Origin of the sequence: Lactococcus sp. FSL K6-0773 (assembly GCF_038006485.1) — a bacterium.
In the GTDB taxonomy this organism is placed as follows: domain Bacteria; phylum Bacillota; class Bacilli; order Lactobacillales; family Streptococcaceae; genus Lactococcus; species Lactococcus lactis.
Genome location: NZ_JBBOVF010000001.1, coordinates 1556535 through 1671877, shown reverse-complemented (window position 1 = coordinate 1671877; position 115343 = coordinate 1556535). Strand labels below are relative to the sequence as shown.

The window sequence follows — 115343 nt, the reverse complement described above, 5'->3', positions numbered from 1 at the left end:
TAAGCCGTCAATTAATAAAAATGTGATTAATGAAGGCAATAAGAATAATTCTAGTGCATCACCAATAATTGCTGAAAATGCAGGAAAACCAAAGGTTTTACATGGTAAAAATATGCCTGAAGGGATAAAAAAAACACAGCAAAAGAAAAAAGAGCCGTGGGAGAAGGATAATGACAATCCATTTAATCAAAAAATACCAGATAATCCATTTGTGATTAAGTAATAGAGAGGTGAAAAATGAAAAAGGTGATTAAACGGAAGGTTATATTATTTAGCCTTCCTTTTTTATTGCTTTTATTGCCAATTCTAGCTTTCTTTGCTCTATTTGTAGGTTCAAGTGATTTATCTTCAGATACAGATATTAATACCTATACACCACAGCAACAAACTGCCAAAGTGATTTGGGATAGAGTTCTAAAAGAAGGTGGAACGAAAGAAGGGGCAGCTGCTTTACTTGGTAATAATCAAGCAGAAAGTGAACTTCAACCTTCAATTATTCAATCTAATGCAACCTATAATGAAGCAAAAGCAATGGATACCACTTTAGGCGGTTATGCTTTCGGTTTGGCTCAATGGGATAGTGGCAGGAGAGTAAACTTGCTAAACTATGCGAAAAGTCAGAAAAAATCTTGGACAGATACTAATCTTCAAGTTGAGTTCATGTTTGAGCAAGACGGTACAGATTCAACGTTACTTAAACAATTAATCAAAGGAACTAATGTTAAGCAAACGACTGAAGATATTATGCGAAAGTGGGAACGTGCAGGGGCGGTTGATAGCCTTCCAAAACGTCAAGGTTTTGCGGAATATTGGTACACGTTCATGACGACTGGTGGTGATAGTGGAACTGGTGGTGGTTCAGGAATTACTCCAGATATACCTTCAGGTTGGACTTTAGATAAACCAATTAATACAAGTGGTTATCTTGCGACAAGTTATGAGTATAAACAATGTACGTGGTTTACATGGAATCGAGCCCAAGATTTCGGTATTACTTTTGGAATGTATATGGGAAATGGTGCTGATTGGCAACATCAAGCAGGATATACTGTAACGACTACTCCAACACTTCATAGTGCGGTTAGCTTTAGTGGAGGTCAAACAGTAGGCGGTCAATGGACTGCTGACCCACAATACGGTCACGTGGCCTTTGTGGAAGGAATACATTCAGACGGTTCAGTCTTGATTTCACAGTCAGGAACTGGTTTTAGTACAGTTTATACTTTCCAAGTATTAACAAAAGCACAAGCTAGTCAATTACATTATGTGATAGGAAAATAAAAAAACAGAAAAGAGAAGAATATGGAAACACCAAAAATTTATGTTGTAAATTTAAACAGTTATAATAATGGAAAAACAAGGGGTAAGTGGTATGAATTACCTGTTGATTTTTCAAGAATTAAATCAGACTTATTTTTAGATGTAGAGCATGGGGAAGAATATGCAATACATGACTTTGAAAATTTTTATGGTTATAAAGTAGGCGAGTATTCGTCAATTCAGGAACTTAATGAGTATGCGGAAAAATTAGAAGAAATTTCTGACAGAGATCATTTAAAAGATTTTCTTGAAATTTATAGTATTGATGATATTATCAATAATAAAGATGATTTGGACTTTGTGGAAGCTGAAAATGATGAAGATTTGGCACAAGAATTAATCGAGCAAATGGGCGGTTTAGAAGTTCTAAGCGTAGAAACGTTACAAAGATATTTTAACTTTGGTGCTTATGGTCGAGATTTAGCAATTGGTGATTATTCAAAAACAAGTCATGGATATATCAGAGATATTTAAAGGTTAAGTAAAAGAGCAAGAGGAATCTTGCTCTATTTTTTTGCGTTATACGAAAATGATAAAGGAGAATAAATTTAATGAATCAAAAACTAATAAACAAACCAATAATTACAAGTGAAGATTTAGAACAATTAGGTATTCCACCAACTCAGGCTAAAAGGGTGGTACATGATGCAAAGAAAAAAGCAGTTTCAGCAGGCTTTACCTTTTATAATGGTAAGCAAAATTTTGCACCATTTAAATTTATTTGTGAAATTATAGGGATTGGAGAAGTAGCATAATGGCAACAATAAGATATAGGCAACGTGGAGTAAAAAAACTTTGGCACTATGAAATTAGAGATGAATCAGGAAAAAGTTTAGCTTATCAAGGTGGTTTTAAAACAAAAAGAATGGCTCAACTAGTTGGAAGTCCTATTTTTCAAGAAATTCAAAATGGAAGTAAGTTAAATCCAGAAATGACTCTGCCTAACTTATATGCTTACTGGCTTGATGTGAAAATTAATAGTAAAAATTTAGAAATAGCAACTTTTAGAAAATACTCTTATTATAAAAATGTGATTCAAGAAAACTTTGATATTCCAATAAAAAATATTAAGACAAGTCAGTATCAACAAAAAATGAATGAATTGGGAGAAAAAGTTAGTTACGATGTTTTACAAAGAATAAATAGTGTTATTCATAAGTCTATACAGTTGGCGAAAAGTGATAAAGTGCTTGTTGATGACTTTACACTAGGAGTAGATTTAAATACTCAAAAGAAGTCAAAACTGATTGAGGATAAATATCTTCATAGTACATCAGATATTATGAAACTACAAGGGGAATTAAGACAAAGATTAAATTATAAAAAATCAGTTGTCCCTTATGTACTTTATTTTTTACTCTCTACTGGTATGAGATATGGCGAAATGATTGCTCTTACGTGGAATGACATTAATTTTGAAGATGAAATAATTCATACATATCGAAGATTTAACACCTCGCCAAAAATTTGGAAATTTGTTGCTCCAAAAACTAATATTTCAATCCGAGATATTCCATTAAACGAAAATGATATAAAGGTTTTAAAAGGTTTAAAGAAAGTTCAGGAGTTGAGTAACGCCGAATTAGAAATCAAAAATAAATACAATTTAGTGTTTCAGCATTACGGCTTATCACATGATGTACCAAGTACAGTATCAAGCAACAAAGCTTTAAGAAAGATTTTGGAGGATACGAAAATAAGACCCTATAACTTATCGGTTTATGGATTAAGACACACAAGAGCTAGTTATCTTATTCATTCAGGAATACCTGTGGATATTTGCGCAAAAGTTCTAGGTCATACTGTACTACAATTTGAAAAAACCTATCGTCATTTGTTATCTGAAAAGAGAGATGCAGGTTTTGAAGCAATTAGAAAATTATAAAAAAGTTTGGTTAAATATTTGGTTAAATATTTGGTTAAATATTTGGTTAAATATTTGGTTAAATATTTGGTTAAATATTTGGTTAAGTATTTGGTTAAATATTTGGTTAAGTATTTGGTTAGGTATTTGGTTAGGTATTTGGTTAGGTATTTGGTTAGGTATTTGGTTGGGTATTTGGTTGGGTATTTGGTTAGGTATTTAGTTAGCTATTAGTTAAATATTTTTAACTAATTTATAAAGGATAAATAAAGGATAAATAAAGCCATTTGATAAGACCCCCTTTTTTTCTCATTGACAGAAGTATCTATATATACTATAATTTACTTATACAATAATTACACCATATAATATACTAAAACATTTACTAAAAGTGTTACTGAAATACTTACTAAATTATTTACAAAAAGTTTATAAAATATTTATAGATTGGCTAACAAATAAGCTAACAAATAAGCTAATATATTTATTATTAAGAGAGTATCTACTGGCAACATTTAGACAAAGTAAAAAAAGAACTTGCGTGTACAAGTTCTTTAAAACCATTGGTAAGTTTCATAGTATTATGGTTGCAACATAGCAATGAAGTCGTTTACTGGGGAGTTAACGACTTTTTTTGATAACTATTATACTCTATTTAAAAAGTTTATAGATATCAAGTAAAAGATGAATAAGCTCAATTAAGCAAATAATCTTTTCAATCATTATTGAGATTTACTTTCATATAAGGGAATAACCTTTTAAATAAACAATAATCCAAGGCACCAACTCCCTTCAAAACTTATGAAGTTTCCTACTCAATGGTCTACACCTATTTTAGCAGATAATACAAGATGACACAATATATAGATTAAATTATGTAAACACACTCAATATCTTGTGTTTATTGAGTTTAAAAGAAAAAGATAAATAAAGAGCTTGAAATGTAATTTATTTGTTAATTAAATGAAATTTAATATAATTAATTCTTAGAGATTAATTAAAACAATAAATAATGGGGCAAAAAGAGGGGTAAATAAAAAAAGATAAACAAAAAAACCTTATATACCAACGATATAAAGTTTTTTATCTATGCCGAGTGCAGGAATCGAACCTGTGACCCCTTCGTTACGAGTGAAGTGCTCTACCGACTGAGCTAACTCGGCACAAAATGAAAGTGGTTACCCACTTTTATTATGATACAACTTTTTAAACCTATTTTCAAGAACTAGAAGTCTTTGGCATTGGGTTGATTGTAGCCGTAACGCTCACAGAAATCTTCTCGGAATTCCAGAAGGTTGTCATCCATAATGGCCCCGCGAACGTCTTTCATTAGATTTACGAGGAAGTGAAGATTGTGGTATGAACAAAGACGAAGGCCAAAAGTTTCATCGGCTTTGATTAAATGACGAAGGTAGGCGCGTGTATAGTTAGTGCATGTGTAGCAATCGCACATTGGGTCAAGTGGAGTAAAATCGTGTTCGTATTTAGCATTACGAATGTTAACTCGACCGAAATGAGTCATTAGAGTTCCATTACGAGCAATTCGTGTAGGAAGAACGCAGTCAAACATATCAACTCCACGGATAACTCCATCAATCAAGCTGTCTGGTGCACCAACACCCATTAAATAGCGGGGTTTGTCTTCTGGAAGCATTGGTGTTGTAAAGTCAAGGACAGCATTCATTTCTTTATGAGATTCACCAACGGCAAGACCACCGATAGAATAACCAGCGAAATCCATTGAAGTCAAGTCTCTAGCTGATTGACGACGTAAATCTTCAAAACCAGCTCCTTGAACAATTCCGAAAAGTCCTTGGTCATTTGGACGACGGTGAGCATTGAGGCCACGCTCAGCCCAACGGGAAGTTCTTTCAACAGAGGCTTTGACATAGTCATAGGGTTGATAGAAAGGTGGACATTCGTCAAAGGACATCATGATGTCAGAGCCAAGATTATTTTGAATGCTTATTGCTTTTTCGGGGTTAAGAAAAAGTTCACGTCCGTCCAAATGGCTCTTGAACTTAACGCCTTCTTCTGTGATATTTTTTTTGTTTTGAACTAGGCTGTAAACCTGGAAACCACCACTATCAGTCAGGATAGGTTGGTCCCAATTCATAAATTTGTGAAGACCGCCAGCTTCAGCAACAAGTTCATCTCCGGGGCGTAACCAGAGGTGGTAAGTGTTTGAGAGAATAATCCCTGAGCCTAATGTTTTGAGTTCTTCAGGACTCATTGTTTTAACGGTAGCTTGAGTACCTACGGGCATAAACATTGGAGTTGGGAAGGTACCATGTGGTGTGATGATTTCTCCTAATCTTGCTCCTGTATGTTTTTCTTTTTTTATTAATCTGTATTTTATTGCGTGTTCTGTCATAAGATTCCTTTATTTACTCGTAGAATTGAGTCTTCTTGTAGCTTAAAAAGCAAGCACTTATAAGTATAACAAAAATTAAACGCTTTTTATAGATGATTTTTTGAAAATCGGGCGAAAGTCTTAGAGATTTTGCCTATTTATTGGTATAATTAAGTAAATATAATGTAAGACAAATTATTGGGAGGTATTTTATGTCAAGATGGGAATTGAAAAATCAAGCCAAAGGAGCTTTAAAAGATAATTTTGGTTCAAAAATGTTACTCTTTATTATTCCAATTATTGCGGGGATTTTAGGTGGAGGAAATGGTGTAAAGCAGTCCATGGACTACAATACTTCTAATTTTGATAGTATTCCAGGTAGTGTTTGGATGGTGATTAGCTTTGCGACTTTGCTTATTGCTATTTTAATGATTGTTGTAGCCTTGTTTGTTTCAGTTGTAACAGTTGGGGCAATTTTTAACTATATCAAAATTTTCCGTGGTGAACGAAATAATCCACAATTTAAAAATGTTTTTGGACCTTTCTATGATGGTTCAGCTGGCAAAATTATTCTTTTAAGTATTGTCAAAGGGGTGATTTTTGTTGCCTTGATGTTTATCCCAGTGATTGGTTGGGCATTTGCAATTTATTTGGGACTTGGTTGGTCACAAGCAACTTATGTTTTGTTTGATCAGTTAGAAGAAGGACGTTACAGCGGTGTTATGGGCGTTCTTAGCGAATCAGCAACAATGATGAAAGGTTTGCGTGGAAATTACTTCATTTTCAAGTTGAGTTTCTTCTGGTGGTATGTTCTTTATGGTATCTCAGGTGGTTTAGCAGGATTCTGGACTACTCCTTACCTCAACATGGCTTCAATTGCTTATTACGAAAATATTGGTAAATAATAAAAAAGCTGTCAAAGTTACTGACAGCTTTTTTTATTTACTGACAGAACAATCAGTAGCTTAATTTTCACGTTTAGCATGACGTCCATGAACGAAATGGTAAATGACAGCAATTAGAAGTGCAAGAATTGCTGAGGCAAAATAGAGATTACGATAGCCTAATAGAGGCATAAACATTCCTAAAATAAAGGGTCCAAAACCGACACCCATATCCATAAAGCCAAAGAAAGTAGAAGTTGTGATTCCTAAACGATGAGCTTCTGAATTACGGATGGCAATTGCTTGTCCAAAAGGCGAAAATGAGCCGTAGCCTAAACCGATAAATATAGCAGCAAGGAGCAACATCCAACCAGAATGAGCAAAACCAATCAGTAAAAGGCCAAGTGCAAAGAAGAGGTAGGTTGGATACATTACAAAGTTATCACCAAAGCCGTCAAAGACACGACCAGTAATTGGACGAGAAAGAAGGACAGTAATGGCATAAACTAAGAAGAAAAATGAGGCAGCCTCTGAAAGGTTAATATTACGAGCGTAAGCATCCATAAATGACAGAATACTTGAGTATGAAATACCTATGAGAAAGGCAATTAATGAAATTGGTAAAGCTTCTTTTTCAAAGTAATTTGACCAAGCGAATTTTTTATGCACTTTATTATCGACAGAATTAGAGCTGTCAGTAGTTTTTTCAACATGTATGAAGAAAATTCCGACTAAGGCAATAAATAAAAGTAAGGCAGAAAGCCAAATTAATGAATAAAAACCTGATGTCCGGTAAAGAAACATTGATAAAAAGGGACCAACTGCTGACGATAATGTGACAGAAAGCGCATAATAACCAATTCCCTCACCACGTCTTGAAGAAGGAACAATGGCACCAGCCAAAGTTCCAGAAGCTGTTGCAGCAATACCGAATCCAAGTCCATGTACAAGACGTAAAATTAATAGTAGAACGACACTATGCACAAAGAAATAAGCAAAGGTAAGCAAGAAATAAATGAGTGTTCCTATGTACAAAAGTTTTTTTGCACCAAGGCGTTTCATATTATTTCCAGCCCAAAGTCGAGCAATAAATCCGCCGACAATAAAAATTCCAGATAAAATACCAGCGATACTAGCAGAAGCGTGATAACGTTCCATAGCCATTGTACCAATAACAACAGTAGGGAGATAAAAAACAAGATAAAAAATAAAATTAAGTAACATATTAACAACGAAAGTTGTTGTCCAAAGTTTTTCTTTCATAAAGTTCCTTTCTTTGAGAAAAATTTATGAATGCGTAAACATCCGCCTAAAAAACAGATAAAACTCCCGCTTTTTAGACGAGAGTTTTGTGTTTGCGTAATTCAACTTTATTATTGTATCAAAAAAATCGATAAAATGTTGCCGGGGAAACGTAATAGTCTATAAAATAACTTTTGTAGTTATTTTTTCCCTAAGCCTGAATAGGCATATTCAATTTTAATACAGCGATTCATCACAATTTTATTTCTTCCTGCTTCTCGAAGAATTTGTTCAGCTTCTTGAGATTGTAAGCCCAATTGCGCCCAGAAAATATCGGCGTCAGTTTCAATGAAGTCACGAGCAACATCCGCCAAAAACTCACTTCGACGAAAGATATCAACGATATCAATGTGAAAAGGAACTTCTTTGATAGAAGGGTAGACTTTTTCACCTAGTAATTCACGGCCAGCAAGTCTTGGATTGACTGGAATAACATGGTAGCCATTTTGTTGTAATCCTTGAGCAATTAAAAAAGATGAACGGTCTGTTTTATCGCTAATCCCAACGACAGCGATGGTTTTTGCATTTTTGAGATAATCAAACATTACCTCTTGTTCTGGATTTTCAAATTCGTACATTAGATTTCCTCCTCCTGCTTTGTTTTTATTATACAATATTAAGGGAAGTGGTGTGGTTTAAAAGCTTCTTTAAAATGATTATAAAAGTTTTTCAGAATTGTAAAATCCTTGAAATTTTTTGCTATAATTAAGCTATGAATAAGAAACAAATAAAAACACTAACAAGCGTCATTGTAGTCATTATTGCACTGGCTGTAGGATATTTTGGTTCGGGACGTCTGCATTTGGGACAAGGAAATAATTCGGCTACTGATAATAGTAGCCAAGTTTCCACAAAATCACTGGCAAGTTCGGTTAAACAAGCTCCTTTAACTTTTAAAAATCAAAGACAAATGGTCATGGCCAATACTGATGCTTTAGGTCGTGCGGTTGATTCACATATTCAATTGAATGATTCTCAAGAACCTAAAGTCAAACGTGAACCCTTGACTTATAATCCGGTTGGTTGGCATAATTATAATTTTTATTATAAAAAATCAGATGGTTCGATTGGTAAAATGTGGCTAATGGCTCGTGGCCATTTGGTGGGTTATCAATTTTCAGGTCTAAATAATGAAGCAAGAAATTTAGTGCCAGAAACGGCTTGGTTCAATGGTGGAAATTTCACTGGAACGAATGATGGAAATACAGCCAGCATGCTTTATTACGAAAATCGTTTGGACAGTTGGCTTGCAAATCATCCCAATTATTATTTAGATTACCAAGTGACCCCTCTCTACGAAGGAAATGAACTTTTGCCTCGACAAATTCGTTTGGCTTATGTTGGAATTGATAAAAATGGTCAAACCTTGTCTATCAAACTCGGTGGTGGTCGTGAAAAGTCAGGAAATGGTGGAGCAACTGTCGTTGTTCTTGACAATGTCGCTCCAAATGCAAAAATTAATTATGCTGACGGGACCGCAGTTAACACAGTCAGCCCTAAATAGTTACTGACAGACTGTTCTGTCAGTAAAATAAAGCTCTGTCAGTAAAAAAATGCTTGAAAAATCAGTCAAAAGACTGAGAATTCGGGCTTTTTTTCTTGCTATAATTAATATATAAATACAAATTCATGAGTGATTAGAATTTGTTAATTATCGGAGGAAAGAGAATGTTTTTACTACTTATACTATTTTTAGCTATGTTACTTTTTATAAAAGGATTCTTTAAAATTGTTTTACCTGCTTTGATTATATTAATGATTTTGAAATTTTTGTTCGGTGGTTTAATGCTCTTACTTAGTCCGCATTTTTGGGGGACTTTGCTCGTAATTAGCATTATTGTATGGCTTGTGAGAGCCAGTCGTAGTCGTTACTACTAAAAGGAGAAAAAATGTTTGTAGGATTTTTATCAGGTTTGATTGTAATGGGGGCTTTGCTTTCAATTTTGTTAGTGCTTTTGGGAGTGATGGCATTGAGAGTATTTGTACGCTATATCTTGCCCATTTTACTTATTTTACTGATTGTTCGTTTGATTATTTCAGGGATTGTACTTTTGTTTAACCCGCACTTTTGGTTATTCATTGCTGTTGTCGCTTTGGTCCTTTGGGTTCTTGGTAAAATTAGGAATTAAGTAGTTTATAAATAATATTAACTTATAGAAATTACTGACCTTTTTGTCAGTAATTTTTTGCTTATAATTTTATAATCATTTTTAACTTTATTGAGTGTTTTCCAAAAATTTGGTATAATTTTTTTACAACTGTGTATTTGAAACAAGCATTTTGTTTATAAAAAAGATTTCCGCTAAGGAAACATCGGAGGACGTCATGTCAAATGAATACAGATCCCGCTCGTCACGTCGTGAGCAGAGAAGCTCTCGTTGGGCAAATAAAGATTCTGATGTCGTGGAAGCGGCAGCGAATCAAGCAATCAGGCATTTAGAAGAAGAACCAGAAGGTCAAAACGTCGAACGAACTTCAAGACAAAAATTGACACATGAAAAAACACTCAGAATTCCCTTAGCGGTCTATGGATTACTTACGGGTCTGTCAGTGCTTTTAGCATTAACTTTTTATGCATTTCCTTTGTGGAAACCATTAGCCACAGCCAGCCAATCACAAAACCTTTATTCAGGATTTGCGATGCATCATGGTTTAGTTCCTTTTAATGATTTTTATGGGACAGGTGGTACGGTTTTTTATCTCATTAATTGGTTAGGGAATATTGGTGGGACGACTTGGCTTTTATGGCTTTTTGAAATTATTGCTTTACTAATCAGTGGAATTTTAGTTTACCGCTTAGTGGGTCAACAAACGAAAAATCAAACAGCATCACTAACTGTATCGGTTTTTACCTTAGTTATTATTGCAGGTTTGGCAAGAGGAGGAGATAGTCCAACGCTCTTTGCTCTTCCTTTTGCCTTATGGGCGGCACGATTTTTGAGTTCTTATTTCCAAGATAGTTCTACAGATAGGGGATTTATTCGATTTGGAATGGCAGCTGCCTTTGCCTTAGTCATTTCTCCTGTCATGTCAGTTTTCTTTATTTTATCTGCTATCACTCTCATTATTCATAATGTGGGTAGCCGTAAAATTGGACGTGGTTTTTACCAAATGCTGGCAACAATTTTGGGAGTTCTATTAGTAGGTTACTCAGTCGCTTATTATTCTCTTGAAGAACAAACAATCTATACTTCTATTGAACAATCTATTTTAATTCCCTTTACACATTTTGGTCCAAGTGGTGATTTATTATTAACTCTTGCTAAAGCTTTAGTTCTCACTCTTATTTTTGGAATTGTTGCAGGTTTCGTCCAAGGAATTGTACAACTCAAAAAGGGTGGACCAGCCAGAGTTTGGTACGTCATGATGCTTATTGGAATTGTTGGGTTGACAACAATGATTGTTTTTGCTCAGACTTTTGATAGTTCTAATCTTTTGGCTGTCCTGCCATTTACAATAGTTTTTGCAGGTCTTGGGTTGACAGATAGCGATCAAATTTTGTTGAAATATCTGCAAAATCGTTTATTTGCTCCGATTTTGGCAATACTTTTTGTCATTTTTACACCAATTAGTTATCATTTCATGAACCGAACAATTGCTTCAGAAGAGCAAAGTGTGGCACAATATATTAAGGCAAATGCCACAGGTTCTGACCGAGTTTATGTTGTCGCTGATGGTAAAAATATTAACAATTTGACCAAAACAATTTCAACTTTAGATAATGTTCCAGCAAATTATCCAATTAAATTTACCCAAAGTTATGATTTGAAAGTGGGTAAATTATCAGATAAATTCGTTGTTTTACAGGCCAGTGAGAAAGCTCCGACTAGTTTGAAAAAAGTTTTAGATAAAGACTATAAAGTGACTAACTATGCTGGAAAATATTTCCAAGTCTATAAAAAGAAATAAACTAGTGTTACCAGAATCTGTTTGTAAGTTTTGAAAATCAAAACTTCATAATATTACGGAGGTCAATAATGAGAAAATTTGAAAAATCGCATAAACTTGATAATGTCAGCTATGATATTCGTGGTCCAGTATTGGATGAAGCACAAAGAATGCGAGCCAATGGTGAAAAAATTCTTCGATTGAATACAGGAAATCCAGCTGAATTTGGCTTTCTTGCTCCTGATGAAGTCATTAGTGACTTGATTCAACATGCTGTGGATAGCGAAGGATATTCAGATTCTAAAGGGATTTTCTCGGCTCGTAAAGCGATTATGCAATACTGTCAGCTCAAGGGTTTTCCTAATCTTGATATCAATGATATTTTCACAGGTAATGGGGTTTCTGAATTGATTGTTATGGCCATGCAGGGACTTTTGGACACAGGGGATGAGGTTTTGATTCCTATGCCTGATTATCCGCTTTGGACGGCTTCTGTCAGCTTAGCTGGAGGAACAGCTGTTCATTACCTCTGTGATGAACAGGCTGGTTGGTTCCCTGACATTGATGATATTCGCTCAAAAATCACAAGTAATACAAAAGCCATTGTTTTGATTAATCCTAATAATCCAACGGGTGCGCTGTATTCTAAAGATTTATTGCTTGAAATTGTTCAAGTGGCTAGAGAAAATAATTTAATTATTTTCTCTGACGAAATTTATGACCGATTGGTTATGGATGGAGCAGTTCATGTTCCGATTGCTAGCTTGGCACCAGATCTTTTTGTGGTCACAATGAATGGCCTCTCAAAATCACACCGCATTGCGGGATTCCGCGTGGGGTGGATGGTTCTGTCAGGTGAAAAATCACATGTCAAGGGTTATATTGAAGGTTTGAATATGCTGGCTTCAATGCGACTTTGTTCCAATGTTTTAGCTCAATCAGTCGTACAAACTTCACTTGGTGGCACTCAATCGGTTGATAAATTGCTGTTGCCGGGTGGACGAGTTTATGAACAAAGAGAATTCATTTATAAGGCCATCAATGATATTCCAGGATTATCTGCGGTCAAACCTCAAGCAGCTTTCTATATTTTCCCTAAAATTGACAGAGAAATGTATAAAATTGATAATGATGAACAATTTGTCTTGGACTTTTTGAAGCAGGAAAAAATCCTGCTTGTTCATGGTCGAGGATTTAATTGGAAAGAGCCAGACCATTTCCGAATTGTTTATCTGCCTCGTGTGGACGAATTAGCGGAAATACAAGAAAAAATGGAACGTTTCCTTTGGCAATATCGTAAATAATAAATAGAAAAAGATGTATGAATAATTCGTATATCTTTTTTTGTTGAGAGTAATTTTCTGACAATTTTTATTGTTTTTCATGCTTTTTTATGTTATACTGATTATGAAAAATTTTGTATAAAAACAAGAATATAAAAAAATAGGAGAACAAAGTGGCTACATTACTTGAAAAAACACGTAAAATCACCGCGATTTTGCAAGATGGAGTGACCGATTTGCAACAAGAGTTGCCATATAACAGTATGACTGAACGCTTGGCAAACGTCATTGATTGCAATGCATGTGTGATTAATACGAAGGGCGAGTTGCTTGGTTACTCATTGCCTTATAATACAAACAATGACCGTGTTGACCAATTTTTCTATGATCGTAAATTGCCTGATGAATATGTTCGTGCGGCAGTACGTATCTACGATACAATGGCAAACGTTCCTGTTGACCGTCCATTAGCAATCTTCCCAGAAGAAAGCCTTGGCGATTTTCCAAAAGGTGTGACAACTTTAGCACCTATTTATGGTTCTGGAATGCGTTTGGGAACATTTATCATGTGGCGTGAAGACGGCGAATTCACTGATGATGATTTGGTCTTAGTTGAACTTGCAACAACAGTAATTGGTGTTCAACTCTCAAATCTTAAACTTGAACAAATGGAAGAAAATATCCGTAAAGACACCATGGCAACTATGGCTGTTAACACACTTTCATATTCAGAAATGAAAGCTGTTAAAGCAATCATTGAAGAGCTTGATGGTGAAGAAGGGCATGTTATCGCTTCTGTCATTGCTGACAAGATTGGGATTACACGTTCAGTCATTGTTAACGCATTGCGTAAACTCGAATCTGCTGGTGTAATTGAATCACGTTCACTTGGTATGAAAGGAACTTATCTTAAAGTTCTTAATACTGGTTTATTTGATAAACTTGCAGGACGTAATTTCTAAAAGCCAGGGTCTTAGCGCTTTAGCGCTTAGACTTCGGCTTCACAAAAAGCTCCTATCGCAGATGGGGGCTTTTCGTGCTTTATAAGAATTTCAAACAAATTTTTATTAGTTTAGAATGTGAAAATTACCAGCGAAGCCATGTAAGGGTCTTAGCGCTTTAGCGCTTAGACTTCGGCTTCACAAAAAGCTCCTATCACAGATGGGAGCTTTTTGTGCTTTATAAGAGTTTTAAACAAATTTTTATTAGTTTAGAATGTGAAAATTACCAGCGAAGCCATGTAAGGTTCTTAGTGCTTTAGCGCTTAGACTTCGGCTTCACAAACAGCTCCTATCACAGATGGGAGCTTTTTGTGCTTTATAAGAGTTTTAAACAAATTTTTATTAGTTTAGAATGTGAAAATTACCAGCGAAGCCATGTAAGGTTCTTAGTGCTTTAGCGCTTAGACTTCGGCTTCACAAACAGCTCCTATCGCAGATGGGAGTTTTTTGTGCTTTATAAGAGTTTTAAACAAATTTTTATTAGTTTAGAACGTGAAAGTTACTAGTGAATTCATGTTAGCGCTTCGCCCTTTTATCATTCGCTTGCGACTCGCGTTGGTGCTTTATAAGTCTTTTAATCAAAATCCTATCAGGTTAGGTCAGAAGGTTGAACTTGCTGACAGAAGCCACATACATGGTTAGAGTACTATTTAGTTTCACAAACAGCTCCTATCTCAGATGGGAGTTGTTTGTGTCTTATAAAGATTATCGATTACAGATTTATAATTACTGACAAAAAGTTCTATCAGTAAAAAAATGAAGGTAAATGGTTTAAAATCACTGACAGACTGTTAAAATGCCGATTTTTTGTTATAATTAACAAGAATAAACTCTAAAAAATGGAGATTGAAAATATGAGTCAAATTACAGAGGAACAAGTCAAGCACGTGGCGCTTTTGTCAAAGCTTGAATTCTCGGAAAATGAAGTAAAATCATTTACCGATACTTTTGGAAAAATCATTGATATGGTTGAAATGTTAGATGAAGTTGATGGTGAAGGTGTCCCATTTACTATGAATGTGGCAGATAATCTCAACTTCATGCGTGATGATGTGGCAGAAAAAGGACTTGACCGTGAAAAACTCATGGCAGCCGTTCCTGAAAAAGAAGACGGCTTTATCAAAGTTCCAGCAATGCTTTCTGATGGAGGAGATGCTTAATGTCATACAATAACAAATCAATCAAAGAGCTTCATGAGCTACTTGTAAATAAAGAAATTTCTGCTCTTGAACTGACAAAAGCAACGCTTTCTGATATTTCTGCACGTGAACCACAAATTGATGCTTTTTTGAAAATTACAGAAGAAAAAGCTTTGCAAGATGCCGCCGCAATTGATGCTCGTGGAATTAATCCAGACGTTGTGACTGACGGAATCTCAATTGCTGTCAAAGATAATATTGTTACAGAAGGAATTGAAACAACAGCTGCCTCAAAAATTCTTGGAGGTTGGATTCCACCTTATAGTGCAACGGTTGCGAATAAATTGAGCGAATCTGGGTTAATTACAATTGGTAAACTCAATATGGATGAGTTTGCGATGGGTGGTTCTGGTGAAAATTCTTCAGTTAAGCCAACCAAAAACGCTTGGGATCAAACAAAAGTACCTGGCGGTTCTTCATCTGGTTCTGCGGCTTCAGTTGCTTCTGGTCAAGTTCGTTTATCATTGGGTTCAGATACTGGTGGCTCAATTCGCCAACCTGCCGCATTCAATGGTATTGTTGGTTTGAAACCAACTTATGGTCGTGTGAGTCGTTTTGGTTTAATTGCTTTTGCTTCATCATTAGACCAAATCGGTCCATTGGCGCCAACAGTCGAAGAAAATGCTCAACTTTTGAATGTCATTTCTGGCTTTGATAAAAATGATAGTACATCATCAAATGTTGCAGTTCCTGACTTTACAAGTAAAATTGGTCAAGACATTAAAGGAATGAAGATTGCTTTGCCTAAAGAATATTTTGGTGAAGGAATTGATGAAAAAGTAAAAGAACAAATTTTGGCAGCAGCTAAACATTTGGAAAAATTGGGTGCCATTGTTGAAGAAGTTAGTCTTCCTCACAGTAAATATGGTGTTGCAGTTTATTATATTATTGCCTCTTCTGAAGCCAGCTCAAATCTTCAACGTTTTGATGGTATTCGTTACGGTTATCGTGCACAAGACATCAAAAATCTTGAAGATTTGTATGTAAAATCACGTTCTGAAGGATTTGGTTCAGAAGTTAAACGTCGAATTATGTTAGGAACTTTTAGTCTTTCAGCAGGTTCTTATGATAAACATTTCAAAAAAGCAGGTCAAGTTCGTACTTTAATCATCAATGATTTTGCAAAAGTTTTTGAAAAATATGATTTAATCTTAGGCCCAACAACTCCGACACCAGCTTGGGACTTGGGAGCACGTGTTGATGATCCACTTTCAATGTATTTGGCGGATTTATTGACAATTCCAGTCAATCTAGCTGGCCTTCCAGGAATTTCAATTCCTGCTGGTTTTGCCGATGGACTACCTGTGGGAATGCAATTGATTGGTAAACGTTACGATGAGGAAACGATTTATCAAGTAGCGGCGGCTTTTGAAGCAACTACTGATTTCCACAAAAAACAACCGATTATTTTTGGAAAGGTGCAATAATGAACTTTGAAACAGTAATTGGGCTTGAAGTCCACGTTGAGTTAAGTACAAACTCAAAAATTTTCAGTCCCGCCTCAACAAAATTTGGTGGAGACCCTAATACAAATACAAATGTGATTGACTGGTCACTTCCTGGTGTTTTACCAGTAATGAATAAAGGGGTAATTGATAGCGGAATTAAAGCGGCTCTTGCTTTGAATATGGATATTCACAAATCAATGCATTTTGACCGCAAAAATTATTTCTATCCTGATAATCCCAAAGCTTACCAAATTTCACAATTTGATGAGCCAATTGGTTACAATGGTTCCATTGAAATTGAACTTGAAGATGGCCATAAAGCGACGATTCGCATTGAGCGCGCTCATTTAGAAGAAGATGCTGGGAAAAATACGCACGGAACGGATGGTTATTCTTATGTCGATTTGAATCGTCAAGGAGTACCATTGATTGAGATTGTCTCAGAAGCTGACATGCGCACTCCTGAGGAAGCTTATGCTTATCTGACAGCACTTAAAGAAGCCATTCTTTACACAGGAATTTCTGATGTGAAGATGGAAGAAGGTTCAATGCGTTGTGATGCCAATGTTTCGCTCCGTCCTTATGGTCAAGAAGCTTTTGGTGTAAAGACAGAAGTTAAAAACATGAACTCATTTAGCAATGTCAAAAAAGCATTGGACTTTGAAGTCGACAGGCAAGCTAAGATTTTGCGCGCTGGTGGCGAAATTCGTCAAGAAACGCGTCGTTTTAATGACAAAACGGGTGAAACAATTTTGATGCGTGTTAAAGAAGGCGCTTCTGATTATCGTTACTTCCCAGAGCCAGATGTCCCTCGTTTTGAAATTTCTGACGAATGGATTGAGCAAATGCGTGAGAGTCTTCCAATGACGGCTAAAGCAAGACGTGCGCATTATATTAATGATTTAGCTTTGTCTGATTATGATGCTCGTCAATTGACCGCAACTAAAGAAGTTTCTGATTTCTTTGATCAAGCGATTAAATTTGATACTGACCCTAAATTGGTGTCAAACTGGTTGCAAGGTGAAGTGGCTCAATATTTGAATAGTGAGAAAAAAGAACTTCATGAGATTGGCTTGACTCCAGAAAATCTGACAGAAATGATTCGTTTGATTTCAGATGGAACAATTTCTTCAAAAATTGCTAAAAAAGTCTTTATTGAATTAGCAAAAAATGGTGGTTCTGCCGAAGAATTTGTCAAGAAAGCTGGTTTGGTTCAAATTTCTGACCCTGCAGTGCTTTTGCCAATCATTCATGATGTATTTGCTAAGAATGAACAATCTGTAGCAGATTATCGTGGTGGGAAGCAAAATGCCGCGAAAGCTTTGGTTGGTCAATTAATGAAAGCAACTAAAGGACAAGCTAACCCAACGGTTGCGCAAAAACTTTTGTATCAAGAATTGGATAATTTCTAAGGATCAGCTGTATGAAACAGCTATCTTACATTTCATTCGGTCATAAGTTAGTGGAAGACAGCAATATGAAAACTTTATTTTGTTTTGCCAGTTATAATAATAAAAATATCCGTCCTAATTTGGAACGGATATTTTTTATTATGATTGATAAGTATGGTAAAATGTTGGCAGAATGAGTTTGTCAGCAAATATATAAAACTCAGCTTTTAAAGGAGAACCATGCTTGAAATTAAAGATGCAACTTATTGGGCGGAGCAATTAAAATCAGGAAATCTTTCTGCCAAAGCGTTATTAGAAATGACAAATGACAAGATTCAAAAGCTCAATCCGCGTTACAATGCGATTGTTGCTTATGATTTAGAAAAGGCAAAAGCTGATTTAGCTTTAACGAGTCAAGGTTTTTTTGCTGGTCTTCCTTTTGCTTTGAAAATGTTGGGACAAACTCATAAAGGATTGCCTGATACGGCTAGCTCTCACCTCTTTTCAGAGAATGTGGCATCAGAGGATGACAACTATGTTAAAGGACTCTTAGAAGCTGGTTTCACGCCATTTGGACAAACGAATTCTCCAGAGTTTGGCTTTAAAAACATTTCTGATTCAAAACTCTACGGAGATACACGAAATGTCTGGAATGAAGCTTATTATTCGGGAGGGTCTTCTGGCGGAGCGGCGTCTGCCGTGGCTTCTGGGATGTTTGCAATTGCTGGAGCTTCAGATGGCGGTGGGTCGATTCGGATTCCAGCCTCATTTTCGGGCTTGATTGGACTTAAAATGACGAGAGGGCGGATGCCACAAGGGCCTGATTCTTACCGAGGATGGCAAGGAGCATCGATTTCTGGAGCTCTTACTGTATCTGTGCGAGATACGGCTCGTTTTGTGCTTGAAATGCAAACCCTACAAGAAGCAGCACCTTATCAGGCAAAATTGTTGGACGAAAAAGAACTTATAGCGCTCACTAAAAGTACTGGCCAAGCTGTCAGCAATAATTTATCAAGAAAATTGAAAATTGCTTATTCACTCCAAAGCCCGATTTTTGGAATTGAATTATCAAAAGACGCCATAAATGCATGCCTAAAGGCAGTAGAGTTTTTAGAGCGTCAAGGTCATGAATTGACAGAAGTTGATTTTCCCATAGAAGCTCGTCCTTTGATTCAGTCTTATTATCGTATGAATGCGGCTGAAACAGTGGCCATGTTAGAACCTTGGGAACGGGCTGCCGGACGAAAATTGACAAGCCAAGATGTTGAACTTTTGACTTATGCACTTTTAGAAGCCGGAAGAAAAGCTCCGGTGTCTTCTTATATCAACGCTTTAGCTCAGTGGGATCTTGCGGCTAGAGATTTTACTGACAAAATTTATAAAGATTATGATTTATTTTTGACGGCAACAACTGCTAAAACAGCCCCTAAAATTGGTCAGGAATTAATGACAGCGGAAGTATTAAAAGAAATGTCAGAAATTAGCCAATATGAATTTGAACAACAAATAGAGATTATTGAAGCCGCTTTTGAGCGTTCATTAGCTTTTACACCTTATAACTTCATCAGTAATTTAACGGGTCAGCCTGCGCTTTCTCTGCCCGTTTATGTTAATGAAGAAACGAATCTGCCACTTGGAATTCAACTTTGGGGACCAAAAAATTCTGAAATTGAATTACTGAAAGTTGCTAAAGAATTTGAGGAAGCGGGTCAATTTATTTTACCCAAAGCTTATCAATGAGTTTGATGATATTTTACTGACAGAAATTTTAAATCAAATCTATCAGTAAATTTAAAAGAAAAACCGCCCTAAGTGGCGGTTTTATGCTAAATCCTGATTTTGTCTAAAACGTTTAATCATGCGGATGGTTGTTGGAATTAAGATAGAGGTTGAACCCAGCCAAGCGGCAGGATTACTTGAGATAATTACCGTATAATTGAGTAAAAGAACACCAATGATAGCGACTCCTGCCCGCATGAAAAGCTCTGCAAAGCCACACAATGTTGGAATCTTGGCATTACCTAAGCCTTGAATTGTTGAGCGGGTAACGAATAAAATGGCTAACAACCAATAGAAACTTCCGTTCACAAGATAATAGTGACTCGACATCTCAATAACGGCTGTTTGGCTACTTGAAATGAAAGCAGTGGTGAAATAGAAGTGAGCAAGGTTTAAGATAATGGCAAAGATAATTGACCAACCGACAGCAATTGTAAGAGCCCATGTTAAGCCTTGATTAATTCGTTTGTACTGTTTAGCCCCATAATTTTGTGCTCCAAAGGTTGCCATGGCAAGGCCGATTGAAATCATCGGGAGCATCGCAAATTGGTCAATTTTAGAAACGATGGCTTGGGTAGCGACAGCATTTGTTCCCATTTTATTCAAAGCGACTTGGAGCGTGATAGAGCCGATGGCAATAATACTTGATTGAAAGCCCATTGGAATACCAAGTCTAGCATGGTGGACAATTTCGGCACGATCTAGCCGCCATAAATTTTTTGAAATTTGAAATTCGGGAACTTTTCGTTTGATGTGCCAAAAAAGAAATAATACCGAAATCATTTGGGCTAAAATTGTTGCTCCACTTGCTCCAGCAATTCCTAATTTTAAGACTAAAATAGCAAAATATTCAAAGGCAATATTTAAAATTGAGGCAGCAATCAAAGCATATAATGGTGTTTTAGAATCGCCCAAAGCCCTTAGAGCATTAGACAGATAAGCGTAGAGATTAGTGGCAATCATTCCGCCTAACATAATGCTTAGAAAGGTCTTGGCACCTTCAAAAATTTGGCTTGGGGTCTGCATAACTTGAAGCAAAGGTCCCACAAAAATAAGGGACAATATGCTGAGCAAAATAGAAATCGCAATTGTAAAGTAGAGGCCCGTGACATAGGATTTTTTTATGGCTAACTCATCTTTTGCCCCGAAACGTTGGGCCGTTAAAATTGTCAAACCAGCAGTCATTCCTTGAGCAAAGCCGACAATTAAAAAGTTGATAGAGCCTGTCGCTCCAACGGAAGCCAAAGCATCTTTTCCCAAGGTTTGACCGACAATCAGAGTATCTGCCGTGTTATAGAGGACCTGAAAAAAGTTACCCATAAGTAAGGGCAAAGTAAATGCAATAAGTCCTGTTAAAATATTTCCTTTAGTTAAATCTTTCATTTTTTCCCTAAATACACTAAGTTGATTTCTTTATTTTAGCCCATTTTAATCGTTTTTACAATAGTATTTTTGATAAAATATGAATTATTTGTAAAGGCTTACGAAAAATAGTCTGTCAGTAAAATTGACAATAAAAAAATCACTGACAAAACTGTCAGTGATTTTTATTTAAAGCTGTAATTATTTTTGGATGTTAACAGCTTGAGGTCCACGAGGGCCATCTTCAACGTCAAAAGTAACTTTTTGACCTTCGTCAAGTGTTTTGAATCCATCAGTTTGGATAGCTGAGAAGTGAGCGAAAACGTCGTTTCCTTCTTCAGTAGTGATAAAGCCGAAGCCTTTAGTTGCGTTAAACCATTTAACAGTTCCTTGTGCCATTTTTGGTACTTCCTTATTTATAAATTTGTAAATCTAATTTCTTGAATAGGAATGAACCCAAAAGCACAGAACTAATCGTAAAACAAAAACTTACACTTTCATGTTATCATAGTTAATATGGAAAGTAAAGCAGAAAACCGTAAAAAAATATTACAAATGTTAAAAAATTTTTCAGACTACGAGAAAAGGCGTCAGAATAAGGATGTTTTAAAGCAGTTAACCGCTTCCTCAAAATGGAAATCTGCAAAAAAAATAGCGCTTTATATGTCAATGCCAATTGAATTTAATTTGACAGAACTTTTCGACCAATCTGACGACAAAGAAATTTTGATTCCTAAATGCTTACCTGAGCGTCAAATGATTTTTGCCAAGTATGATAAAGAAAATCTTGTTCGCTCAAAATTTGGCTTGCTTGAGCCAAAATCTGAAATTGCGGTTGAGCCTGATTTTATCCTTGTTCCAGGCTTAATTTGGAATGATGAGGGTTATCGAATCGGTTTTGGTGGTGGTTATTATGACCGGTATTTGGCTAATTTTGAGGGAACAACGGCCTCTGTACTTTATGATTTTCAAAAAATGGATTTTGAGGCGGAAAGCCATGACATCGCAGTACAAGAACTTTTTATAGGGAGAAAAAATAATGAATTTTAATGAAATTAAACGAGATTTTACACGTTACAAGGCAACTTATATCTTATCAATTATCACACTCTTAGTTTGGTTATGGCAATTTTTTACTTACGGAATATCGGCAACTTCAGCAATCAACTTGTTCAATAGTGGAGCCATACTTGGTCAAGTTATGCTGTTTGACCCAAGCCAAATGTGGCGTTTGTTTACGGCACTCTTTATCCATATTGGTTGGGCACACGTTTTATTAAATGTGGCGACGCTCTTTTTCATCGGTCGGCAAATTGAAAATGTTTTTGGTTGGCTACGTTTTACTCTGATTTATCTTTTGTCAGGAATTTTTGGTAATGCCATGGTTTTTCTTTTGACACCTAGAGTGGTTTCGGCAGGGGCATCCACTTCTATATTTGGCCTCTTTGCGGCAGTTGTTGGTTTAGCATTTTTTACAAAACATCCATTTTTACAACAAATCGGTCGAATGTTTACTGTGTTGATTGTTGCTAACTTGGTTATGAATCTCTTTTCTTTAGGAAATGTAAGCATTTGGGCACATATTGGCGGGGCAATTGGTGGACTGCTTTTGTCAGCAATTTTTGCTCCTAAGGCTTTCATTCCATCTATTCCCAAACAATACCGTATTTTTGCAACAGGCGCCTTTGTTATTCTCTTGGTTCTCTTTATCGGTTTACCATTTTTCAAGTAAAAATATGTTTTGCTTTTGAAAACATGAAAGTGCTTGCAAAGAATCTTTAATCTTGTTAGAATAAACTTAGTTAAAAAACTTGCTGAGGGAGAAAAAAAGATGAGAATTGATAAAATAGTTGATGCCCCGAGAGAATTTATCTTTGAAAAAATAATTGATTCGTGTCTATTTGACATTGAAAAAAATACAGGGAAACGTCCGAAAGTTAGAAGCTTAAATGGTTATGAATATAGTAAGAGTTTTGGGAAAAACCAAAGAGGAAGTATTAAAATTACAGAACTGACAGAACCAAGCATTTACGCTTTTACGACTAAAACAAATCGCAATACTTTCAGTACTCGCTGGGAATTGCATAAAATTGATGACCGGAGCACTCAGGTGGTCATTGAAGAGAACCAAACATCAAATGGTTTTATTCAAATGATTAACGACAAAGCCGTTGGTTTTTTCTTGGGACGTTTTAAAAAGCGCCAAATGGTTGCTGTTTTGGATAATGTCACTCGAGCTTACAATGGCGGTAGAGCAAGATAAGTAAAGTGTCAGACAATGAAAATTTTAAGACTTTCAGATTTACAAAGAAATAAGTTGTTTTCATGCGCTTTATTTTTAGTGATAAGCTAGGCGGAAAGATTATAATACTAAACTGAATTTTCAGTTTTACTGTTTGACTTTACTGACAGAATCAGCCTTGAATGATGATTTTGAATTGGAAAGAATTAAAAAGTACTGATTTCTCTTAAGAACAAGATACTGAAAGCTGTCAGTAATTTTGGGCTAAATATTTGGTCTCGAAGAAATTAAAATTTTGATTTGAAACAGCCGATTTTGGCTGTTTTTCTATTGGACGATTAGAAAAATCAAAAAAGTAAACGTTAACAAAAATGTTTTCTTATTCCTACAAATTTGTGTTAAAATGAATTTATGAATGCGAATACAAAAAATAATAAAGAATTTTTAGATTTGGCAACTTATGCCTTTCATAAGCCTAAAACAAAGGAACGGGCAAAAGCTTTTGACAAATTACTTGAATTTTCAACTCCTTATGGCCACTACGAAAATCAAAGACTCACGTCAATGGTGATTGACTCACACTTTAATGTTTATTGGAAAAATCAAGAAGTCAAAACTTCTGGAATTGGTTATGTTGCCAGTTATCCTGAGTTTCGAGGCAATGGAGCCATTCGACAATTAATGACCAAAAGTTTGCGAGATAATTATGAAAAAGGAGTGATTTTTTCATATTTAGCACCATTTTCATATGCTTTTTATGAAAAATTTGGTTATCATTATGCTTTTAATCAAAAACATTATCGACTAGCAGCTCAAGATTTTCCTAAAGGTAAGAGAAGTGCGGGCGAAATTAGTCGAGAAAAGTTTGAGTTTGATGATGAAAATGCTAGTGAATTTTCTGTCAGTAAAAATACAGCCCTTTTTAAAGTACTGACAGAAGTTCATCAAAAGGCTGATAATCAAGGCTCACTTATTCGCTCTCCAGAACTTTGGTCTTACTTTTTCAGTTTTAAATCACAACCTCACTGTGCGATTTATCGCGAAAATAGTAAGGCTTTGGGCTATCTTCTCTATGAATTTTCAGAAATGACATTTGTTATCAAAGAACTGATAACTTTGACTGACGAGGCAAAACAAGCATTTTATCGTTTTATTTCAAGCCATGCTGGTTCATTTTCGGAAATTAGTTGGCAAGCACCCTCAGATATTCTCCTTGAAGAAGAACTGACAGAGCCACAGCGAGCAGAAATTAAACTTGTTCCTTATATGCAGGCACGAATTGTTAACTTACAGGAATTTTTAAAAGTACACGGTCAGTCCGATTTTTCAGTTGAAATTACTGACGAAATTATTCCTGAAAACAATATTAGTCTCGGAGAAGGAAAAAGAGAAAAAATGACCATTGGCCAATTTACGGCAAAAATTTTAAAAGAGAATCAGGCGATTCTTCGTGAATATTTTTAAAAAAGTTACTGACAGCTTTGTCAGTAACTTTTTTGATAAAAATTAAAGAAATTAAAAAATTAGAATATTGTGGGAGGAGTAGTTTGTTTGTTACACTGATATTACTGACAAAAATTGATATAGGTCAATTCGCCTTATTTTAAAGATTTTAACGAAAGAAAGCGTTAAACCTATCTAAAAATGAGAATTTATCGTTAATGTTTCAATTTAAGAAACATGTTTTTTTTAAGATGATATCGCTTGCAAAAATGAAATGAAAGCCTTATCATAGACTTAAGGTTTATTTCAGAAATAAAAAAAGGAAATAAACAAATAAGAAAAAGGAGAAAAAAATGGGAAAATTAGGGGTATCTATCTATCCAGAACGCTCAAATTTTGAGGCAGATAAAGCTTATCTTGATTTAGCGCATCAATATGGATTTAAGCGTGTCTTCACTTCTTTACTCGAAATTGATGGAGATAAAGAAGGGGTTCTTGCAGCTTTCAAAAAAGTTGTTGATTACGCCAATCAGTTAGGAATGGAAGTCATGGTGGATATCAATCCAGGTCTCTTTACACAACTTAACATTAGTTATGATGACCTCAGCTTTTTCCATGAAATGGGTGCAGATGGAGTTCGACTTGACATAGGATTCACAGGAGCCGAAGAAGCCAGAATGACCCGAAATCCTTACGGAATCAAAATTGAAATCAACATGAGTCAGGGAACAACCTATGTTGATTCAATAATGGATTACTCACCTGATACTGAAAAACTGTTGGGAAGTCACAATTTCTACCCACATCGTTACACAGGATTGGAATTTAATCATTATCTTAAATGTACAGAAAAATTCAAGGGCTATAATTTAAACACCATGGCCTTTGTCAATTCGCAAGCAGCAACATTTGGCCCTTGGCCAACTCAAGATGGCCTTTGTACTCTTGAAGACCACAGAAGCCTTGAAATTGCGACACAAGTTAAACATTACAAACTCCTCGGTGGAATTGATGATGTGACTATTGCCAATGCTTATGCGAGCGAAGAAGAACTTAAAGCGATGAGCCAAGCATTTAATGCAAGCATGCCTGAGATTAAAGTCGTTCCACGTGAAACAATCAGCGAAAATGAACGCAAATGTCTTTTTGAAGCGACACATAGCTACCGTGGTGATAAATCAGCTTACATGCTCCGTTCAACAATGACAAGAATCACTTATAAAGACCTTGAATTCCCCGCTCACGATACTGATAAAATTCAACGTGGCGATGTCATTATTGACAACGAAGGCTATGGTCAATATAAAGGTGAGACTCAAACCGCCTTACGTGAAATGGAAAATGATGGTCGAGTCAATGTGGTTGGACGTATCGCAGATGATGAATTATTCCTACTCGATTTCCTAAAACCATGGAGCTCATTTAAACTTATCGAGAGCAAAAAATAATCGATAATCTATGCCTGTCAGTACTGACAGAACCTTAATTATGTTCAAAAAGTTTTTTTGAAAGTTATTTATTATTATATTATAAAGGAGGAATTCCATGAACGGAATTACTGCGTGGATGGAGAAATATCTCGTCCCTGTTGCGGCAAAGATTGGGTCTCAAAAACACCTAGTTGCGCTGCGTGACTCATTTATCGGTATGTTGCCAGCAACACTTGCTGGTGCCTTAGCTGCCATGATTTCAGCTATCGTGACAACATTCCCGTCAGCTATCCAACAAATGATGTTGGGAGCAACAGCATTCTCAAAATTAGCACCAGAGAAAGTCTGGACACTTGCTAATACACCAATCATTGGTGATTTGAACAATATTTCAGCCCTTGTTAACCAAGGAACACTGACAGTTATTGGTCTTATCTTTGCCATTTCTTGGGGTTACAATTTGGCCCGCGCTTACGGAGTCAATGACCTCGCTGGTGGTATCGTATCAGTTGCAACCTTATTTGCAGGTTTGCCAAACCAAATGGGTAAATTTACAGCAGCCCTTGGTACAGGTAAAGCTGGTGTAGCAGCAACTGACAAGCTTAATGGCGTTCTTGGTGATCAAGGACTTGCCGCTTGGAAACCACTCTTTGCCTCAGCTCACCTCGATGCTGGAGCTTACTTCACAGTTATTATTATGGGTGCCCTTGCAGTTATTATTTATGCAAAACTCATGCTTGCTGACATCACAATTAAGATGCCAGAATCAGTTCCGCCTGCAGTAGCAAAAGCTTTCTTAGCAATCATTCCTACAATTGCAGCACTTTATATCGTTGGTCTAATCTACTACATTATTGGTAAATTGACAAATGACTCTGTCATTAACCTGATTACCCACTATATCGCAGAGCCATTCCAAATTCTGTCACAAAATATCTTCTCAGTACTGATTGTTACACTCTTTGTTTCAGTCTTCTGGTTCTTCGGACTTCACGGACCAAACGTTTTGGCACCAGTACTCGATGGTATCTGGGGACCTCTTGGACTTAATAACCAAGCCCTCTACTTCCAAGTTCACTCACAAGGTATCCGTGACTTGATTGCTAAAGGTGCGGTTGATAAAGCACATGCCATTAATGGTGACTACGTTAACCTTTGGGTACGTGGTTCATGGGACGCCTTTGCATGGTTTGGTGGATCAGGTGGTACAATTACACTTGTTATTGCAATCATCCTCTTCTCTAAACGTAAAGACTACAAGATTGTTGGACGTCTCGGACTTGCACCTGGTATCTTCAACATCAACGAACCAGTCCTCTTCGGTCTGCCAGTTGTCTTGAATGCAATCTTCTTTATTCCATTTGCAGTCGCTCCATTGATTTCTGTAATCATTGCCTACACTGCAACAGCCCTTCACTTGGTTGACCCAGTTGTCAATGCTGTGCCATGGGTAACACCACCAATTATGAATGCCTTCATGGCAACCGGTTTTGACTGGCGGGCAATTGTCCTTACAATTATCAACTTGATCATTACCTTTGTTATCTGGGTACCATTCGTTATCGCAGCTAACAAGTTGGAAGAAACTGAACTCGACTAAATTTGAAATTAATGGTAGAGCAAGTAAGAAAACTTGCTCTACACATTTTTTGTTAAATCTGGTAAGATTTATAATATAAACCTTATCAGATGTGATAAAAAACACTCATAGAGGAGGAAATACTATGATACTCGTAAATTCTGCAATGATGCAAAAAGAAATTATTCAACTTTTAGAAGAAAATGGCTTTAAACATACAAAAAAACAAGGATTAAAACTTTTCTTTGAAACACCGACAGATGATGCAACGACTGACGCAGCAATGGCTAAACAGCTAATTAAAGGAAGCTCATTTGGAGCAGCTGTCTTCTTTAATGTGAGTGTTGTATGAGTACCTGGGGCATCGCTTTTATCAGTTTAGGTCTATTGCTTGTGGCTTATCATAACTGGCTTGGTTTAGCAATCGTTTTAATTGGCTTGGCAATGATTCTTATTGCACGCAGCCAAAAAAAGAAAGCCAACAAAATAGAAGCAGAAAATCAACAAGCACATAAAGATATAAAAATAAAATCAAGAAAATAAAGTTGTCTTTTAAGACAACTTTTTTAGGATAATCACGTAAAAATAAAAAAACAAATTCCAAAAGATAAAACAAAATAAAACGGTTACAAATGTTATAATATAGACTATAAACAAGTAATGGGGGAATAAAATGGAGCACAAAAAATTAAAAGCATTTCCAAATGATTTTCTATGGGGTTCGGCTTCGGCAGCCTATCAAGTTGAGGGAGCGCCTTTTGAAGATGGCAAAAAAGCCAGTGTCTGGGATAATTTTGTCCGTATTCCAGGCAAGACTTTTAAAGGAACGAATGGGGATGTCGCTGTTGATCATTATCATCGCTATAAAGAAGATGTGGCTTTAATGAAAGAGTTGGGACTTAAATCCTACCGTTTTTCAATTGCTTGGACGCGGATTTTACCTGACGGACGTGGCGAAGTCAATCAAGCAGGCTTGAAATTCTATGAAGATTTGATTGATGAGTTGATTGCTAATGAGATTGAACCAATTGTCACGATTTATCATTGGGATTTGCCCCAAGCCTTAGAAGATTTATATGGTGGTTGGGAATCACGAGAAATTATTGCAGATTTTGTTAACTATGCTGAAGTTTTGTTTAATGCTTTTAAAGGTAAAGTAAAATATTGGGTATCGCTTAATGAACAAAATATTTTTACAAGTCAAGGTTGGTCACTCGCGACTCACCCACCTGGAAAAAGAGATATGAAACTTTTTTATCAGGTCAATCATATTGCTAATCTGACAAATGCTGCGGTAATCAATAAATTTCATGAACTTGAAATGGATGGACAAATTGGCCCTTCGTTTGCCTATACGCCACAATATGCTAAGGATTCTGACCCACTCAATGTTTTAGCGGCTGAAAATGCAGAAGAGCTTTATAGTCACTTTTGGATAGATGTTTATCTTTACGGAGAATACCCAATTGCGGCAATGGCTTATTTACGTGAAAATGGGCTAGCACCTGAATTTGAAGCAGGGGATGCTGAACTTTTGAAATCAGCTAAACCTGATTTTCTAGGTATTAATTATTACCAGACAGCTACTAACGCATGGAATCCAGTTGACGGAGGAGTTGGAGTCGGTTCCTTTAATACAAGTGGTAAAAAAGGAACAACCAAAGAATCAGGAATTCCAGGCCTCCATAAAAAAATTCAAAATCCTTTTATTGACCGAACAAATTGGGATTGGGAAATTGACCCTGAAGGCCTGAGAATTGCACTTCGTCGTATCACTTCTCGTTATCGTATTCCAGTGATGATTACAGAAAATGGCTTGGGCGAATATGATAAAGTTGAAGATGGAAAAATTCATGATGATTATCGAATCAAATATCTAGAAAGTCATGTTAAAGCAATCAAAGAAGCGATGACGGATGGAGCAAAAGTCATTGGTTATCACACTTGGTCTTATACTGACCTCCTTTCTTGGTTAAATGGCTACCAAAAACGTTATGGCTTTGTCTATGTTGACCAAGATGAAACAATGGAAGGTTCATTGAAACGGATACCGAAGGATTCTTATTACTGGTATCAACATCTCATCGAAACAAATGCTGAAGAAGTCTAAATGAAAAGCGCTCTCTGAGTGCTTTTTTTATGATATAATAGAAAAAAACAAATGAGGTAAGAGATGAAAATTCGTGGATTTGAAGTGGTAACTAAATATAAAAATGCTGGAATTAATATACCAAAACGTTCAACTGAACATTCAGCAGGTTATGACATTGAAGCAGCTGAAACCGTTAGTTTTGCGCCAGGGGAAATTAAATTAATTCCAACAGGTTTGAAGGCCTATATGCAGTCAGATGAAGTACTTTATATGTATGACCGTTCATCAAATCCTCGTAAAAAAGGCTTGGTTTTAATCAATTCAGTAGGTGTTATTGACAAGGATTACTATAATAATCCTGATAATGAAGGGCATATGTTTATGCAGATGCGTAATTTCACTGATGAAGAAGTCGTAATTGAAAAAGGGGAGCGCGTGGTTCAGGGAGTCTTCATGCCTTTCTTGGTCGCTGATGGTGATGAAAATCAAGAAAAAGAAGAACGGACTGGTGGATTTGGGTCAACAGGAGCTTAATCCAAATTAAAGTAATTTAAGAAGCGCAATAGCGCTTTTTATTTTTGCGAACAGAAGCTTTTAAAGCCTATTCATATTGCCTGTGTTATAAATCTTATGTTTGTCACAAGCAAACTGCTAGGGCATCTGTAGATGCTTTATTGCTCTGAGGAAGATACTATAGCAATCTTAAGTTTCACTTGCTTATAAATTAGGCGAAAGCTAGTAAAACGAAATATTGTTTAGCCTTAGTAGCTATGCTATAATAGTATCCTAAATGAATTGAGGGCAAAAAAATAAAACACAAAAAAATAGTAATTTTCCAGCTGATAATACTAGTTGTTTTATTATCAATATCAACTTATATCTCCATAAAATATAAATCTGAACAAAAAGTGGCTCAGAAACAAGCCCCCTTGATATTAATACCAGGAACTGACGCTAATGGAAATCGCTTTGATAGTTTCATGAATGAGTTAATGAAACAAGTTGGGAAAAAAGATATTCTGAAAATTAATGTTAAGACTGATGGCACTACAGAATGGACATCTTCTTTAAGCAAAAAATCTATTGATCCTTTTATTGTAATAAGCTTTTCAGATAGTTCGGAAAAAGGGGTAGAGAAACAGGCAGAATGGACTGATATAGCTATGAAAAAAGCTCATCACCTCTATTCTTTCGATTTTTATAATGCATTGGGGCATTCTAATGGAGGATTAGTCTGGACAATCTACTTGGAAAAAATGACACAGAAGTCAACATCACAAATGAAAAACCTTATCACATTGGGTACACCATATAATTATCTTGATTCAAATGCCAACCCTTATCCCAATAGTTCTTCGTTAACCGAAACAGATATGTTAAGGCGCATGATAAACAAAAAAGGGAAAATCCCTCATAGCTTGCGAATGATCTCAATTGCAGGAAACTATAAGAATAACGGTGATGGGGTTGTACCTCTCACTAGTGCACTTTCAAGTAGTAAAATTTACAATAATATTTCCAGCTACCACGAGAAAATATTTGATGGAATAAATACTCAGCACAATCAGTTAACAGAAAACGAAGAAATTATTGAATATGTTGTTCATCAATTATATTAACCCTACCCATAACTTTTTACAGGGAGATCACACATATAGATCTCGTCTTGCGTGAAAAACCAATTTTGAAAATTTTTATATAGGGGGGCAAAACACTAAAATGGCGTTTTAATCTCGGTTGTAGGCAAAAAGGGGAGAACTTTCCTTTATTGCATTTTTTAGAGTAGGTTAGAATAGTTAAATACTAATTATTGAACACTTTTAACAAATAGTTAGGGAAGTAATATATGTATTGATTCATAATTTTGGTTTTCTTAGTATTATTAGTATATAATTTAGTTAGAAAGTTAAAATAATTATTCAATAAATATTTATAGAGGAAATAAAGTGTTAAAAAGAGTTATCCATCATCCGGAAACTATTGGCTTAGTAATTATGGCTACAATGGTTTTTTTTATGTCAAATTATAATATGCTCTGGCGATTTGGTATTTATAACTATAGTGTAAAAAAGGAATTATTCATATTTCCTGTTATTTTTGTTGCAGTTTATATTGTAAAAAAAATATTTTCAGTCCCAGTTGTTAGATTACTTCATAATAAATCTCAGTGGTTATCTAATATTTCTAAAGACATCAGTTTCCCACTTCTTGTCATCATTTTCAATAGCACAATAATAATGGCTATTTCAACTTATTTAACACATAACTACATTGAAAATCACTTTTTCATAAGTTACTTAATAAATTGGTCTCGCTCAGCTATTGTAGCTATCCCTTTATTCTTTTTTGTGGTTCAACCCTTGATACATCGTCTATTTAATTGGCTAAAATCACATCATAAGTTTCAATAAAATTTTTACTAAAAAAACTGCATCGATAACGGTGTTTTTTATAACAAATTTAAATATTAAGAGAGTACCACTTCGCAAAAATTAATGATGTTTTACTACGCTTTTTACTACGTTCTTGTTTTTTACGCTTTTTGTTACGTTTAAAATGTTGTATATTGTGCTACTTTAGGTAGCGCTTTTGTTGCGTAATTGTATAAAATAGATTTTTCCCCCTCTATTGTGCTGTATTGGGGTATTATGATAGAATAGTATTATGAATAAACTGCGTATCCTCCATTTGAATGATTTACACTCTCACTTGGAACGTTTCCCTGTGATTGAGCGTTTTTTTGCGGAAAAATCACATGAAGAAGTTGAAAGTTTGTCTTTTGACTTGGGTGACAATGTGGATCGGGTTCATCCTTTGACGGAGGCAACAGAGGGACAATTTAATGTTGAATTGATGAATCGTTTAGATTTGACGGCGGCGACAATAGGTAATAATGAGGGATTAGGACTGACACATGAGATGCTTTCTCATCTCTATGATGAAGCTAATTTTCCTGTTCTCTTGTCAAATTTGGCGACAAATTTTGCACAATCTGAGCCTTTGATAGTCACGACTTCATTTGGCTTACGAATTGGATTAATTGGTTTGACAGCCCCTTATGTTTTTGCTTATCCACAGGCGGGCTGGGAATTGTCAGACCCTTTTGTGGTTTTAGATGAACTTTTACCAAAACTGGATTGTGATTTTACCATTTTGCTTTCTCATTTGGGTAAGAATGTTGATGAGCAAATTGCGAAGGACTATGATGAGATTGACTTGATTATTGGAGCTCATACACATCATTTATTTGAACATGGTGCTCAAGTTAATCAAACCCTTCTTGCAGCTGCTGGACGCTACGGCGAATATGTGGGGCAAATTGATTTAACTTTTAATGAAAATAATCAATTAGTTGATGCACAAATTGAAGCTATAGCAACCAATACGCTTCCTCAAAGGAAATCGGATTTGGTAGAAACCAATGGTTGGGAACTGAGAGGCCATAAACTCTTAGAGGGAACAGTCGTTGCTGATTTACCTAAAGCCTTACCTAATGTTTTTCCGGATTTCAAGGGAAGTCATTATTTGGCAAAAATCTTTGCGGATTATGGAAATACAAAACTTTGTCTCATGAATTCCGGTTTGTTGGTGACAGATGAATTACCAAATCATTTAACTTTAGATGATTTACATGAATTTTTACCCCATTCGATTCGTTTAGTTCGTTTCACATTTACAGGTGAAGAACTTAGACAAGTTTTGCTTGAAATTATGGATGTTTCGGATTTCCTTGCCACCCAAAAAATTCAAGGAATGGGTTTTCGTGGAAAAACATTTGGTTCTCTTATATTTCATGGAATTGAGCCACGCGAAGGTGATTTTTACATAAAAAATTCGGAAAATCAGTCACTTGAAAAAATTTCTGATGAAGAGAGTTATCAAATTGTTTTACCTGACCAATATTTGTTTGCTTGGTATTTCCCTTTATTGAAAAAATTGGGAAAATCAGAAATTTTATTCCCTTATTTCTTACGAGAAATTGTAGCAGAACATTTTAAAAATAAATAGAAATAGAAAAATTAATGGCTAAAGTAATAGACGAAAGTAAGTTAAATTATAATAAATATCCTGGCGAACATGTTATGGCAGTAGGGGAAGTTGTTCAAGTTGGACAACGAACTTTTCATATTGTTCATAATTATCGTGAGGCTTTTGATGCGGAAAAATTAGAACAACGTTTTTCTGATGTTTTAGATAAGTATGATTATATTGTGGGAGATTGGGGATTTGAGCAATTACGTTTGAAGGGTTTTTTCTCAACCAGTCGTAGAAAAATGTTGGCAGACAATAAAATTGATCATCTTGAAGATTATGTCAATGAATATTGTAATTACGGTTGTGCTTATTTTGTTTTACGGCGGATTCGGACAAAAGATGAAGCTTTTGTTTCTGAGAAACTTTTTACCGAAAAAGAGTTGAAGCAAGGATTTGATAAGCCACGTCGTAAGAGAAATCGTAATCGAAATCGGGCGCGTGATGAACAGAAAGTTACTAAAGAAGACAAACGTTCGGAAAATTCATCAGAAGCTCGAAAAGATTTTAAAATTCGTGAAAAATCTACTGACAGAAAACCAAAAGTTACTGACAAAAATAAAAAAGTTTCTGTCAGTAAAAAATCTCAAGAGAGAAAAACAGACAATAAAAAACAAAATCCAGCTAAAGATTCTGATAAAAAATTTACAATGAAAAAACGGAATCCTCGTAAAAAAGTTGAGCAAACAGAGACTAAAAAGCAAGAGAATCAAGGCTTTGTCATTCGTAATCGTAAAAAGGATTGAGGATTTTGTAAAAGTTATTTGACGGTCAGCCAACTTGTCAAAGACTAAAAATTATCGTAGAATTAACATTTATGGACTTCTAAGTGATTTAGTTTTTCATAAATAAATGATAATAATTTAAATTGATTTTATGAGTGTATTCAAGGGATATGAAAAATTGCACGATTAAAATTTGAGATACTTAAGGAAAATAATGACAGAGAATATAATAACAGAAACGCGTCCTTCAATTTATGGATTGACACGTGACCAATTAATTGAATGGGCAATTGAAAATGGAGAAAAGAAATTCCGAGCAACTCAGGTTTGGGATTGGCTTTACCGTAAACGTGTTCAATCTTTTGAAGAAATGAGCAATTTATCAGCTGCTTTTATTGATAAACTTAATGAGCATTTTATTTTGAATACATTAGAACAAGTTGTTGTTCAAGAATCTGCTGACGGAACAGTGAAATATCTATTTATGCTTCCTGACAAGATGATGATTGAAACAGTTTTGATGCGTCAATCTTATGGTTTGTCTGTTTGTGTTACAACTCAAGTAGGTTGTAATATGGGTTGTACTTTCTGTGCTTCTGGGATTTTGAAAAAAGAACGTGATGTGACTGCTGGGGAAATTGTCAGCCAAATCATGCTCGTTCAAAAATACTTTGATGAACGTGGTTTAGATGAACGTGTTTCACACGTGGTAGTTATGGGAATTGGTGAACCTTTTGATAATTACGAACATCTAATGAACTTCTTGCGTGTCATTAATGATGATAATGGACTGGCAATTGGAGCCCGTCACATCACAGTTTCAACTTGTGGATTTATGCCAGCAAAAATTAAAGAATTTGCGCATGAAAATCTACAAATTAATTTAGCAATTTCACTTCATGCTCCAAATAATGAGTTGCGTACTTCATTGATGCGTATTACTCGTAACGCACCACTTGAAAAACTTTTTGAAGCGATTGACTATTACACAGAAACAACCAATCGACGTGTGACTTACGAATATATTATGCTTTCTGGTGAAAATGACAGCCCAGAAATTGCTCAACAATTGGCTGACTTGATAAAACCTAGAAATAAATTGTCTTATGTTAACTTGATTCCATACAATCCAGTTGCAGAACATATTAAATATGAACGTTCAACAAAAGATAATACGGCAAAATTTTATGATGTTTTGAAGAAAAATGGCATTAACTGTGTCGTTCGTCAAGAACATGGAACAGATATTGATGCAGCTTGTGGACAATTACGTTCAAAACAAATTAAGAAAAATAAGGCCAAATTAGCCTAATATAAAAACTGCTGACCAGGCAGTTTTTTTATTTCCACTTTTGTCAGTAAAATATTTCGGAAATAACCTATATTTAATAAAAAAAATAAATATAATGAATAAATATGCTATGCAAAAGTGACAAAAATTTGCTAAAATATAAACAAAGAAAAAACGGGTGTCTGCTCTACTAGACTTAGAAATTGATGCAAACAATTTCAGAGAAACTATTCAGCTACATCTCATAAGAGGAATAGAGGAGTATCATGGATTACGTAAAGCTCAATAAATCACGACACAAAGTAAAAAACTTTGACGGTAAAAAAATTCCCACAGTGGATGTTAAACAAATTATTTCTGCAGCAAGTTTAGCTCCTTCTGCCCACAATATTCAAAGTTGGCATTTTGTCATTGTAGAATCAGAAGAAAAACGGGAAGCATTACTTTCTGAAGTTGATCCTGGCAATCACGAACAAATCAAACAAGCTGGTGCAGTCATCGTCCTCTTTAGCGATACAGATTTAGTTGAACGTTCTCGTGATATTGCTAGATTAGGAGCTGGAGAGTTGGACGATGAACAACTTCTGCGCTTCAATAGTCGTTATCCACAAATGTATGAAGGATTTGAAGAACTTCATGAAAGTAATTATCTTTCTATCAATATTGGTTTGGTTACAATGAATCTTGTTTTGGCTATTAAAAATTACGGTTATGAAAGCAACATCATCATGGGCTTTAATCGAACTCAAAAAGTGAATGAACTTTTAGAAGTTGAAAAACGTTATCGCCCAGAACTAATTATTCCGCTTGGAAATTCAGAAGACAAAGGAAAACCAAGTTACCGCCTACCTCAAAGTCAAATTATGGAAATTCGATAAAAAAAGGAGTTCATCTGAACTTCTTTTTACTTATGAAAAAAAGCCATTATGTTCGCAACATTGGGTCTATTTTGCTAAAATGGAGTAAGATATTTGATAAGTCATTATCAAAAGAAATGAATGAATTATCGAGAGGAAAGAGAAAAAACATTGCTCACATTTTGGCAGGATTATCCCGAAATTCAGAATAAATTAAAGGATGTTCAAGCGCTCATGATTGAGCGTTTAAAAATTAATAATCAAGAGATAGAAGCAGCACTAGAGAAATTTGCATCACGTGGCGGGAAAATGGTTCGTCCTGCGCTTTTTTTGCTGTTCGCTGGGATTGTCCCTAATGGCTCTAAAGATGAAGAGAAGCTCATTAAAATCGCTGCATCATTAGAGATGCTTCATTCAGCAACATTGATTCACGATGATATTATCGACGACTCTCCTTTAAGACGTGGTTTACCGTCAATAGAGTCACAATTTGGCAAAGATGTAGCTGTTTATGCTGGAGATTTTGTTTATACTGTTTATTTTGAATTATTGATTGAAACCATGAATGGGACAAGTTTTGTCGCTAAAAATGCTCAATCAATGAAAAAAATTCTTCAGGGTGAATTGACTCAAATGCAATCTGCTTTTGACAAAAATAATACAGCGAGACGCTATATGAAAGCAATTAGTGGAAAAACAGCTGAATTACTGAGTCTTAGCTGTTTAGAAGGCGTTTATTTTGCTGGTGGGGATAAAAAATTACAACATTCTGCCCGTAAAATTGGTCGAGCAATTGGTCTTGCTTTTCAAGTTTATGATGACATTTTAAATTTTACAGTAGGACTTGATGAAGCTGATAAACCTATTTTGACAGATTTCCGTCAAGGGATTTATACATTACCTTTACTCTTGGCTCGTGAAGTAAATGATGAAGCGATTGCTCCTTATTTAGAAGCGCCAGAAAATTTGTCAAGACAAGAATGTTTAGATTTAGCAGAATTAGTGACAGAATCAGGTGGGATAGCAGGAGCGCTCCTTGTTGCTGGAAGATTAACAGAACTGGCTTTGAATGAAATTCGGAAATTACCAGAGTCGACAAATCGGCAGATTTTAGAAGAAGCAACACAAATTTTATTGGAAAGAAATTATTGAAAACCTGTCACTGACAGGCTTTTTCATAGAAAATTGTACTGACAGCTATTAGAAAATTTTTCTGTCATTAACTTTTTTATCTCAAAATTTCTGTCAGTAACTTTTGAGATAAAGCTTTTAAAGCTAGTATTTCTCTAGTTTGATTTTAAAAGTTTTGATTTAAAATGTGATAAAATAAGAAATAGTTTTTATAGACGAATTGATAAATAAAAAGAGGAAATAATGAATTTTAAAATATTTGCTGAACTAATTGAATTGAAAGCTAAAACTGCTTCAATTTTTCCATTTTTACTAGGGCTTGCTTACTCGCTTTATCATTATCAGTCAGTCAATTTGTCAGCACTTGCCATTTATTTTGTGGCAATGTTTATGTTCAACTGTTTTGTTGATATTTGGGACAACTATAATGATTATCATAAAGCAGTAGATACAGATGATTATCAAAAAAATACAAATATTATCGGACGCGAGAACTTATCAATGGGACTCATCAAAAGTTTATTGGCCTTTTTCTTTTTTGGTAGTCTGATTTTAGGAATTATTGTCGCTTTAATGACTGGTTGGGCAGTCTTTTGGTTGGGACTACTCTGCTATGCTGTTGGAGTTTTCTATGCTGGCGGGCCAAAACCACTCTCATCACTTCCACTTGGGGAACTTTTATCAGGTTTGACAATGGGTTATGTCATTTTTCTGATTTGCCTTTATATCAATAGTTCTCAGAATTTTGTTTGGTCATTTGCGAATCTGGCAACAACTTTCTTGATTGCTTTACCTAATACATTATTGATTGCAAATCTGATGTTAGCCAATAACACCTGCGATTTAGAAGAAGATGAAGCCAATCACCGCTACACAATCGTGCATTATATTGGGAAAAAGGCAGCACTTATTTGGTGGACTACAGCTTTAATTTTGGCTTTTGTTGCCATTGTTGTTGCAGTAATTTTAGGATTACTTTCTCCAATTATGCTTTTAATTCTGTTAATTGCACCATTGATGATAAAATTTGCTCGACCATATTTGCAAAAACAAGTAAAAAAAGAAACATTTATTTCATCAGTTAAAATCTTAATGGTTTTTCAACTTGTACAAGTCCTACTATTCTTTGTTAGTTTAATTAAATTTTAAAAAAGAAAAACTCCAAATGAATTAATTTGGAGTTTTATTATTGATTGTTTTAGATTGATTTGTTTTTTCAGTTAGTGGTCTTGCACCATTAACCAGAGCGATTAAAGCAAAGACTGGACCACCGATATAAGGAAGTAATAACCAGCAAAGATTTCCTAAGTGGAAATCAAAGAAAACAATTAAAAAGATATATAGGGCGATTCCTAGAAGAAATAAAAGATAAATAGGTAATGCTTTATTTGCAATTTCTGCCCGACTGCCAGCACTAGTAGATATTTTTGAAAAAAGGAGCATCGTTGGTAAAATCAAAATGCCATAAATCATTGAAACTAGGGCAAAAATTCTACGGAAAGTTGAACTTTGAGCAAGAGTAGGTAACTTACGGGCCGTAAGTTGTGGACTACGTTCTTGAATGGCGGCAATGAATTTTTCTCTTTGAGTCCAACCCGTGTAAAATAATGCGAAAGCGAGTGTACCAAAAATAAACCATTCGTAGAGAATTGTCAGAGGGTTGGTTTGTTGTGAAGATAAACTACCCGAACTGGCCATGATTGCCATGAAATCATTCATGGCATGTACCACAATCGCAAAAATCAAATTGCTTGTTTTCATGTAAACCACAGCTGCGAAAAGTCCAAAAGCCATAACTCCAAGAACTTGAATGATAGTATTTCCTAAAGGTTGATTACGAATATTGACCAAATGCATGAGTCCAAATAGTATACTTGAAATAAATAAAGGAACAATAATCTTATCTTTAGAATTTTTAACTAAAATACCAAAAATCAAACCTCTAAAAGAGAGTTCTTCAGCAAAACCAATTAATAAAGTAGCTCCAATGGCTAGAAAAATATACGAAGCGGGGGCATGTTTTCCTATTGCAAGAACTAAACCTACCAAAAACATGACTAAAGGAAGAATGAGCATTCCTAATGCTTTTTTCCAGTTATATCCTTTAAATAACAATTTTTGATGCCAGAAAAAATGATTGAGTAGCAGTAAGATGATGATAATTGGAATTTCTTGAATAATAATAGAGGTTAGTGAAGCAAAATGTCCGAGGCTGCGTAACCAATTGATAAGACCAAGAGCCTTGAGAATAGGATTGAGTGCCAGTAAGTAGGCAAGCCAGACCAAGAAAACACTAAAGACGCTGATGTATTTTTTCATAGAAGACCTTTCTTGAGTTAAAAAATAGTTGTCAGTGAGCCTTTGTGAAAAAACTTTGACAGATTTTGCATAATGTTTCAGTTATATTTTGATTATAGTTATAAATTTTCTTCTTGTCAATTATAAACAAAGGGTAAGTGACAGGCAGATCAAGATTATTAAGTAAAAAGTACTGACAAATTTATCGGTATTCTAAAATATTCAAAATAAGCTTAAAAAAATACTGACAGACTTGTTATGGTAGTAAATTTATCCATAATAAATCTGTCAGTAACTTTTTTTAATTACAACAATCATGTTTAACATCTGTTTTTTTAGTTGAATGAGATTCAGCTGAAACGGGTAGAGCCGCCGCTCCCTTGACCGGACAAGTGTTAACATTGCAGTCTTCGCAAGCCCCTTTACTACGAACAGTTTTAAAAATGGCAAATCCAGTAATAATGAGGATGACAGCCAAAATGACAATACTAGCTAAGTTCATAATTAAGACCTTTCCCTTTTCTGAAAATGAAATATAAACCAACCGACAATACAATTAATGCTAATAAACTAAAAACATCAAAGTTTTGTGAGCTAAACAAACTACCCAATTGATAAATAATGAAGCTCATGCTATAAGCAACTAAAGTTTGAAAACCAACCGCTCGTAAAGTCCAACGAACATCGCCCATTTCTTTATAAATTGTTGAGATTGCAGCAACACATGGCGCGCAAAGCAGATTGAAAACAAGGAGAGAATAAGCGGAAAGAGGAGTATAAGTGGCTTGAACAGCAGACCAGAGTTGGTGACTGTCAGAAGAATTATGAGCAAACAGGACACCCATTGTTCCGACAATTGTTTCTTTGGCAATTAGTCCAGTAATTGTAGCGACTGTTGCACGCCACTCGCCAAAACCAAGAGGAGCAAAGATAACAGCAACAATTTTACCAACATCAGCAAGAATGGATTGACTTGCATCAACATGTGCCAAGGTCCAATTATAATTTGAAGTGAACCAAATCAAAACATTCATAGCGAAAATGATCGTACCAGCCCGCTTGACGAAAGAAAACGCACGGTCGAAAGCATATTTTAAAACAGTCATCGCATAAGGTAAATGATAGGCAGGAAGTTCCATGATGAAAGCCGAAGTATCACCAGAAAACATCCTTGTTTTTTTCAAAATAATACCGGAGAGAATAATCATGGACATTCCCAAAAAGTAAGCACTAGGAGCAACCCAAGAAGCATGAGGGAAAAAAGCGCCAGAAACTAATGCGATAATAGGGAGTTTGGCAGAACAAGGCATAAAAGTTGTGACCATAATTGTAATTTTTCGGTCACGTTCTTGCTCAATCGTTCTCGTCGCCATAATTCCAGGTACGCCACAGCCAGAAGCAATAAGCATGGGAATAAAAGACTTACCAGAAAGGCCAAATCGTCTAAAAATTCGGTCCATGACAAAGGCTACCCGAGCCATATATCCAGAATCTTCCAGAATTCCTAAAAGTAAAAAGAGCACAAAAATCTGTGGAACAAAACCTAAAATTGCCCCAATTCCGGCAACGACACCATTTAAAACTAAATCTTGAACCCAAGGAGTAACAGCTAAAGCATTCATTCCATTGGCAATTAAATCAGGAAGCCATTGACCAAAGAAGACATCATTGAGCCAATCGGTCGCTGCTGTTCCGACAGTTTGAATAGAAATAAAATAGACCAACCACATGACGAAAACAAAAATAGGAAGTCCCAACCATTTATGGGTAATAATCTGGTCGATTCGATCTGTCAGATTAATTTTACCAGTTTCAGTCTGAGTAACGCAAAGTTGAACAATATGACCAATTAAATCATAACGTTCATTAACGATAATTGATTCACGGTCATCTGCCATTAATTTTTCGGTGATAGAAACAATTTCCTCAATTTCAGCCAGTTGTTTTGCTGATAAGCCAGTTTGAGAATTGTCAGTAGGAACTTGCTGACTTAGCGCTTTATCTGTTTCTCCAGCTAATAAAAGTTTGTCGCCTTCGAAAACTTTTATTTGTTCAAAACGATTGGTAAAACCAGTTGCTTTACCAATTTCCGAGAGCGCCCCTTCAAGTCGATGGTCATAATCTAAAGGCTGACTTTCATGACTTTTAAGTGCTACTTTAACAACCTCATCTAAACCTTTATTTTTAATGGCCGAGGTTGTAACAACAGGAATTCCAAGGCTATAAGAAAGTTTTTCAATGTCGATTTTTTTTTCCTTGACCAGCCAAAAGGTCGCTCATATTAAGCGCTAAAACCATAGGGATTCCAAGTTCCATCAGCTGTAAAGTCAAATAAAGTGAACGCTCTAAATTCGTTGAATCCACAATATTAATGAGGGCATCCGGAGGTGTTTTTGTCAAAAAATCTCTGGCAACTTGCTCATCAAGTGAATAAGGAGAAAGAGAGTAAAGACCGGGCAAATCTTGGATACAAATACTTTTATCTTTTCGATAAAATCCAGATTTCTTTTCAACAGTGACCCCCGGCCAATTACCAACTTGCTGATTTGATCCGGTTAGTTGATTAAAAATACTCGTTTTTCCACTATTGGGGTTTCCGAGTAGTGCAATTATTTTCATATTATTAAAATTTCTTCTTAAATTTCGTTAGACTTTGTTAAGTGTTCTAGGACAATTTCTTTACAAAAATAATGATAAAAATAGGTCAACAATTTTGCTTACTATCGTTCAAGAACGACTTTGATTTTTTCAGCATCCGTCTTTCTCAAAGAGAGAGAATAGCCTCGAAGCCTAAGTTCAAGAGGGTCGCCAAGTGGTGCTAATTTTTGCAGATGAACACTTGTTCCTCGCGTAATGCCCATGTCCATCAAGCGGCGTCTGATATCAGACGTTGCGTCAATCATACGAACGACACCAGTTTGGCCAACTTGCAAGTGAGCTAAACCAATGATATCCTCGCTAGAACGTTCTTCTTTTACAAAAATTTGCTCCAAGAATTCAGAACTTAAAGCAAGGCGAGTTTCATCAATTTTAACAATTGCATTCTCACCGTCAGTAGAAATTAGTGTTATTTTTTTATCGGAAATCATGCCTAAATCACGCAGTTTAGCTTGGTTTTTCCCAATAATTTTATGAATATAATAAATTTGCCCAATATGGGTATTGTTAAGAGTTTTCATTTTACCTCCCGGAATCAAATGATTACAGAAAATGTCAAGTACGTTTTACATTTATGATTATATCAAAATTTAAAGTACGATACAAGAATTTTCTGAAAAATAACAGTAACTTTTAATATTTAAGAAATGGAATTCCTAAAATCTTTAAGTACTTTCAATGGAAATCAATAGCGATTTTTGATAGGATGAATCATATCAGATGAGGACTTGTTTTTGACAAAAAGTACTTGTTGGTAACCTAATGTAAAGGTGTCAAGCCCTTTGTCAACCAAGTTTACACTAGTGTCAAAAAGGTTGACAGTCAATGGTCACATGTAGGAAAGGAAAATTGCTGATGGAAAAAGAAGAACTTAAAAAGAAATTAAGCCCACTTGCTTATCGTGTTACCCAAGAAAATGGGACAGAGGCCCCTTTTGCTAATGAGTTTGATGATTTCTTTGAAAAAGGATTGTATGTTGATGTTGTGAGTGGTGAAGCCCTATTTACAAGTTTAGATAAATATCAATCAGGCTGCGGTTGGCCAGCCTTTACACAACCGATTGATAAAGGAGTTGTCAAAGAAAAACGAGATAAATCTCTATTTATGGAACGTACAGAAGTTCGTTCTAGTAATGCTGACAGTCATTTGGGTCATGTTTTTACTGACGGCCCCCTAGATAAGGGAGGCTTGCGTTATTGTATTAATTCTGCCGCTTTGCGTTTCGTTCCTTTTGGCCAATTAGAAGCAGAGGGTTATGGAGAGTACGTAAAATACTTTTCATAATTCTATACACTCAATAAAAAAGTTACTGACAGAAATTTTAATCGATGAAAAATGCTTCTGTCAGTAACTTTTTATAAAGCAAAAGAAAAATTCTGATGTTAAACATCAGAATTTTTTTTATTTCTATATTTTACTCAACTGAGAAGAGATATGGGTAAACCGGTTGTTTTCCTTCGTGGATTTCAACTTCAATTTCAGGATATTTTTTCTCAAGTTCTTTAGCAATTTTGTCAGCATTGGCTTTTTTGCCTTCTTCACCAATATAAATCGCCACAATCTCACTATCTTCATCAATCATTTGGTCAAAGACAGCAAAGATTGCATCATTCATTTTTCGTGTTGAAACAACAATTTTGTTATTCAACATTCCAAGTGTATCTTTTTTATGAATTTCGATACCATCGACATTTGTATCACGAATGGCTGTTGTTACTGAACCAGATTTAACGTCAAGAAGTGCATCAGTCATAGCGGCTTTATTTTCTTCAATTGAACGTGTAGGGTCAAAGCTCAAGAGTGCTGTAAATCCTTGAGGAACAGTGGCAGATTCAATCACTTCAACAGGAATTTCAGCAACTTCAGCAGCAGATTTTGCAGCCATAAAGATATTCTTGTTGTTTGGTAAGATAATTACTTTTTCTGCGTTAACAGCTTCAATAGCAGTCAAAATATCTTCTGTCGAAGGATTCATTGTTTGACCACCAGAAACAACATGATTAACACCCATTTCACGGAAAATATCAGCTAAACCTTCACCAGCAGCAATAGCAATTAAGCCCCAGTCTTTTTTAGAAGTAGAAGTTGAAACATTTGTTGATTTTGCTTCTTTTTCAGCGACTCCTTCATTTTGCAGGCGCATATTGTCAACTTTAACTTTTACAAGACGTCCATATTTAAGTCCTTCTTGCATAACTAAACCAGGATCTTCTGTATGAACGTGGACTTTAACGACTTCCTCATCATCAACAACAAGAAGTGAATTCCCAATTCCTGCAAGATAAGCTTGGAAGTTATCGTGGTCGTAACTTTCACGAGAAGTTGGACCTTTACCGAGTTCAACCATGATTTCTGTACAATAACCAAATTTGATGTCCGCTGTTGAAGCATTGGCAACACTTTCGTGTTCAACATTAACCATACGGTCCATTGCGCCAAGTTCGGCAACAGGTGTTTCTGGTACGAATTCACCATTAAGCGCCATTAAAAAGCCTTCATAGATATAAACCAAACCTTGACCACCAGAGTCAACAACTCCAACTTCTTTAAGAACTGGGAGCATATCAGGAGTCATGGCAAGTGCTTTTTTAGCTCCTTCAAGTGCTGCTTCCATAATTTTAACAGCATCATCAGTTTCGTCAGTTTTTCGTTTTGCTAACTCAGCAGCACCACGAGAAACAGTTAAAATTGTTCCCTCAACAGGTTTCATAACTGCCTTATAGGCTACTTCAACCCCATTTTGAAGTGCAGCTGCAAGATGGATTCCATCAATTTCTTCGTAATCTTTAACATATTGAGCGAAACCACGGAAAAGTTGGCTTAAAATAACACCAGAATTTCCACGAGCTCCCATAAGAAGACCTTTTGAAAGAATTTGAGCCACTTGACCAACAGTATCAGCTGGTTTAGAAGCAACATCTTTTGCCCCATTTGTAATGGTCATGCCCATGTTTGTTCCTGTATCTCCATCGGGAACAGGGAAAACATTAAGCGAGTTAACATATTCGGCTTGTTCGTTCAAACGGCTTGCCGCTGCTTGAACCATTTCTTGAAATTTACTTGCATTAATATTTGACACTAATCTTCAACCACCTTCACATTTTGTACATATACGTTTACGCTACTGGCTGTGATGCCAAGTTGATTTTCGAGATTGAAACGAACACGTTCTTGAATATTTTTTGCAACTTCGCTAATTTTTACACCATAAGAAATGACAACATAAACATCGATAGAAGTTTCGTTGTCAGCAGTTGTAACGACAACTCCTTTAGAATAGTTTTCTTGACGCAAAACACTGCGAACATTATCTTTAACAGCAGATTTACTGGTCATGCCGACTACGCCGAAAATTTCAGTTGTAGATGCACCCACAACCGTTGCAATGACTTCGGTAGCAATATCGACATTCCCGTGTTGGTTGTTGATAGTAACACTCATTTTCATAGCTGTACCGTCGTCAATAATTTACAAATTTTTGTAAATAAAGAAAAATTGACTGACAAACGGTACTTTCCTCCATATTATTTAAATATCATTACTCATTTTATCATACTTTTATAAAATAAAAAACCCCGTCAGATGACAGGATATTTTTGTGTTTTGCAAAAAACAAAAATTATACGCGTTCTACGCCTGCTGGCAATTTCTTCAAAGCTTTAGCTGAAGCCCATACAGTTTTGAGTTCACCGTTTTCAAGAATTGTAACTTTTTGAAGATTTGGTTTAACTACACGTTTAGTTTGATTCATCGCGTGTGAACGGTTGTTACTTGAAACAGTCTTACGACCAGTAAAATAACATTCTTTAGACATGATATTTACCTCCCATTAGATTTTTATGTGCTTAAAAACAACATACTTGTTGATTATAACATTTTTCAAATAAAAAAATCAAGCTTTTGACTATTTTTGGCTGTTTTTTTTCACGCTTTCTGATAAAATGAGATTATGGAAAATTTAATCGAAGAACTTACTGCAAAAAATAAAGAATACATTCATTCGGTAACGAAACAACTGATTTTAGTTGGGAAATCAGATGAAGAAGTTAAAGAAATCTTGAATGACATTCTTCCGCAAATTATTGAAGGTCAAAAATCAGGAATTATTGCTCGTAAATTGTTGGGAGCGCCAACTGAATTTGTTGCTCAATATCAACCAAAAGTTGCTGACAGACCTGTCAGTGAAAAAAATGAAAATCCAGTTTTGATGTGGCTTGATAGTAGCCTACTCTTTTTAGGATTTATTTCTCTTTTAAATGGAGTAACCGCACTTATCACTTCTAAAGCTCCGGTTTATGGCTTGATTACAACAATCTTGTCAGCGGCAGTTGCTGGTTTGGTAATGTATATGATGTATCGTTACTTTTATCGTCCTAAAGCGGATAACAGTCGTAGAACTTGGAATTGGAAAGGTTTTGCAGCAACCACTCTGTCAGTTCTCCTTTGGATTGCGGTAACTATCTTCTCTGGCCTTTTGCCAACATCAGTTAATTTGCAACTTCCTGCAATTGCTTTAGTTATTGTTGGTATTATATCCTTTGGAGTTCGTTGGCTCTTGAAACGTCAATTTAACATTCAATCTGCTTTGGTTGCTCAACCAAGAAGATAAAAAAGGAAGTCTCTAATTTTAGAGATTTTTTTATTTATATAGGTAGAATCTTTTCATTAGTGTTGTAAAATAGTGTCAGAAATGCCTATTTATCAACCTTTTATCCCCAAAATGACCACAGAGGGTTGTGTATTGAGAAACATTTTGTGTTATAATGTATATTGATTAATTATGATTATGGAGGTCCTTTGATGAAAGGGATTATTTTAGCAGGAGGGTCTGGAACACGACTTTACCCACTCACACGTGCTGCATCAAAACAATTGATGCCTATTTACGATAAACCAATGATTTATTACCCATTGTCAACTTTGATGTTGGCTGGGATTAAAGACATTTTGATTATCTCGACACCAACAGATACCCCACGTTTTAAAGAGTTACTTCAAGACGGTTCTGAGTTTGGGATTAATCTGCAATATGCGGTACAACCATCACCAGATGGATTGGCTCAAGCCTTTATTATTGGTGAAGAATTTATTGGCGATGATTCAGTTGCGCTTATTTTGGGTGATAATATTTATCACGGACCTGGAATGTCTAAAATGCTCCAAAATGCAGCTGCAAAAGAAAACGGAGCCACTGTTTTTGGTTATCATGTTCCTGATCCAGAACGTTTTGGTGTCGTTGAATTTGATGAAAACATGAATGCTGTTTCTATTGAAGAAAAACCAGAAGAACCTAAATCAAATTATGCAGTAACTGGTTTATACTTCTACGATAATGATGTTATTGAAATTGCCAAAAACATTGAACCTTCACCTCGTGGAGAGCTTGAAATTACTGACGTAAATAAAGCTTATCTTGAACGTGGCGATTTATCAGTTGAATTAATGGGCCGTGGTTTTGCTTGGTTAGATACTGGAACACATGAATCTCTCCTTGAAGCCGCACAATATATTGAAACAGTTCAACGGATGCAAAATATGCAAGTGGCAAACTTGGAAGAAATTGCTTATCGTATGGGTTATATTACAGCTGACGATGTTCTTAAATTGGCTCAACCGCTTAAGAAAAATGAGTATGGTCAATACTTGCTTCGTTTGATTGGAAAAGACTAAAAAGTCATTATTAAAGTAAAGTTGTCAAAGTACAAGAAGGACAATCAATGCTAAAAAATATTTGGGAATGGTTTTTGTGGTTTACTGGTGTGACTGACGCAGGTTGGTCAGCGTGGTGGGGCGGATTTTTCAGCTGTTTGCCACTTTTTGGTGTCTTTGCTGTTGTTTGGCGAAGACTAAAATGTCATGCACCAGGTTATCATCGAATTGGACTTCATCGCACAGCTGATGGACTTTATGTTCTTTGTCGAAAACATCATCCAGATGTACCTAATAACCTAACGCTCGAACACATTCAAAAATCACACGTCAATGCAAAAGCGAAAAAAGATAAGTGACTGAATGAAGTTAGCGTTGTTCTTGAATAAACTTTGAAAATAGTGATTAGAAAGAAAAATATGACTGATAATTTTTTTGAAAAAACATTGGCTGCACGAGAAATCAGCCAAATTCCTGGAATGTTAGAATTTGATATCCCAGTTCATGGTGATAATCGTGGATGGTTTAAAGAAAATTTCCAAAAAGAAAAAATGATGCCACTTGGCTTTCCAAAAAGCTTTTTTGCCGAAGAAAAATTACAAAACAATGTAAGTTTTTCTCGTAAAAATGTTTTGCGTGGACTTCACGCTGAACCTTGGGACAAATACATTTCGGTGGCCGATGGTGGATCTGTTCTTGGATCTTGGGTGGATTTGCGTGAAGGTGAGACTTTCGGAAATGTTTATCAAACCGTAATTGATGCCAGTAAAGGGATTTTTGTTCCGCGCGGTGTTGCTAATGGGTTCCAAGTATTGTCTGATACCGTTTCTTACAGCTATTTGGTTAATGATTACTGGGCACTTGAACTTAAACCTAAATACGCTTTTGTGAATTATGCTGACCCAACTTTGGGAATTAAGTGGGAAGATGTTGAAAATGCTGAAGTTTCTGAAGCTGATAAAAATCATCCATTATTAAAAGATGTAAAAGCTTTGAAGGCTGATGAACTCTAATGTTTGCTTTACATTTACGAACTAAAAAACGTTTAGAATTTTGGCAAGTTGAAAAAAATACTGACAGACCGAGCTGGGCCAATCAGGCATTTACTGACGGGGGCTTTTCTTGGAATGATAAATCGCTGTCAGTAAAAAATGTCGGTGGTTTACTCAAAATGACAGTCCCTATTGGCGATTATTTGGTCTTCAATGGAAAATATTTAAAAGCTGTGCCAAAAGCAAAATTTGTCAGAGAGTATCGAGTGGATTAATTTTCAAGATTTACTAATAAATAATCAAAAAAGGAAAAAACATGACTGAATTTAAAAATATCGTTGTGACAGGTGGAGCAGGATTTATCGGCTCAAACTTTGTACACTATGTTTATAACAATCATCCAGACGTGCATATCACAGTTTTGGATAAATTAACTTATGCAGGAAATGTTAATAACATTAACATGTTATTTGACAGTAGACGTGTCGAACTTGTTGTTGGCGACATTGCAGACCCTGAAATTGTTGATCAAGTAGCTTCTAAAGCAGACGCAATTGTTCACTATGCAGCTGAAAGCCATAATGATAATTCTTTGAAATCTCAAGATGAATTTATCCAAACAAACTTTATCGGAACTTATACGTTGATTCAAGCGGCCCGTAAATACGATTTACGTTTCCACCATGTTTCTACTGATGAAGTTTATGGTGATTTGCCTTATCGTGAAGATTTGCCAGGTCATGGCGAAGGTGAAGGTGAAAAATTTACTGACAAAACACCTTACAATCCATCAAGCCCTTACTCTTCAACTAAAGCGGCTTCTGATTTGATTGTTCGTGCTTGGGTCCGTTCATTTGGGCTTAAAGCAACAATTTCAAACTGCTCAAATAACTACGGACCTTTCCAACACATCGAAAAATTTATTCCTCGTCAAATTACTAATATTCTTTCAGGAATCAAACCAAAACTTTACGGTGATGGTAAAAACGTTCGTGACTGGATTCATACAGAAGACCATTCATCAGGTGTTTGGACAATTTTGACTAAAGGTCGTATGGGTGAAACTTATCTTATCGGTGCAGACGGTGAAAAAAATAACAAAGAAGTTCTTGAAGATATTTTGACTCGTATGGGCAAAGATAAAGACGACTACGATCGTGTGACTGACCGTGCTGGACATGACCTTCGTTATGCGATTGATAATAGTAAATTACGTACAGAACTTGGTTGGGCTCCAAAACATACTGACTTTGAATCTGGTTTACAAGCGACAATCGACTGGTATCGTGAAAACGAAAACTGGTGGAAAGCTGAAAAAGAAGCTGTTGAAGCAAAATATGCTGAAACACAAAAAGTTTTGGATAAATAATTTTTCTGTCAAATTTGACAGGCTTTGTTTGCAAAGCTTGTGAGTATAGAAAGGTATTTTCTGATGAAAAATACTCAGCTGCTAAATGTTGTTTTAGGAATTGTGATGTTTATAGTTGCTATCATTGAGCTCTTTGCGAGAAATAAATTTATTGCGCTGTGCTTGATAGTGGTAGGAGTGGCAAATTTTACGATTGCATATAATTCTAAACAGAAATAACCTCTATCAGTAAATAAGTGCGGGAAAGTGTGGAAATATGATTAATCATATTGGTGGTTTTGCTGTTAAAGACCTTGAACGTTCTATTCAATTTTATGAATCTGTGCTTGCTCCTTTGGGTTATAAACTTCATCATCGCTCCGAAAAATCAGCAAATTTTTCGGACAGTATTTCAACAGATCCTTTTGGTGATTTTGCAATTTATGAAGGACAACCTTTCTCTTTTCATTTAGCTTTCCAAGCCAAATTTAATCAAGAAGTAGATGATTTTAACGAAGCGGCCATAAAGCTTGGTGCTAAAGGATATGGCAGGCCTGGCTATCACAAATATTTTCATGAAAATTATTATGCGGCTTTTATTTATGACCCTGATGGTTATGCTATAGAAGCAGTTTGCCATAATAATCAACCGCACTAGGATTTAACATTTTAAATGACAAATCTCTCAGTAGAAAAATTAAAGATTGGAGAACAAATGATTTTAATAACAGGTGGAAATGGACAACTTGGAACAGAGTTGCGTCATTTACTTGATGAACGTGGCATAGCTTATACAGCAACAGATGCTAGAGAACTCGATATTACTGACGGCGTCGCTGTTGATAAATTCTTTGATGAAAATAAACCTGAACTTGTCTATCATTGTGCGGCTTATACAGCTGTTGATAAAGCTGAAGACGAAGGTCGTGAACTTGATGAAAAAATCAATGTTGATGGAACTAAAAATGTAGCCGAAGCGGCAGCACGTGTTGGGGCAACACTCGTTTATATTTCAACTGACTATGTTTTTGGCGGAACTTTGCCAATTGGCCAAGAGTGGCCGGTTGATGCACCAAAAGCTCCTGAATCTGAATATGGACGGACGAAACATCTTGGTGAAGAAGCAGTTGTGGCTTCTGGTGTAAAACATTACATCATCCGTACTGCTTGGGTTTTTGGTTCTTATGGTCCAAACTTTGTCTTCACAATGCAAAACTTGGCGACACGTTTTCCAGAATTAACTGTTGTTAATGATCAACACGGCAGACCAACTTGGACACGTACGCTTGCTGAATTTATGGTTTATTTGGTTAATGAAAAAGCTGATTTTGGTTTTTATCATCTAACAAACGATGCTGCGCCTGGTGAAGATGTGACTTGGTTTGATTTTGCCAAAGAAATCTTGAAAGACACAGATGTGCTTGTTAAACCTGTGGATTCAAGCAAATTCCCGGCAAAAGCAAAACGTCCATTTAATTCAACAATGAGTCTTGAAAAAGCAAAAGCGACAGGTTTTGTCATTCCAACATGGCAAGAAGCTTTAGCAAATATGCTTGAAAAAGGCGATTTGCGTGAAAATAAAGATGGCGTAAAAGGCGAAATTAACAAAAAATAATGACTCTGTCATTAAAATAAACTAATTGAAAATTCTGTCAGCGACCTGCAAAAGCTCGTCAGTACTGACAGAATTCTCATTTTGAGAGGCTGAAATAATCACTAAATAAATTTTAGTGAGTAAAAGGAACAACATGAAAAAACACGTTTTTATCATTGGTAGCCGTGGCTTACCAGCGAAATATGGAGGGTTTGAAACATTTGTTGAAGAACTCGTCAAACATCAAAATAATAAAAATATAAAATATCATGTAGCTTGTCAAAGTGAGAATTCAGACATGGCACTACCTGGAGAACATTTTGAGTATCTTGGAGCAGATTGTTTTGTAATTAAGTTACCCAAAATTGGTTCAGCACGTGTGATTGCTTATGATATTTTAGCCATTAATGCAGCACTTAAATATTGTAAAAAAGAAGAAATCAAAGCGCCTATTTTTTATATTCTTGGGAATACAGCAGGTGGATTTATTGGCCATTATGCTAATAAAATCCATAAACTTGGTGGAAAATTATTTGTCAATCCTGATGGATTGGAATGGAAAAGAACCAAGTGGGCAGCACCAATTCGTTCTTATTTGAAATTTGCTGAGAAAAAAATGGTGCGATATGCTGATTTGATTATTTCAGATAACGCAGGAATTAAAGAATATTTAACAAGTGAATATGGACAAGTTGAATCAGAAGTGATTGCTTATGGAACAGAAAAGTTCAAGTCCGATTTGACAGAATCAGAAACTCTGGTAAAATATAAAGTTAATGATTATTATTTGATTGTAGGACGCTTTGTGCCTGAAAATAATTATGAAACGCTAATTAGAGCCTTCATGAAAAGTTCAACAAAACGAGACCTTGTGATTATTACTAATCATGAAGGCAATGCTTACTTCAAAGAATTGCGCGAAAAAACGCAATTCGACAAGGATGCACGAATTAAATTTGTTGGAACAATCTATAATCAAAACGAATTGAGATATGTTCGTGAACATGCCTTTGCTTATTTACATGGTCATGAGGTAGGGGGGACAAATCCTGGATTGCTTGAGGCCATGTGGTCAACAGCGGTCAATGTTGTTTTAGGAGTCAATTTCAACCGGACGACAGCAGGCGATTCCGTCATTTATTTTGACAAGGAAAATTTACTGACAACTTTGTCAGAAGTTGAAAATTTGACCCCAGATGAAGGTCAAAGATTACACGAAAAAGCTCAGGCAATTATCGAAGAAAAATATACTTGGGAGCATATTTGTGCTCAATATGAGGACCTTTTCGCTCCAAAGTTTACTGATGAGTCTGAGCCTTTAAGAAAAATGGAGAACCTAGCCAGAGGCGGAGATGAGAGTTAATATTTTAATGTCAACCTACAACGGCGAGAAGTTCGTCGCTGATCAGATTGAGAGTATTCAAAAACAAACTTATACTGACTGGAATTTAATTATTCGTGACGATGGTTCAATTGATAGAACCTGCGAAATTGTTGATGATTTTGTCAGTAAAGACAACAGAATTAAATTAATTCGAGCTGAAAATGTTGGGGTGATTAAATCCTTTCATGAGCTTGTAACAGATAATAACAATGCTGACTTCTATTTTTTTGCTGACCAAGATGATTATTGGTTGCCAGAGAAGCTGTCAGTAATGCTAGAAGAAACTAAGAAACATGATAATAGTAAACCGGTTATGTATTATACAGATTTGAAAGTTACTGACAGAAACCTTAATGTGACTTCGGAATCCATGATACGCAGTCAGTCTGACCATGCAAATACAAAGCTTGTTCAAGAATTGACCGAAAATACGGTCACAGGTGGAGCGAGTATGATTAATCATGAGCTTGCACAACTTTGGCAAAGTACAAATGATATTATTATGCATGATTGGTATTTGGCAATTGTAGCAGCTGCACTCGGTGAGTTGGTTTATATTGACCAACCTACTCATCTTTATCGTCAGCACGATTCTAATGTTTTGGGAGCAAGAACCCTCTCAAAACGGATAAAAAAATGGATACACCCAAACTTATGGTTTGAAAAATATTGGTGGCTCATTACAGCCAGTCAAAAACAAGCTCAAAAATTACTGACAGAAAATTTGTCACTAATGTCGGAAGCTGATAGAGCACTTGTCAGTGATTACGTCAATATTTTAAAGCAACCAAAAGCAGAGCGTCGACAAATTCTTGATCGATACAATTTACGTAAAAATAAAAATTATCATACAAGAATTTTTCGCGCACTTATCATCACAAAATTTGCATATAAAGGAAAAAAATAAATGAACTTCTTCAGCCGTAGAAATCAAATTCTACTTAGAGAACTTGTAAAAACTGATTTTAAACTAAGGTATCAGGGAAGCTTGATAGGGTATCTTTGGTCAATCTTAAAACCTTTGCTCCTTTTTTTAGTTATGTACTTGGTATTTGTGCGTTTCTTAAAATTTGGAGGAGAAATCCCGCATTTTGCTATTGCCCTTCTTTTAGGAATTACCATCTGGAACTTTTTTAGTGAAGCTACGAATATGGGAATGTTGTCAATGGTAAATAGAGGAGATTTATTAAGGAAAGTTAATTTTTCTAAGCAAGTCATTGTTTTTTCAGTCATAGCTAATGCAATGATCAACCTCTTACTATCACTAGTTGTTGTAATTATTTTTGCCTTCATTAACGGCGTTCAGATGAGTTGGACAGTTGCTTTCATACCATTTTTGCTTATTGAACTTGTCCTTTTTACTGCAGGAATTTCATTTATTTTAGCAACTTTATTTGTATATTTTCGTGATCTAGGTCCAATTTGGGAAGTTGTTATGCAGGCTGGATTTTATGGTACACCAATCATATATCCAATTACACAGATTTCTAAAACTCACCTGGGTGTTGCCAAATCGCTAATGCTTAATCCAATGGCACAGATTATTCAAGATATGCGGTATATTTTAACTTTTAGTAATAATACAAATCCTACACTTTGGCAAATGGTTCATAATCCAATGGTTATAATCATTCCATATCTCATTCCATTTTTAGTATTTGCTTTTGGGCTTTTTGTATTCAATAAAAATGCGAAAAAATTTGCGGAGGTAATCTAATAATGAATGATAATATTGCAGTAAAAATTGATCACGTAAGTAAATATTTCCGCCTACCTACAGATTCTACAACAAGTCTTAGAACAACGCTTGTGAATCGTTTTAGAGGGGTCAAAGGTTACAAAGAGCAGCATGTGCTAAAAGATATCGATTTTGAAGTGGAAAAAGGTGATTTCTTTGGGATTGTGGGAAGAAATGGTTCAGGAAAATCAACGCTTTTAAAAATCATTTCACAAATATATACACCAGAAAAAGGTTCCGTTACTGTCCAAGGAAAGCTTGTCTCCTTTATTGAACTTGGAGTTGGTTTCAACCCTGAGCTTACGGGGCGCGAGAATGTTTATATGAACGGAGCAATGCTCGGTTTTTCAACACAAGAAATTGATGAAATGTATAATGAAATAGTTGAGTTTGCCGAACTACATGAATTCATGAATCAAAAACTAAAAAATTATTCTAGCGGGATGCAAGTCCGTTTAGCATTTTCTGTCGCCATCAAAGCCAGAGGAGATGTTCTTGTTTTAGATGAAGTTTTGGCGGTCGGGGACGAAGCTTTTCAAAGAAAATGTAATGACTATTTCATAGAACGAAAAAAATCAGGACAAACAACAATCCTTGTTACCCACGATATGAATGCTGTAAAAAAATATTGTACAAAAGCAGTTTTGATTGAAGATGGTTATATTAAGGCGTCAGGAGATGTTGATAAAGTAGCTAATCAATATAGTTTAGATAATCTTCAGACAGAGATTTCTGCTGGTGATAAGCCGGAGACAAAAGAAACACTGATAAATTCACTTGAGGTTAGAGTTCTTTCAGAACAACAAATCTTGCCGTCCGATGAAATAACATTTGAAGTTTCTTATCAGGTAAAAAAAGATATTAAAACTTATATTGCATTTTCACTGACAGAAGTAGATCGCAATATCTGGATTTACAATGATAATTCACTAAATCACTTATCAGAAGGAAAAGGATTAAAAAAAGTTAAATATACTTGTAAATTAAATAACGTTAATGATTTGAAACTCAAATTACAAGTATCGGTAAGAAATGAAAAAGATGACTTAATTGCTTTTGCTGATGAAAAAGTAATAATTATAGCACGAGATGATATTCCTGATAATGATAAGAGCGAAAAAGATTCGGCAACAGGTCTGCTTCAGCGAAACGGAGAATGGGAATTTGGATAGAAAGGAAAAAATAAAACCAGAAAGATTATTTTTAGCGATTTCTCTTATTGCTGGTCTTGCTTTTGCTTTACTTCAACCTCTTTTTATTGAACCAGATTCCAGTTATCATTTTGACAAAGCCATGTATATTTCAAATACAGTGGTAGATCGGACAAAGGTTGGGCTTTCAGGGGAAGATTATCAGTCCTCCCCTATCCCTTTTACTACTGTGAGCAGCATGATGCAAAAAGGAGTTTATTTCGAAAAATTTTTTGAAACAAAACTTCCTGTAATTTCAAAAGAAAAAGTTGTTGATAAAAGAGTAAAAGGAACGAAATGGTATAAAGATATTATGCATTTGGTCCCGAGTTTTGGAGTAAAGTTTGGCCATGCTATTTTCCCATCAATTGGTGTAATGGTTATAACAGCTCGTTTATTAGTTCTTTTGTTCTTTTCTATATCAATGTATTTTATAATTAGATATATAAAAGCATATAGAATGTTATTTGTTATTATTTCTGTAACTCCGGTAGTTATTCAATTTTCAACGAGTTTAAGTTATGATAGTTTTAATTATGTCGCCTTTGCTTGGTTGAGTGCGACTCTTATTAATATTGCTGTAGATATTAAAGAAAAAAAAGAAAGATTAATATTTAATACAATAATACGATTACTTTTGCCCTGTATAACTGTTTATTTTTCAAAAACAAATTCATATTTGCTTTATTCACTTGCTATTTTAATTTTAATTATATTAGTAGGGAATAAACTAAAGATATCGCTAACAAAGTTTCAAGTAGGTTTAATAATATCATTGTCTTCTTTTTTTGCTGTGTTGATTTACATTTGGAGATATCAAGAGGCTATTTTTACCATCTTAGGAAAATTCATATATACATTAATGGAACCTTATTACACCGTATTTACGACTGAAGTTATTAGTGGTACCTCCACAGCTGGGGTTCCAGCTTGGTTCTATCCAATTCAATATTCGGTAATAATTTTATTGCTACTATCATATACGGAAGAAAGAGTTCCTAGGTGGTTTGCACATGGTTGTTTTGGAGTAAGTATTGTTAATTTATTAGCAATATTGTTCACTTTTTCTGCTAATCCAAGTTTTGCGGATCTCGTGATCACAGGGCCACAAGGACGCTATTTTACTCCATTTCTTTTAATCAGCTCTCCGTTTTTTACAATTTTTACAAAAAAAATAAAGGTAAAATATTCCGGGATTTTCTTTAAAAAAGCTGTTGTTTTCACTAGTATTATGGCACTTATGTTAAATTTAGGTCTTACAATGATAAAATTTTATCAAATCCAAAGTCCAATGGATGAGTATCGCTCAGGAGTTGAGCATTATATTTTTAAATAGGTGAATTATGAACAAAAAAGTATCAGTGGTAGTCACATGCTACAATCATGAGAAATATATTGAAGAATGCTTGCGTAGTATTTTTGCGCAAACACATCAAAATATTGAACTAATAATATTTAATGACGGTTCAACTGACTTATCAGATGAGGTTATTTCTTCTACTTTGTTGGATTCTCCCTTTGTTGAAACAAGTTACTTTTCAGGAAAAAATCGAGGGTTAGCATTTGTAAAAAATGATGCATTATCAAAAATAACGGGTGAGTTTCTCCTCTTTATAGATAGTGATAATTTCATTAATCCTAACCATATCGAAAAATTGCTAGTTACTTTGCTAGAAAATCAAGCAGATATTGCATATTGCCAGCTTTGGGATTTTATATCTAAAAAAGATTTGTTAAGAAAAGACTTAGAATACGAATTTTCAAAAGAACTTGAAGGAAACATGATTGATGCTTCATCACTAGTGAGAGTAGACACAATTGGTAATATAAAATTTGATGAAAACCTAAATAATAAAGTATTGGAAGATTACGATTTTTGGTTAAGTTTAATTATAAATAATTCAGCAAAGCCAATCTTTGTTCCTGACACGAAACTCAATTATCGTGTATTAGATGAATCAATAAGTAAAAGAGGAAATTGGGACAATTATTATAACTCTTACCTTTATATTTTAGATAAATATAAAAATTATATATCTAATGAGAAAAATAAAGCAATAAAAAACAATATTTTAATGTGGATAAATAACTATGAAAAATCAGAAAAACTTTCCAAAGAACGATTTCAATTAATTAAGAATTATGAAAAATTAGAATCAGAACGTTTAGAATTAATCAAAAGCCAAGAAAAAACGATACAAGAGGAATTCAAGGTTAAAGAATTAATGAATCAAGAACTTCTGGACCGAGAACAGAAGCTTATAGAGATTAAAAATTCTGCAAGCTATAAGTTGGGAAATCTTCAAATCAGAACGGCTAAAAAAACTATTTACGTTTTGAAGCATCCCAAACTCTTATTGAAAATTCCTGGAAAAATAGTGGATTTTTTCACCAAAATTCACCTTTTTACAAAAATCAAGAAAGCGGTTTTAGCAAAAATACGAAATAATTTAAGAGCTAAAAATAATTATATTAACCCTAATCGAGTTTTAGTGTATGTTATATATGCAAATAACGAAAAACTTCACGATTATAAAATCATCTTTTTAAAAGCATTAGCAAAGTTGTCTGAAAAAACGATTATTGTTGTTAATGGAGAGTTAATTCCTGAAGATCAAGTATTATTGAGTTCATATGGGCAATTAGAACTTCGGGAGAATAAGGGATATGATACTGCAGCGTTTCGTCATGGGATTTTAACTCTTGGTAAGGAAGAACTTGGAAAATATGATGAATTGTTATTAGTAAATGATACGAATGTGGGACCATTTACAGATTTAGAAAAAACATTTCGAAAAATGGCTGAACGTAAGGTGGATTTTTGGGGAATTTCTTATGGAGAACCTCAAAATGATTTTACCGGATACAATAAATACGGTCAAATTCCAGTTCATCTACAATCTTATTTCTTGGTGATAGAAAAAAGTTTATCGAACTATTCTGGCTTCTTTAGATATTGGGAAAATCTAGAAGACACAAACTCTCGAAATAAAGCTATTGGAAAGCATGAAACAGTCTTTACAAAACACTTTGAAGATTTAGGATTCAAGCATGATGCAGTAAGTGGAAATAATGATGATAGTGCGATGTACATTCATCCGCTAACCATGTTAAAACAATTTGATGTCCCACTCATAAAATATACAGCATTTGCCAATTATAACAATGATAAATTTGCATGGCAGGGCCTTCAAAGAAAGACTGAGGTTCCGGAATTGCTAGAATATATAAAAAACGAGACAGACTATCCGATTACAATTATTGATAGCATCATGAACGAAGTTAAAAATAAGAAGGTTAAGGAACATATCCTTATCATTGATGGTGTGGAAAATGCAATCCCGCAATGCACTCGTTATAGAGCGCTTAATAAAGCAGAACAACTTCGATCATTTGGTTATGATGTTTGGGTAATCAATAATTCTGATTTCCAAATGGGCTATGCAGAGTATGCTAGTCATATTATAATATATCGAGCCCCATATTCCGATAAACTTGCAGAACTATGTCGATTAGCTAAAAAATATAATAAACCCGTATACTACGACATTGATGATCTAGTAATTGATACAAAATATACTAACTTACTAGATTATACACAGCAGCTATCTGAAAGAGAAAAAATTCAGTATGATTCAGGAGTAGAAAATTATAAAAAAATGCTTCTGCTTTGTGATTCAGCGATAACAACAACAAACAGATTATGCAAAGAATTACAAAACTATCAAGAAAAAGTGATTTTGAATCGGAACCTAGCTAGCCAAGAGTTAGTTGAAATAAGCTCTAAGAACATCAAAGATTACAACAAGACTACAGATAAAATAAAAATTGCTTATTTTTCTGGATCAATAACCCATAATGAAAATTTTGACCTGATTAAACCAGCAATTGTTGCTGTTTTATCAAAATATAAAAATGTTGAATTACATTTGGTTGGCCATTTAAATATTCCTAGAGAACTAAATCAATTTAAACAGCAGATTGTGGCTAATGATTATGTCGACTGGAAAGAGCTCCCAGCGCTCATTTCTCAAATGGATATCAATCTCGCTCCGTTGGTAGACACGATTTTTAACCAAGCAAAATCAGAAATTAAATGGCTTGAAGCGGCTTTAGTAGCCGTTCCGACAATTGCTAGCAATGTTGGTGGTTTTTCTGAAATGATCGAAGATAATAAAACAGGGGTTTTGGTTGGGAAGAATCAGTGGTTTGAAAAATTAGAATCTCTTATCTTACAACCTGAAAAAAGACAAAGGATTGCAATTAGTGCTTATGAATATGTGTTAAAAAATTGTATGACCTTAAAAAGTGATGATGAAATGATACGAGAAATAGAAGTAATTGCCAACGGAGAAAGCTTATGAATGTAGAGAATCGTGGATTAAAAAATAAAAAAATAAAAGTTGAAAAGTTATTTTTAATTTTTGCGATAATATTTGGAGTTACAATGACAGTGGCTCAACCAGTATTTTCTGTCCCAGATGAAAATACTCATTTTATAAATGCTTACTCGGTATTTCATAATGATTCAAAAGATGAAAGTTTTGGTAGGTACTGGAAATATTCCCAAGATGTTACCACGGCTACTCGAAACAATACATATATTCAGAAATTTTTTGTAGAACAAGGTGATTTTAGAGAGAATAAATTAGCGCTTCATTTTAATCTTACTAAAATTCAATATTTACCCCAGGCAATAGGTATTTTACTAGGAGAACTAATATATCCTAGTAAAGGGGTTCTTGTGACTGCAGGAAGGCTCTTCAACTTATTTTTATATATTTTTATGATTTATTTTTCTATTAAGAGAGCTAAGGCAATAAAGTGGGGTATCCTTTTAGTGGCACTATTTCCTATTAGTGTACAACAAGCTGCTTCTCTATCTTATGATGTTTTATTTTTTGGAGCCATTTTTGTCACAATGTCAGTATTGACAAATCTATGGACCAGAAAAGAAAAATTGGATATAAAATGGTGGATATATATTTTCTTAAATATTTTTCTTCTTTATATTTCCAAAAATTCTGTTTATCTTTTAGGATTATTTTTTGTGACACTCCCCCCTTTCCTTTTAGGTAAGAACAAGCTATCAGATGCTTTAGAAAGGTTTTGGATTTTATGTAAAAAGTTTTGGTATGTTGTCTTATTATTAGTAGTTATTGCTATCATTTTTTATCTGAGATATGCCTTTCGAAATTATGGCGGATTATTAAATGGCATGCAGATACTAGTAAATACTTTTCTACGGCCTGATTTTAACCCAACACTTGATACTATTATGACAATAGGAATAATTGGAGATTTTGGGCAACTTAATCATTGGTTACCAGCATGGTGGGTAATTATCAATTTTATTGTTCTAATCTTAGTAGGTATAAATGATGGTAAAAAAATTGATTATAATGTTAGAACGGTATTTTCGAGTGGCTTAATATACTTCCTCAATATTTTGATGGTAGCTGTTCTTATGTATACTAGTTGGACAATAGGAAAATTGAGTCTAACAAATATTGTATACAGTTCAGGAAGTCAAGGACGTTATTATACACCTTTTTTAATTGTTTTAGCACCGGTTTGCGCCTACATTGGTAGATTTATCAAAGTTAGTATGTCAGAAAGGATAGAAAAAAATGTAGTAGTAGGTTTAGTAAGTATCAACTTAATTTCGTTTCTATTATTGACATTAGCTTTCTATTATAATGTTGACGGAGGTCAACACATACTTTTTGATTTATTAGGGAGATAGAACTTTTTATTGGAGAAAAAATGAAAAAAATATTATTTGTTTCACCAACTGGGACACTTGATAATGGAGCGGAGATTTCAATCTATCATTTGATGGCTCATCTTGCGAAAAAAGGTCATAAAGTGATTAATGTGGCTCCAATTTATTTGGGAGAACCTGAAAATATGCATGACGAATATATAGCGAATTTTGCTTCTCAAAGTATAGAAACTCATCTTTTAAGGGCAGCTAAATGGTGGTGGGAGGATGCTCCCGGAGGGCTTCCTGCTGATGAGGAAACACAGACTTATTATTATCGCGAAAATATTTCTCGAATAAAAAATATTATTATTGATAATGAAATTGATTTAGTAATTTCAAATACAGTCAATGTGTTTCAAGGAGCTGTAGCTGCAGCCTGTGAAAGTACTGCTCATTTTTGGTTGATTCATGAATTTCCATTTGATGAGTTTGCTTATTATGCATCGAAAATAGATTTTATTGAAGAACAGTCCGATGAAATTTATAGTGTGGATGGTTTATTGAATCTCGAGTTAAATAATTTATTTACATCGAATATAAGAAAATTTGTTCCTTATAGTGATATTGAGAAAATTACTTTAAAAAATGGAAATATTTCACGTTTAGTTTGCGTTGGTAGAATCTCTGAAAGGAAAAATCCTCTGGAGCTCATCAAAGCCTTTTCTCAAGTCAATATTAATAATTTAGAACTTGTATTTATCGGGAATAGTGATGAAAATGTTCAAAAGGAATGCCAAGATTATATTAATAAAAAAAATATAAAGAATATAAATTTTGTTGGTTATATGGAGAATCCTTGGGAATATTTTACAGACAAAGATATTTTTGTAAGTAGTTCATCCTTGGAAACTTTCGGATTGGTTTACGTAGAAGCTTTGTTAAATGGTATTCCTACAATTATTTCAGACAATCCTGGATATCGTTCTGCAATGAAAATTTTTGAAATTGGTCAAATGTACGAATTAGGTAATGTTGAACAGCTCACTCAGGTAATTAAAGAAGTAGTGAGTAACTATGACTTTTATAAAAAAAATAGTTTAGAAAACTTAGAAAAAGTTCAACAAAGATATTCGGTGGAAAATTGTTATAAAGAGTTGGTTGAGAGTATTGAAACCTTACCAGTAGTAGAAAATAAACCTCTTCGTCATCTATCAAAATTATTAACTATCAATCCGCCTCGTACTGTATACAATAGTTACTTAGGACGTGTAAAGCGGAAAGTTAAAAAATTACTGAAAAAGGTTTAGCTCATGAATTTAACAATTTGCTTAGTAGCTTATAGTCAAAAATTTACAGAGACAGTCTCATTTTATTCTTTATTAAACTTGACTAAGAATCTAAAAGAAAATATTAATTTATATATTTTTGACAATGGAAGTGAAGATTTTTCGTCCTCTCATGAGGAGTTGGATACTCATTCATTTCATAGCTTGAACTATATTTATAATAAACAAAAAGAACGTGGTACTAGAATTGCTTATCAAAGTATTTTAGATGTTAGTCAAGATGAATGGTTAATGTTTTTAGACGATGATACAGAAATTTCACAACCATATTTATCGAAAATTTTATCAGAAATAAAAAAAGAATACCAAAGTGATATTTGTGCCTATGCTCCGTTAGTCTTTGATCATGAAATCCAAATTTCCCCAACAGCAAGTGATACATTGAAAATGATTAATTTTCCTAAAAAACCAGGAATTTATTCTGAAAATCTAACTGGGATTTCAAGTTGTCTGGTTGTAAAGAGCGACTTATTAATAGAAATTGGCGGACTGAATATTGAATTTCCCTTAGATTATCTTGACCATTGGCTATTTTGGAAAATTTTTAATTCTAATAAAAAGGTAGTAGTAATTAATGAAAAAATAAATCACCATCTTTCTATTCAAGAAATAAATCAAACAAATGATCTGAGATTTTATAGTATCTTCTCTAGTGAATATCATTTTTATAAGTATTATAAGCCGGAATTGCTCTTAAATCTTTATAAAAAATATGTTAGAATGATTATTAAAGGAATTCTTGGTAAAGAGATTGGCCCTCGTTGGAAAATTTTATTAAAAATATTATTGGAGAGAAAATGAAGCTGCACACATTTGTAATTTGCGCTTATAAAGAATCACCCTATTTAGAAGAATGTATAAAATCACTGCTAATTCAAGAATCAGTTGCTTTAGGTATGTCTGATATTGTACTATATACTGCAACCCCAAGTGATTTTATTGATGGAATATGTGATAAGTATAACCTAAAAAAAGTTGTGGGGAATTCAAAAGGAATTGGTGCAAATTGGAATGAGGCACTCTCTTGTTCAGAAACAAAGCTTGCAACCATTGCTCATCAAGATGATATCTATGAAAAAAGTTACGGAATAAAAATTATTGAATCCTTTCAAAAAGATAAGAGAATAAATATTGCTTTTTCAGATTATTATGAGATTGACGGAAGCGGACAAAAGCGTAAAAGAAACTTGAATTTAAAAATAAAGACTTTAGGTTTGAAATTTTTATCATTTATTCCTAATAGAAGTTATCAGCGCCGTATTTATGCTTTTGGTAATTTTATTTGTTGTCCAGCAGTTTCATATAACTTAGAAAATTTAAAAAATTTTAAATTCAATGAGGAGATGAAAATGGTTGTTGATTGGGATGCATGGGAGAGAATTATGAAGAAAGAAGGGAAAATCAAATATATTCCGGAACTTTTGATGGCTCACCGAATTCATGCAGAGAGCGAGACCACAGTAAATACAAATGATAAAAACCGAGAAATTGAAGAATTTGAAATGTATCGTCGCTACTGGGGAAAAAATATTTCTAAATTTTTGATGAAATTTTATATCAATAATCAAAAAGGAAATGGATAAGATGTTCAAAAGTAAAAAAATTATTTTAATAATTCCGGCCTATAATGAGTCAGAGGGTATAGTAGATGTTATCCAAAAAGTAAATCAATTTCGTAGTATATACAATGATTCTAGTCGTCAACTTGATTATGTCGTTATTAATGATGGATCAACTGACAATGAGGAAGAAGTGCTTAATGAGAATAATATAAATCATATTGAATTAGTTGCAAATCTGGGCATTGGGGGAGCCGTCCAAACTGGATATCGCTATGCTTATTTTAATGGCTATGATATTGCTGTGCAATATGATGGTGATGGGCAACATGATATCAATAGTTTACCTCAATTAATTTCCCCAATTTTAAATGATGAGGCCGATTTCACAGTGGGTTCTCGTTTTATATCTGATAGTAACTCAGAATTTAAATCTTCTATGAGTCGTCAAACCGGGATAAGGATTCTTTCAACTCTTATACAATTGACTGCTAGAGTTAAAATAAAAGATGTAACTTCTGGTTATCGTGCGGCCAACCGAAAAGTCATTTCTCAATTTGTTAAGCGTTATCCTAGCCAGTATCCGGAACCTGAAAGTTATATGCACATGTTTGCCAAAAGTATACGTGTGAAAGAGATTGGTGTTAATATGTTTGAACGTACAACTGGTGAATCAAGTATTAATCTTGTTAAAGGCTTTGGCTATATGTTTAATGTATCTTTATCTATTCTTATCACCGCTTTATTAAAAAAGGAGTAAAAAATGCCAATACAACTTAAAATTTTAGCAATTTTTTTGGCAGTAGCCTTTTTTGCTTTTATTATCAATCTTATTTATCGAGATAGAGCAGAGGTTCGACATATGAGAAAATGGATTTTATTTGCAATTATTATACTTATTGGTGCAATGTTTCCAGAGCTTACAGCAAAAATTGCTTATTTTCTCGGTTTTAAAACTTTAATGTCATTTACACTGTTTTCTTTGACAGGCCTTTTATTTCTTATTGTTATCCGTTTGCAAATTTCAGTTATCGGTGCAGAGTCTCGTTTAAAATTATTAACTCAAGAGTTATCAATATTGAAAAAACGAGTGAAAGAGTTAGAAGATGACAAATAAATTAGTAACCATCATTCTTCCTGTCTATAACGGTGAGAAATATTTAAAACGGGCAATAGATAGTGTTCTTAATCAAAGATTGGGTATGATAAGTTGACATTATTGGTTATTAACGATGGGGGGACGGATAGTTCATCTCAAATTATCAGCAACTATCAAAAAAAATATCCAGAATTGATTCATTTCATCGATCGTGAAAATAAAGGCGTAGCGAAGACACGAAATGAAGCTATAATACTTACTGAAACAGAGTATTTAACTTTTTTGGATCAAGATGATTACTTGGATCAAGAATTTGTACAAAAACTCTATCAGGAAGCAAAGACTTCGAAAGTCGATGTTGTGGTGGGAGGCTATAGGAGACCAGATGAAGTTGGAAGTGTGAGAAAGACAGTTCAACCCTCTGATACAGAGTTTGGTAAATTTATTACTATGGCCGCATGGTCAAAATTACATCGGACAAAATTCTTAAAAGAAAATAAAATAGAATTTTTTGATAACTCTGTTGGGGAAGATAATGTTTTTACATTTAAAGAAATTATGAGTACACAAAATATCTTAATAATTAACTATATTGGATATAATTGGTTTTATAATACGTCTTCGGTTTCTAATACAGCCCAAAGTAGTTTAAACTCAGAGAATCAAGAAGCGTTGGAAAGATTGCTGGAAAAGTTATTTCAAGTGAATGATAATTCTAATAGTAAAATTAATGAGTATTTTATTGTAAGAATGATTGTTTTCTACTTATTATTTAGTGGTCGAAATTCAACTTTATCGGAGTTTGCATCAGCTGAGCTAAAATTCAATAGTATAATGAAAAATTATGGTTCTAGTTATAATATATTGACTTTTATTCCTAAAGGGGAAAGTTTCTCTATAAAAATGATATTAAAAATATTTTATATACTAAAAAAAATGAGCTTACTAAATTTTGTTATGAGGTTCTATTGTAAAGGAAAATGATGATAAATAAAGAAATTAGTGTGATTGTTCCTGTGTTTAATTCGGGAAAATGGATTGAAAGATTAATTGAGAGTGTTTTGGCTCAAAATATAGGTCAAGAAACTTTTGAATTCATTTTAGTAAATGATAAATCTACAGATAATTCAATTGATATTTTAAACAGCTACCAAAGTAAATTTCCAGAAATCATAAAAGTAATAGATAAAGAAATTAATGAAGGGGTGGCGGCTTCAAGAGACGATGGGCTCAATCTATCTGAAGGAAAATATATTGTTTTTTTAGACAATGATGATTATATTGATGAAGATTATCTCTCAACTCTTTATAACACAATTGAGAATGAGTGTTTAGATTTGGTCATTTCTGGTTATAAATTAGTAGATGAACAAGGTAAAGTTGTGAAAGTTAATCAATACCATAATACTTATGGAGCAGATTATAAAAATCCCTGTATTTGGGGAAGTATTCACAGAAGTGAATTAATAAAAAGACATAATATTCATTATCGTGGTCGTTCAGGAGATGATAATGCTTTTGTTTATCAAGAATTTTTGTATACGGATAAAATAAAGTATATTGATTATATCGGATATAATTGGTTTGAGAATTTTACTTCTTTATCACGCGATGGGCGTCCAAGCATTGAAAAAAATATTCATGACATTCTATATCTTTTGAGGGAAGGACTAAAAAATAATAAAACTAAAAATCTTAGATATGATTATTTTATGATCTATTCGACACTTTATTATTATCACCTATTGTCTAGAAAGGCAACAGCTAACGATTTTAGTAAATTTTTAAAGGTTGTACTCCTTGAGTTAGATAAATTATATCCAAAATGGAGAAAGATTCCAGTACCACAAGATGCAAATTTAAAGATAAAATTATTTATGTCATCTTATAAATTTGTATCGAGGACGCAAACTTACGGAATCTTTTCAAAACTAGTTTGCAAATAAAGGGAAAAATGAAAATTTCAGTAGTTATACCTTGTTATAATGTAGAAAAATATGTTTCACGTTGTATAGAGAGTGTTTTAAAACAAAATATTTCAAAACAAGATTTTGAAATATTAGCAATCAATGATGGTTCCACGGATAAAACTTTACAAATTCTTCGAGGTTACGAAGAAAAGTACTCACATATAAGAGTAATTAATCAGATGAATAAAGGTCTAGGAGAAACTCGAAATATTGGAATTGAAAATGTGGAAAGTGACTATATTGCTTTTTTAGATTCTGATGATTGGATTGATCAAGACTATTTAAAAGTTCTTTATTCGCTTGCCGAAGAATATAGCTTAGATATTGTAAACAGTGGCTTTAGAAGACCTAAGCCAAATGGGGAAATACTTTTTCAAAGCAATTTGTTAGATCAAGAAAGTTCATTTTTTACAAATGGTACTGCTTGGGGAAAGCTTTATAGGACACAATTTCTAAAGGAAAAACAAATTAGGAATAGAATTTCTGCATTTGGAGAGGATATTATTTTTAATCTTGATTGTTTTGAAGCTGGTGCAAAGTTTAAGACAACAGAATATATTGGTTATAATTGGTTTATTAATGATGAATCTCTAACAAGAAGTAGTAGAGATGAAGAAAAAATTGTTGAGACTTGCAAGATATTTTATAAGGCCTTATGTGAAACTAGTGCTAAAATAAATTCGTATTATATTATCTTGTATGCTTCAGCTACTCTTTTTACTGCAAATATAGGAGCTAAAGCATTTAAGGAATTATCTAAAGAAATGGAAAATATCTCAAAAGAAAGAGTGACGCAAAAAGATTATATAAAAGCAATCTTTACTTATGACAAAGGAGTTGCATTTAAACTAAAGATGGGGACTTTAATTTATAGTTTATCTACATTAACACGTATCACTCCATTATTGGGTTTCCTAAAAATATCAAATAAGGTAAAAAGAAAATGACAGAAATTTTAGAAAGTCTCCATGAAAGAGAAATAGACATTTTAAAGTACATTGATATTTTTTGCTCTGAAAATAATATTAACTATTTTTTGATTGGTGGTTCTTTGTTAGGAGCTGTCAGGCATAAGGGATTTATCCCATGGGATGATGATATTGATTTAGGAATGCTTAGAGAAGATTATGATAAATTTGTTTCTTTATGGCAAGATAGTTCAGAATATATTTTATTGAATAATATGAAACAAAAAGATTATACTCTTGCTTTTTCAAAAGTTAGCGATCTTAATTCAAAAATTAAGTTAGACTTTCATGACAATTACTATCATTTAGGGGTTTTTATCGATATTTTTCCAATGGACTTTGTAAATGATAATTACGAAGTGGCTTTAAAAGATCGAAATAAATTTCTTTTTTGGTATGTTGTTTCTCTTTCCCAAAATATACAACAAATTTTTATGCCAAAATTGTCGATTATTCAGAGATGTGAACATATTATTGGATATATTATTAATAAAATAATAGGCCGTAATCGAGTCAAAAATAAGCTGAATCAAACAATGATAAAAGAAAAGACAAATACAATTGCCAATTTGGCAACTGGTTATGAATTTAAAAGGGAAGTTTTTCCACTCGCTTTTGCTGAAAATTTAATTCAACATCCTTTTGAAGATGGAGAATATCCTATCTTTTCAGAATATGCTAAAGCTTTAGAAATTCAATATGGTTCGGACTTTATGGAAATACCAGATCCGTCCAAAGTTTTAAGTAATCATGAGATGTTAGAATTGATCATTGACGATAAAAAAATTATCTAAAAAGTTAGGTGGTGACAATGTTTAAAGATTTAAGGAGTGGGTTTATTTTCACATCAATGGGTCAATTCACAAATATCATTGTGATGTTTGTTTTGAATATGGTACTTTCTCGTATCCTGAACCCAGCAGAGATAGGTGTTGTCGCCTTGGTTCAAGTTTTTCTTTATTTTTTTCAGTCCATTTTGACGAGTGGAATTGCTCCTGCAATTATTCAAAATAAAAAGCTAGATGAAGATGATTATTCCAGCTTATTAAATTTCGCTTTTTTAATTGGTCTAGTTATAAGTATTGCTTTTGGTTTATTAGGATTTATCATCGCTAAAATATATAAAAATGGTGCTTATATTGGCCTTTTTTGGTCAATGAGTTTATTAATAACAACTGAGTTAACAAATTCTGTTCCAAACGCTGTACTAAATAAAAGGAAGCAATTTAAAGAGGTGAATATCCGTTTAATTGTAAGTAGTATTTTTGGAGCTGTGGCCGGAGTGGCTTCTGCTCTGATTGGAGCGGGAGCTTACGCTTTAGTTTTAAATTTGACATTTATTTCTGTCATTTCATTAATACTTAATCTCTATACATCAAAAATAAAAATCAAATTCATGTTTAATAGGGAGTCAATAAAAAAAATAATTGGTCTGGCATCTAACCAATCGGGAGTTGGTTTTATTATATATTTTTCACGCAATTTTGATAATCTAATAGTTGGGAAAAAATTTGGAGACGCTACCTTAGGGGTGTATTCCAAAGCTTATTCGCTAATGATGCTTCCTAATATGATTTTTACTAATATTTTTCAACCTCTATTTCAACCAATTTTTTCAAATCATCAGGATAATATTCCGTATGTCAGAGAAGTCTATCTTCAAATACTAAGAGTTCTTCTTTTGATAAGCGCACCCGTTACTGTTTTTTTTGTACTTGATGCAGATAAAATTGTCTTATTTATGTTCGGTAATCAGTGGGCAGAAGCGTTTAAACCTACTGCTATCCTTTGTTCAACTATTTGGGTTCAAATGACTTATACAACAATTGGTCCAATGTTTTTGTCATGTAATAAGTATAGAGAACAACTTAAACAATCTATAATATCAGTGGTTATTCTAGCATTATCTGTCCTTATTGGTGCAATTATTGGGAATCTAATAGCAATGTCCATTTGTGTTGCTGTTGCGTACATTTTGAACTTTTTCGTAGGTGGTGCAATGCTTATGAAATTAGCATTAGAGAGCACTTTCAGAAGATTTCTAAAGTTACTAATTTCTCCTTTAATATGTGCAGTGATAATAACAATACCAAGTTATTTTGTTTTTCGTTATATTGATTTTGGTGGAGTATTTATTGCATTATTATTTAGGGGGGTATTAATTTTTGGCTTGTTTGGGGGATATTTACTGATTAGTGGAGAATTTAAAAATATTATGAATATTTTAAAAAATAAAAAAATACGGTAGGATAAAAAGATTTATTAATTTGGAACAATGGCTGCCTAGAATAATTTTTAATCTTGTGATATACTTTACCATGTATCGTAACAATGGAGATTGACTTACAGAATTCTTTATTTCTTTTGATAATAAAGAATAATATTTAAACTTTTCTAAAAATCATAAGGTAAAAGGGGATACTGGTATGACAGAAAAAAAGATGAAACAAGGATTAAAAAAATGGGAAACAGGTAAAATATGGCTGTATTCGTCTGTAATTCTTGCTGGAATTTTAGTTGGTATAGGTAGTGCCGGGAGAGCATCTGCAGAAGATTTAGGTTCTCAAAAAGACCAAGAAGACTCTAGTAACATAAGTTTGAGTTTGGTCCAAGAAAGCAAGTTAAATGATGAAGCTGATTCAACACTGAAAACTAATTCTTCAACAGATCAAATATCCAACGATGAGAAGATAAACCAGGATAATTCCTTTGATCATGGCAATTCAGAAACTGGTCAAGATGTAAAGGTCCCTGAATCAAACTCAATGGATAATAAGGAGCAAAACTCTACAAGTTATACAACATATGATTCAAATTTGACCCAAGATAGTAAAATATTAGAAAGTCAAACAAAACAAGAAACAAACAATATATCAGAAACTGAAAAAAAACCAGAGGTAGAATACACTACTCAAGTCCAGAATATTGGTTGGCAGGACCCTGTATCAAATGGTCAATCGGCGGGAACAGTTGGACAAAGTTTAAGGCTTGAAGCGATAAAAGTCAATTTAAATAATATTGATAAGAACAAGGGAGGGATAAACTATCAAACTTATTGTCAAAATATTGGTTGGCAAGGTGGAGTTTCTAATGGAGATGTGGCAGGAACGGTTGGGAAGTCTTTACGATTGGAAGCTATAAGGATTGGTTTATCTGGCGATATTGCTAAGTTATATAACGTTTATTATCGTGTGCAAGTTCAAAACTTTGGTTGGTTAGGTTGGGCGACTAATGGGGCAACTGCTGGCACGAGTAACCTTAGTCTTAGATTAGAATCCTTGCAGATTCAATTGGTTAAGCTTGGAGATACTTTTGTTTTAGATGATGTTCCAGCTTACATTGCAGAGCCAGGAATTACCTATCAAGTCCAAATTCAGAATATAGGCTGGCAGGACGTAAAACGAAGTGGGGGAATCGCGGGCACTCAAGGGAAAGCGTTACGTATTGAAGCCTTGAAAATTAACATTGGTAATAATGGAGAGGATCAATCAAACGCAGTTCAATATGCTAGTCAGGTTCAGAATATTGGCTGGCAAGCACCAGTATCCAATGGTCAAATCTCTGGAACGGTGGGGCAAAGCTTGAGAGATGAGACGCTTCAAGTTTCTTTAGCAGGTAATCTGTCTAGATATTTTAATGTGTACTATCAAACTTATTGTCAAAATATTGGTTGGTTAGATTGGGCGAGGAATGGGGATATCGCAGGAACTGCTCGTCTTGGTTATCGCTTAGAATCATTAAGAATTATCGTTGAGCCAAAATGGGTTTCGGCTCCAGGTGTTTCTACAAATGCTTTTATCAATTCAACTTTAAAATATACTTTACTCCAACATAGAGGGAATCATCGGGTTTATCCAGAAAACTCGGGGCCTTCTGTTCAAACTAGTTTGTATCCTGCAGTTGAGGGGGATTTACAACTTACAAGTGATAATCAGTGGGTTATGATACACGATGATACAATCAATCGTACCACTAATGGTAGTGGTACGATAAGTTTAATGACATTGAGCCAAATAAAAGAATATAATTTAAAAAGTGATAGCGGGGCAGTAACAGGAGATAAAGTTCCCACTCTGGATGAATGGATGCAAACTGTTAAAACCAATAGCTTAATTCCATTTTTACAAATCAAGGTGAATAAAGTAAATACTGAAGCAATGAATAACTTGGTAGATACTTTGAAAAAGTATGGTTATGCTGATTCTGCTGTTGTTACTTCATTTTACACAGCGCCTTTGAGAAACGTAAAAACACAGCTTCCGGATGTAAAAGTTATGTATATTACTGGGAGTCTTACCAATAATGAGATTACTACTGCAAAATCTTTAGGTAATAATTCTGGGCTTGATGTTATTTTATATAAAAATGGGAACACAGCTGCTGCTATCCCTACGTTAAATGCTCAAAATATTAATATGGCTCATCAATCAGGCTTGAGTGTTGGAGTTTGGACTTTAATTCCAGGACAGTCTTGGAATTATTGGACGAATAGGGGAACTAATGTTATCACCATTGGTTCGAATTTACATGGGGTGTGAAAATAATGAAAGAAAAGGAAAAAATTGTTTTAGTAGCTGGAACCTTTGATATCTTGCATGAAAGTCACATCAATATGTTACGTAATGCAAGAAATCTTGGAGACCGTCTTGTTGTGATGCTTTCAACGGATGAATTTAATGAGACAAAAGGAAAGAGAGCTTATCAAGAATATGATACGCGTAAGTATGTTTTGGAAGCCCTCAGGTATGTAGACTTGGTTGTCCCAGAGCAATCTTGGGATGATAAAGCTTTGTATATTGACATGTTTGATGTAGATATTTTTGCAATGGGAGATGATTGGAGAGGAAAATTTGATTTTTTAAAAGAGGATTTTCCAAATTTGAAAATCATGTATTTTCCGAGAGGAAAAACCTCATCTTCAAAAATTAAAGAAGAACTTGGTCAGATTTATGAAGAAAAAAATTAGATTATTTAATCTAATTTTTTCTTTTTTATTTTGGAGAAAGAGAGAGTTTTACAGCTTCAACTCGTAAGGACATTCCCACAGTTCCAGAGATTTGACCGTTGGATACTGGTGCTTGCCAGCCGATGTTTTGGACTTGGCTGGCATAATTGATATCAAAATACTGTGAGATTCTACCAGTGAGGTTTATTTTCAAGGCCTCTAAACGTAGACTTTGTCCTACAGTTCCAGAGATTTGACCATTGGATACTGGTGCTTGCCAGCCAATATTTTGAATTTGGCTGCTATACGATACCCCACCGTCAATACCTGCTGAAAGGTTGCCAATATTAATTTTTAAAGCTTCCGTTCGTAAGCTTTTACCCACCGTTCCAGAGATCTGACCAGTAGATACAGGATTTTGCCAGCCAATGTTTTGAACCTGAGTGCAATACTGGAGGGAAGGAGTAGTCAAAAAAGTAAAAGTTGTAGCTCCAGGAGCTGGATTTCCTTTTTTAACGAGTTGAATTTGAATGGCTTCTAAACGGTAGGACATCGTAGAAGTTCCAGCAGCTTCGCCATTTTTTGCCCAATCCATCCATCCAATATTTTGAGCTTGAACTCGGTAGTATAGATCGTATTGATTTGCTATTTCTCCGCTTAAATTCATTTTTATTGCCTCAAATCGCAACCCTTGTCCAACTGTTCCAGCAATTGTCCCATCTTGAACCGGATTTTGCCATCCGATATTTTGTACATAACCCTGATATTGAATGTGACTATTTGAATTAGTCAGACCGTTTGAAAGGTTGATAAGGCTAATTTTAAGTGACTCCATGCGTAACCCTAACCCAGTTGTACCAGCAGTTTCTCCGTTATAGGAATTTTTTTGCCATCCTATATTTTGGACTTGGGCTTGGTAAGAAATTGAAGGAGATGTTATCGGGATCCATTTAGCATAAAGGGTTGTATTAGATGTAATTACTTTTGCGAAGTTATAAGCTTGAGTAAGTGAAGAATCACTATACCAACCTGAGAAGTTAAATCCAGCTTTAGTAGGAGCTGCTGGTTGGCTTACTACACTACCAGCTGCAACCGATTGATTGGCAATTGGTGTTCCACCGTCTGTGTTAAATGTTATAGTATAAGTTGAAGGAGGAACAGGGGATGTAGAGGTAAAATAATTACTATAATCAATTGAAGTATCAACAGCATTGGCTTTCAAGTTAGAGGTTCCTTGATAATACATCTGACTTGTATATTGCCAAGCACCATATTGCGTATTCTGAAGATTACTAGAAGATGGCTTGCCATATAGATATTGAGCAGCCCAAAGATTTTTGGGACCACCTAGAGTATTATAGTTCATTTGACAAGTTGCTGTATCTGTTCCAATCCATGAAGCAGAGGTATAAAACTTTGTGTTGCTATAACCATTTGCTTTGAGCGTGTTAGCAAATTGTACACCAGCTGTTGCCCAATCAACCGTTATGGGATTGGGTCCGATAATATTTCCCGAGCCATCTCTATAAGGTTGCTCGCAGTCCATAATCATTACAATGTTGCTAGACAATCCAAAAGATTTAGCTACTTTTGCAAAGTATGCGGCTTCCTGTATGGCTAATGAATTTGCATCACTTTGTGAATTGGCTCCTGTTAAGCGTGCGTAGTGATAAACTGCAACATTTAATCCGGCATTCTGTGCCATTTTAATTTGATTTGCAGCATATGGGTTCGTATAATTAGTTCCTTCGGTTAGTTTAACAACGATTGACTTGACACCAGATGTCTTAAGAGAATTAAAGTCTGCTTGTGTCATCCATGATTGATAGCTAGCAATATCTACAGCATCTTTTCTTGGCAGTGTATTATCATCGGACTTGAGATCAGAGGGAACATTGGCAGTTGGAGCTGCTGCAAATGAACGTGCTCTGATATTAGGAGTTGTAGATGATGTATCACTACTACTGTCCTTGGAAGTTTCTTGAGTTTGAATTTGCTCAATGTAGTGCCCCATCGGGGTGTTATCTGAACTAATAGTGTCTTCAGCTAATACTGGTTTTGTAAATAGTAATCCAGAAAAGAGTATTAGTGAAATAATGTGAGTTTTTTTCAGTTTCATTTCTAAAATTATTGCTTTCTTTTGATTGGTTGTGAGGTAAATGAGAGTTATTATTATATTTTACAATGATAATAAAAAAGGAATGTTGCTTTTTAGTAAAAACAAATTAATTATTTAATTATTTTGTTTTTAATTTGACTTAAAGCGTAATTTAAGCTCGCTTTTTTTAACTTGCATAATATATGTTACCATATTTAAGGCAAGTTTATGAAATAATAAGGTAATTATGAGTTTAAATTATGCATATTTTTTATTTAATCTGTTTTCTACTGTTGAAATGCTTTGGGAATAGTGGTAGAATAGTAAAAATAAAAAATTGGCGAATGCCATAGAAATATAGCTATATTGCTTATATATAGCACGATAATGGAGGAATATTTTCGATGTCAAACTGGGAAACTAAGTTTTTGAAAAAGGGATTTACTTTTGATGATGTATTGCTGATTCCAGCAGAGTCTCATGTTTTACCAAATGAGGTGAGTATGAAGACAAAGTTGGCTAAAAATTTGACTTTGAATATTCCAATTATCTCTGCTGCCATGGATACTGTAACTGACTCAAAAATGGCTATTTCAATGGCGCGTCAAGGTGGACTTGGTGTAGTTCATAAAAATATGTCTGTTGAGGAACAAGCTGAAGAAATTCATAAAGTGAAACGTTCAGAATCTGGTGTTATTACAGATCCGTTTTTCTTGACTCCAAATCATAAAATTGAAGAAGCTGAAAACTTGATGGCAACTTACCGAATTTCTGGCGTACCAATCGTTGATACGCTTGAAAATCGTAAATTGGTAGGGATTATTACTAACCGTGATTTGCGTTTTATTACGGATTATAATCAACAAATCAAAAATATGATGACTTCTGAAAATCTGATTACTGCTCCGGTTGGAACAACTTTAGATACAGCTGCTCGTATTTTGCAAGAGCATAAAATTGAAAAATTACCTTTGGTTGATGAAGCTGGTAAATTGGCTGGTTTGATTACAATTAAAGATATTGAACGGGTGATTGAATTCCCAAATGCTGCTAAAGATGAGCAAGGTCGTTTGCTTGTTGCTGGAGCAGTTGGTGTATCTTCTGATACTTTTGAGCGTGCGGAAGCTTTGTTCGCTGCAGGGGCTGATGCGATTGTTATTGATACGGCTCATGGACATTCAGCTGGTGTTTTACGTAAAATCCGTGAAATCCGTAATCATTTCCCAGACCGTACTTTGATTGCTGGTAATATTGCTACTGGTGAGGGTGCTCGTGCTTTGTTTGAAGCTGGTGTTGATGTGGTTAAAGTTGGGATTGGTCCTGGTTCTATCTGTACGACTCGTGTTGTTGCTGGTGTAGGTGTTCCGCAAATTACAGCCATTTATGATGCGGCAAATGTGGCGCGTGAATTTGGTAAAACAATCATCGCTGATGGTGGGATTAAATATTCTGGTGATATTGTTAAGGCGCTTGCTGCTGGTGGAGACGCTGTTATGCTTGGTTCAATGCTTGCAGGTACTGACGAATCTCCTGGGGAATTTGAAATCTTCCAAGGTCGTAAGTTTAAAACTTACCGTGGAATGGGTAGCTTGGCAGCCATGAAAAAAGGTTCTAAAGACCGTTATTTCCAAGGGGCTGTTAATGAAGCTAACAAACTTGTTCCAGAGGGAATTGAAGGACGTGTGGCTTATAAAGGAACAGCGACAGATATCGTTTTCCAAATGCTTGGCGGTTTGAAAGCGGGAATGGGATATACTGGTGCGGCTGATATTACTGCTTTGCATGATTCAGCACAATTTATCGAAATGTCTGGTGCTGGTTTGAAAGAATCACATCCGCATGATGTACAAATTACTAAAGAAGCACCTAACTATTCTGTACAATAAAAATTACTGACAATAATTCTGTCAGTAAAAAAAGGGAATTGACAAGTTGTCGTTCTCTTTTTTATTTTGAAATTTACTGACAGAAAAATTTGTCAGTAAAAAGATGATTAAAATAGGTCTTTTATTATAGGAAAAAAGGCTAAAAATGCTGTTGAAATGTGGTATAATAAGCAATATGATTGAAAATGAAAATACAATGGAAGATTTGTACTGTATTGGTTGTGGTGCAAAAATTCAAACTGAGGATAAAAATGCACTTGGCTTTTTGCCTGCGGGTGCTTTGAAGAAAAAAATAGCTGAACGCGACCAAATGGAAGCTGTTCAGGCTGGAGATGAGGGAAGCGAAGCTTCTATCAAAACTGAGGATTTATACTGTCAGCGTTGTTTCCGCTTGCGCCATTATAATGAGATTGCACCGACAAGTTTGACGGATGCAGATTTTTTGCGTTTGCTTAAAGAAATTGGTCAACATGACGCTTTGATTGTCAATGTGGTTGATATTTTTGACTTTAACGGCTCTTTGATTCCTAACCTTCATAAATTGACTGGTGGAAATGATTTACTCATGGTTGCCAATAAACGTGATGTTTTACCAAAATCACTAAAAGTTGGGAAATTAACTGCTTGGTTAAGAGAACAAGCGGCTTCACGTTCGCTTAAACCTAAAGATATCTTAGTGACTTCAGCTCAAAATAAAGATGATGTGGCTGAATTGATGGAAACTATTGAATACTACCGCCGTGGGCGTGATGTCTATGTGGTTGGGGTAACGAATGTTGGTAAATCAACTTTGATTAATGCAATTATTAAATCAGCTTCAGGTTCTGAGGATGTGATTACAACTTCACGTTTCCCTGGGACAACTCTTAATAAGATTGAAATTCCGCTTGATGAAGATTCGGCATTGATTGACACACCGGGAATTATTCACCGTGGGCAAATGGCTCATTATTTGGAACCAGAAGATTTGAAATACGTGTCACCGCGTAAAGAAATTAAGCCGAAAACTTATCAGCTCAATCCTGAACAAACATTGTTCTTTGGTGGTTTGGCACGTTTTGATTTTATAAGTGGCGAACGTCAAGGAATGACGGCTTATTTTGACAATGAAATCAACGTTCATCGGACGAAACTTGAAGGTGCAACTGAATTTTATGAAAAGCATAAAGGAGAACTCTTGGCTCCTGCTTTAGTTGGTGCTAAATTGGTTCGTCGTGAGTTTAAAATTACTGACAAATCGGATATTGTCTTTTCTGGTCTCGGCTGGGTTCGTGTGCCACAAAAAGCAGTTGTGGCAGCTTGGGTGCCAGAAGGTGTGGATGTAGTTGTTCGTAAGGCTTTGATTGGGTAAAGAATATTCACAGTTTGTCTTGTAAAATTACTGACAGAATTTCTGTCAGTAAAATCTTGGAGAATTAAAATGGAAGAGACTAGTCAGGATATTGGTTTTACGCGTAATAATCAGTGGTTTCGATATCGGGCAGCTGGAATTATTATTAAAGATGATGCTGTTTTGATGGTTGGCAATGACCACAATGATTATTATTATTCGGTTGGTGGTGCCGTGCAACTGGGTGAAACGGCCGAGGAGGCTTGTCTGCGTGAGCTTTATGAGGAAACTGGTTTACAACTTGAAATCGAAAGATTAGCTTTTATCCATGAAAATTTTTTTACAGGTCAGGAAAGTGTTTTTTTAAATAAGGTCAATTGTCATGAATTGAGTTTTTATTTTCTGATGAAACCACTGACAGAAAATCTGTCAGTAAAATCGGAGAGTTTTGGGACTGATGGTAGCAAAGAATTTTTGAAATGGATTCCAATTGCTGAGTATAAAAATTACAAAGCTTTCCCGACATTCTTTGCTGACGAGCTGAAAAATCTGTCAGTAAATTCTCAAATCAAAAGAATTGTGACAACTGAATAAATAAATGAACAGAGTTTGGTTCCATAACAATTTTAGACTAAACTCAGCTGACAAAAATAAAAAAGGAAAATTTTACTAAAAATTTGATAGATTTAGAAGAAAAACAAGAAAGAGTTCTCCTTGCAGGAGTGGAAACAGCTGAAAATTTTCAGGCTTTTGAGTCATCAATGATTGAACTTGCTGAACTGACAAAAACAGCTGGCGGCTTGGTTATTGACCAATTCACTCAAAAAAGAGAACGTCCAGATAGTCGGACAATGATTGGTTCTGGAAAATTAGAACAAATGCGTTGGGCGATTGAAGTGGGTGAAATTGATACGGTTATTTTCAATGATCGCTTATCACCAAGGCAAAATGTCAATTTAGAAGAAGCTTTGGGTGTCAAAGTCATCGATAGAATGCAATTGATTTTGGATATTTTTGCTATGCGTGCGCGCTCGCATGAAGGAATGCTTCAAGTTGAAGAAGCCCAGCTCAATTATCTTTTGCCTCGTTTGGTGGGACAAGGGATTATGCTCAGCCGTCAAGGTGGGGGAATTGGTTCTAAAGGGCCGGGTGAAACCAAGCTTGAAACAGATCGACGTTATATTCGCACTCGAATTGAAAACATTGATAAAGCCCTCAAAAAAGTTGAAAAAACAAGGGAAAATATTCGTCAAAAACGCTCGAAATCAGGAATTTTTCGGATTGGTTTAATTGGTTACACCAATGCCGGAAAATCCAGCATTATGAATGCTTTAGTTGGGCTTGATAAAGAACAATATGAGCAAAATGAACTTTTTGCGACTTTGGATGCCACAACAAAAGCAGTTAAACTGGTTGAAGATTTTACGGTGTCACTGACCGATACTGTCGGTTTTATCCAAAACCTGCCAACAGAGCTGATTAAAGCATTCAAATCAACACTAGAAGAATCAGCTAATGTTGATTTACTGATTCATGTTGTGGATGCCAGCAACCCTCATCACGAAATTCATGAACAAACAGTATTAAAAATCATGGAAGATTTGAAGCTTACCAATATTCCTGTGCTGAATGTTTATAATAAAATGGATATAGCACCAAGTGATTTCTTGCCAACTTTATCGCCAAGTTTACAACTCTCAATTAAATCTGAAAGTGGCGTGCAATGGCTGAAAACAGCAATTTTGGAAAAATTACATGAACTTTTTGATGCTTTTGAGTTAGAGTTACCTTACGAAAAAGCCTATCAGTTACCTGAATTACGAAAAAGTGCCTTGGTGCAATCAGTGGTTGAGGGTGAAGAAGGGTATCTGATTAAAGGATTGATTGCGCCTGAATTGAGTTGGAAATTACCCAATAACTAAAGGTTGCCGGAAATTTTAAAAATAGAAATAGGAAAAATTAAATCATGGAAATGAACGGAAAACAAAAACGCTACTTGCGTAGCTTGGCAGTTAATATTAAACCAATTGTTCAAATTGGCAAAAGTGGTTTGTCTAATGAAATTTTGACAAGCATTCGTAATGCTGCTGATGCACGTGAACTAATCAAAGTTAATATTTTACAAAACTCAGATGAAGTGGCAACAGATGTGGCAGAAGCAATTGAAGAAATGGGACTTGATGTGGTTCAAATCATCGGTCGAAATCTCATTGTGTTTAAAGTTTCTGACCGCAAAGAAAATCGCAAAATTTCGGTTGAAGTTAAAAATATTGTGAAATAAAGTGTTCTAAAAAATAATCAAAGACTAAGATATAATGGGTGAACAAATGGCAATAGATTTATTGACTCCTTTTACAAAGGTAGAATTAAAAGCTAAAGAAGACGAGAAACGACGGGCAATCGGACTTTTTTGGGGTAATTTTAATCCTGTTCATGTTGGCCATTTGACAATTGCTGACCAAGTGCGCCAAGAACTTAATTTGGAAAAAGTTGTCTTTTTACCAGAACATAATACTGACGGGCATGTTGCAGCTATGCTGACCGCAGCTATTGAAGATTGTCCTGGTTTAGAAGTAGACGCTTGTCGCCTGAAAGCTAAAGATGGCGCTGATATTTATCAAACGGTACTTGAGCTTCATGAAGAAAATCCAGATTGTGATTTTTATTTTATTATCGGTGGTGACATGATTTCTGGTTTAGCTCATTGGGCACATATTGATGAGTTATTAGAATTAGTTCAATTCGTTGGGATTCGTAGGCCTCGTTATCGGGCAGGAACTTCTTATCCGATTATGTGGGTGGATGTTCCAATGATGGATATTTCTGGAAATTTGATTCGGGAACAATTGCACCGTGGAATTAAACCACATTTTCTTTTGGCACCGAAGGTTTTAGATTACATTTTGAAAGAAGGCTTATATGTTTGACTTTTATCCAGAAGTGAATTTATCAAGAGAGGATTTGTTAGCGAAAATTGCTAGCATGGTCAAAAAATCACGTTTTGAACATATGCTCGGTGTGGAAAAAGCAGCGATTGCGTTAGCGCAAAAATATGAAGTTGACCCGCATAAAGCAAGTTTAGCTGGACTTTTACATGACTATTGTAAAGAAGTGGATGATGAAACTTTTCTAGCCTTGATTGATAAATATGGCTTAGATTCTGATTTGAAAAATTGGGATAATAATATTTGGCATGGAAAAGTCGGAATTTATAAAATGCGTGAAGATTTCGGACTTGAAGATGAAGAAGTTTTAAGGGCGATTGAGATTCATACGGTCGGAGATAAAGAAATGTCTGGTTTGGCTAAGGTGTTGTATGTAGCAGATTACATTGAGGAAGGTCGAACATTTCCTGGGGTCATTGAAGCCCGTGCCGTTGCTAATCAAGATTTAAATCAAGCAGTTGCTTTTGAAACCATGCGTTTGGTTGAGTATTTGGCAGAACGTCGTTTGACCATTTACCCTCAAACTTTTGAAGCCTATAATGCTTTTATTGGTTATTTGTCTTGAAATATCGTTAGAGATAAACTGCTTATTATGAACAGAGGAAAATGAATGATTAGAAAAGCTGAAATGAAAGATTATCTTGACATTGCTCGCCTTTCTGGAGTACTTGGTTATCCAATTTCTGAAGTGGCTGTCAAGAAAAATCTTGCACGTATTTTAAAAGATGCTGACCATGAATTTCTTGTTTTTGAATTGGGAGAAAGAGTGACAGCTTTCATCGAAGCGGAAATTTATGCTCCGGTTTATGCTGAACAAGTGATGCTAAATGTCTTAGGTTTAGTTGTGGATGAAAAAAATCAAGGACAGGGAATTGGGGCTCAATTACTTAATGCCTTAGAAGAAAAGGCTAAAGCGAGAGAGATTAAAGTTATTAGACTGAACTCCGGAGTGAAAAGGCATGAGGCGCATCAATTTTATGAACATCAAGGTTATACCAGTAATCATTCACAGAAGCGTTTTTTAAAATTTCTCTAAAAATAATGAATATAACAGGCAACTTTTGGTTGCTGTAACTTTTTATGTTAAAATAAGTGGGTCTAGTTTTTACATTTGATTGTAAAGAAGCTAGAGAAAATGAATAATAAATCTTAAAAAGATTTTTAATGAATAAAAAGAGGCAAAAAGTCTCGGAGGAAAGAATTGGATTCAAAAAAATTACTTGAAGTGGTTGTAAAAGCAGCCGATGATAAAAAAGCACTTGATATTGTGGCCTTAGATATGTCTGAAGTGACATTTGTTGCAGATTATTTTGTGATCATGGAAGCAATGAATAGCCGTCAGTTAGATGCAATTGCTGATAATATTGCTGAAGCGGCTGAACTTGCTGGAGCAAAAGCAGCAGGTCATATTGAAGGCGATGCAAAAACAGGTTGGGTTTTGATTGACCTTGGTGATATCGTAGTCAGTGTCTTTGGACATGATGAACGTGGACACTTTAATTTAGAAAAACTTTGGTCTGATGCACCAATGGTAGATATTTCTGGATTTATGGCTGAATAATTAATAGCTTTGTCGGTCTTACTGACAGAGCTCTTATTTATTTTAAAATTTACTGACAGCCCTATTAAAAGAGCTGTCAGTAATTCTAGAAAGGGCTGAAATGGTATTTTACGAAGATTTTTCGAGAGTCTATGATCAGGTCATGGACCAAGAACTTTATGAGCAATGGCTTGATTTTACAAAAAGACATTTACCAAAAGAAACAAAATCAGTTTTTGAATTAGCTTGTGGCTCTGGTGCTTTATCAGTTCGTTTGGCCCAAGAAGGTTACAAAGTGACCGGACTTGATATTTCTGAAGAAATGTTAACTTTGGCCAGTAAAAAAGCTCGACAAGCTGGTTATCAACTTGATTTTACTGCTGGAGATATGCGCGAACTTTCTGGACTTGGAAAATTTGATGCGGTAACTTGCTATTCTGACTCACTTTGCTATTTGGAAAATTTGGATGAATTACAAGCTACGTTTGATGGTGTTTTTGAAATACTAAATGAAGGTGGAACTTTTATTTTTGATGTGCATTCAACTTATCAAGTAGATGAAGTTTTCCCCAATTACTCTTACCATGAAAATGCGGAAGATTTTGCTTTTTTATGGGACTCATTTGCAGGAGAAGTTCCACATTCTATTGTCCATGAATTAAGTTTTTTCATTCAGGGTTCTGATGGGAAATTTACACGAAAAGACGAAGTTCATGAAGAACGGACTTATCCAATCGACGATTATCTCGCACGCTTGGCAACTGCTGGCTTTAAAGAAGCGATGGTCTGTGCAGATTTTACTGACGAGGCGCCGAGCGAAGAAAGTGCGCGTTGGTTCTTTGTCTGTAAAAAATAATCGAAAAATATTTCTGTCAGTTACTGACAGATTTTTTTAGAGGTAGAAAATGAATAAGATTACAGGAATTATTGCCGAATTTAATCCATTTCATAAAGGACATGAATATCTTTTGAACCAGATTGAGGGCATAAAAATAGTAGCCATGTCAGGGAATTGGATGCAGCGAGGTGAGCCTGCTATTTTTGATAAATGGACGAGAGCACAAATGGCTTTAGCTTGTGGTGCTGATTTAGTGGTTGAATTACCTGTCACTGTTTCGGCACAGGCAGCTGATTTTTTTGCAAGTGGTGCTGTGGATATTTTAAAAAATCTTGGAATTACTGACCTGGCTTTTGGTTCAGAATCAGCAATTGATTATAATGAAATTGCTGATATTTATGAAAAAAGAGGGGAGGAAATGGAAAGTTACATTCAATCATTAGCTGACCAGCTTTCCTACCCTGAAAAAACTCAAAAAATGTGGCAGCATTTTACGGGAATTGAATTTGACGGGAACACACCAAATCACGTCTTAGCTCTTGCCTATGCTAAAGCAGCGGCAGGTAAACAAATTAATTTACAAGCGATTAAACGCGTCGGAAAATTTCATTCACTAGAGCTGACAGAAGGATTTGCTAGTGCAACCGCACTCCGTCAGGAGTTATTTTCACTGACAGAAAGGCAAAATTTACTGACAGAGCAAACTAATCAATCTGTCAGTAATAAATTGGTGCTGACAGACTTGTCAGCAATAAAAAATCATGTTCCGTCAGCCATTTTAGCGGCTTATGCAAGTCCAAAAACTAATTGGGCAGCTTATTTTCCACTTCTGCAATATAAAATTCGAGTTGATGAGCACTTGGAAAATATTTTTCAAGTCAATCAAGAACTTTCTGTCCGCTTAAAAAAGGCGGTCAAATCTGCTAAAAATTTTGATGAATTGGTCGAACAAGTTTATACCAAACGTTATACGAAAGTACGTGTTCGTAGGCTTTTAACTTATATTTTGTTAAATATTCCAAAGCAGTTTGATTTACCAGAACAAATTCATGTGCTAGGCTTTTCAAAAACTGGTCAAGAAATTTTAGCTCAAAATCGGGGAAAAATTATCAGTAAAATTGGGCAAAACCCATGGGACAACTTGACACAAAAAGCTGATGAAATTTATCAATTAGGAAATGTTCAATTTGAAGAACAAAATTTTGGTCGAAAACCAATTCGTTCATCAATCAGATAGACATTTACGATAAATATTTGTAAATAACGTAAAAATATGTTATGATAAAAAGAAAAGGAATTTTTATTATGACTGAAAAAAGCATGAAGAATCTTGTCAAAGTGACGGGGATTCTTAACATCATTGGTGCTGCCTTGGTTGTGCTTTCAACCATCGTTTCAATGGCTTCACTATCGCAAGCACTCAATTCAACTGGTTCAAACAGCTTTGAAGCCGGATTTAATGCAGCAAATTCTGGCCCTGCTATGTTTATCAAAATTATTATTGGGTTTGTAGGAATAGCAACATTTATCCTTGCGATTATTTTACTTCGCCAAAATAGAAGATTCAATTTGAGCAATGCAGCAGCAATTTTAACACTGATTGCAGGAATCTTTGCTTGGGTTATTATATTTGTTTCGCTTGTTTTATGGATTATTGCTGCCGTGTTCTTATTAAGAATGAAAATAAAAGAAGGTGAAGAAAACTCTAATGAAATTTCCTCACAAGAATAATCCCTGATGAAATTAAAGTAAAATCCCGTAAAATCGGGATTTTTTTGATTTCTCATAGACGAGCCTTTACAAATTGTGATATAATATGATAGAAAAAATCATGCAGATTAATCCTCTGCCAATAATTTAAATAAAATTTCAAGGAGATTATTCCAATGGGACGTAAATGGGCCAATATTGTTGCTAAAAAAACCGCTAAAGACGGTGCAACTTCTAAAGTATATGCAAAATTCGGTGTTGAAATCTATGCCGCTGCTAAACAAGGTGAACCAGATCCAGAATCAAATTCATCATTAAAATTCGTTATTGAACGTGCCAAACAAGCGCAAGTTCCAAAACACGTTATTGATAAAGCAATCGATAAAGCCAAAGGTGGTGGTGATGAAACTTTCGTTCAAGGACGTTATGAAGGATTTGGACCAAATGGTTCAATGGTTATCGCCGAAACTTTGACTTCAAATGTTAACCGTACAATCGCTAATGTCCGTACTACTTTCCACAAAAATGGTGGGAATATCGGAGCAGCCGGTGCTGTCAGCTATATGTTTGACAATACAGGGGTGATTGTTTTTGAAGGAACTGACCCTGACCATATCTTTGAAATTTTGCTTGATGCTGAAGTTGATGTTCATGATGTGACCGAAGAAGAAGGAAATATTGTTGTTTATACAGAACCAACAGACCTTCATAAAGGAATTGCAGCACTTAAAGAAGCTGGAATTACTGAGTTCTCAACAACAGAATTAGAAATGATTCCTCAATCAGAAGTTGAACTTTCACCTGAAGATTTAGAAATCTTTGAAGGACTCATTGATGCTCTTGAAGATGACGATGACGTCCAAAAAGTTTATCATAACGTTGCAAATCTCTAATTTGAAAATAAAAAATCTGTCATTAAGGCAGGTTTTTTTTATTTATAAATTTGATATAATAAAAGCATGTCTAGCCCGAAAATTGATTATAAAAAATCTGATAAAAATTATTATTTACCAAAAGGAATTTCTTTAATTGAGCTGCCTGCCCTTAATTATCTAATGATAGATGGCAAAGGAGCACCAACAAGTCCAGCTTTTCAAGAAGCCATTCAATATTTGTATGCGACAGCCTATATGATTTCAATGTCTTATCGAAACCCAGACTTTATAATTGAAAATTTCCAACCTTTTGTGGTTCCGCCTCTTGAAGGTTTATGGACCAGTAAAAATGAACCTAGAGCTGGTAAACTAGATAAAAATGACTTTATTTGGCGATTGATGATTAGAATGCCCGATTTTGTGGATTCTGAAATAGTTGAAAAAGCTAAGAAGTTAGTTGAGAGTAAAAAAGGATTTGATTTATCAAAAGTTAAATTTGAAGCTATTCAAGACGGATTATGTCTGCAAACCATTCATTTAGGTTCTTTTGATGACGAAGGGGAAAGCTTTGAGAAACTCTTTGAGTATGCTAAAGAACATGATTTAAAAGCTGTTTACAAAGAATTTCATCATCGAGAAATTTATATCAGTGATTTCAGAAAGACAGCAACAGAAAAATTGAAAACAACCCTCCGAATTTTTGTGGAGAGAGGACAAGAAAAATGAAGAAAACAGATTGGTCACAACCCTTACGCAATCGATTAGCAGAAGATTATTTTCCTAAAATGATTGAATTTATCAATCAGACTTATCAAGAGGGCAAAGTATATCCACCAGAAAATCAAATTTTTCGGGCGATTGAATTGACTCCTTTGGCACAAACAAAGGTTATCATTGTTGGGCAAGACCCTTACCCTCAGCCCGGGAAAGCTCAAGGCTTGGCTTTTTCTTATCCTGCTACTTTCAAAGTGAATCGTCCAGACTCGATTGTTAATATCCAAAAAGAATTGCGTGAGGAAGGTTTTTCTAAAGATGACAGTGATTTGACGGCTTGGGCCGAACAAGGTGTTTTACTTCTAAACGCAGTTCTGACCGTACCTGAGTTTGCTTCAAATGCCCATGCTGGTAAAATTTGGGAACCGTTGACAGACGAAATTATCAAGATTGCCTCAGATGATGAGCGACCAAAAGTTTTCATTCTTTGGGGTGGTTTTGCTAGAAAGAAAGCCAAACTAATTGATGGAAGTAAGCATCTCATACTAGAAGCGGCGCATCCGTCACCTTTGTCAGCAAGTCGTGGATTTTTTGGTTCGCATCCTTTCTCAAAAACCAATGAATTTCTGGTTGAATCTGGTCAAAGTCCAATTGATTGGAGTAAATAAAAACAGTCTGATTTGACTGTTTTTTTATTTATTTAAAAATAAAGAACGATTTTTCCATGTGCGTGACGATTCATCTGTAAGTTGATTGCTTCCAAATAGTCATCGATAGAGTACTTAGCTGCAATTGGAACCGTCAGTTGATGATTAGAGATGGCATTTAAAATCATTTCCATATCAGAAGGAAGAGCTTCGCCACCTGTAGCCGTTGGAATCCCAGCTGGAGGCTCTGGATACATGATGACAGTCGACATCTTATCGGCTTTGACTCCTAATTCGAGAGCAGCTTTAAGCATTTCATGGCTGAATAGATCGATAGCCGCCGTGATTTCTTTATTTTTCAAACGGTCAGCCAGACCCGGGCCATAACTTATTTGTTCGGCACCTAAATCTTGTAGGAAGTCAGCGGTAGAGTCAGAAGCAGTACCGATTACTTTAGCGCCTAAATTTGAGCAAGTTGAACCGTAAAAATTCCTACGCCACCGGCTGCACCACCAACTAAAAGAGTATCCCCTGCTGTTACGTGAGCTTTTCGCAGAGCAACTGCCGCAGTATGGCCAGCCACGGCAAGAGTAGAGGTGACGTCATCTTCTACAAAATCGGGTCTATGAAAAAGTCCACGTTCTTTCGTTGAAAAAATGAGTTGTTCGGTTGCTGCACCTCTCATTGTTGTTCCAAAAACATGGTCACCAACTTTAAAGTCGGTCACTTCTGGACCAATTTCATCGATTATTCCAGCAAAATCATAGGCAAAAGTTTGGGGAAGTTTGACACCAAAATTTGGAGCCACTTCAGGATTTCCCATAATAGCCCAATCCATTGGATTGAGTCCAACATGACTGACTTTGATAGAAACTTCGTCAGCTTTTGGATGGACGAGAGGAAGGTCCACGAGTTGAAGAACATCGGGTTTACCAAATGTTTTGTATTGTAGTGCTTTAACCATTTATTTTCTCCTTAATGTGCTTTATCAACTTTTCTTGACAGTTTTAAAGGCATTTTATATAATGTCAGTAACTGACATTTGAGAATAGTATAATCCTTTAGAGGAGTCTTGTCAAGGGAAATGTCACAAACTGACATTTAGGGGAAGAGATGAAAAAAACAAGTCAAGAAAAATTATATGAAGCAGCCTTGGAATTGATTACAGCGCAAGGTTATGAGAATACAACTGTTCTACAAATTGCCACCAAAGCTGGTTTAACAGAGCGAACATTTTTTCGTAAATTTAAAAATAAAGCAGATATTTTCTTTGCTGGCGGTGAGCAATACAGCCAAATGTTACTGACGAAAATGAAAGAATCAAAAGCGAATAATCCTTTGGCTATTGTTCTTGAAAGTTATTTTTACGCTGCAGACTTCTTTGATGAACATCGAGAAAGAACAGTCAAAAGACAAAAAATAATTGCCAGTCACCCAGATTTGGAAGAACGCGAACTTTTAAAACAAAGCAAAATCGAAGAACTATTAGTTGAATATTTACTGATAGCTTATGGTGAAAGAAGTGCAAGATTAGCTGTTCGCCTAGCTCGAGCAGTTTATAGTGTGGCTTGGGAAGAATGGTTAGAAAATGATGCTGACAGTTTACATCATTTATTAGAAAAATCAATTGCAGACTTTAATGAACTCAAAAATTACTGACGGAAATACTAGCATATCCGTAAATGCGCTAAAGCGCAAACGGCTATCCTATGACAGAAGTTTTGTCAGCAAAATAAAAACTACTGACGAGCCTGTCAGCAGTTTTTTTCCTATTCTAAGCCTTTTTTCCAAGGGTCGAGCCAATTGACAAAAAGAGCGATGAAAAGAAGTAATCCTGAGATAAGAGCAAGCAAGTGCATGCCGTTAAATAAGGTGTGACGCAAAGGGGCAATAAGATTTACTGGAATATTTTTTAAAGCTTTTGCATCAGAAATTTGATTAAGAAGTGTTGTTGTAAGTTTTGGATTATGTGCTGTTGCCTCAGTAAATGTACGATTAAGGGCAATGGATAGCCCAGATAAAACAAGCGTTGTTCCCATTGTTCTTAGTAGTGCATTAACCGCGGTCGCTGCACCAATCAAATGCTTAGCAACACTTTCTTGAACCGCAACTTGCAAGGTGATATTGACAATTCCAAAGGCAGTTCCAAGAATTGCTGTTGCCACAAAGAGCATCATAATTGAGGCATGTTCAGGCAAGCTAAATAAGAAAATTGCCCCTAAAACCATAATGGAAAATCCAATATAGATTGTTTTCTTTTCTCCCACTTTTTGAATGAGATGATTGACATTTCTAGTGCCTATAACCAGCATGATTGCTGATGGAATCAAAACCATTCCGCCGACTAAAGCCGTTGCGCCCATGACTCCTTGTCCCCAAGTAGGCAGATAATTTGTGTAAAAACCAAAGAAGCCATATTGCATGAAAAACATGATATTTTTAGCGATAAATGAAGGGTTTTTGAAAAGTTCAAGTGGAACGATTGGGTCAACTGCCCGTTTTTCAGCAAAATAAAATCCGATGAAAAAGAGAAAACTTACAACTAATAAGATAAGGAGGAGAGGAAGATTAATGACTGCATTTCCCATCATTTGGAAAAGCAACATTATTGCAATGACAGCGATGGATAAAGAAGCAGAGCCAGCAAAATCAATTGATTTTTTAGTATGGTCTGTTTTCAAGTCGAAATTTTTCCAAACAATAAAAGCCATATAAATCCCAATTGGAATATTGATGAAAAAGACCCAACGCCAGTCAAGTAAAGTGACAATCAGCCCCCCGACAATTGGTCCTGCAATAGTTGAAAATGAATAAGCAGCGACAGTATTTCCAATCACTCGTCTTCGCTCATCGGCTTGATACATCATTCCATAGATGACAAAAGGAAGTTGAATCATCACACCAGCACCAAGTCCCATGAGCGCGCGTGCGACAATAACCATTAGCATATTAATGGCTAATCCTTCGCCGAGAGAACCTATTGTAAATAAGAGTGTGCCAAGCACAAACATTTGTTTATATTCAAAGCGTTCGGCTAATTTCGTCCAAATGGGAGAAGAAACCGCCATGAGGAGCATATAAATGGTTACAACCCAACTCATTAATTTAATTCCATGTAATTCCGCCATCATTGCAGGTAGAGCGGTCGCTACGATTGACCCTTCTAAACCTGCCATCACATTGGAGAGCATAAAGGCTCTTATGGAACGTTTTTCTTGTATTTTATTCAATTTTTACTCTTTTCTATTTTAAAATAAGATTCAAAATGCGGTGGTTGACACTTTGAAATCAACATGCTATATTATAGCAAGTTAGAGTTACTCTAAGTCAAGAGAAAAAATTGACTTTTTATTAATTAATAAAATAAAAAAGTAAAATTGCCATAAAAAAGTGATTTTTATAAGTTCAAAGGAGAAAAAATGGTTACGATTGCGACAGTTGCAGGGAGAACAGGAATTTCAGCCTACAATCTACGATTCTATGAAAAAGAAGGATTAATCTCAGTTCCACGCACTAAAGCTGGAATTCGTGATTTTGATGAGGCAATAGAATCAAGAATTAATGCCATTCGCCATTATCGCTGTGCCGGATTGAGCCTAGCACAAATTAAAGAAGTTTTTGCCAATACAGATAAGCATGAAATGATAATTGGAGTTTTAAAAGCTCGTAAAAAGGAAATGGAAAAAGAATTAGCCGAACTTGAAAAATCGATGGCTTATTTGGATAAAAAAATTAATATTCATCAAGAACGCTTAAATGAGGAGGCGACAAAGCTAGTCTAGTTTGACAAGGTCTTTTCCATTTGATATAATAGGAAAGTCGTGTGAAAGACCACGAACTCTCGAGCTGGAAATGGGGTGAAAATCTATGTCAAAAACACTTGTACGCAAAAATGAATCACTTGACGACGCACTCCGTCGCTTCAAACGTTCAGTAACAAAAGCTGGAACTCTTCAAGAGCTTCGCAAACGTGAACACTACGAAAAACCTTCTGTAAAACGTAAACGTAAATCAGAAGCAGCACGTAAACGTAAAAAATACTAATTAGAATTTTTAATCACTGACTTTTGTCAGTGATTTTTTAGTTTTAAAATAGCAGCCTACCACTTTTGGTGGGTTTTTTGTATTCTAAAAGTCTTGTTTTTAAATTAAGTTAAAATAATTACTTTATTTTTACTAAAGTTTCTAATTAAGCGTATAATATTAAATAATCAGAAAACAAAAAATATTCACTAAAAGGAGGTTTTGCATTGGAAAATCAGAAAAAGCACTTTCAGATGAAGTCATCAAGTAAATTTTGGTTACTTAGCACTGGAATTCTTTTAAGTTTGTTAGTGACTAGTCTGCCTTTAGCAGTAAAGGCTGATGAAAATTTGGCTGTTACCCCACCAAGTCAAACTGAAGCTGTCACCGATCCAACTGTAAATTCTTCTCTTGCCGTGTCTGATTCGACAACCGAAGGAAATGCAGGAAGTTCACAGGCAGAAGTGCCCACTTCGCAGGTAAGCTCATCAGCTTTAGAGGCAAGTTCACCAACTTCACAAGCAAGCTTAGCTCCAAGTACAGAAGGAAGTGCGAGCTCATCGGGAGTTTCAGCTTCAATGAGTTCAAGTTCAGCACCGACAAGTTCCTCGACTTCAAAAGCCCCAAGTTTCCCGATGGATTCATCAAAAGCAAATGTCACAATTGCTTCAAGCCTATCGGCGAGCGGAACAATCATAAATCCTGCTCTCACAAATGGTTCAATTGCCAGCCAAGCCAAAATGGTCAAGACCCTGTAATCAGCTCGATTTCTGCGACCGGTTCAGTCGCCAATGACATTACAGGACCAGCCACGCTAGATGGTATCAATATTACAATCAAGGCTAATAATCTTGTGTCCAATAACTTTTTAACGCCTGATGGTCTTCATTGGTCGGCAAATACAGAGGTTATTCCAATCACAGGTCAAACAACAGGTCAAATCAGTACTGAAAACTTTGGACAAACGGACGGCCCGACCATACCTGCGACCACTTATACTATGAATGCAGGAGATTCTGGACGAATTACTAATGTTGGAAGGACCCTAGCCGGAACCAATCTAGATTTGATCTACAAAGTCATTTCAGCAGATGAATCAAGTTGGCAAGTCCCCGCAGAAAGTACGTCTGACTGTCCGATTGGATTGGCTTTTACAGGCGAACAAAACATTACCAATTCCGACGGAAACTCGATTGTCGCCCTCTACTACGGGGCAAATAATGTCAATCTCAATTATCAAATCGTCGTACATAATACGAATTTTCAAATCCCTGTTCTCGCCTCTTTTATCACAACGGATATTGATATGGCCCAAGGAGTCAAAACCAATCTTGCCAACCTTTTAACGGTCATTCCAAAGACCACTAATCTTGCGACAGATTCAAGTGGTGTTATTTATGATACTACAAGCCCTGATACCGACTTGAATGGTCAAGCTAGTCTCCCTTATGGCGGTTATCTGGGTGTCGGTTTTCTGTCAAACTTTGACTATGATTTTTACAGCCCAGCACCAGTACGTAGTGGAGATTCTTATCAATATTCGCAAGGGGTTCGCTATGACCTCTTTGGTTCAGCGCTTCAAGCACATTTGACGACCCAAGTCAGAGATATTGTTTATCTTAACTATTATGATGCGGACGAAAACAATCAGCTTATCGTTCCCCAACATCAATTTATCTGGTTTCCAAATGTTTCTTGGAATGTACCAGCCAGTAAATTCCCACATTATGCTTATGGACAAGAAAGTCAGCACAGAAATGGGAACACAATAATAGTTGGTGATTATTATCACATCCAAAGTACCGTCACTTATGATTATTATGGTACGGACGGTATTTATCTAGGACAACAATCAATCACGGGGCTTTATAACAAGCCATATTCGGTCAATGTCCCTTATAACTTTGGTAATTACTACATCGAAGGAAGCACCACAGAGTCAGGACTTTATCCGAAAACTGATGAAACGTTAGATGTTTACTACAAATATGTTCCACCGATTGTTTATTACAACACGAGCAATCCCTATGCGACGACTTATTATGCCAATGGCTACGAGTATGTGCCGAATTATATTGCGCCAGTGATTTATTATGCACCAACTTATGATAATTATGACTATGATGGAGGTTATTCTTATTTTGGTGGAAATGGTTATTCGTCAGGCGGAGGATATAGTAATTCTAACGGAACTTACTATCCAAATTATGTACCACAATCTGCTTATTATTCTAAAGAAGCTCAACTTGTTAGTGAAGATAATTATAACGGTGGAGGTAGTAGAAATGGTGAAAACTGGTGGTCAGATGAAGGAAGAGACCAAGTTTTTGGTTTGGGAGCAGAAAAATTTGCTCAATGGGGACTTATGATAGGAGAAGAAAGTCCTGTTAGTCCTATTGTTGGACCTGCCATAACTTTTGGTACTGAACTTGCGAAAGGAAAAGGGATAGATGATGCGACAGCTAAATCTTCTGCAGAATTGGGGATAAATTTAGTTGTAGGTGGGATGTCTACACTAGCTATTGCTGGTACTACTGCACTTGCACCTGCAATAGCTATCGGAGTAGCTGCTTTCATTGTAATGCGTGGGATATCTATTGGATATGATTATCTTTATGACCACCGCAGAAAACGGAAGTGAGGTGTCGATAGATGATTATCAATTTTTATACTAATGAAGAATCTTGTTACGGTTTTGAAAATAAAACACAAATGGTATTTGTGAGAAAAAATGAAGTCACTAGTGAAGGAAATCAAAAAATGCTGTGGTCAATAATTGGAAGCGGTTCCTTATTGTCACCATTTTTGACAGATTTTTCTTTATACTTGAATCATTTCTCAAATGAAATGAATATTTTATTGTGGCTGTTATTATCTTCCCTAGGGCTTTGCATAATTTCCTTTTTAATATCTTGTGTTTTTATTTTAATAACAGATAGGAAAAATGAAAAGTTATTTAAAGCTAGTGGACAAAATCGTGCCCTATCCCAGAACGAATGGAGGGATATTGAAAAATATGAGAGCTCAAATCGTCTAAGGTTAGCTATGATTTGGGGAGCTATTGTTTTATTTATGTCGATACTTTTTCCATTGGGAAATTTTTATCTTACTCACAATGATGGGTTTATTTTTGCTTTAATACAAACTTTGATTTTTGGTATAACTGTATGTTTCCTTTTGTTTTATATAAATCATAGAGCGACTAAGAATAGAAGAAAAATTTTAAACTTACATAATAGTATGATTACTTAAACAACCATAGAAAGAAAAAAGATGAAATAGACATACGCTAATAGAGGTATAGTTGACATCGGAGGAAACGCAGATGAACGGTATGGCTATAATTATAAAAATAAAGAACTATTTATAAAGAGTAATAAAAAATAACAGGGATGGGCATAGTAACTTTTGCAATCTTATCATCAGTTTTTCAGTCTTCCACGGTAAATTTTGTAGAAAGCCATTCTCCCAAGATTTCTCCTGTAAAATGGGCAATTTTGACGACGACTATTTTATTACTTTTATCTTTTGTTATAGCATGGTTGAGCTTATATTTTTCAGAAAAAATTTACTAATTATCGAAATTTTGAAAAAGTAGAAGATATAAAAAGACTAGAAAAACTTTATAAAATCAAGGACAAGGTATTTGGAAATATCCTCATAATCTGTGATCTGATTTTTGGAGGAATAGGTATAACATTAGGTGGAACTTATACTGAGTCAGGAGATATAGAACTTTGGTTAATCTACATTATTGATTTAATGCTTGTCAATATGCTTGTCTATATTTACTGGTTTTATATCAGTAGGGCAAGAAAATTTAGAAATCAAGCTATCAAAGAATTAGAAAAGAGAAAGGAGAAAGGAGGTTGAAAAATGAAAAATGATATTGATGAAAATAAAGAAAAAGAAGTGATTCAGAAAGCGTATCATTACAATAAATTTCTGGTAATCTGGTTTATAGCTGTGTTCATAATTCTTGTGCTGCGGATTACAAAGATTATAACAGACTCATACTTAGCTTGGGGTTTTGGTTTACTTATCGTGATTTATGCGATTTCCCTTCATGTTCAAAATCATAAATTAAAAATAAAAAGCATTGCTTCGATTTTAGTTTATATTTTCAATATTTTGAGTGGTTTGAGTGCTTTCTTAATTATTTTAGCAAATCAAGCTCATAACCTTTTAGAATTAGAGATAGGCGCGCTGTTAGCATTATTAAATTTTATCTTACAAGTTTTAGCTGCTATTTTTGCACTATTGTCAGCGAGAAAATTGCGAAAACTCTATCCTGATATTATTGATAACAGAAGAAAGAAAATATAATAATTTTTCCCACTTTATAAAGTTCGTTTTTAAAAGTTACTTTATCTGTCAGTAAATTTTGTTAAAATAGAGGATAGAGGGGGATAAGATGACTAAGATTAAACATATTTTTTCTGACCTAGACGGGACTTTACTTGATGACCAAGGTAAAATTTCCAAAAAGACTCAAGAAGTGATTGAAAACTCTAATCTTCCGTTTTCTTTGGTTTCAGCAAGAGCACCTCAAGCGATGGAGAGTCTAATTAATCAATTGAATTTAAAAAGCTCACAAGTTGCTTTTAATGGCGGGCTTATTTTTGCTAAAAATGAAGTTATTAAAGCAAATCCAATGGTTCATGCTAGCGCTCAAGAATTGATTAAGACAATCAAAAAAGATTATCCTGAAATAAATCTACCCCTGTACAGTTTAAGCGATTGGTATGTTGAAAAGATTGATAAAGACATCGAACAAGAAATGCAATTTACTCCACAGGTTCCTAAGTTAGTAGATTTGGAAACATTGATAACTGAGCGACCAAGACTAGAAATATTTAAAATTCTTTTGATTACACCAAATGAAAGTAAGTTAGAAGAAATTAAAAAACATTTAGAAAAGCTAAATTTTCCTGATATAATCATTCAAAAAACTTGGGAAACGTATCTTGAGATTACACATCTTGAAGCTCAAAAAGCTAAAGCAGTCCAATTTATTGCTCAAAGAGAACAGTTAGAGCAAAGCGAACTTGCAGCATTTGGCGATAATGAAAATGATTTAAGTATGTTAAAAGCTGTTGGGTTACCAATTGTCATGGCAAATGCTTCTGATGACTTAAAAAAAATAGGAAAAGTGATTACGAAAAGCAATACAGAAGATGGTGTCGCTTATGGAATTCAAAAATATATTACTGACAGCCTTTTTTAAATTCATTTTTAAAAATAAAAAAATCTGTCAGTAAAAATCTTTTAAAAGTAACCCTTTACAAGCTAAAAGTAAAATTCTCAAAGCCAAATTATTCGAATTTGTGATATAATTAACCTATCGATTTGAATTGAATCAGCATGGTGCTTTTTCAATCTCAACAAAAATATCTTATAAGGAGAATTTTTCCAAATGGCAAAATTGACTGTAAAAGACGTTGAACTTAAAGGCAAAAAAGTCCTCGTACGTGTTGACTTTAATGTTCCAATTAAAGATGGCGTAATCACAAATGATAACCGTATCACTGCTGCGCTTCCAACAATTAAATACATCCTTGAACAAGGTGGACGTGCAGTCCTCTTCTCTCACTTGGGACGTGTTAAAGAAGAAGCTGACAAAGCTGGTAAATCACTTGCACCAGTAGCTAAAGCTCTTTCTGAAAAACTTGGTCAAGATGTTGTTTTCCCAGGAACTACTCGTGGAGCAGAACTTGAAGCAGCAATCAACGAACTTAAAGATGGAGAAATCCTTCTCGTTGAAAACACTCGTTTTGAAGACATCGACGGTAAAAAAGAATCTAAAAACGACCCAGAACTTGGTAAATACTGGGCTTCACTTGGTGACGGAATCTTCGTTAATGACGCATTTGGTACAGCTCACCGTGCTCATGCATCAAACGTTGGTATCTCAGCAAACGTTGATAAAGCCGTTGCTGGTTTCCTTCTTGAAAACGAAATTGCTTATATCCAAGAAGCAGTTGAAGCTCCAGAACGTCCATTCGTAGCAATCCTTGGTGGTTCAAAAGTTTCAGATAAAATCGGTGTTATCGAAAACCTTCTTTCAAAAGCTGATAAAGTTATCATCGGTGGTGGGATGGCTTACACATTCTTGAAAGCTCAAGGTTACGAAATCGGAACTTCACTCGTTGAAGATGACAAACTTGATCTTGCTAAAAAATTGCTTGAAAAAGCAGCTGGAAAATTGATTTTGCCACTTGACCACAAAGTTGCTAACGCATTTGCTGGTTACACAGAAGTTAAAGAAACTGCTGACCAAAATATTCCTGCAGGCTTCATGGGACTTGACGTAGCAAGCAAAACAATTGCTGACTACAACACACAACTTGAAGGTGCTAAAACAGTTGTTTGGAATGGTCCAGTTGGTGTATTTGAAAACCCAGACTTCCAAGCAGGTACTGTTGGATTGATGGAAGCTATCGTTAAACAACCAGGTGTTAAATCAATCATCGGTGGTGGTGACTCAGCAGCAGCAGCAATCAACCTTGGTTATGCAGATAAATTCTCATGGATTTCAACTGGTGGTGGAGCTTCAATGGAACTCCTCGAAGGTAAAGTACTTCCAGGACTTGCAGCTTTGACTGAAAAATAATCTAAAAGCTAATAAATAAAAAGAGTTTGATTTTTGAAATCAAGCTCTTTTTATATCTGTGCTATAATTTGGTTATATGAAATTCTATAATTCAACAAATGAAATTCCAGAGGAGATGTTAAAAGGGATTGATTTGACTTACCCTCAGTTGACTTATCTACCAGAAACTGGAATTCTCTATGATAATACATATAATGAAAAAACAGTTCCAATTATTTCAGGTGGAGGAAGTGGTCATGAACCGGCCCATGTAGGTTACGTTGGTTCTGGAATGCTTGCGGCAGCTGTGACTGGTCCTCTATTTATACCACCAAAGTCTAAAAATATTTTAAAAGCTATTCGCCAAGTTAACTCAGGCAAAGGCGTTTTTGTGATTATCAAAAATTTTGAAGCTGACTTAAAGGAATTTAATGAGGCAATAAAAGAAGCGAGAACTGAAGGAATTGATGTAAGATATATTGTCAGTCATGATGATATTTCGGTAAATGCTTATAATTTTCATAAAAGACATCGAGGAGTTGCTGGAACAATTTTACTTCATAAAATTCTCGGTGCTTTTGCTAAAGAAGGCGGAAGTATTGATGAAATTGAACAATTAGCCCTGTCACTTTCCCCAGAAATTTATACTTTGGGTGTTGCCTTAGCACCTGTTCATTTTCCTCATCAAAAGACTTCATTTGTTCTAGCTGAAGATGAAGTTTCTTTTGGAATTGGAATACACGGAGAACCCGGTTATCGTGTTGAAAAATTTGAAGGCTCAGAGCGTATTGCCATAGAGTTAGTAAATAAGTTAAAAGCAGAAATTAACTGGCAAAAAAAAGCAAATAAAAATTATATTTTGCTTGTAAATGGTTTGGGTTCAACAACATTAATGGAACTTTACAGTTTTCAATATGATGTGATGCGCCTTTTAGAACTTGAAGGCTTATCTGTTAAGTTTTGCAAAGTTGGAAACTTAATGACAAGTTGTGATATGTCAGGAATTTCATTAACGCTTTGTTCTGTTAAAGATCCTAAATGGTTGGACTATCTGAATGCTCCAACGGGAGCTTTTGCATGGTAATCAGCTTTCAAAAATTTTAATTTGAGCAAGTAAAAGATTTACAATCTGAGAATAAAGCTTTTCTAAAGAATTTCCTCTAATGATTGATTCTCTAGTTATTGCACAAATTGCTGCAGCATTATAACGACATATAAAAGATTTTTCTAAGTCTGACCAATGATAGTCAGACTTTTTTTCTTGGTCAAAAATAACCTTATCAAGTAAGTTTTCCCATTGAATAAGGAAAAAGTGTTCAAAATTTTTATCTATAACAAATATTTTTTGATAAAAAATTTGATTTTCATCTAAGTAGCGTAATAAGAGTAAGAGTTCATTTTGCCAGCCATAATAATCCGAATTATCATTAATTAATTCGGCAAAATCATTCTCAAAAATCCAAGATAAAAGCTCTTCTTGGTTCTGAAAATAATTATAAAAAGTTTGTCGTCTAATTTTTGCAGTTTGCATGATATCACTGACAGAGATCTGGTGATAAGCATTACTTTGCATCAGGTCTTTAAAAGCTTTTGCAATAATTTTTTGTGTAATGATTGATTTTTTCATATTTAAAAAGAAAGCGGACACATTTTGCGATTTGTCCCTTATTTTTATGGACTTTATATTTTATACTAAGTATAACATAAGAAACTCAGGAGGATGAGTGATGAAAAAAATTATTAATCAACCACAAGATGTGGTCTCAGAAATGTTAGACGGATTAACCTATGCTTACGGGGATTTGATTGAAAAAGTTCCAGATTTTGAAATTATTCAACGTAAAAGTCCTAAAAGTGGAAAAGTTGCCTTATTATCAGGCGGGGGTTCTGGACACGAACCGGCTCATGCTGGCTTTGTCGGGGAAGGAATGCTGTCAGCAGCTGTTTGTGGAGCTATTTTCACATCACCAACGCCTGATCAAATTTATGAGGCAATCAAATCTGCTGACGAAGGAGCTGGAGTACTCTTAATTATCAAAAATTATTCAGGCGATGTGATGAATTTTGAAATGGCACGAGAAATGGCTGAGATGGAAGAGATTAAGGTTGAGCAAATTATTGTTGACGATGATATCGCCGTTGAAAATTCGCTCTATACTCAAGGAAGACGAGGAGTTGCTGGAACAGTCCTTGTTCATAAAATATTAGGCGCAGCTGCCCATCAAGAGGCTTCTTTAGATGAAATCAAAGATTTGGCTGATAAGGTCGTCAAGAATATCAAGACTATTGGCTTAGCTTTGTCAGCCGCAACAGTTCCAGAAGTTGGAAAACCTGGTTTTGTTCTTGATGATAATGAAATTGAATATGGCGTAGGAATTCATAGTGAACCCGGATACCGTCGGGAAAAAATGAAAACTTCTTATGAGCTAGCAACAGAACTGGTTGGAAAGTTGAAAGAAGAATTCAAATTTGAAGCTGGTCAAAAATATGGAATTCTTGTAAATGGTATGGGAGCGACGCCACTAATGGAGCAATTCATTTTTATGAATGATGTTGCAAAATTACTGACAGAAGAAAATATTGAAATTCTTTTTAAAAAAGTTGGGAATTATATGACTTCAATTGATATGGCAGGCTTGTCACTTACAATGATTAAGTTGGAAGATGACCAATGGCTCAAAAATCTTAATGAAGACGTGAAAACTATTTCTTGGGGATAAGGAGAGAGAATGTTAACAATAGATACAACCATTGAATGGTTAGGAAAATTCAACGAAAAAATACAAGAAAATAAAGCTTATCTAAGCGAACTAGACGGACCTATTGGTGACGGGGATCATGGTGCAAATATGGCTCGTGGGATGTCTGAAACAATGAAAGCATTGGAAGTTTCAAACTTTGGAAATGTCTCAGAAATCTTTAAAAAAGTGGCTATGACCCTAATGTCAAAAGTAGGAGGAGCTTCTGGTCCTTTGTATGGTTCAGCCTTTCTAGCCATGAGTAAGACTGCCACAGAAACTTTGGATACAAGTGAATTAATTTATGCTGGACTAGAAGCTATTCAAAAAAGAGGAAAAGCTCAAGTCGGTGAAAAAACGATGGTTGATATCTGGTCAGCATTTTTAAATGACTTACAAACTGATTCAGCTTCCAAAGATAATTTAGAAAAAGTTGTTAAAGCAAGTGCAGGACTTTTAGCTACAAAAGGAAGAGCTTCTTATCTTGGGGAACGCTCAATTGGGCACATTGACCCTGGAACACAATCAAGTGCTTATTTATTTGAAACACTTTTGGAGGTAGTAGCATGACTTATGGAATTGTAATCGTTTCTCATTCCCCTGAGATTGCCTCAGGACTAAAAAAATTAATTCGTGAAGTTGCTAAAAATATTTCGCTAACCGCTATAGGTGGTTTAGAAAATGGCGAAATAGGCACCTCATTTGACCGAGTTATGAATGCTATTGAAGAAAATGAGGCAGACAATCTCTTAACATTTTTTGATTTAGGAAGTGCTCGAATGAATTTGGATTTGGTTTCTGAAATGACAGACAAAGAATTAACCATTTTTAATGTCCCGCTCATTGAGGGAGCTTACACAGCGAGTGCTCTCTTAGAAGCAGGAGCAACTTTTGAAGCAATAAAAGAGCAGTTAGAAAAAATGATGATAGAAAAATAAGGTAAAGCAATGACATTACAAATATTGGGAGAATTTCTGGGCACTTTCATCCTTGTATTATTAGGAAATGGGGTTGTCGCAGCAAATGTTTTAGGTAAAACAAAATCGGAAAATGCAGGTTGGGTGACTATTGCAATTGGTTGGGGCTTAGCCGTTGCTGTCGCTGTCTGGGTAGTTGGCTTCTTTTCACCCGCTTATCTCAATCCAGCCTTGGTCATTGGTTTTCTTGTCTTAGGGAAAATAAAGATTGGCTTAGCATTTGCTTTTATTGTAGCCGAATTTTTAGGTGCTATGTTAGGTGCTGTCGCCGTTTGGTTACATTATTATCCTCATTGGGAAGAAACAAAAGATTCTTCTCTAATCTTGGCAAGTTTTGCCACAGCACCCGCTATTCGTCATTCTTGGTCCAATTTTTTAGGAGAAGCTTTTGATGGGGCGCTACTCATGATACTGATTATGGCAATGGGCCATTATCGTCTGGAAGGTGGTTTTGGTCCAATTATTGTCGGTTTTCTTATTATGGCAGTTGGTTTTTCTTTAGGACCAACAACTGGCTACGCGATGAATCCAGCACGTGACCTAGGTCCGAGAATAATGCACGCCCTTTTACCAATCAAAAATAAAGGAACTTCCAACTGGAGCTATGCTTGGATTCCAGCAACTGGTTCAATTGTTGGTGCTGTAATTGCTGGACTACTCTATCAATGGATGTTGACGCTTCATTGATAGTATCTAAAAAATACGGATAACCATCCGTATTTTTTTAATCATTAAAATCAAAGCGAAGTTTCATGTGATTGGAACCAGAAATAACCATTTTACCAAGAAGTTCAGTTTGAGCAGTCAGAGCAATCTGTGCAAGTTTTTCGTTCACTGCTTCAAGTGATTGGTCACTTCCTTTGTCGGTTTCGTTTTGTAAGGCTCTTAATTTTGCCATTGTGTTTAGGTCAAAATTGTCTCTTTTATCGACATAGCCTTGGAAATTACTGTCTCCTAGAACAGCGGTCATTGTAGTCAACCAATACATTTTGGTTGGGTCAAAGTCGGCTTTTGTATCGCGATAACAAGTAGGGGTATCACTTACTCTAGCATAAAATGGAACAAGGCTATTGAAACTGTTAGGTCCAAAAGCAAGCCAATGAATGCCAGCAAGCTCCTTGTCTATATTATCTCGAATTTGTAAAACATGGAGTTCCAAATTACGATTGAGTCCAATTGGTCGAATCAATTTTTGTTCTGCGGCGCTTGATGTTGTGCTGTATGGGTCATAAGCTGTATTTTCATAATGACTTGACATGACAAACTTAATTTCTTCAATGGAAATTTTGCGATTGGCATGGCAGATGAAAGGTAAATCTTGGTTAAATGGATCGTCATTTCCTGTGGTTTCTGGAGAAAAATAGTTTTGCACATACCAAGCGCGTGGATTGTTGTAGCACGTGTCTTTAATGGTACTTGAACCAAAAATATGACGAAGGTTATAACCATCAAAGTCTGGATTAAGCTTGTTCTTATCAATAAATTCTTTCAAACCAGTTGAATAAATCGTGTCAGAACTTTCAAAATCATACCAATCAATATTAAGACGATTAGGAGCAATAACATAAGCGTCGTCGGGGATACGAATAGCTGCCCATTGATGTCCACCTAGTGTTTCTAACCACCAAATTTCATCTTTATCAGAAAAAGCCATCCCATTTGATTCATAAGTTCCATATTTTTCTAAGAGTTGCCCCATCCGTTCAACACCCTCACGCGCACTCTGGATATAAGGGAGGGTAATTGTTGTGAAGTCTTCTTCACCTAGTCCTGTTTCAACATAAGGGTCCAATCCCAAGATACGACTATTTATTGTTGAGGTTTCTGTCGCAGTCATGGCAACATTCTCACTATTAATTCCAGCCGCTGCCCAAATACCATAGCTTGAATCCGCGTCAGGTGTAGAAGTATATGATAGGGGATTTTCTGGTAAGTCAAATTCACAAGCTGTGGCGATAGAGCGATAGTGCTTGGGTTGATTTTCAGGATTGATGACAACAAAACGTTGAGGATTAGGTTTATCCCCACCATCTTCGTTTCGTGCAATTAAAGTTGTGCCATCTAATGAGGCTTTTTTACCGACGAGAAATGTTGTACAGGCCATATGAACTCCTTTATAAAGATATAAGTGATTTGTGCTAAGTTCCTCAAAGCTTAAAGTTCTTATCATTATACTACAAAATGCTATTTTTATATAGCTTTATTAGACTTTATTTGATGTTCATTCTTCAAAATATTATAATGAATGAGTAATCATTTATTCAGTTTAAAAGGAGATATCATGTCTGAAGAACAAACATTAAATGAGGTTTATGCTGATACCCTAAAAAAAATGGAAAATTTGACAGAAAAGCAAAAAAAAGTTTTACAGGCGTCATTAGAGCTCTTTGCGTCACAAGGCTTTGAAGCGACAACTTCTCAACAAATTGCAAAAAGGGCGGGAGTTTCTGTTGGTTCTGTTTACCACACTTTCCCCACGAAACAAGCCATTCTTGTAGCGGTACTTGCACCTATCTTTGAGGGAACAATGGATACTGTCGCCAATCAATTTAATGATAATACATTTGGCAAAGGATTTGAAAGCGTGGAAGAGCTCGTTAAGGTAACCATTGCTGACCGTTTTTATTTTGCCGATAAAAATATAAATGTGATTCGCTTGATGTTGGGACAAATGCTTGTTAATTCCGTTTTTGTTGAAGACTTAAAAAATTTTTTCGAGCAACAGGCTAAACAGTTAGTTTTACCAACAATTGTTCGCCTCCAAGCTGAACAAAAAATAAAAAATCTTCCGATTGAAAAAATTCTACAGATTCTTTTTTATCCTTTAGCGACCTATATAGGTAAAAGAGTTTTGGGAATTAACAATATGTCATTAGAGGAAGAAATAGAATTTGCCACTGAAATTACTATAAAGACACTCAAAGTTTAATTTTTGACAATCATGAATTGAAGTGATAAAATTACTTCAACAAGAAAAATGAACGAGCACTCATTCATTGTTTAAGGGAGAATAATATGAAATCACCGATTGCTATTAATGATATTAGTGTGAAATTTGGCGATAAGGCAATATTAGACCATTTATCCTATGAATTTGAAAGTGGAAAAATTATTTGTTTGATTGGACCTTCTGGAGCTGGTAAGTCAACGTTTATCAAGGCCATTGTTGGAATGCAAAAATTGGATTCTGGCAATGTTAAGATTCTTGAAAGAAAAATTCCTGACAGAGAAGTATTAGGGAAATTAGGCTATATGGCGCAAGAAGACGCCCTATTTAAGGAATTGACCGGCAAACAAAATTTAGAATTTTTTGGTTCTTTGCAAGGAATCAAAAAAAAGGATTTACAAGGAAAACTTGATAAGGCAGCTGCTACAGTAAATCTGACTAAGCAGTTAAATCAATCAATTTCTAATTATTCAGGAGGAATGCAAAGGCGCTTATCACTCGCTATTGCTCTGCAAACGGATGCTCCGATTTTACTTTTAGATGAACCAACTGTTGGGATTGATCCAGAATTGCGTCAAGAAATTTGGGAAGAGCTGCGAAATCAAGCAAATCAAGGGAAAACAATATTAATTACGACGCATGTTATGGATGAAGCTGAACGTTGTGATGTCGTACTGATGCTTAGAAATGGTAAATTTATAGCAGAAGGTTCGCCAAAGGAAATTAAAGAAAAGTATCAAGTTGCCTCGGTTGAGGAAGCCTTTATTGTTGCGGGAAAAAATTTAGAGTTAGAAAATAAGGGGGCAGCGAAATGAGAACACTTGCTATCTTTAAACGAATTATGCTTCAACGGCGTGGTGACCCTAGGACGCTGGCAATGATGTTTTTAGCTCCAATATTTATTTTGACGCTCATGTACTTTCTCTTTCAAGTACCGTCAAATACTGCTTACAGAGTGGGTTTGAAGTCTGATAATACAGAATTAACAAGAGCTTTGAAGGATATGCCAAATGATAAAGCACATCTGAAAGTGATTAGTGTTTCTGAAAATAATCGCTCAACAATGAATGAGAAAGATTTGAGTGCAATTGTTAGTATTTCGGGAAAAAATATTGATGTTAGTTATGCTAATCAGTCAAATGGAACAAGTTCTGCGATTAAGCTACTTTTAACACAAGTCATTCAAGAAAGCCAAGTTAAGGCAACTAAAGAGGAGACTAAGCAGGCTCTGCAAAATTTGATAAGTAAGTTACCTCAAACATCAGGTCAAAGTTTTTCAACAATTTTCAGGGTTGATACAGAGCAGTATAAAGTAACGAGTCACTATTTGTACGGAGATCCTAATAGTACAAATGCTACTTTTGATGATTTAGCACCGATTTTAGTTGGAGCCTTTGCTTTCTTCTTGGTGCTTCTAATTTCAGGTATTTCATTAGTGAACGAGCGAACCTCAGGGACGCTGGGGAGAATGTTAGTCACTCCTGTGAAACGAACTGAAATCGTGACGGGCTATACTTTGAGTTATGGAATTCTTGCAATGATTCAAACAGCACTCATGGTTGTTTTTACTTATTGGATTTTAGGGGTTCATAATAACGGAAATATTGGTTGGGTCTTTGTCATTAATTTCTTTATCGCCATCATCGCTTTATTGTTTGGATTACTTTTATCCACATTAGCAAAAACAGAATTTCAATTTGTACAGATGATTCCTTTAGCGATTGTTCCCCAATTTTTATTTTCTGGTTTGATTCCTGTGGATACGATGCCTGTCATTCTTCAAGCAATCGCTCATTGTATTCCGGTTTATTATGGAATTTCTGCCATGCAAGAGGTAGTTAAAAGAGGAGTAGGATTCTCTGGAATCTGGTTTGATTTGCTCATTATGCTACTTTTTGCGGCTCTGCTCTATCTTGCGAATGTTTTAGCTTTGAAAAATGTTCGTCGGACTTAAAAATATGCTTTTGATTGTATAACTACTGGATAGTCTATCTGGTGGTTATTTTGGTTTTTAAAAGAAAAAGAAAGTACTTTTTTGTTATAATTAAAGCATGAAAAAAATTACAGTACGGACAAAAGCAGCAAAGAAATTGCGGGCTGGCTATCCACTTTTGGTGGCAGAAGATTTAAATTCACCCCTCTTGGAGGATGATTTTGCACAATTTTTTGATGAAAAAGGGCAAGCGCTTGGAACAGGTTATCTTTCAAAACAAAATAAAGGAGTGGGTTGGCTTTTAGATTCTTCGTCAGTAAAAATTGACCATCATTTTTATGTGGAAAAATTTGTCAATGCACGCGCTTTACGTGCGAACTTCTATCAGGATGAATTGACGAACGCCTTTCGTCTTTTTAATGGTGAAGGAGATGTATTAGGCGGCTTAACCATTGATTTTTATAATGGTTTTGCAGTCTTTTCTTGGTACAATCAATTTATATATAGTCAAAAAAAAGCGATTGTTAAGGCTTTTCAAGTCGTGTTCCCAGATATTAAAGGGGCTTATGAAAAACTTCGTTTTTCTGAGGCTGCTTTAGAAAGTCAACATATTTTTGGCCAAGAAGCGGCTGAACCTTTGTTGGTCATGGAAAATGGCGTGACTTATGCGACTTATCTAAATGAAGGGTTAATGACAGGAATTTTTCTTGACCAAAAAAATGTTCGCGGGGCACTTGCGGGCGGTCTTTCAACTGGTAAAACTTTACTAAATATGTTTAGTTATACAGGCGCTTTTTCAGTTGCAGCAGCTTTTGGAGGAAGCAGTCAAACAACGTCAGTCGATTTGGCGAAACGTTCGCTTGATAAAACGAGAGAACAATTTTTGCTCAATGGAATTGAACCAGAGAGTCAAAAAATCTATGTGATGGATGTTTTTGGTTATTTTAATTATGCTAAGAAAAAAGAATTGACTTATGACATGATTGTCCTCGACCCTCCTTCATTTGCCAGAAATGGTAAAAAAACATTCTCAGTAGCTAAAAATTATGGCGACCTTGTTAAAGAAGCTGTTGAAATTTTAGAAAATAATGGGACATTAATTGCATCAACAAATGCAGCAAATGTTTCTGATAAAAAATTCCGTCAAATGATTGAAGAAGCGCTCAAAAATAAGGGAGTAAAATTTACCGTTTTCCAAGAAGAAAAATTACCAGCTGATTTTCATATTGCTGACAGCTTTCCAGAAGGAAATTATCTTAAAGTATTATTTATTAAAATCAAAAAATAGTCTGTCATTACTGACAGATTTTTTTGTCAGTAAAAATTTTACTGACAAAAATAATGATTAATTACAAATGTGAGCGCTTTACTATCTGCTTTCTATATGATAAAATGCAAGAATAAGTCTAATAATTCCCGACTTTTTTAGATAGAAAGCAGAGTGTGAATGAGGGATCGAAACCTCATTTACTTTTATTATGGATAAAAAATATTATCAATTACTAAAAAAACAGTTTTCGTCAAAGGAAGCAGTACTGACAGAAATTATTAATTTGAGTGCTATTTGTGAACTACCAAAAGCAACAGAGCATTTTATGAGTGATGTGCATGGTGAATATGATGCTTTTAATCATGTTTTGAGAAATGGTTCTGGCAGTATCAAAGAAAAACTTAGAGATTGTTTTCCAGAATTTTCTGCGACAGAAATATCATCACTTGCAACCTTGATTTATTATCCACAAGAAAAACTAGATTCTGAGTGTCAACTAAAAGAGACAGAAGAATTTGAGAACTATTGTCAAATCAATTTAGTTTATCTTTTAAAGACTGTAAAATTTGTCGGTCAAAAATATACTCGTTCAAAAGTCCGAAAAGCTTTTCCAGAAAAATTTCGATATATCTTAGAAGAGTTAATCAATGAAGTTGATTCTACGACTGATAAAAGAGATTATTTTGATTCAATCCTTTCGCAATTGCAAAATTTGGGTGAACTTACTCGCTTAATTGTTGCACTTGCAGATACGATTCGCAGATTGACGGTTGACCACCTTCATGTGGTGGGAGATATTTATGATCGAGGACCTTATCCAGATAAAATCATTGACCGCTTAATAAAAATGCCCTCAGTTGATGTTCAATGGGGCAATCATGATATTGTATGGATGGCAGCTTTTAGTGGTTCACCTTTAGCCATGATGAATGTAATTAGAATCTGTGCCCGTTATGGAAATCTCGATATTCTTGAAGAATCTTATGGGATTAATTTACGGATGATTTTAGAGTATGCTGAACGTTATTATGAGCCAAGTGAGGCTTTTCAACCACGTTTGGTCGACGGGGTTCGTTTGTCAGATGATGAAAAGGCACTCCTTAATAAATTACAAGAAGCCACAGCCATTTTACAATTTAAGTTAGAGAGTCAGTTGATAAAACGCCGACCTGATTTTCAACTTGAACATCGTGATGTCCTTCATTTCATTGATTTTTCCGAAAAAACAATAAAATTGGGAACTGAAGTTTATGAATTAACTGATTTTCAAGCGCCCACAGTAAATCCTGAGCAGCCTGAAAGTTTGACCGCTGAAGAAGAAAAAATAATCAGTCATTTATTAAATAATTTTAGAAGTTCTGATAAACTTAAACGTCATGTTGAATTTTTACAAGAAAAGGGAGCCATGTATCTTTCTTACAATGGGAACTTGTTGATTCATGGCTGTCTTCCCTTACATGAAAATGGTGATTTTAAATCATTTACGGTGAACAAAGAGGCTCATGCTGGCCGTGATTTACTTGATTTCTTTGACCAAGAGGTTAGAAAATGTCTTGCTCATCCAGAAAATTCGACGGATTTAGCTACAGATTTGATGTGGTATCTTTGGGTGGGAGAATGCTCTTCATTATTTGGTAAAACGGCAATGACAACCTTTGAACGCTATTATATCAAGGATAAGAAAACGCATGTGGAAAAGAAAAATCCTTATTATCAATTGCGTGAGGAAGCTGAAATTATCAGGAAAATTTTAGAAAACTTTGGTTTAGATGAAGGGGGACATTTGGTGAATGGGCACACCCCTATCAAAGAAAAAAATGGTGAAAATCCAATCAAGGCAGATGGAAAGTTGATTGTGATAGATGGTGGTTTTGCAAAAGCTTATCAAAAGGAAACAGGAATTGCTGGGTATACTCTTCTTTATAATAGTTTTGGCATTCAACTGGTTGCTCATCAACCCTTTTCAACCGTTAAAGAAGCAGTTGAAAAAGGGACGGATATTATAAGCCTGAAACGCTTGGTAGCCGAAGTTGACCAAAGAAAACGAGTCAAGGATACAAATGTTGGCCAAACTTTGTTAAGTGAAATAGCAGATTTAGAAGTACTTTTTGAACATTATGAGGAATTTTAAAAGTACCAGTGTTGGTACTTTTTATTTGTTTTCCAAAAAAGACAATAAAAAAACTCAGCCTTAGCCGAGTTAATATTAGTGCGGTGGGCGGGACTTGAACCCGCACCAAGAAAATTCCCGACAGGATCCTTAATCCTGCGCGTCTGCCAATTCCGCCACCACCGCAAAACAGTACTTTAATATAGTACCATTTCTATAAAGAATGTGCAAGCCTGAGCTAGGGCTAACTTATTGTTGGAAATAAGATGCGATTTGGGCAGCGTGTTTTCCAGCAACAAAACCTGTCACAAAGGCGCAGGTAATATTATAACCGCCAGTGTATCCATTAATATCTAAAAGTTCACCGGTCATGAATAAACCTTGGGTTTGTTTACTCTCCATACTTTTAGGATTTATTTCTTTGAGAGAAACACCGCCACCTGTTACAAAAGATTTCTCAATTGGTAAAGTTTTGCTAATTGTGATTTGCCAATTTTTGAAAAGACTAGCGATTTTATCAATTTGCTGCTCAGATAGCGTCTTGGCAGAAAGACTAGGGTCAATTCCAGCTTTTTCAAGGATAAATAGAAGCATACGTTCTTGGGTCAATCCTGAGAAGGCATTTTTAATTGATTTATCTGTTTTAGAAAGGCTAGTCAGTTCATTTTTCAAAGAGCCCAACTTTTTTTCGGGGAATTGGTCTAAGCTGACTGTGACCATTTTTTCACCTTTAGCAAGAAGTTGGTTAATGAAACTTGAACAACGCAGAGCAGCTGGACCAGAAATTCCGAAATGCGTAAATAATAAATCATGCTGATGAGAGATGATTGCTTTTCCCTTAGAATTGAGTACTGAGAGTTTGATTTCACGTAGGGAAATGCCTTGAAGACTTTTGTCTAAAATGAATGGTTCGTCAGAAATCAGGGCAGATTCAGTGGCATAGAGTTGTGAAATACTATGCCCTGCTGAGCGTGCTAAACGATAGCCATCACCAGTTGAACCTGTGGAAGGATAAGCGCGTCCGCCTGTTGAGAGGATAATTGTAGGGCTTAAAAAGCTCTCGCTATCCGTTTCAAGACCAATTACCGCTCCGTTTTCAATGAGAAGCTTATCAACCGCTTGGCTTGGAAAATAAGAAACATGGAGGCTCAAAATTTTATTGAAGAGGGCATCAACAATTGTTTTTGATTTGTCGGTTATAGGGAACATGCGCCCGTGGTCTTCTTCTTTTAATTTAACACCATTGCTTTCAAAAAATTCGATAATATCAAGGTTAGAAAATTGAGAAAAGGCTGAATGAAGAAAACGACCATTTCCAGGAACATTTGTTAATATTTCGTCAACAGAGCGGGCATTTGTCACATTACAGCGTCCGCCACCTGTCATTAATAATTTTTTTCCGACTTTTTTATTTTTATCAATAAGAGCAACTTTTGCTCCGTTTTGCGCGGCTGAGATGGCAGCCATCATTCCAGAAGGGCCTGCGCCAACAACAATAACGTCAAATGTTTTAGCTGATTTTGTCATGCTTTAATTTTAACATGATGTGAGCAGAAATAGGGGAAAGAGTATTGAAAAATAGTAAATTTAAATTCAGCGAGCGATAAGGATTTTAAATATTGATATTTGATATTGGAAATCAATATGAAATGCGGTAAAATAGCATTATGATTGAACTGACTGATGAAATTTTAGCAAAAGTAATTAAAAAACGTAAAAAAGCTTCTTACAAAGGAACTTATGGTCGCTTATTAGTGATTGGCGGTAATCGTCAATATGGTGGTGCGGCTATTTTGGCGACGACAAGTGCAGTTTATTCAGGTGCGGGCTTAGTTTCTGTGGCACTGGCTAAAGAAAATCATAGTGCTTTACAGGCAAGACTTCCAGAAGCAATGACTTTAGATTTTGATGATTTGATAAAGCTAAGAGAAGTAGCAAAAGCTGCTGATGTTATTGTTATTGGTCCAGGATTGGGCTTAGAAAGACTAGATTTACTGACAGAAGTTTTGAATTTACTTACAGAAAATCAAAAGTTGGTCATTGATGGTTCGGCACTGACCCTTTTTGCTAGAGAGCATTTAGACTTACCATTTCCTGAAAATACGGTGTTTACACCTCATGAAATGGAATTGGAACGACTTTCTGGTTTGAAAATTGGTCAACAAACCAAAGAAGAAGTTCAAGATTTTGTTAATCAACTCGGAGCGATTGTCGTTGCTAAATCTTCAGAAACACGAATTTTTGCGCCAAATCGGGAATCATTTATCTTGAAAATAGGAAGTCCAGCTCAGGCAACTGGGGGAATGGGGGACACTTTAGCCGGGATGGTTGGTGGCTTTTTAGCTCAGTTTCATGGAGAAACAGAGGAAGTAGTTGCTGTTGCAACTTATTTGCATAGTTTAATTGCAAGCGTCTTAGCTCAGAAAACATATGTGGTCTTGCCAAGTCGATTGATTGAAGAAATTCCATTATTTATGAAAAAATATGAATGCTGATTAATTCTGTCAGTTCAATGCGACCATGGGGAGTATTGAAGTTGGGAAGAAAAAAATTACTGACGAAAATTTCAGTCCTACGTCAGCATTTTTTTCTTAGAATTTTTGTTATAATTAATCATCAAAATAAATGAAGATGAGGTCAAAAGATGAATGCAATTGAACTTGTGCAAGGCGCCATGAAAAAAGCAGAGAAAATTCGTCCAAAAGTAGGTGGTTTTCCATACTTGGCTGAATGTATGCGAGAAGCTGGAGTTTTAAAAAATGTTTGGACCCTTCCTGCCGGACAAAGCACGTTTTGGACAAGCGCTGGCGTAATTAGCGTGACCAATTCACCAATGGTGAGTGGTTTTCATGAGGTGCCAGTTTTTGACCAAGAAGCTTTGATTAAGGCCTTGCGGGCTGACCAAGCTGGACAAACGACTTTTCCGGAATTCTTGAGTGCCACTTGGGAAGCTGGTGTGATTTCTTATGAAGCTGATTTTTCAGAAAGAAAAGTCACTTATCTAGGAAGTCAAGGAGAAAGCTATGTTGAGGCCTATCCAGCAGTCGAAATTCATTAAAAAGTTACTGACAGAATGATTAAAATATTTGGTAAAATTATTTACTAAATTAATCATTCTGTCAGTAACTTTTCTGTTAATTTCTGATAAAAGTGCTATAATATTTGAATGAAAACTAAGAAAAATAAAGAGAAACTACTAAGAGTAGTTTCTGGAGAAAAGGGGAAATTATGCTAACGATTGGAAGGCGATATTTAAATTTTTGGCCTGTATTTTGGGCACTTTTTTTGTTAGTTATTCAAGTTGTGACTAATCTTTGGGTTCCAACGATTACAGCGAATATTATCAATAAAGGCATTGGTCAATCTGATATGAAATATATCTGGTTTATGGGTCTAATTATGCTTTTCGTTTCTCTGGCCAGTTGGCTTTCGGCAATTGGAAATGTTTATTTTGCTTCCAAACAATCTCAAGGATTGGGCTTAAAATTACGCCATGATTTATTTAAGAAAGTTTTATTCATGGACGAGCGCAACTTTCAGGAATTTGGTGATGCAACTTTAATTACACGTACAACAAATGATGTGACTCAATTGCAAAATGTCTTTCAAACGATGTTACGAATGATGCTCATGGCGCCAATGATGCTCATTGGTTCTATTTTCATGGCTTGGAAATTATCACATGATTTACTGCTGGTTTTTTTGATTGCCCTGCCTATTTTAACTTTGGCTGTCGTTATTAATATTGCTATTTCCATGCCACGGTTTCGGTCAATGCAAACAAAAGTTGATAAAATTAATCTGATTTTTCAACAAGGCTTGACTGGTG

General features: G+C 35.2%; 117 protein-coding genes, 2 tRNA genes and 2 pseudogenes (2 of these 121 cut by a window edge). 100 read left to right on the top strand and 21 right to left on the bottom strand.

All coding sequences use genetic code 11. The annotated features are described in order from the left end of the window. The 6 genes from MHB61_RS08100 to MHB61_RS08075 form a co-directional block, all read left to right on the top strand. Positions 1 to 223, top strand: the end of a protein-coding gene (locus MHB61_RS08100) for a hypothetical protein (protein ID WP_137016426.1). It extends 1940 nt beyond the left edge of the window; 223 of the gene's 2163 nt are visible here — the last part of the coding sequence; its start codon lies beyond the left edge, outside the window; it ends in the stop codon at positions 221 to 223. Between the two features lie 14 nt (positions 224 to 237). Beyond that, positions 238 to 1281, top strand: a complete 1044-nt coding sequence (locus MHB61_RS08095; RefSeq protein WP_137016424.1) for a phage tail tip lysozyme — start codon at positions 238 to 240, stop codon at positions 1279 to 1281. Positions 1282 to 1302: 21 nt separating this feature from the next. Then, positions 1303 to 1794: an antirestriction protein ArdA gene (locus MHB61_RS08090; RefSeq protein ID WP_021214805.1), complete on the top strand. Its 492-nt coding sequence runs from the start codon at positions 1303 to 1305 to the stop codon at positions 1792 to 1794. 77 nt (positions 1795 to 1871) lie between these two features. Next, positions 1872 to 2075 carry a DUF3173 family protein gene (locus MHB61_RS08085; RefSeq protein WP_021214806.1) on the top strand — a complete coding sequence of 68 codons (204 nt, stop codon included), beginning with the start codon at positions 1872 to 1874 and terminating at the stop codon, positions 2073 to 2075. Continuing rightward, a complete protein-coding gene (locus MHB61_RS08080; protein ID WP_021214807.1) occupies positions 2075 to 3205 on the top strand; it encodes a site-specific integrase in 1131 nt (376 codons plus the stop codon). The genes MHB61_RS08085 and MHB61_RS08080 overlap by 1 nt, the downstream gene beginning before the upstream one ends. Then, positions 3174 to 3407, top strand: coding sequence for a hypothetical protein (locus MHB61_RS08075; protein WP_081213310.1), 234 nt, complete (start codon positions 3174 to 3176; stop codon positions 3405 to 3407). Before MHB61_RS08080 ends, MHB61_RS08075 begins: the two co-directional genes overlap by 32 nt. 867 nt (positions 3408 to 4274) lie before the next feature. Here MHB61_RS08075 and MHB61_RS08070 read toward each other — a convergent pair. Both MHB61_RS08070 and tgt read right to left on the bottom strand, forming a co-directional pair. Continuing rightward, positions 4275 to 4347 (bottom strand) — tRNA-Thr (locus MHB61_RS08070). 62 nt (positions 4348 to 4409) lie between these two features. Next, positions 4410 to 5558 carry a tRNA guanosine(34) transglycosylase Tgt gene (gene tgt / locus MHB61_RS08065; RefSeq protein ID WP_003129711.1) on the bottom strand — a complete coding sequence of 383 codons (1149 nt, stop codon included), beginning with the start codon at positions 5556 to 5558 and terminating at the stop codon, positions 4410 to 4412. A gap of 191 nt (positions 5559 to 5749) precedes the next feature. Between tgt and MHB61_RS08060 the strand changes: the two genes are divergently transcribed. Next, the gene (locus tag MHB61_RS08060; protein ID WP_003129712.1) at positions 5750 to 6442 is read left to right on the top strand and encodes a DUF975 family protein; all 693 of its coding nucleotides are present in this window, start codon (positions 5750 to 5752) and stop codon (positions 6440 to 6442) included. Between the two features lie 60 nt (positions 6443 to 6502). Here MHB61_RS08060 and MHB61_RS08055 read toward each other — a convergent pair whose 3' ends face one another. Both MHB61_RS08055 and MHB61_RS08050 read right to left on the bottom strand, forming a co-directional pair. Then, positions 6503 to 7684, bottom strand: a complete 1182-nt coding sequence (locus tag MHB61_RS08055) for an MFS transporter (RefSeq protein WP_003129713.1) — start codon at positions 7682 to 7684, stop codon at positions 6503 to 6505. A gap of 179 nt (positions 7685 to 7863) precedes the next feature. Continuing rightward, positions 7864 to 8301: a CoA-binding protein gene (locus MHB61_RS08050; RefSeq protein WP_031559091.1), complete on the bottom strand. Its 438-nt coding sequence runs from the start codon at positions 8299 to 8301 to the stop codon at positions 7864 to 7866. Between the two features lie 134 nt (positions 8302 to 8435). On the opposite strand from MHB61_RS08050, the gene MHB61_RS08045 reads away from it, so the two are divergent. The 10 genes from MHB61_RS08045 to MHB61_RS08000 all read left to right on the top strand — a co-directional run bounded on the left by MHB61_RS08045 (position 8436) and on the right by MHB61_RS08000 (position 19673). Continuing rightward, on the top strand, positions 8436 to 9227 hold the full coding sequence (locus MHB61_RS08045) for a DNA/RNA non-specific endonuclease (protein ID WP_033899177.1): 792 nt from the start codon (positions 8436 to 8438) through the stop codon (positions 9225 to 9227). Between the two features lie 164 nt (positions 9228 to 9391). Further along, positions 9392 to 9601, top strand: coding sequence for a hypothetical protein (locus MHB61_RS08040; protein WP_010905160.1), 210 nt, complete (start codon positions 9392 to 9394; stop codon positions 9599 to 9601). 11 nt (positions 9602 to 9612) lie between these two features. Beyond that, entirely contained in the window at positions 9613 to 9852 is a 240-nt protein-coding gene (locus MHB61_RS08035; RefSeq protein WP_137016422.1) for a hypothetical protein, read from the top strand. Positions 9853 to 10048: 196 nt separating this feature from the next. Further along, a complete protein-coding gene (locus MHB61_RS08030) occupies positions 10049 to 11632 on the top strand; it encodes an APC family permease (protein ID WP_014570347.1) in 1584 nt (527 codons plus the stop codon). Positions 11633 to 11700: 68 nt separating this feature from the next. Beyond that, positions 11701 to 12915, top strand: a complete 1215-nt coding sequence (locus MHB61_RS08025; RefSeq protein ID WP_003129721.1) for a pyridoxal phosphate-dependent aminotransferase — start codon at positions 11701 to 11703, stop codon at positions 12913 to 12915. Between the two features lie 152 nt (positions 12916 to 13067). Beyond that, complete coding sequence (codY, locus tag MHB61_RS08020; protein ID WP_003129722.1) at positions 13068 to 13856, top strand: GTP-sensing pleiotropic transcriptional regulator CodY; 789 nt, start codon at positions 13068 to 13070, stop codon at positions 13854 to 13856. Positions 13857 to 14749: 893 nt separating this feature from the next. Further along, the gene (gatC, locus tag MHB61_RS08015) at positions 14750 to 15055 is read left to right on the top strand and encodes an Asp-tRNA(Asn)/Glu-tRNA(Gln) amidotransferase subunit GatC (protein WP_014570348.1); all 306 of its coding nucleotides are present in this window, start codon (positions 14750 to 14752) and stop codon (positions 15053 to 15055) included. Next, positions 15055 to 16521, top strand: coding sequence for an Asp-tRNA(Asn)/Glu-tRNA(Gln) amidotransferase subunit GatA (gatA, locus tag MHB61_RS08010; protein WP_003129724.1), 1467 nt, complete (start codon positions 15055 to 15057; stop codon positions 16519 to 16521). The genes gatC and gatA overlap by 1 nt, the downstream gene beginning before the upstream one ends. Further along, positions 16521 to 17954, top strand: a complete 1434-nt coding sequence (gene gatB, locus MHB61_RS08005) for an Asp-tRNA(Asn)/Glu-tRNA(Gln) amidotransferase subunit GatB (protein WP_003129725.1) — start codon at positions 16521 to 16523, stop codon at positions 17952 to 17954. Before gatA ends, gatB begins: the two co-directional genes overlap by 1 nt. Positions 17955 to 18173: 219 nt before the next feature. After that, the gene (locus MHB61_RS08000) at positions 18174 to 19673 is read left to right on the top strand and encodes an amidase family protein (RefSeq protein ID WP_003129729.1); all 1500 of its coding nucleotides are present in this window, start codon (positions 18174 to 18176) and stop codon (positions 19671 to 19673) included. An 81-nt stretch (positions 19674 to 19754) separates the two neighbouring features. Here the strand turns inward: MHB61_RS08000 and MHB61_RS07995 are convergent, their stop codons facing one another. Further along, on the bottom strand, positions 19755 to 21095 hold the full coding sequence (locus tag MHB61_RS07995) for an MATE family efflux transporter (protein WP_003129731.1): 1341 nt from the start codon (positions 21093 to 21095) through the stop codon (positions 19755 to 19757). 180 nt (positions 21096 to 21275) lie between these two features. Continuing rightward, complete coding sequence (locus MHB61_RS07990; RefSeq protein ID WP_003129735.1) at positions 21276 to 21473, bottom strand: cold-shock protein; 198 nt, start codon at positions 21471 to 21473, stop codon at positions 21276 to 21278. Between the two features lie 117 nt (positions 21474 to 21590). On the opposite strand from MHB61_RS07990, the gene MHB61_RS07985 reads away from it, so the two are divergent. The 18 genes from MHB61_RS07985 to MHB61_RS07900 all read left to right on the top strand — a co-directional run bounded on the left by MHB61_RS07985 (position 21591) and on the right by MHB61_RS07900 (position 39045). Next, positions 21591 to 22124 carry a 5-formyltetrahydrofolate cyclo-ligase gene (locus MHB61_RS07985; protein ID WP_003129736.1) on the top strand — a complete coding sequence of 178 codons (534 nt, stop codon included), beginning with the start codon at positions 21591 to 21593 and terminating at the stop codon, positions 22122 to 22124. Further along, on the top strand, positions 22114 to 22806 hold the full coding sequence (locus tag MHB61_RS07980) for a rhomboid family protein (protein ID WP_003129738.1): 693 nt from the start codon (positions 22114 to 22116) through the stop codon (positions 22804 to 22806). The genes MHB61_RS07985 and MHB61_RS07980 overlap by 11 nt, the downstream gene beginning before the upstream one ends. 99 nt (positions 22807 to 22905) lie before the next feature. Then, entirely contained in the window at positions 22906 to 23337 is a 432-nt protein-coding gene (locus MHB61_RS07975) for a DUF3284 domain-containing protein (protein WP_003129739.1), read from the top strand. A gap of 390 nt (positions 23338 to 23727) precedes the next feature. Beyond that, positions 23728 to 24780 (top strand): GNAT family N-acetyltransferase, encoded by a 1053-nt coding sequence (locus tag MHB61_RS07970; protein ID WP_014570349.1) that lies wholly within the window; start codon positions 23728 to 23730, stop codon positions 24778 to 24780. Positions 24781 to 25112: 332 nt separating this feature from the next. Continuing rightward, positions 25113 to 26207 carry a DUF871 domain-containing protein gene (locus MHB61_RS07965; protein WP_003129742.1) on the top strand — a complete coding sequence of 365 codons (1095 nt, stop codon included), beginning with the start codon at positions 25113 to 25115 and terminating at the stop codon, positions 26205 to 26207. A gap of 97 nt (positions 26208 to 26304) precedes the next feature. Further along, positions 26305 to 27789 (top strand): PTS sugar transporter subunit IIC, encoded by a 1485-nt coding sequence (locus tag MHB61_RS07960; protein WP_014570350.1) that lies wholly within the window; start codon positions 26305 to 26307, stop codon positions 27787 to 27789. Between the two features lie 124 nt (positions 27790 to 27913). After that, entirely contained in the window at positions 27914 to 28120 is a 207-nt protein-coding gene (locus MHB61_RS07955; protein ID WP_010905174.1) for a hypothetical protein, read from the top strand. Then, positions 28117 to 28311, top strand: a complete 195-nt coding sequence (locus MHB61_RS07950; protein ID WP_012897017.1) for a hypothetical protein — start codon at positions 28117 to 28119, stop codon at positions 28309 to 28311. The genes MHB61_RS07955 and MHB61_RS07950 overlap by 4 nt, the downstream gene beginning before the upstream one ends. Positions 28312 to 28441: 130 nt before the next feature. Then, on the top strand, positions 28442 to 29878 hold the full coding sequence (locus tag MHB61_RS07945; RefSeq protein ID WP_003129748.1) for a glycoside hydrolase family 1 protein: 1437 nt from the start codon (positions 28442 to 28444) through the stop codon (positions 29876 to 29878). Positions 29879 to 29941: 63 nt separating this feature from the next. Then, positions 29942 to 30394 carry a dUTP diphosphatase gene (locus tag MHB61_RS07940; protein ID WP_003129749.1) on the top strand — a complete coding sequence of 151 codons (453 nt, stop codon included), beginning with the start codon at positions 29942 to 29944 and terminating at the stop codon, positions 30392 to 30394. Between the two features lie 374 nt (positions 30395 to 30768). After that, entirely contained in the window at positions 30769 to 31479 is a 711-nt protein-coding gene (locus tag MHB61_RS07935; RefSeq protein WP_137016419.1) for an alpha/beta hydrolase, read from the top strand. Positions 31480 to 31806: 327 nt separating this feature from the next. Continuing rightward, a complete protein-coding gene (locus MHB61_RS07930; RefSeq protein ID WP_003129751.1) occupies positions 31807 to 32271 on the top strand; it encodes a hypothetical protein in 465 nt (154 codons plus the stop codon). Positions 32272 to 32524: 253 nt separating this feature from the next. Then, positions 32525 to 33868 carry a bifunctional metallophosphatase/5'-nucleotidase gene (locus tag MHB61_RS07925; protein ID WP_137016417.1) on the top strand — a complete coding sequence of 448 codons (1344 nt, stop codon included), beginning with the start codon at positions 32525 to 32527 and terminating at the stop codon, positions 33866 to 33868. 14 nt (positions 33869 to 33882) lie between these two features. Continuing rightward, the gene (locus MHB61_RS07920) at positions 33883 to 34638 is read left to right on the top strand and encodes a YutD family protein (RefSeq protein ID WP_003129753.1); all 756 of its coding nucleotides are present in this window, start codon (positions 33883 to 33885) and stop codon (positions 34636 to 34638) included. A gap of 193 nt (positions 34639 to 34831) precedes the next feature. Then, the gene (rlmN, locus tag MHB61_RS07915) at positions 34832 to 35929 is read left to right on the top strand and encodes a 23S rRNA (adenine(2503)-C(2))-methyltransferase RlmN (protein ID WP_003129754.1); all 1098 of its coding nucleotides are present in this window, start codon (positions 34832 to 34834) and stop codon (positions 35927 to 35929) included. 245 nt (positions 35930 to 36174) lie between these two features. Beyond that, entirely contained in the window at positions 36175 to 36786 is a 612-nt protein-coding gene (locus MHB61_RS07910) for a nitroreductase family protein (RefSeq protein ID WP_003129755.1), read from the top strand. 150 nt (positions 36787 to 36936) lie between these two features. Continuing rightward, entirely contained in the window at positions 36937 to 37917 is a 981-nt protein-coding gene (locus MHB61_RS07905; protein ID WP_014570351.1) for a polyprenyl synthetase family protein, read from the top strand. Between the two features lie 222 nt (positions 37918 to 38139). Further along, the gene (locus MHB61_RS07900) at positions 38140 to 39045 is read left to right on the top strand and encodes a prenyltransferase (RefSeq protein ID WP_003129757.1); all 906 of its coding nucleotides are present in this window, start codon (positions 38140 to 38142) and stop codon (positions 39043 to 39045) included. Between the two features lie 21 nt (positions 39046 to 39066). Here MHB61_RS07900 and MHB61_RS07895 read toward each other — a convergent pair whose 3' ends face one another. The 4 genes and pseudogenes from MHB61_RS07895 to MHB61_RS07880 form a co-directional block, all read right to left on the bottom strand. Then, positions 39067 to 40215, bottom strand: a complete 1149-nt coding sequence (locus MHB61_RS07895) for a CPBP family intramembrane glutamic endopeptidase (protein ID WP_003129759.1) — start codon at positions 40213 to 40215, stop codon at positions 39067 to 39069. A 280-nt stretch (positions 40216 to 40495) separates the two neighbouring features. After that, the gene (locus tag MHB61_RS07890) at positions 40496 to 40696 is read right to left on the bottom strand and encodes a hypothetical protein (protein ID WP_003129760.1); all 201 of its coding nucleotides are present in this window, start codon (positions 40694 to 40696) and stop codon (positions 40496 to 40498) included. Further along, a pseudogene (feoB, locus tag MHB61_RS07885) lies at positions 40683 to 42813 on the bottom strand (ferrous iron transport protein B). The gene MHB61_RS07890 and the pseudogene feoB overlap by 14 nt, the downstream one beginning before the upstream one ends. Before the next feature lie 101 nt (positions 42814 to 42914). Then, on the bottom strand, positions 42915 to 43373 hold the full coding sequence (locus MHB61_RS07880) for a ferrous iron transport protein A (protein ID WP_003129762.1): 459 nt from the start codon (positions 43371 to 43373) through the stop codon (positions 42915 to 42917). Between the two features lie 334 nt (positions 43374 to 43707). Between MHB61_RS07880 and msrB the strand changes: the two genes are divergently transcribed. Next, entirely contained in the window at positions 43708 to 44136 is a 429-nt protein-coding gene (msrB, locus tag MHB61_RS07875) for a peptide-methionine (R)-S-oxide reductase MsrB (protein WP_003129764.1), read from the top strand. Positions 44137 to 44266: 130 nt separating this feature from the next. Here msrB and MHB61_RS07870 read toward each other — a convergent pair whose 3' ends face one another. From MHB61_RS07870 to rpmB, 3 genes are all read right to left on the bottom strand, one after another. Beyond that, positions 44267 to 45931 (bottom strand): DAK2 domain-containing protein, encoded by a 1665-nt coding sequence (locus tag MHB61_RS07870; protein WP_003129765.1) that lies wholly within the window; start codon positions 45929 to 45931, stop codon positions 44267 to 44269. Beyond that, a complete protein-coding gene (locus tag MHB61_RS07865) occupies positions 45931 to 46293 on the bottom strand; it encodes an Asp23/Gls24 family envelope stress response protein (RefSeq protein ID WP_025016601.1) in 363 nt (120 codons plus the stop codon). Before MHB61_RS07865 ends, MHB61_RS07870 begins: the two co-directional genes overlap by 1 nt. Before the next feature lie 178 nt (positions 46294 to 46471). Continuing rightward, positions 46472 to 46666, bottom strand: coding sequence for a 50S ribosomal protein L28 (gene rpmB / locus MHB61_RS07860; RefSeq protein ID WP_003129776.1), 195 nt, complete (start codon positions 46664 to 46666; stop codon positions 46472 to 46474). Between the two features lie 135 nt (positions 46667 to 46801). Between rpmB and MHB61_RS07855 the strand changes: the two genes are divergently transcribed. The 28 genes from MHB61_RS07855 to tagD all read left to right on the top strand — a co-directional run bounded on the left by MHB61_RS07855 (position 46802) and on the right by tagD (position 74362). Beyond that, a complete protein-coding gene (locus tag MHB61_RS07855; RefSeq protein WP_003129777.1) occupies positions 46802 to 47461 on the top strand; it encodes a DUF1129 domain-containing protein in 660 nt (219 codons plus the stop codon). 191 nt (positions 47462 to 47652) lie between these two features. Further along, positions 47653 to 48522 carry a glucose-1-phosphate thymidylyltransferase RfbA gene (gene rfbA / locus MHB61_RS07850; protein WP_014570352.1) on the top strand — a complete coding sequence of 290 codons (870 nt, stop codon included), beginning with the start codon at positions 47653 to 47655 and terminating at the stop codon, positions 48520 to 48522. A gap of 47 nt (positions 48523 to 48569) precedes the next feature. Beyond that, positions 48570 to 48860: a hypothetical protein gene (locus MHB61_RS07845; protein ID WP_137016415.1), complete on the top strand. Its 291-nt coding sequence runs from the start codon at positions 48570 to 48572 to the stop codon at positions 48858 to 48860. A gap of 60 nt (positions 48861 to 48920) precedes the next feature. Continuing rightward, positions 48921 to 49514, top strand: coding sequence for a dTDP-4-dehydrorhamnose 3,5-epimerase family protein (locus MHB61_RS07840; RefSeq protein ID WP_137016413.1), 594 nt, complete (start codon positions 48921 to 48923; stop codon positions 49512 to 49514). Next, entirely contained in the window at positions 49514 to 49768 is a 255-nt protein-coding gene (locus MHB61_RS07835) for a hypothetical protein (protein WP_003129781.1), read from the top strand. Before MHB61_RS07840 ends, MHB61_RS07835 begins: the two co-directional genes overlap by 1 nt. Before the next feature lie 41 nt (positions 49769 to 49809). After that, positions 49810 to 50862 carry a dTDP-glucose 4,6-dehydratase gene (gene rfbB, locus MHB61_RS07830; RefSeq protein WP_058221440.1) on the top strand — a complete coding sequence of 351 codons (1053 nt, stop codon included), beginning with the start codon at positions 49810 to 49812 and terminating at the stop codon, positions 50860 to 50862. 256 nt (positions 50863 to 51118) lie between these two features. Next, positions 51119 to 51499 (top strand): VOC family protein, encoded by a 381-nt coding sequence (locus MHB61_RS07825; protein ID WP_003129783.1) that lies wholly within the window; start codon positions 51119 to 51121, stop codon positions 51497 to 51499. 57 nt (positions 51500 to 51556) lie between these two features. Further along, positions 51557 to 52456 carry a dTDP-4-dehydrorhamnose reductase gene (gene rfbD, locus MHB61_RS07820; protein WP_014570355.1) on the top strand — a complete coding sequence of 300 codons (900 nt, stop codon included), beginning with the start codon at positions 51557 to 51559 and terminating at the stop codon, positions 52454 to 52456. Between the two features lie 133 nt (positions 52457 to 52589). After that, positions 52590 to 53798: a beta 1-4 rhamnosyltransferase Cps2T gene (gene cps2T, locus MHB61_RS07815; protein WP_003129790.1), complete on the top strand. Its 1209-nt coding sequence runs from the start codon at positions 52590 to 52592 to the stop codon at positions 53796 to 53798. Further along, entirely contained in the window at positions 53788 to 54726 is a 939-nt protein-coding gene (locus tag MHB61_RS07810) for a glycosyltransferase family 2 protein (protein ID WP_032398768.1), read from the top strand. Before cps2T ends, MHB61_RS07810 begins: the two co-directional genes overlap by 11 nt. Beyond that, positions 54727 to 55536, top strand: coding sequence for an ABC transporter permease (locus MHB61_RS07805; protein WP_014570356.1), 810 nt, complete (start codon positions 54727 to 54729; stop codon positions 55534 to 55536). Between the two features lie 2 nt (positions 55537 to 55538). Further along, entirely contained in the window at positions 55539 to 56729 is a 1191-nt protein-coding gene (locus MHB61_RS07800; protein WP_003129798.1) for an ABC transporter ATP-binding protein, read from the top strand. Further along, positions 56722 to 58083, top strand: a complete 1362-nt coding sequence (locus tag MHB61_RS07795; RefSeq protein WP_137016411.1) for a DUF2142 domain-containing protein — start codon at positions 56722 to 56724, stop codon at positions 58081 to 58083. The genes MHB61_RS07800 and MHB61_RS07795 overlap by 8 nt, the downstream gene beginning before the upstream one ends. 7 nt (positions 58084 to 58090) lie before the next feature. Beyond that, positions 58091 to 61111: a rhamnan synthesis F family protein gene (locus MHB61_RS07790; protein WP_058221439.1), complete on the top strand. Its 3021-nt coding sequence runs from the start codon at positions 58091 to 58093 to the stop codon at positions 61109 to 61111. Then, complete coding sequence (locus tag MHB61_RS07785) at positions 61108 to 62493, top strand: DUF2142 domain-containing protein (RefSeq protein WP_137016409.1); 1386 nt, start codon at positions 61108 to 61110, stop codon at positions 62491 to 62493. Before MHB61_RS07790 ends, MHB61_RS07785 begins: the two co-directional genes overlap by 4 nt. A 20-nt stretch (positions 62494 to 62513) precedes the next feature. Continuing rightward, a complete protein-coding gene (locus MHB61_RS07780; protein WP_137016406.1) occupies positions 62514 to 63761 on the top strand; it encodes a glycosyltransferase family 4 protein in 1248 nt (415 codons plus the stop codon). A 3-nt stretch (positions 63762 to 63764) separates the two neighbouring features. Then, positions 63765 to 64601 (top strand): glycosyltransferase family 2 protein, encoded by an 837-nt coding sequence (locus tag MHB61_RS07775; RefSeq protein WP_137016404.1) that lies wholly within the window; start codon positions 63765 to 63767, stop codon positions 64599 to 64601. Beyond that, on the top strand, positions 64598 to 65383 hold the full coding sequence (locus MHB61_RS07770) for a glycosyltransferase (protein WP_032398780.1): 786 nt from the start codon (positions 64598 to 64600) through the stop codon (positions 65381 to 65383). The genes MHB61_RS07775 and MHB61_RS07770 overlap by 4 nt, the downstream gene beginning before the upstream one ends. A gap of 1 nt (position 65384) precedes the next feature. Beyond that, positions 65385 to 66119, top strand: a complete 735-nt coding sequence (locus MHB61_RS07765; protein WP_014570359.1) for a glycosyltransferase family 2 protein — start codon at positions 65385 to 65387, stop codon at positions 66117 to 66119. A gap of 3 nt (positions 66120 to 66122) precedes the next feature. After that, the gene (locus tag MHB61_RS07760; protein ID WP_003129812.1) at positions 66123 to 66476 is read left to right on the top strand and encodes a DUF2304 domain-containing protein; all 354 of its coding nucleotides are present in this window, start codon (positions 66123 to 66125) and stop codon (positions 66474 to 66476) included. Continuing rightward, positions 66466 to 66573 (top strand): glycosyltransferase, encoded by a 108-nt coding sequence (locus MHB61_RS13825; protein ID WP_445667031.1) that lies wholly within the window; start codon positions 66466 to 66468, stop codon positions 66571 to 66573. Before MHB61_RS07760 ends, MHB61_RS13825 begins: the two co-directional genes overlap by 11 nt. A 5-nt stretch (positions 66574 to 66578) precedes the next feature. Beyond that, entirely contained in the window at positions 66579 to 67442 is an 864-nt protein-coding gene (locus MHB61_RS07755) for a glycosyltransferase family 2 protein (protein WP_340817523.1), read from the top strand. Next, positions 67442 to 68404, top strand: a complete 963-nt coding sequence (locus MHB61_RS07750; protein ID WP_014570360.1) for a glycosyltransferase family 2 protein — start codon at positions 67442 to 67444, stop codon at positions 68402 to 68404. The genes MHB61_RS07755 and MHB61_RS07750 overlap by 1 nt, the downstream gene beginning before the upstream one ends. Positions 68405 to 68412: 8 nt before the next feature. Continuing rightward, complete coding sequence (locus MHB61_RS07745; RefSeq protein WP_003129816.1) at positions 68413 to 69375, top strand: glycosyltransferase family 2 protein; 963 nt, start codon at positions 68413 to 68415, stop codon at positions 69373 to 69375. Then, the gene (locus tag MHB61_RS07740; RefSeq protein ID WP_003129817.1) at positions 69372 to 70190 is read left to right on the top strand and encodes a LicD family protein; all 819 of its coding nucleotides are present in this window, start codon (positions 69372 to 69374) and stop codon (positions 70188 to 70190) included. Before MHB61_RS07745 ends, MHB61_RS07740 begins: the two co-directional genes overlap by 4 nt. Before the next feature lie 17 nt (positions 70191 to 70207). Then, a complete protein-coding gene (locus MHB61_RS07735; RefSeq protein WP_003129818.1) occupies positions 70208 to 71644 on the top strand; it encodes a lipopolysaccharide biosynthesis protein in 1437 nt (478 codons plus the stop codon). 178 nt (positions 71645 to 71822) lie between these two features. Next, positions 71823 to 73934, top strand: coding sequence for a glycerophosphodiester phosphodiesterase family protein (locus MHB61_RS07730; RefSeq protein WP_003129819.1), 2112 nt, complete (start codon positions 71823 to 71825; stop codon positions 73932 to 73934). A 5-nt stretch (positions 73935 to 73939) separates the two neighbouring features. Further along, positions 73940 to 74362, top strand: coding sequence for a glycerol-3-phosphate cytidylyltransferase (tagD, locus tag MHB61_RS07725; protein ID WP_003129820.1), 423 nt, complete (start codon positions 73940 to 73942; stop codon positions 74360 to 74362). Between the two features lie 25 nt (positions 74363 to 74387). Here the strand turns inward: tagD and MHB61_RS07720 are convergent, their stop codons facing one another. Continuing rightward, positions 74388 to 76460 carry a GH25 family lysozyme gene (locus MHB61_RS07720; RefSeq protein ID WP_014570362.1) on the bottom strand — a complete coding sequence of 691 codons (2073 nt, stop codon included), beginning with the start codon at positions 76458 to 76460 and terminating at the stop codon, positions 74388 to 74390. A 383-nt stretch (positions 76461 to 76843) separates the two neighbouring features. Between MHB61_RS07720 and guaB the strand changes: the two genes are divergently transcribed. The 15 genes from guaB (at position 76844) to MHB61_RS07645 (ending at position 88945) form a co-directional block, all read left to right on the top strand. Further along, positions 76844 to 78325, top strand: coding sequence for an IMP dehydrogenase (guaB, locus tag MHB61_RS07715; RefSeq protein WP_003129822.1), 1482 nt, complete (start codon positions 76844 to 76846; stop codon positions 78323 to 78325). A gap of 175 nt (positions 78326 to 78500) precedes the next feature. After that, the gene (gene yqeH, locus MHB61_RS07710) at positions 78501 to 79676 is read left to right on the top strand and encodes a ribosome biogenesis GTPase YqeH (protein ID WP_161935106.1); all 1176 of its coding nucleotides are present in this window, start codon (positions 78501 to 78503) and stop codon (positions 79674 to 79676) included. Between the two features lie 69 nt (positions 79677 to 79745). Beyond that, positions 79746 to 80249 carry an NUDIX hydrolase gene (locus MHB61_RS07705; protein ID WP_137016401.1) on the top strand — a complete coding sequence of 168 codons (504 nt, stop codon included), beginning with the start codon at positions 79746 to 79748 and terminating at the stop codon, positions 80247 to 80249. 83 nt (positions 80250 to 80332) lie between these two features. Then, the gene (hflX, locus tag MHB61_RS07700; RefSeq protein ID WP_003129826.1) at positions 80333 to 81577 is read left to right on the top strand and encodes a GTPase HflX; all 1245 of its coding nucleotides are present in this window, start codon (positions 80333 to 80335) and stop codon (positions 81575 to 81577) included. A 44-nt stretch (positions 81578 to 81621) separates the two neighbouring features. Next, a complete protein-coding gene (gene yhbY / locus MHB61_RS07695) occupies positions 81622 to 81936 on the top strand; it encodes a ribosome assembly RNA-binding protein YhbY (RefSeq protein WP_003129828.1) in 315 nt (104 codons plus the stop codon). Positions 81937 to 81982: 46 nt separating this feature from the next. Then, positions 81983 to 82582, top strand: coding sequence for a nicotinate-nucleotide adenylyltransferase (locus MHB61_RS07690; protein ID WP_012897052.1), 600 nt, complete (start codon positions 81983 to 81985; stop codon positions 82580 to 82582). Next, positions 82575 to 83165 (top strand): bis(5'-nucleosyl)-tetraphosphatase (symmetrical) YqeK, encoded by a 591-nt coding sequence (gene yqeK, locus MHB61_RS07685; protein ID WP_003129830.1) that lies wholly within the window; start codon positions 82575 to 82577, stop codon positions 83163 to 83165. The genes MHB61_RS07690 and yqeK overlap by 8 nt, the downstream gene beginning before the upstream one ends. Before the next feature lie 45 nt (positions 83166 to 83210). After that, positions 83211 to 83636 (top strand): GNAT family N-acetyltransferase, encoded by a 426-nt coding sequence (locus tag MHB61_RS07680; RefSeq protein ID WP_003129831.1) that lies wholly within the window; start codon positions 83211 to 83213, stop codon positions 83634 to 83636. A 165-nt stretch (positions 83637 to 83801) separates the two neighbouring features. Beyond that, positions 83802 to 84161 carry a ribosome silencing factor gene (rsfS, locus tag MHB61_RS07675; RefSeq protein WP_003129832.1) on the top strand — a complete coding sequence of 120 codons (360 nt, stop codon included), beginning with the start codon at positions 83802 to 83804 and terminating at the stop codon, positions 84159 to 84161. 100 nt (positions 84162 to 84261) lie between these two features. After that, positions 84262 to 84996 (top strand): class I SAM-dependent DNA methyltransferase, encoded by a 735-nt coding sequence (locus tag MHB61_RS07670; protein ID WP_010905221.1) that lies wholly within the window; start codon positions 84262 to 84264, stop codon positions 84994 to 84996. Between the two features lie 49 nt (positions 84997 to 85045). Then, positions 85046 to 86215 carry a nucleotidyltransferase gene (locus MHB61_RS07665; protein WP_137016399.1) on the top strand — a complete coding sequence of 390 codons (1170 nt, stop codon included), beginning with the start codon at positions 85046 to 85048 and terminating at the stop codon, positions 86213 to 86215. A gap of 68 nt (positions 86216 to 86283) precedes the next feature. Beyond that, positions 86284 to 86709 carry a hypothetical protein gene (locus tag MHB61_RS07660; protein ID WP_014570363.1) on the top strand — a complete coding sequence of 142 codons (426 nt, stop codon included), beginning with the start codon at positions 86284 to 86286 and terminating at the stop codon, positions 86707 to 86709. Positions 86710 to 86864: 155 nt separating this feature from the next. Next, entirely contained in the window at positions 86865 to 87581 is a 717-nt protein-coding gene (locus tag MHB61_RS07655; RefSeq protein WP_003129836.1) for a YebC/PmpR family DNA-binding transcriptional regulator, read from the top strand. A gap of 66 nt (positions 87582 to 87647) precedes the next feature. Beyond that, the gene (locus tag MHB61_RS07650) at positions 87648 to 88289 is read left to right on the top strand and encodes a GyrI-like domain-containing protein (protein ID WP_003129837.1); all 642 of its coding nucleotides are present in this window, start codon (positions 87648 to 87650) and stop codon (positions 88287 to 88289) included. After that, a complete protein-coding gene (locus MHB61_RS07645) occupies positions 88286 to 88945 on the top strand; it encodes a uracil-DNA glycosylase (RefSeq protein ID WP_003129839.1) in 660 nt (219 codons plus the stop codon). Before MHB61_RS07650 ends, MHB61_RS07645 begins: the two co-directional genes overlap by 4 nt. Positions 88946 to 88977: 32 nt before the next feature. On the opposite strand, the gene MHB61_RS07640 is transcribed toward MHB61_RS07645, so the two are convergent. Both MHB61_RS07640 and MHB61_RS07635 read right to left on the bottom strand, forming a co-directional pair. Further along, the gene (locus MHB61_RS07640; RefSeq protein ID WP_249351767.1) at positions 88978 to 89238 is read right to left on the bottom strand and encodes a hypothetical protein; all 261 of its coding nucleotides are present in this window, start codon (positions 89236 to 89238) and stop codon (positions 88978 to 88980) included. 146 nt (positions 89239 to 89384) lie between these two features. After that, positions 89385 to 89888, bottom strand: coding sequence for an alcohol dehydrogenase catalytic domain-containing protein (locus MHB61_RS07635; protein ID WP_249351765.1), 504 nt, complete (start codon positions 89886 to 89888; stop codon positions 89385 to 89387). A 149-nt stretch (positions 89889 to 90037) separates the two neighbouring features. On the opposite strand from MHB61_RS07635, the gene MHB61_RS07630 reads away from it, so the two are divergent. Beyond that, positions 90038 to 90583, top strand: a complete 546-nt coding sequence (locus MHB61_RS07630) for a TetR/AcrR family transcriptional regulator (protein ID WP_003129841.1) — start codon at positions 90038 to 90040, stop codon at positions 90581 to 90583. Between the two features lie 110 nt (positions 90584 to 90693). On the opposite strand, the gene MHB61_RS07625 is transcribed toward MHB61_RS07630, so the two are convergent. Then, entirely contained in the window at positions 90694 to 92115 is a 1422-nt protein-coding gene (locus MHB61_RS07625; RefSeq protein ID WP_014570364.1) for an MDR family MFS transporter, read from the bottom strand. Between the two features lie 228 nt (positions 92116 to 92343). Between MHB61_RS07625 and MHB61_RS07620 the strand changes: the two genes are divergently transcribed. From MHB61_RS07620 to dhaQ, 8 genes and pseudogenes are all read left to right on the top strand, one after another. Then, on the top strand, positions 92344 to 92706 hold the full coding sequence (locus MHB61_RS07620; RefSeq protein WP_137016397.1) for a MerR family transcriptional regulator: 363 nt from the start codon (positions 92344 to 92346) through the stop codon (positions 92704 to 92706). Positions 92707 to 92791: 85 nt separating this feature from the next. Next, complete coding sequence (rpsU, locus tag MHB61_RS07615) at positions 92792 to 92968, top strand: 30S ribosomal protein S21 (RefSeq protein ID WP_003129844.1); 177 nt, start codon at positions 92792 to 92794, stop codon at positions 92966 to 92968. Positions 92969 to 93174: 206 nt separating this feature from the next. Then, positions 93175 to 95588 (top strand): annotated as a pseudogene (locus tag MHB61_RS07610) (cell wall anchor protein). Between the two features lie 11 nt (positions 95589 to 95599). Then, positions 95600 to 96199 (top strand): hypothetical protein, encoded by a 600-nt coding sequence (locus MHB61_RS07605; protein ID WP_003131153.1) that lies wholly within the window; start codon positions 95600 to 95602, stop codon positions 96197 to 96199. A gap of 624 nt (positions 96200 to 96823) precedes the next feature. Beyond that, positions 96824 to 97273 carry a hypothetical protein gene (locus MHB61_RS07600; RefSeq protein ID WP_003131154.1) on the top strand — a complete coding sequence of 150 codons (450 nt, stop codon included), beginning with the start codon at positions 96824 to 96826 and terminating at the stop codon, positions 97271 to 97273. A gap of 88 nt (positions 97274 to 97361) precedes the next feature. Continuing rightward, complete coding sequence (locus MHB61_RS07595) at positions 97362 to 98174, top strand: Cof-type HAD-IIB family hydrolase (protein ID WP_003131155.1); 813 nt, start codon at positions 97362 to 97364, stop codon at positions 98172 to 98174. A gap of 189 nt (positions 98175 to 98363) precedes the next feature. Then, on the top strand, positions 98364 to 99560 hold the full coding sequence (locus MHB61_RS07590) for a phosphoglycerate kinase (protein ID WP_003131156.1): 1197 nt from the start codon (positions 98364 to 98366) through the stop codon (positions 99558 to 99560). 76 nt (positions 99561 to 99636) lie between these two features. Next, entirely contained in the window at positions 99637 to 100623 is a 987-nt protein-coding gene (gene dhaQ, locus MHB61_RS07585) for a DhaKLM operon coactivator DhaQ (protein WP_003131157.1), read from the top strand. Here the strand turns inward: dhaQ and dhaS are convergent, their stop codons facing one another. Beyond that, on the bottom strand, positions 100624 to 101166 hold the full coding sequence (gene dhaS / locus MHB61_RS07580) for a dihydroxyacetone kinase transcriptional activator DhaS (RefSeq protein ID WP_003131158.1): 543 nt from the start codon (positions 101164 to 101166) through the stop codon (positions 100624 to 100626). A gap of 100 nt (positions 101167 to 101266) precedes the next feature. On the opposite strand from dhaS, the gene dhaK reads away from it, so the two are divergent. Genes dhaK through MHB61_RS07560 form a run of 4 tightly spaced genes read left to right on the top strand, consistent with a single transcriptional unit; the run spans position 101267 to position 103941 of the window. After that, on the top strand, positions 101267 to 102259 hold the full coding sequence (gene dhaK, locus MHB61_RS07575) for a dihydroxyacetone kinase subunit DhaK (protein WP_137016395.1): 993 nt from the start codon (positions 101267 to 101269) through the stop codon (positions 102257 to 102259). Positions 102260 to 102268: 9 nt separating this feature from the next. Beyond that, entirely contained in the window at positions 102269 to 102847 is a 579-nt protein-coding gene (gene dhaL / locus MHB61_RS07570; protein ID WP_003131160.1) for a dihydroxyacetone kinase subunit DhaL, read from the top strand. Beyond that, positions 102844 to 103215, top strand: a complete 372-nt coding sequence (gene dhaM, locus MHB61_RS07565) for a dihydroxyacetone kinase phosphoryl donor subunit DhaM (protein ID WP_003131161.1) — start codon at positions 102844 to 102846, stop codon at positions 103213 to 103215. Before dhaL ends, dhaM begins: the two co-directional genes overlap by 4 nt. 9 nt (positions 103216 to 103224) lie before the next feature. After that, the gene (locus MHB61_RS07560) at positions 103225 to 103941 is read left to right on the top strand and encodes an MIP/aquaporin family protein (protein WP_014570367.1); all 717 of its coding nucleotides are present in this window, start codon (positions 103225 to 103227) and stop codon (positions 103939 to 103941) included. A 37-nt stretch (positions 103942 to 103978) separates the two neighbouring features. Here MHB61_RS07560 and MHB61_RS07555 read toward each other — a convergent pair whose 3' ends face one another. Continuing rightward, the gene (locus tag MHB61_RS07555; RefSeq protein WP_137016393.1) at positions 103979 to 105358 is read right to left on the bottom strand and encodes a C69 family dipeptidase; all 1380 of its coding nucleotides are present in this window, start codon (positions 105356 to 105358) and stop codon (positions 103979 to 103981) included. Positions 105359 to 105535: 177 nt separating this feature from the next. On the opposite strand from MHB61_RS07555, the gene MHB61_RS07550 reads away from it, so the two are divergent. The 5 genes from MHB61_RS07550 (at position 105536) to MHB61_RS07530 (ending at position 111535) form a co-directional block, all read left to right on the top strand. Continuing rightward, a complete protein-coding gene (locus tag MHB61_RS07550; RefSeq protein ID WP_003131165.1) occupies positions 105536 to 106183 on the top strand; it encodes a TetR/AcrR family transcriptional regulator in 648 nt (215 codons plus the stop codon). An 86-nt stretch (positions 106184 to 106269) separates the two neighbouring features. Further along, positions 106270 to 107016 carry an ABC transporter ATP-binding protein gene (locus tag MHB61_RS07545; protein ID WP_003131167.1) on the top strand — a complete coding sequence of 249 codons (747 nt, stop codon included), beginning with the start codon at positions 106270 to 106272 and terminating at the stop codon, positions 107014 to 107016. Next, positions 107013 to 108155 (top strand): ABC transporter permease, encoded by a 1143-nt coding sequence (locus MHB61_RS07540; protein WP_003131168.1) that lies wholly within the window; start codon positions 107013 to 107015, stop codon positions 108153 to 108155. The genes MHB61_RS07545 and MHB61_RS07540 overlap by 4 nt, the downstream gene beginning before the upstream one ends. A gap of 97 nt (positions 108156 to 108252) precedes the next feature. Then, positions 108253 to 109422: a class I SAM-dependent rRNA methyltransferase gene (locus MHB61_RS07535; protein ID WP_003131170.1), complete on the top strand. Its 1170-nt coding sequence runs from the start codon at positions 108253 to 108255 to the stop codon at positions 109420 to 109422. 190 nt (positions 109423 to 109612) lie between these two features. After that, complete coding sequence (locus MHB61_RS07530) at positions 109613 to 111535, top strand: fructose-1,6-bisphosphatase (protein ID WP_033899336.1); 1923 nt, start codon at positions 109613 to 109615, stop codon at positions 111533 to 111535. Positions 111536 to 111614: 79 nt separating this feature from the next. Here the strand turns inward: MHB61_RS07530 and MHB61_RS07525 are convergent. Together MHB61_RS07525 and MHB61_RS07520 are read right to left on the bottom strand one after the other, a co-directional pair. Further along, positions 111615 to 111700, bottom strand: a tRNA-Leu gene (locus MHB61_RS07525). Positions 111701 to 111763: 63 nt separating this feature from the next. Then, on the bottom strand, positions 111764 to 113041 hold the full coding sequence (locus MHB61_RS07520) for a BaiN/RdsA family NAD(P)/FAD-dependent oxidoreductase (RefSeq protein WP_003131173.1): 1278 nt from the start codon (positions 113039 to 113041) through the stop codon (positions 111764 to 111766). Between the two features lie 140 nt (positions 113042 to 113181). On the opposite strand from MHB61_RS07520, the gene MHB61_RS07515 reads away from it, so the two are divergent. The 3 genes from MHB61_RS07515 to MHB61_RS07505 all read left to right on the top strand — a co-directional run. Then, positions 113182 to 114009: an NAD(P)H-hydrate dehydratase gene (locus tag MHB61_RS07515; protein WP_137016390.1), complete on the top strand. Its 828-nt coding sequence runs from the start codon at positions 113182 to 113184 to the stop codon at positions 114007 to 114009. A 149-nt stretch (positions 114010 to 114158) separates the two neighbouring features. Continuing rightward, a complete protein-coding gene (locus tag MHB61_RS07510) occupies positions 114159 to 114572 on the top strand; it encodes a DUF1398 domain-containing protein (RefSeq protein ID WP_003131176.1) in 414 nt (137 codons plus the stop codon). Between the two features lie 170 nt (positions 114573 to 114742). Next, positions 114743 to 115343 carry the 5' portion of an ABC transporter ATP-binding protein gene (locus MHB61_RS07505; RefSeq protein WP_003131178.1) on the top strand. It continues 1235 nt past the right edge of the window, so only the first 601 of its 1836 coding nucleotides appear in the window; its start codon is at positions 114743 to 114745; its stop codon lies off the right edge, out of view.

What these genes read in the sequence shown, in the direction of transcription:
- MHB61_RS08095 (WP_137016424.1), top strand. Translation starts at nt 238, where the DNA reads ATGAAAAAGGTGATTAAACGGAAGGTTATATTATTTAGCCTTCCTTTT.
- MHB61_RS08090 (WP_021214805.1), top strand. Translation starts at nt 1,303, where the DNA reads ATGGAAACACCAAAAATTTATGTTGTAAATTTAAACAGTTATAATAAT.
- MHB61_RS08085 (WP_021214806.1), top strand. Translation starts at nt 1,872, where the DNA reads ATGAATCAAAAACTAATAAACAAACCAATAATTACAAGTGAAGATTTA.
- MHB61_RS08080 (WP_021214807.1), top strand. Translation starts at nt 2,075, where the DNA reads ATGGCAACAATAAGATATAGGCAACGTGGAGTAAAAAAACTTTGGCAC.
- MHB61_RS08075 (WP_081213310.1), top strand. Translation starts at nt 3,174, where the DNA reads ATGCAGGTTTTGAAGCAATTAGAAAATTATAAAAAAGTTTGGTTAAAT.
- tgt (WP_003129711.1), bottom strand. Translation starts at nt 5,558, where the DNA reads ATGACAGAACACGCAATAAAATACAGATTAATAAAAAAAGAAAAACAT.
- MHB61_RS08060 (WP_003129712.1), top strand. Translation starts at nt 5,750, where the DNA reads ATGTCAAGATGGGAATTGAAAAATCAAGCCAAAGGAGCTTTAAAAGAT.
- MHB61_RS08055 (WP_003129713.1), bottom strand. Translation starts at nt 7,684, where the DNA reads ATGAAAGAAAAACTTTGGACAACAACTTTCGTTGTTAATATGTTACTT.
- MHB61_RS08050 (WP_031559091.1), bottom strand. Translation starts at nt 8,301, where the DNA reads ATGTACGAATTTGAAAATCCAGAACAAGAGGTAATGTTTGATTATCTC.
- MHB61_RS08045 (WP_033899177.1), top strand. Translation starts at nt 8,436, where the DNA reads ATGAATAAGAAACAAATAAAAACACTAACAAGCGTCATTGTAGTCATT.
- MHB61_RS08040 (WP_010905160.1), top strand. Translation starts at nt 9,392, where the DNA reads ATGTTTTTACTACTTATACTATTTTTAGCTATGTTACTTTTTATAAAA.
- MHB61_RS08035 (WP_137016422.1), top strand. Translation starts at nt 9,613, where the DNA reads ATGTTTGTAGGATTTTTATCAGGTTTGATTGTAATGGGGGCTTTGCTT.
- MHB61_RS08030 (WP_014570347.1), top strand. Translation starts at nt 10,049, where the DNA reads ATGTCAAATGAATACAGATCCCGCTCGTCACGTCGTGAGCAGAGAAGC.
- MHB61_RS08025 (WP_003129721.1), top strand. Translation starts at nt 11,701, where the DNA reads ATGAGAAAATTTGAAAAATCGCATAAACTTGATAATGTCAGCTATGAT.
- gatC (WP_014570348.1), top strand. Translation starts at nt 14,750, where the DNA reads ATGAGTCAAATTACAGAGGAACAAGTCAAGCACGTGGCGCTTTTGTCA.
- gatA (WP_003129724.1), top strand. Translation starts at nt 15,055, where the DNA reads ATGTCATACAATAACAAATCAATCAAAGAGCTTCATGAGCTACTTGTA.
- gatB (WP_003129725.1), top strand. Translation starts at nt 16,521, where the DNA reads ATGAACTTTGAAACAGTAATTGGGCTTGAAGTCCACGTTGAGTTAAGT.
- MHB61_RS08000 (WP_003129729.1), top strand. Translation starts at nt 18,174, where the DNA reads ATGCTTGAAATTAAAGATGCAACTTATTGGGCGGAGCAATTAAAATCA.
- MHB61_RS07995 (WP_003129731.1), bottom strand. Translation starts at nt 21,095, where the DNA reads ATGAAAGATTTAACTAAAGGAAATATTTTAACAGGACTTATTGCATTT.
- MHB61_RS07990 (WP_003129735.1), bottom strand. Translation starts at nt 21,473, where the DNA reads ATGGCACAAGGAACTGTTAAATGGTTTAACGCAACTAAAGGCTTCGGC.
- MHB61_RS07985 (WP_003129736.1), top strand. Translation starts at nt 21,591, where the DNA reads ATGGAAAGTAAAGCAGAAAACCGTAAAAAAATATTACAAATGTTAAAA.
- MHB61_RS07980 (WP_003129738.1), top strand. Translation starts at nt 22,114, where the DNA reads ATGAATTTTAATGAAATTAAACGAGATTTTACACGTTACAAGGCAACT.
- MHB61_RS07975 (WP_003129739.1), top strand. Translation starts at nt 22,906, where the DNA reads ATGAGAATTGATAAAATAGTTGATGCCCCGAGAGAATTTATCTTTGAA.
- MHB61_RS07970 (WP_014570349.1), top strand. Translation starts at nt 23,728, where the DNA reads ATGAATGCGAATACAAAAAATAATAAAGAATTTTTAGATTTGGCAACT.
- MHB61_RS07965 (WP_003129742.1), top strand. Translation starts at nt 25,113, where the DNA reads ATGGGAAAATTAGGGGTATCTATCTATCCAGAACGCTCAAATTTTGAG.
- MHB61_RS07960 (WP_014570350.1), top strand. Translation starts at nt 26,305, where the DNA reads ATGAACGGAATTACTGCGTGGATGGAGAAATATCTCGTCCCTGTTGCG.
- MHB61_RS07955 (WP_010905174.1), top strand. Translation starts at nt 27,914, where the DNA reads ATGATACTCGTAAATTCTGCAATGATGCAAAAAGAAATTATTCAACTT.
- MHB61_RS07950 (WP_012897017.1), top strand. Translation starts at nt 28,117, where the DNA reads ATGAGTACCTGGGGCATCGCTTTTATCAGTTTAGGTCTATTGCTTGTG.
- MHB61_RS07945 (WP_003129748.1), top strand. Translation starts at nt 28,442, where the DNA reads ATGGAGCACAAAAAATTAAAAGCATTTCCAAATGATTTTCTATGGGGT.
- MHB61_RS07940 (WP_003129749.1), top strand. Translation starts at nt 29,942, where the DNA reads ATGAAAATTCGTGGATTTGAAGTGGTAACTAAATATAAAAATGCTGGA.
- MHB61_RS07925 (WP_137016417.1), top strand. Translation starts at nt 32,525, where the DNA reads ATGAATAAACTGCGTATCCTCCATTTGAATGATTTACACTCTCACTTG.
- MHB61_RS07920 (WP_003129753.1), top strand. Translation starts at nt 33,883, where the DNA reads ATGGCTAAAGTAATAGACGAAAGTAAGTTAAATTATAATAAATATCCT.
- rlmN (WP_003129754.1), top strand. Translation starts at nt 34,832, where the DNA reads ATGACAGAGAATATAATAACAGAAACGCGTCCTTCAATTTATGGATTG.
- MHB61_RS07910 (WP_003129755.1), top strand. Translation starts at nt 36,175, where the DNA reads ATGGATTACGTAAAGCTCAATAAATCACGACACAAAGTAAAAAACTTT.
- MHB61_RS07900 (WP_003129757.1), top strand. Translation starts at nt 38,140, where the DNA reads ATGAATTTTAAAATATTTGCTGAACTAATTGAATTGAAAGCTAAAACT.
- MHB61_RS07895 (WP_003129759.1), bottom strand. Translation starts at nt 40,215, where the DNA reads ATGAAAAAATACATCAGCGTCTTTAGTGTTTTCTTGGTCTGGCTTGCC.
- MHB61_RS07890 (WP_003129760.1), bottom strand. Translation starts at nt 40,696, where the DNA reads ATGAACTTAGCTAGTATTGTCATTTTGGCTGTCATCCTCATTATTACT.
- MHB61_RS07880 (WP_003129762.1), bottom strand. Translation starts at nt 43,373, where the DNA reads ATGAAAACTCTTAACAATACCCATATTGGGCAAATTTATTATATTCAT.
- msrB (WP_003129764.1), top strand. Translation starts at nt 43,708, where the DNA reads ATGGAAAAAGAAGAACTTAAAAAGAAATTAAGCCCACTTGCTTATCGT.
- MHB61_RS07865 (WP_025016601.1), bottom strand. Translation starts at nt 46,293, where the DNA reads ATGAGTGTTACTATCAACAACCAACACGGGAATGTCGATATTGCTACC.
- rpmB (WP_003129776.1), bottom strand. Translation starts at nt 46,666, where the DNA reads ATGTCTAAAGAATGTTATTTTACTGGTCGTAAGACTGTTTCAAGTAAC.
- MHB61_RS07855 (WP_003129777.1), top strand. Translation starts at nt 46,802, where the DNA reads ATGGAAAATTTAATCGAAGAACTTACTGCAAAAAATAAAGAATACATT.
- rfbA (WP_014570352.1), top strand. Translation starts at nt 47,653, where the DNA reads ATGAAAGGGATTATTTTAGCAGGAGGGTCTGGAACACGACTTTACCCA.
- MHB61_RS07845 (WP_137016415.1), top strand. Translation starts at nt 48,570, where the DNA reads ATGCTAAAAAATATTTGGGAATGGTTTTTGTGGTTTACTGGTGTGACT.
- MHB61_RS07840 (WP_137016413.1), top strand. Translation starts at nt 48,921, where the DNA reads ATGACTGATAATTTTTTTGAAAAAACATTGGCTGCACGAGAAATCAGC.
- MHB61_RS07835 (WP_003129781.1), top strand. Translation starts at nt 49,514, where the DNA reads ATGTTTGCTTTACATTTACGAACTAAAAAACGTTTAGAATTTTGGCAA.
- rfbB (WP_058221440.1), top strand. Translation starts at nt 49,810, where the DNA reads ATGACTGAATTTAAAAATATCGTTGTGACAGGTGGAGCAGGATTTATC.
- MHB61_RS07825 (WP_003129783.1), top strand. Translation starts at nt 51,119, where the DNA reads ATGATTAATCATATTGGTGGTTTTGCTGTTAAAGACCTTGAACGTTCT.
- rfbD (WP_014570355.1), top strand. Translation starts at nt 51,557, where the DNA reads ATGATTTTAATAACAGGTGGAAATGGACAACTTGGAACAGAGTTGCGT.
- cps2T (WP_003129790.1), top strand. Translation starts at nt 52,590, where the DNA reads ATGAAAAAACACGTTTTTATCATTGGTAGCCGTGGCTTACCAGCGAAA.
- MHB61_RS07810 (WP_032398768.1), top strand. Translation starts at nt 53,788, where the DNA reads ATGAGAGTTAATATTTTAATGTCAACCTACAACGGCGAGAAGTTCGTC.
- MHB61_RS07805 (WP_014570356.1), top strand. Translation starts at nt 54,727, where the DNA reads ATGAACTTCTTCAGCCGTAGAAATCAAATTCTACTTAGAGAACTTGTA.
- MHB61_RS07800 (WP_003129798.1), top strand. Translation starts at nt 55,539, where the DNA reads ATGAATGATAATATTGCAGTAAAAATTGATCACGTAAGTAAATATTTC.
- MHB61_RS07790 (WP_058221439.1), top strand. Translation starts at nt 58,091, where the DNA reads ATGAACAAAAAAGTATCAGTGGTAGTCACATGCTACAATCATGAGAAA.
- MHB61_RS07785 (WP_137016409.1), top strand. Translation starts at nt 61,108, where the DNA reads ATGAATGTAGAGAATCGTGGATTAAAAAATAAAAAAATAAAAGTTGAA.
- MHB61_RS07780 (WP_137016406.1), top strand. Translation starts at nt 62,514, where the DNA reads ATGAAAAAAATATTATTTGTTTCACCAACTGGGACACTTGATAATGGA.
- MHB61_RS07775 (WP_137016404.1), top strand. Translation starts at nt 63,765, where the DNA reads ATGAATTTAACAATTTGCTTAGTAGCTTATAGTCAAAAATTTACAGAG.
- MHB61_RS07770 (WP_032398780.1), top strand. Translation starts at nt 64,598, where the DNA reads ATGAAGCTGCACACATTTGTAATTTGCGCTTATAAAGAATCACCCTAT.
- MHB61_RS07765 (WP_014570359.1), top strand. Translation starts at nt 65,385, where the DNA reads ATGTTCAAAAGTAAAAAAATTATTTTAATAATTCCGGCCTATAATGAG.
- MHB61_RS07760 (WP_003129812.1), top strand. Translation starts at nt 66,123, where the DNA reads ATGCCAATACAACTTAAAATTTTAGCAATTTTTTTGGCAGTAGCCTTT.
- MHB61_RS13825 (WP_445667031.1), top strand. Translation starts at nt 66,466, where the DNA reads ATGACAAATAAATTAGTAACCATCATTCTTCCTGTCTATAACGGTGAG.
- MHB61_RS07750 (WP_014570360.1), top strand. Translation starts at nt 67,442, where the DNA reads ATGATAAATAAAGAAATTAGTGTGATTGTTCCTGTGTTTAATTCGGGA.
- MHB61_RS07745 (WP_003129816.1), top strand. Translation starts at nt 68,413, where the DNA reads ATGAAAATTTCAGTAGTTATACCTTGTTATAATGTAGAAAAATATGTT.
- MHB61_RS07740 (WP_003129817.1), top strand. Translation starts at nt 69,372, where the DNA reads ATGACAGAAATTTTAGAAAGTCTCCATGAAAGAGAAATAGACATTTTA.
- MHB61_RS07735 (WP_003129818.1), top strand. Translation starts at nt 70,208, where the DNA reads ATGTTTAAAGATTTAAGGAGTGGGTTTATTTTCACATCAATGGGTCAA.
- MHB61_RS07730 (WP_003129819.1), top strand. Translation starts at nt 71,823, where the DNA reads ATGACAGAAAAAAAGATGAAACAAGGATTAAAAAAATGGGAAACAGGT.
- tagD (WP_003129820.1), top strand. Translation starts at nt 73,940, where the DNA reads ATGAAAGAAAAGGAAAAAATTGTTTTAGTAGCTGGAACCTTTGATATC.
- MHB61_RS07720 (WP_014570362.1), bottom strand. Translation starts at nt 76,460, where the DNA reads ATGAAACTGAAAAAAACTCACATTATTTCACTAATACTCTTTTCTGGA.
- guaB (WP_003129822.1), top strand. Translation starts at nt 76,844, where the DNA reads ATGTCAAACTGGGAAACTAAGTTTTTGAAAAAGGGATTTACTTTTGAT.
- yqeH (WP_161935106.1), top strand. Translation starts at nt 78,501, where the DNA reads ATGATTGAAAATGAAAATACAATGGAAGATTTGTACTGTATTGGTTGT.
- MHB61_RS07705 (WP_137016401.1), top strand. Translation starts at nt 79,746, where the DNA reads ATGGAAGAGACTAGTCAGGATATTGGTTTTACGCGTAATAATCAGTGG.
- yhbY (WP_003129828.1), top strand. Translation starts at nt 81,622, where the DNA reads ATGGAAATGAACGGAAAACAAAAACGCTACTTGCGTAGCTTGGCAGTT.
- MHB61_RS07690 (WP_012897052.1), top strand. Translation starts at nt 81,983, where the DNA reads ATGGCAATAGATTTATTGACTCCTTTTACAAAGGTAGAATTAAAAGCT.
- yqeK (WP_003129830.1), top strand. Translation starts at nt 82,575, where the DNA reads ATGTTTGACTTTTATCCAGAAGTGAATTTATCAAGAGAGGATTTGTTA.
- MHB61_RS07680 (WP_003129831.1), top strand. Translation starts at nt 83,211, where the DNA reads ATGATTAGAAAAGCTGAAATGAAAGATTATCTTGACATTGCTCGCCTT.
- MHB61_RS07670 (WP_010905221.1), top strand. Translation starts at nt 84,262, where the DNA reads ATGGTATTTTACGAAGATTTTTCGAGAGTCTATGATCAGGTCATGGAC.
- MHB61_RS07665 (WP_137016399.1), top strand. Translation starts at nt 85,046, where the DNA reads ATGAATAAGATTACAGGAATTATTGCCGAATTTAATCCATTTCATAAA.
- MHB61_RS07660 (WP_014570363.1), top strand. Translation starts at nt 86,284, where the DNA reads ATGACTGAAAAAAGCATGAAGAATCTTGTCAAAGTGACGGGGATTCTT.
- MHB61_RS07655 (WP_003129836.1), top strand. Translation starts at nt 86,865, where the DNA reads ATGGGACGTAAATGGGCCAATATTGTTGCTAAAAAAACCGCTAAAGAC.
- MHB61_RS07650 (WP_003129837.1), top strand. Translation starts at nt 87,648, where the DNA reads ATGTCTAGCCCGAAAATTGATTATAAAAAATCTGATAAAAATTATTAT.
- MHB61_RS07645 (WP_003129839.1), top strand. Translation starts at nt 88,286, where the DNA reads ATGAAGAAAACAGATTGGTCACAACCCTTACGCAATCGATTAGCAGAA.
- MHB61_RS07640 (WP_249351767.1), bottom strand. Translation starts at nt 89,238, where the DNA reads ATGCTTAAAGCTGCTCTCGAATTAGGAGTCAAAGCCGATAAGATGTCG.
- MHB61_RS07635 (WP_249351765.1), bottom strand. Translation starts at nt 89,888, where the DNA reads ATGGTTAAAGCACTACAATACAAAACATTTGGTAAACCCGATGTTCTT.
- MHB61_RS07630 (WP_003129841.1), top strand. Translation starts at nt 90,038, where the DNA reads ATGAAAAAAACAAGTCAAGAAAAATTATATGAAGCAGCCTTGGAATTG.
- MHB61_RS07625 (WP_014570364.1), bottom strand. Translation starts at nt 92,115, where the DNA reads ATGCTCTCCAATGTGATGGCAGGTTTAGAAGGGTCAATCGTAGCGACC.
- MHB61_RS07620 (WP_137016397.1), top strand. Translation starts at nt 92,344, where the DNA reads ATGGTTACGATTGCGACAGTTGCAGGGAGAACAGGAATTTCAGCCTAC.
- rpsU (WP_003129844.1), top strand. Translation starts at nt 92,792, where the DNA reads ATGTCAAAAACACTTGTACGCAAAAATGAATCACTTGACGACGCACTC.
- MHB61_RS07605 (WP_003131153.1), top strand. Translation starts at nt 95,600, where the DNA reads ATGATTATCAATTTTTATACTAATGAAGAATCTTGTTACGGTTTTGAA.
- MHB61_RS07600 (WP_003131154.1), top strand. Translation starts at nt 96,824, where the DNA reads ATGAAAAATGATATTGATGAAAATAAAGAAAAAGAAGTGATTCAGAAA.
- MHB61_RS07595 (WP_003131155.1), top strand. Translation starts at nt 97,362, where the DNA reads ATGACTAAGATTAAACATATTTTTTCTGACCTAGACGGGACTTTACTT.
- MHB61_RS07590 (WP_003131156.1), top strand. Translation starts at nt 98,364, where the DNA reads ATGGCAAAATTGACTGTAAAAGACGTTGAACTTAAAGGCAAAAAAGTC.
- dhaQ (WP_003131157.1), top strand. Translation starts at nt 99,637, where the DNA reads ATGAAATTCTATAATTCAACAAATGAAATTCCAGAGGAGATGTTAAAA.
- dhaS (WP_003131158.1), bottom strand. Translation starts at nt 101,166, where the DNA reads ATGAAAAAATCAATCATTACACAAAAAATTATTGCAAAAGCTTTTAAA.
- dhaK (WP_137016395.1), top strand. Translation starts at nt 101,267, where the DNA reads ATGAAAAAAATTATTAATCAACCACAAGATGTGGTCTCAGAAATGTTA.
- dhaL (WP_003131160.1), top strand. Translation starts at nt 102,269, where the DNA reads ATGTTAACAATAGATACAACCATTGAATGGTTAGGAAAATTCAACGAA.
- dhaM (WP_003131161.1), top strand. Translation starts at nt 102,844, where the DNA reads ATGACTTATGGAATTGTAATCGTTTCTCATTCCCCTGAGATTGCCTCA.
- MHB61_RS07560 (WP_014570367.1), top strand. Translation starts at nt 103,225, where the DNA reads ATGACATTACAAATATTGGGAGAATTTCTGGGCACTTTCATCCTTGTA.
- MHB61_RS07555 (WP_137016393.1), bottom strand. Translation starts at nt 105,358, where the DNA reads ATGGCCTGTACAACATTTCTCGTCGGTAAAAAAGCCTCATTAGATGGC.
- MHB61_RS07550 (WP_003131165.1), top strand. Translation starts at nt 105,536, where the DNA reads ATGTCTGAAGAACAAACATTAAATGAGGTTTATGCTGATACCCTAAAA.
- MHB61_RS07545 (WP_003131167.1), top strand. Translation starts at nt 106,270, where the DNA reads ATGAAATCACCGATTGCTATTAATGATATTAGTGTGAAATTTGGCGAT.
- MHB61_RS07540 (WP_003131168.1), top strand. Translation starts at nt 107,013, where the DNA reads ATGAGAACACTTGCTATCTTTAAACGAATTATGCTTCAACGGCGTGGT.
- MHB61_RS07535 (WP_003131170.1), top strand. Translation starts at nt 108,253, where the DNA reads ATGAAAAAAATTACAGTACGGACAAAAGCAGCAAAGAAATTGCGGGCT.
- MHB61_RS07530 (WP_033899336.1), top strand. Translation starts at nt 109,613, where the DNA reads ATGGATAAAAAATATTATCAATTACTAAAAAAACAGTTTTCGTCAAAG.
- MHB61_RS07520 (WP_003131173.1), bottom strand. Translation starts at nt 113,041, where the DNA reads ATGACAAAATCAGCTAAAACATTTGACGTTATTGTTGTTGGCGCAGGC.
- MHB61_RS07515 (WP_137016390.1), top strand. Translation starts at nt 113,182, where the DNA reads ATGATTGAACTGACTGATGAAATTTTAGCAAAAGTAATTAAAAAACGT.
- MHB61_RS07510 (WP_003131176.1), top strand. Translation starts at nt 114,159, where the DNA reads ATGAATGCAATTGAACTTGTGCAAGGCGCCATGAAAAAAGCAGAGAAA.